Here is a 115,343-nt window from a genome sequence, read left to right as displayed (position 1 = left end):
GCCTCCGCGGCATGGGTAGGCAAGCGCCGCAACCGATCTCGCAAAGCGAGGGATATCGCACGCGGCTCCCACTGCGTCAGGTCTCGGTCCCGAGCCGCCTCGAGCAGCCCGTTCCGCGTCCACTCGTACGACCGCAGTTGCGACTCGGCATCCTCCAATGCCACGCCGAGCCGATGTAGCTGGTGCGCCCACTGTGACCAGCGCCGCAAGTCATGTGCCTGAGAGGCCACTCGCGCCAGCGCCCTCCCGAGTGCATCGCGCAGCACGGGATAGCGGCGGAAGTCTCCGGCGGCCGTCAAGCCGTGAACCCACACCAACGTCCGGCGCAACTCCGCGCCGGACAGCGATAGTTCGGCCTCGATCGCTCTGACCGTCCGGGCCCGCCGCTCCAGGCTCTGGATGTCATCGACAAGCTGAGTCGCGGCATGGAGAGCGTCGAAAGTCTTTACGGCAGCGCCGAACTCCGTCGCCGTGGGGACGTTCGAACGCACGCGCGCCGCCGCCTGCGCAACCCAGCCGTCGGTTGCGCGGCCGGCCTCGACCCCGAGCAGCCGCAGCAGCCGATCGCCGGCCTCGCGGTGGGGGGTGTACCAGGCCGCCCAGCCTGGCGATCCCGTGTCGAACAGGTCTGCCGCGACCAGCGGGCGTTTCCACAGCAGCGCCGCGAGGTCCCCCCGCAACTGATGGGCCGCCGCTTGCGCGCGGCCGGCGACAACCGACCGAGCGGCGGCTCCGGTGACGTCCCCGGCGGGCCGCAATCTTCTGATGATGTGGCAGCGCGACTCGGCAACCAAGTCGCGGCCGAGGTAGGGATTGTCCCCGGCCAGATCGGCCAATTCCGCCGGGCTCGGGAAATCGGCCGGCCGACCCGCGAAGCGCTGCAGGACATCGTCCAGAATGGTCTGGTCGGCCTTGGTGCTGTCGCGGCGTAGGGTACGCGCCGACGACCGGAAGTTCCTCAGCACATCCAGCAGGTCGGTCGGATTGTCGACGGGCCAACTCGCGCCGCTTCGCATTGCCGCGGCACCGTATTCGGTCAGCGTCGTTCCGACGATCCGGTCCACCCCGTTGTCTCGGAAATAGTCCTCCGTCCGCGCTGCCAAGTCGGCATGGAAACCGTTGTCGGGGACGCCGTCGAGATAGGTGAGGTCGGTGACGGCGATATTGTCTTCGTCGTCCAGCATGATGTCGTATTCCAGGAATCCGACGCCGTTTCCCTCGTTGTCGTCGATCCCGCCTTGCACGTTGATAGCAACGATTCGGGATGCGTAGTGCCGCGTCAGCACATTTGCCTCGGGCGGATCCCCGAATCGCCACTCGGCGATGTATCGGACAACTGTCGGCTGCACCCGATAGGGACCGCAGACCCAATTCCCGGGGAGCACACCGCGCAGCAGTGCGTTGCGCGGTTCGTCGTGGGTGAGCAATTCCCGCAAGGTCAGGGTTTCGGTCGGCTCCCCGAGATCCGGTGCGACGGGCGCGGTTTTCGGCGCCGCCGTCCGCGCCGCGGGGTCCGCGGCCAGATATTCGCCGTAGTGACGCACCATGTTCGGGTTGGCCGCAGCCAGCAGCCGGGCGCCGAGTTGCGGGTCGGCGGCATCGGCGATATTACGCACATCGGCCGGCGAGGACCCTGCCACCCCGGCACGCTCGAGCCATCCGAGAACATCGGCCACGCGCCGGCGCCCGACGGGCGTGGTGTCGATGAAGAGGTTTTGGGCAGCCTCGTACAATCGCTCGACGGCCAATTCGAATTGACCGGCGGTCGCGTCCCATCGGATACCTGGCTGCGTCGCGACGAGCCCGGCCACTTCGAATTCCGGCTTGAAATGCATCCGATCGGCAGACGGGCCGAAGAACTCGTTGTCCAGGCGCGCTACGAAGGAATTGTATACCTCCGCCGCATAATATCGGCTGATCGTACCATCATACCGGAACCGGACCACGATTCGATTCAGCTCGTCGAATTGGATATCAAATTTCGGCCACCACACCGCTCTGCCGGTCTCCGAATCGGAGATCTCCCCGGCGAAGTACAGGCCGCGGATGCTGCGTGTCGCATTCGGCTCGTTGCCGATCAGGTAATGAGCCTCGATAACCCGAAAATCGAGACGTCCATATCGCCCGTCGAGTTTCTTCAGTCTGCCCAACAGCAGGTCGTCGTCCGGTTCGGTGACGGCCAGGAGCTCGGCCAGCGGAGTCGCCGCCGCCGGATCCGCGGCGGGTACCGGGTGCTCGTCGTGACCGATCCGCCGGTCGGGCGGCGGAACGACCTCGGCACCCGGGAGCAGCAGTGATTCGCCCCGCGGCCCGAACGCCATGGCGAAGAGGCCTTCCAGCTCACCGGCGGCCGACGGCTCCGTGTACGGGCCGAATTTCTGCTTCCCGGAGTCCTGGAGCTCGAGCCAGCCGCTGTCGCTCGCCAAGTCGTAGTGGTATTCCCATCGATTCGTATGGCCGCTCGCGCCGTGTTCGTCCATCGGCGTCAGATCGACGACTATCACCGACATCCCGTTCCGCTCGTGTGGCTTCTTGCTCGCCACCAACTCGAGGAACGTCTGTACGAGCCGGCGGTGCGGGAGTTCGGGGTCGACGTCGATCCGCTGCAACTGTCCGCCGAGAGCATTCACGTAGCGCGACAGCGAAAAGCCGCTCAACCCGACGAAACCGATCTCCTCCACGTCGGGATTGCCGGTCCGAGTCCGATGCTGTGCGGCAGTCAGCCGCGCGCACTGATTTCCGCCGTGACCCCACGTCGCTTCGGCAGTACCCGGAAGTCGGAGCACTCCCAAAGGAATTGGCGACAGCGGCTGGCTCGGCAGTGGCACACTCGGCAGTGGTGTCGGTTGCCATTCGGGCGCGGGCGCGAACAAGGCGGGATTGACTTCGGACGGCGGTCGCCATACGTCCGCCGCTTGTTCATAGGCATACCCGTAGGCCAATAGCGACGCCTCCGTGAAAGGACGGCCCACCAGCATGATTCCCACCGGTTCGTGGTTTTCCGGGTTGTAGCCGATAGGCAACGCGACAGCGGGATACTGTGCCCGGGCGGCCAGCTGAGCTTCCCGCGTCGCCGATGAACAGCACCGCGTCCAAGCGGTGCGCCTGGAATGCGGTATCGAGCCGCTCGCGCGCGGTCCCGACGACGCGTTCGCGATGTGCCCGGTATTCGTCCATCATCGCGGGATCGTCCAGGTCGATCGCGGCGGCGCGGAGCAATCTGTTCTGGCTGTACAGAGTTGTGCCGTGGATATAAGCGTTGGCCCGGTTGAAACGAATCAGATCGTCCAGGGACCTGATCGGGGCGCCCACGGGCAGTCCGCTTAGATAGCGATCGACGTCGCGCTTCATCTCGTAGACGTACAGGGGGTCGGGTAGCCCGCCCACGGAAATCTCCACCGAGATCAACTCCGCGCCCTGCGCGCTGAAAACCGCTGCCGCCGCGGCGAATACGGGCTCCGGAAGGTTGTCGAGTGGCTGGGAGACGACCCCGATCCGGACTCCGCGCAAGGCGTCCGGAGACAATGCGGCGACGTAGTCCGTGCCGTGCGCGCCGACGACGCGAGTGGTCGCCGCGTCCTCCGGATCGGCGGCGGCCAGCACGGTCAGCAGAGTGGCCGCGTCACGCACCGTCCGGGCGATCGGTCCCGCGGTATCCAAGCTGGCGGCGGACGGGAAAATACCGGTCCGGCTGATCAATCCGACCGTGGGCTTGATACCGACCATGGAGCTGAACACCGCGGGACTCATGATCGAGCCGGCGGTCTCGGTGCCGATGGTCGCCGCTGCCAGCGCCGCTGCCGCGGCGACCGCGGAACCCGAGCTGGATCCCCCCAGTCGGGTGGCAAACCTGTACGGGTTCCGGATGTCCTTGCCGAGGCTGCTGTAGCCGAACGGCATGTAGTCGGACATGAAATTCGCAAGCTCGGTCATATTGGTTTTGCCGAGGATAATCGCCCCAGCATCCCGCAGCCTCCGCACCAAGAAGGCATCACCGCCGGGATACGAATCCTGTAGCGCCACCGCCCCGGCGGTGGTGGACAGGCCCTCGAGGTCGATATTGTCCTTGATCAGGATCGGTATTCCGTGCAACGGCCCCCGCACATGGCCCGCGCGGCGTTCCGCGTCGAGTCGTTCGGCCTCGGCCATCGCCTTCGGATTCACCGTCCGCACGGCGTTCAGGCGCGGACCCTCGCTGTCCAGTATCCGGATCCGATGCAGATACGCCTCGACCAACCCGGCCGACGTCACCACACCTTCCGTCATCGCGCGCTGCAGCGCCGTGATATCGGCCCGTTCCAGATCAACGGGGTCGATCGCCGGACCGCCCGCGTGGCCCACGGCTGCCATCGCCGCGTGCAGGGATTTGTCCAGACCCGCGTCGTATCGGTCGATCTCGGCTGTGCGGTCCAGGAAGTCCTCGATGGCAGCGAGCAGTGCGGTGCGACCAAGGCACTGTTCGACGCGCTCGCGCACCTCGGCGCGGCGCGGGTGAGTGTCCGCCTGCCGCAGGTGCACCCTTTCGAGTGCCAGCCGCACCGCGGCCAGGTCCAGATCGGCCGCCGATACCGGGTCCTGCCAACGCAGTTCGGCGGCAGCGACCGGGCTCAGTACAAGGGTCAGCCAGCGCAGGTCCCGCTTCACCATGCGGCGCAAGCTGTCCCGAGTCTGCGGGAATTCGTCTCCTCGTGTGAGGTCGAGGCCGAATCTCGGGGCGAGTCGCCGCAGCCGGTGCTCGGCCGCCTCGCGGCGCACCTGAGCCTCGTCCCGGCCGCGTAGCAGGCGGCCGAGCCGCCACACGTGCGATTCCACGTTGAGATGCCATCCGCGCCAGGGACTTTCGTCGTGGAAGGCCTCGATCAACTGCCGCAATCCGAGGTAGCGTTCGGCAAGGTAGGTCGCGCGCGGTGAGTCCGTGTCCCGCCGCAACGCGGCGACTCGTTCGCGCACCGCCTCGAGTCCGGACTCCGTCCATCGGTCGCCGGGCAGCGCCGCCGCGCACGCGCGGGCCATCGCGTCCATCGTCATCGGATCGGGATCGAGTCCGCCCCGACTGATCCGACGGTCCAGTGGATATCTCCGCACATGCTCCGACACCAGCCGCGCCAGCCGCTCATCCCCCAGCCGCGTGCGGTGATCGGCCTCGTCCATCGCCGCGACGATCGTGTCGATCTGCGTCAATTGCCTGCGCCCGCGGCCGAGTTCGTGGATCAGGCGAATGGTGGTGTCCAGTCGTTCGGACTCACCCGGTGGCACCCGCGTCAACCGGCTCAGAACGTGCGCACCGGCATCCGGCTCATCGAATTGCGCTATGTCCAACGCGAATTCGCTACTCAACCCGCCCGAGAGCGCGGTGAAGGCGCGTTGCCGACGCCGCGTCACGTGCTCGCGCACCGCGGACATGATCTCAGGGAACTCCGCGGAGTCGGAGAGTCGGGGTCGCGCGGGCTCCTCCGGCGCGACGGGAACACCGCTCAGCTCCCGATTCAATTGCGCGAGCGCCGAATCCAGGTCGGCATTCAGCCGCTCGATCGTCTCGTAGTGCTCGACTGCCGCCGCCACCCGCGGCGCCAACCGACTCAGTTGCTCGTCCGGGCTCGGCACCGGGCCTTCCGAGTCCTGTGCGGTGGTGAGGAGATGACTCAGCCGAGCGTGCAGCAGCAGCATGCCCGAACGCGACGCCCAGGACGACGAGCGGTAACGCCGAGCCGCCGACAGCAATTCCGCCTGCGGGTACAGGAACGACTCCTCCTCGTAGGCCTCGAGGGTCGATGCCAGCGCGAAGACATCACGCGCCAGTCCGCCCAGGCGTTGCCACGCCCCGAGCCGCCGTTCTGCCGCCGCGAGGGTCGCGCCGATCACCTCTGTCAGCCCGCCGAGCGGCCGGAAATCGGCGACCGCGCGCATCAGTCCGGAAGCCCGGACGATCAGCTGGTACGCATCCCCGGCTCGCCGCGCCAGTTCCGCTTCCACTGCCTCGACCGTGTGTGCCCGGGCGTCGAGGCGACGGATATCATCGATAAGCTCTGCGACAACGGCCATTTCGGTGAACTTCTGCGCGGTGACCATGTGTTCGGATGTCGCAAGCCCTCTTTCCTGCCGCTCCGCCAGCACATGGTGAATGAATCCGTCACTCACCGCCCGACCGCGCCCGAGGCCGAGCATGTCGATCAGACCGTCGCGGACCTTCCGGAACTGGCTGAACCAGGCCGCCCATGTGGGTGATCCCGTCCGCAGTAGTTCTCTGGGATCGACGCGGCGGAGTGTGATCAGCTCGGCCAGTTCCGACCGCCGCCGCGCGGCTTGCTCGCCGGCGCGGCGCGCCATCGCCAGCCGAGCACCGGGATCGTCGCCCGCGGCGCCCACCGGAGCCATACCGTCCGGCGGGGTGTCGATGAGGCCGTTGGCCTCGAGATACGGCCTCAGATCCGTATCCGGATCCAGGAAATTCGCGATCACCTTGTCCAGGAACAGTTCCTGGTGCCGGAAGATGTTCTCCTCGAGCCAGTCGCCGACCTCCCGGGTGAAGCCGCCTGCCGAGTCGACCAAGCGCTCGAGCCGGCCCCGGACGATATCGGCGAAGATTTCGCTCCACTGGTACGTGAAGTAGGCGCCGTGATAGTCCAGCGCGAACATATGGCCGAAGGTCTGAATCGGACCGACGTCGAGTAACCCGGGAAGGTCGAGCCCGGCCGCTGTCAGAACCGAATTCTCGAACTCGCGCACTGCGGTCGGCAGATCGTCGCCCGACGGCACCTCGGCCGGTGTGAGCCGGTGCCACGCCAGATCCAGCAGCGCCAACGCTATCTGTACGGACACCTCCATGCCGCGATAATTCCGCGTCGATTGCCGTATCTTCTCCATCATCTCGGCAGGCATCGGCGCGCCGGTGTCGTGATGGAATGCGTACTCGCTCAGGCAGAGCCGCGCGAATACCTCGGCGAGCATTCCGGGGCCTTCCACCCACGTGCGGGGAATGCGCCGTCCCGATACTTCGTGCGCGCCTTCGCCCAGCATGTCGTGTACGCCGTGTCCGAATTCGTGAAATACGGACAACACTTGCTGCCACGTGAGCAGGGTCGGCGCCGTGTCGTCGGCCGGTTTCGCAATACTCGTGAAGATCACCGACACCGGTCGCCGCCCGAGCGGTTCGAACTTGTCGATGAGCGGAAAGGTGATGCCTCCGCCTTGTTTGCCCGGGCGCTGGTACGGGTCGTAGTACACCAGGCCGAGCGACTCGCCGACCGCGTTCGTGACGTCGAAGGCGCGAATGTCCGGGTGGTGCGCCGGCAGGTCGGAACGTTCCCGGAAGGTTATGCCGAAGAGGCGCTCGTAGAGGCGAAAGACGCCCTTGGTCAGTACCTGGTCCAGCTCCAGATACCGGCCGATGGCGCGGTCGTCGTTTCCGGACCGTCTTTCCATAGCGACTTCGCGCCCATAACGAACATCCCACGGCTGCAACGGGTTACGGTCGATGGCCGCGGCCGCCTCACGCATCTCGCCGCGGGTTCGCGCGGCAACGTACGGCGTCAGCTTCTCGAGGATCGCGGTCGCCGTCTCCGGGGCGACGGGTTCCTGGCTCGCGACGAACGCCGCATGGTGCGGGAATCCCAGCAGCGCGGCCCGTTCGGCGCGCAACGCGACTATCTCCGTCACGATCTCGGTATTGTCGTACTCCCCGCCACGGCAAAGACCGACCGACGCGTCGTACACCCTTCGACGTAAAGTGCCGTCGCGCAAACGGGTCAGCCACGGCTGGAAACTACCGGTCATCAGACTCTCGAGTCGCAGCAGATAACCGCCCGCGCCGGTCGCGGCGATTCCGGGATCGCCCACCGAAACTCCCGCCAGTTCGCTTTCGGTCACCGGCACCGCCGCCGCCTCGAGCGCTGCGGCTTTGTTCGCTTGGAAGGCGGTTTTCAGTTCCTCCACCCTGGCGTCGATCCGAGCGATCCTCGTTCTCTCCGCTTCCGGCAGATTCATACCGGCGGTCTGGAATTCGAGGTAGACCCGCTCCAACAACGCCCGGCGCCTCGGGTCCGAAGTCGGAGTCGGGCGGCGACCGTACATATCCCTGATCCAGGCGCCCAGCTCCAGGTTCGTCTGAATCGTGTGCCGGGCCTCGGCTACGATTCTGGAAGTCCGCGTCCATGCCTCCCGAATGCCGGGATGCCCCTCGGGGTCCGAGTTGTTGATGATTCGCGCCGCGAGTAGCACCGGGCGGACCTCGGAGCCCGCCATGAGATAGCGATCGAATATCTCGTCGAAGGTCCAGCGGTCGGCGTCGCTGATCATTTCCAGCACGACGGCTATATCCGCCAACCACCACTCGACCGCCTGCGCTACGGCCGGAACGATGTGCGCGACCTCGACGCGGTCCAGCCGCGGCGAGTCCCACGGCCCCTCGCGGTGCAGCAAGGGGTTCCGTCGGTCGGCGTAGCCGTCGATCAGCCGATCCAGCTGCACACACTCCGCGACATCGGCTGTCAGCGCGTCGAATTCGAGGTATTCGACCACGGCGGTGACCAGGCGTGCGGTCTCGGGACAGGCGACGGCGGCCAGTCGCCTGAGTTCGGCGAGCGGGTCGCCGCCGGAAGGATGCGCCGCCGGTCTCGGCGCGCCCGTCAGTCCGACCAGCCGGGACGTGACGGCGGCACGTCGGGCGGGCAGCGAGGCGGCCAGGCCGGTGTCGCCCTCGATGGCGCGCGTGGTGGCCTCTTGCGTGTCGTTCTCCAAACGCGTCGCGTCCGCGATCCACGTCCGCAGGGCTGCCGGATCGGCTTGCGCCGCTCGGGTCCATCCCGCGTCGTCGAGTGATCGCAGGCGACCCTGCAGTCGTTCCACGGGCTCCTCGAGATACGCGCGGGCCACCGGGTCGGCACCGAGCAGCCGAACCAGGTCCGCGCGCGCCCGGTCGGCCCGCTGCCGCACCGACTCGAGCGCAGCGCCGTCCGGCTCGAAGGACGCCATTCCCAGCCGGGATGCCCGGGCGGACAACCGGTCTGCGGCTACCTCCCGCTGCCGCCGGGCCTCGCCGAGATCCCGCGCGGCGACCTGGCGCACCCGGCCGGGCCCGTCCTCCGGCGGCGCCCGCTCGGGTGGCCGCCCGCGCAGCGGACGGATCGGGAATTCACGGCCCCGGCGGCCGACCGGCTCCCGATCGGGTCCCAGCGGAAGTTCGGGTATCCCAACGGATGTGAACGCGATGCCGTGAAACGTAGCGGCCGCGCCCGCCGTGCGGGTCAGCTCGGCCGCCCACGCGTCCACGGCTTCCTCTCCCCGCACGACCCGTTTCGTGGTGTACACCGCTCCGCCGATGTCGAGGCGGGCGACCTGTTCCGTGACGACGGTCACGCCGGCGTCGCGGCGCACGGTGAACGCATGTGCCCCGGTCGGTCCGAAATCCACTGCGCCCAAGACAGTTCCGTCGGTTCGGCGCACGTGCGCAACGATCGCGGCGGCGTCGCGGAATCCGCCCGGTCGCCAGTGCGCGTGCGCCCACCGGGAGATGTCCCGGCCGTCGAAGCCGGCGACGGGGACGTTGTCCAGGAGATCCCGAGGAATATCGAACCGTGGGCGGAGGCCGGGACCCTGCATCGCGGCGACGGCGGCCACCGGGAAACACGCTCCCGGCGCGCTCGACAGCTGATGCGCGGCGGCCGGATCCCACATGACGTTCTCGAGCAGGAAGGCGTCGATCCGTTGCACCAGAGTGTCCGGTGAGGTCGCGGACAGTTCCGGGAAGTGCCGCGCGAGGACGTTTCCGACCTCGGACGCGCTGTCCGGCACGACCCGCCACATCCCGTCCTCGTGTTCGAGCGGGAGCCGAACCGCCATGGTGTCGCCGATATTCGCCTGCACGAGAACGATATCCGGCCGCTCCGGCAGGTCTGTCGGTGGCGCGGGCAGAGGCGGCACTCGCCGGGTCCACAGCCGGTGCAGCACGTGCGCGGGATGCGTCCGCTCGATCTTCGGTTCCGCTCGGACCATCTGGTGGCCCAGCCACGCCAGCCGCTCGACATCGCCGAGCGGATTCTCGACCGCGAGCAGACCGAGCCAGCGGCCGAAGCCGAGCGCTGTGGCGCCGGCCGTTCGATAGTTCAGGTAGTGGTCGAGCAATTGGGCCGGGATCTCGGGGCCGGACTGTTTGCGGCGGCGACCTTCCGCCTCGGCAGCGGGCACCGTGCGCACCTCGATGCGGCCGTCCGGGCCCGCGGTCACCTCCAGGTAGCGCTTCTCCAGTTCGTCGCGCCACAGCGCATCGGCGTATTCGGGACGCTCGGCGGCCTGTCTCAGCAGGCTCGCCAGGTGTCCGCCCGGTGGCGCGGCGACCAGCAGCAGGCCACCGGCGCGGTCCGCGACGTATCCGATCCCCTCGCCCACCCGGCGCCCCGCACCGCGCACGCGCAGATCGGCGGCGACGACGCGGTCGGTCAGGAAGCTGTCGCGGCGGCGCTGGGCCTCGGACGACTCGGCCGCCGCGTCCGCACGCCGGGCGCGCAGGTCGGCATACTCGCGCAGTTCGGCTTCGCGGCGCATGACCTCGTCTCGGCGAGCACCGGATGTGCTGTCCGACAAGGGGATCGACGCTATCTCGACGGGATCGACACCGAGTTCGTCGGCCAGACTCGCCCGCTCGTCGCGCACCCGGTCCGACAGCGCCGCAAGGGTTTCCGGGTCGTGGTCGTCGAGCTCGGAGACGCCGAGCCGAACGGCGAGTGCCTCCTCTGCCCGGCGCCACGCACTCAGGCGGCTCGCGGCAACGGCGGCATCCCGGATGAGCTCGTCGTATCGGCGAACGTCCGCGTGCGACAACGTGAGATCGAGGTCGACAGGTGCGCGCGCGGCCGAATCACGGGCCGCCTCGCGCACCTGCGCGCCCACCCGCCACAGCAGCGACGGCAGGACGGGTTCGACAATCGGCTCGAGCCCGCCGTCACGTTCGGCCCGCGGGGTCGGCACGGCCCACCAGCCTTGTTCGGCGTAGCTCACATTGACCGTGAACTCCCTGGAGCCCGCCGTCGCGGAAAGCTCCCAGAAATGACGTGGCTCGGGCGACGCACTCACCTGCGTCCTGGTGGGTACTGCGCCCGCGGCCGCCGCTTCCTCTATCCGCCGCAGCAACCGGTCGGGATCTCGATCCCACATGCCCTGCCGCACCTGTTCGGCGACGCCGGCGTCGCCGATTCCGGACTCGCCTTGCAACCACCGGTTCAGGACGTCCCCGGCGTCGCCGTGCCCGCGTGGCGGCGCGACGCGCCAGAGCAGGCCGTCGGCGGCGATCTCGACCGTCGGCCGCAGGGCGCCGAGGTCGACCTCGGCGCGCAACACGACGCGCACCGGGGCATCGGACATCCCGTCCGGCGCGGGAGGCAGCGGAATCGTCCGGGTGACGGCCCGGATCAGCACCGCCGTCGGATGCGGGAGATCCGTGCTCACCACCGTATTCGACTCGGCCGCCGCGCAGGCGAAGGCCTGCAACGTGCCGTCTCGTTTGAGGTGGCCGGCGACGACCTCGCCGCGCGTGGCCCGGGATCTCCGCGCCTCCTTCTTCCCGTAGAACAGGTGCTTGCCCAGTTCGCCGATCCAGTCGCGGAAGGTCGCCGTGATCAAGCCGAGCCGACGGAAGCGCAGGTACTCGTCGAGCAGAATGCCCTCGAGTTCGGCATCCGTCGCCTCGCGGAACCGCCCTTCGGCGGTGCGGGCCGAGATCGTCGTCGCGACGGGGCCGTCAGGGCCGGGCGTCACTTCCACATACTGCCGGTCGAAGCGCGGATGCCACCGTGCCGCAGTGAATCTCGCGTCTTTGGTCACCACGTCCAGCAGCACCCGGCGGTGCATGCCCACCGGCGCGGCGACGACCAGTTGCCCACCCGCACCCGACGGCAGGAACGCGACGCAATCGGTGATCCGCTCACCCTCGGCCCCCGCGAGCCGCCAGGAATCCAACTGCCGCTCGACGGCCGCGTGCGCCGCGGCCCACTCCTCTCGTGGGGCGTGGTCGCGCGCAGACTCGGCGGACGAGCCAGGCGTCACCACAACCGACGCAGCGGCCGACGATCCGCCGGGGTCCGAGTCACCCTCCACCACAACGGGTTCGAAGGCGGGCTGGACGTCGCGAAGGTAGGCCCGGCCCTGTTCGTCGACGGTCACCTCGGTGTAGTGGAAGCGCGCGCCCTGCGCCGACAATGCGGCGCGCACATCGGGCGCGACCGCGTCCAGCACGCTGTCCAGCGTCGCCACCGGCCCGGCGACGTAGACCTCGGCCGGGACACTCTCCGCCTCGACAACCGCCACCTGAGGCGCCAGCCGGCGCCCGCCTTCGGCGTCTATCACGTTCTGCGCGAGCATGTCCCGTGCGATCGCGGCGGCGGCCTCGGCGCGCGTGCCGCGCTCGGCGGCAAGCGCGTGACCGAACAGCACGAGGTCGCGACGGACGATGTCACCGAGTGCGCCGACCCGCGCCGCCTGCGCCTGGTCGATCTCGACTCCCGGCGGATGCGGCGCCGCGGCACGGAAATCGGCCGCCCAGTCGATGAGTTCGTCCACGGCCCAGCGCAATTCCTCCGGACTCGACTGTTCCGGGTTCTGTACCCCCAGCCGGCGGGCCCTCCGCACGACCGTCTCGAATCGGCGTCGCCGCTCGCCGGCCGCTGCCGCGATCCGCGCGCCCCACTCGTGTAACGCGGCGGCCCGCTCCGGCCGGAATTGTTTCGGGTCGGCCACCGGCAACCACCGGCGCGGGTCCTGGTCCGCGCGACGGCTTCCGATGCTCCGACCTTCGTGATCGCCGCGCAACCACGCCAACCGGTCGTCGATCAGCGCTTCCCAACGCTCACATTCGGCGATATAGCGCAGCGACTGCTCGAGCCTGCGATACCGCGCGAGGCGACCGGGCAGATCGCGCAGTGCGGCCGTCTTCTTGTTGCCGCGAGTTCCCAGGAGGGCCTGCTGCCGTTCGGTGTCGTAGTCGGTCTCGATTCGCCGCACCAGGTGGGGGGTGAGCCGGTCGTCCGAGGCCAGCATGCCCGCTTTGCGCAGGTCCGCCGTCAGCGCCGTGGTCAGGTCCTCGAATTCGCGGCGCAGGCGAGGAGCCGAGTGACTCGGATCTGCCGAGTCCTCACCGCAAAGTTCCAGCCATCGGTCACGGAGACCGCGCAACCGGGCCAATGTATCGATGTCGCGTGACACCGTATGAGTGGCAGGCGTCTCCTGGTCCGCGGCGGTCGGCTCGGTTCCCAGTTCGCGTTCCATCTCGCCGAACTGGGCCAGTAACCGCCGTTCTTCGTCCAGACGGGGCGGGATATCGACAAGCCGAGCGAGTTCCAGGTATTCGGTCACCTGCTCGATCACGCGCCCCGCTTCGGACGATCGGCCTAGCGCCGCCCCCAGCACTCGCCACTCCGCCACCGCGTCGACGATCCAATCGCTTTCCGCGTCTTCCTCGGTGTCCGGGTCGGGCACGTCGAGGATATCGGCGAGAGTCAGCGCCTTGTGCGTCTCGACAATCGCGAGCATCAGCCACTCGGGCAGGCGCGCCGGCCCGCGGTCGGGTGTATCCCGGAAAACCTGTGGCCACCGCCCGGGCGGCAGGTCGCGCAGTCCGTGCTGGAAGTATTTGACGATCCGCAGCACCGATTGTGGCCCACCGCGATACCGGCTCAGATGTTCGGCAAGCCGCTGCCGACTGCCCGGCTCATCCCAACCGCCTTGCCATTTCCGATCCGGATTCGCGCGCCACGCCGCCAACAGCGAGTCGGCCAGTTCCAGCGCCTTGGATTCGAACTCCCGCAACCACTGCGCGAGATACTCCGAATTCGGAACCAGTCGATCGACCTGCGCGCCGTGCATCGCGGCGGCCTGGTCCAACTCGGCGGACAGTTTCCCGGCCCGCGCCGCCGCGGCACGCCGGGCCACCGCCAGTGTCCGCCGCGGTGCGTCATCGCCGTAGCGGGACCGGATCTCCGCCAGGCGATTTCGGTACATCGCCGCCGCCAGGTGATCACCGCCCGTCATATCCCGAGCGATCCTGAGCACATTGGCGGCCCAGTCGGAATCGGCGGTGCCGTCTACGGGAGTCGGTTCCGGCCGCTCGACGATCGGCCGCGGGCGCTCGAGCCGACGCTGCGTCCGCCGCCGCATGATCTCGGTGTGCTTCGCGATCTCTTCCTCGGCGTCGCGCGGTGTCCAGCGGCCGGAGAGCAGATTGTCGCCGATGAGTTCGGAACGCTTGGAATGTTCCAGGCGAAGTCCGATGTCCTCCAGGCTCCACTCCATCGGATACCGGTATCCCAGATGGGGATGCACGAATTTCGCGTTGCCACGGTAGAAGCGCCCGAGCGCCTGTCCCAGGGTGTACTCCGATTGCCTTCCGTTCTCCAAAACGGGACGCCGGTCGCGATTCTCGTGCAGGAAACGTGCGGCCTCCTCCGGGGAGGTGATCCTGGCCGATTCCTGAATCAGTACGCGGCTGAGTATCTGAGAATAGAACGCGTTCGTACGGCGCGACGCGAGATCTTCGGGGGCCAGCGCCGCGGCCGCAGCCAGGGCGTTGTATTCGGACAGGTGTTGCAGGTCGATTCCGCATACCGCCCGCACCACCGGATTCGGGTGGAAACGACCCTTCTGCTCGCCCGTGTGTTGATCGAACGCGGTGTTCTCGACGGCCTCGAACAGCAATCGCGCCTCGTCGCGCGCCTCCGGCGCGAGTACGAGCGCCCGCTCGCGCAGGATCGTCGCCGACACCAGCTCGTCGTAGGCTTCCGGATTGTCCGCCATCCGGCCGCCGCCGAATCTCAGATCGCTGTTGGCGTCGGCCGCCATGGCGAGGAGCCGGTCCAGCGCGCCGGCCCGAATGTTTTCCATATGGTCTTGCAGGCGCTGGAGGTCGTCCTCGAGACCGAAACCGTTGTGATACGAGGCGGGCACCAGGAATTCGGCCTTTTCCAGCTCACCGACGATCGGCAGAATCGCGCCGACCTCCGGATCGCCGTACAGCGCGTTCACGGCGTACATACCGTCGGCCGCGAGCCGGACCGCCACCGGCGCGTAGGGATGGTCGAGGACCCATTCCGGCAGCGTCGCACGCACTTTCCGAATCTGCCGGTCCAGTACCGCTTCGGGCAGTGGCGCTCGCCGCGGATCGAGCAGTGCCGATCGGACCCATTCCAGGTCGCGGAAGTCCTTCGGCAGGCCTCGCCGCCATTTCGCCGCCGTGACGTCGGACAGGCCCGCGACGTGGAGCCCGCTTCGCGTTCGCCACGCGCGCATCAGCAGGTCGTCGTGGGAAATGCCGCCCCATCCGACGGCGGCCTCGATCTCACCGTTGGTGACGAGAACGAAGCCGTCGGGGAATCGACGTTCCGTCCAGCCCTGCTCGCGCAGCCGCCGGAACCCGCCTTCCGATACCGACACATCCGTGTCGTGCGGCGGGCGCGTCCCACCGGGGAACGCGGCGGCCATCGCCGAACTACCCACCACCACAACGTCTCTCGCGAGACTGCCGAGGGCCGCGAGGGTCGTCTCGAGTGCGGGCCGCAGCGGCTCGTGCGGTGGCGGATCGGCCGCGCGCCCGTCGGTGCCCGCCACCGCGAGCAGTGGCGTACGACGCAGCGGGACAACGCTTTTCGGCCGCTGCGGCGATCTGGGCAACGCATCGCCGGACGCGCCGCAGATGATCGCGAATTTGTACACATGCTCGGGCAGTTTCCCGGCTTCGAACACGTGCTTCGCGCCCCCGTCGACCTCCGGGTCGCGCCATTTGACCACGCCGGGCTGGCGTCGGTCGTGGAACACCAGACGGGCGTGGCCCGAACCGGCGGCCGCGCGAGCTCGGTCGTCTTCGGTGACGACGTACGCGGCTGTCCCCGGCGCCATCCCACCCAGCCGGTTCGCTAGCTCATCCCAGGTCGCGACCGGTTCCCACGCCGCGCCGCCCAGCGCGGACTGCACCTGGGCGACGGTGGTTCCACCGAGTTCGGCGTTGGGAGTGAGCGGCACGGCCGCCAAGTTCTCCGCGACCGCGGCGCTGCCGTTCTCCTCGACAAGGTACTTCGCGACCAGCGGTGCGCAGTCGATCGGCCTCGGCGGGTGCGGCATGTCGGGTGCTCGGGACCGGCCGGTGCCGTGCGACAGGGAGTCGTTCGAACCCTCGCCCGCTCGCTGCCATCGACCTATCGGCAGGCAATGCAGCGGCGCCGGCGCCCCGGCATAGCGGCTCGAAATGCCCGGTGGCCGCACGCCGGCCGCCGGGCCGGCCTGGAGCGCACGCCAGCGTCGGCTCAACTCCCCCAAATCCATCCGGAGGATGCGCTGCAGCCAATTCCGTTCCACGCCAGGGCGCCTGGTGCCGCCGGCAGTCGCCCGCACGTGTACTCGTTCGAATGCGGCCGCGGTTTCCAGCAGCGCGGACAGGAGCAGGCACCGGTTCGCGAGAGCGCTCAGGTGCTCGAAATCGTCGTGTTCGTCCGGGGATTCCGCGAGGAGCTGTTCGATGCGCCGGGGACTCAGCTCATCGGGGTCCACCGCGAAACGCTCCGCCAATTCCCCAGTGGCGGTGCTGAGTTCGGCGCGCAACCGATCGAGTTCCGGAGATCCGGGCCGAAGTGCCCAGTGCTCGAACTCGAGACCGTGTTCCCGTGCCAGTTCCCACGCCACCGTAGCGCGTTCCATGCCCAGCCGGATCCACTCGGCGCGCAGCGGGGAACCGAACCACCAGGAACCGCCCAGTTTCAGCTCGCGTCTTCCGGGCGCGGGGGCCTCTGCTTGTCGGGTGTTCTCCGCCGAGGGACTCGCGACATCGGGCGTATCCGTCGGAGCGGTCGGCAAGGCCTCGAACCGCGTACCGGTCGCCCGGAACCTTTCCAGTGCCTCGACCAAGTGGCCGATGGGCGACGCGGGGTGGTCCTCGGCGAGTTGCCGCAACAGCGAGAAGCGTTGCCCGGCAGTGGCGGACGTGCCGTCCTCGGACAAACCGGCCGCACGCAACCACTCCAGCACGGCGGCCGCCCGCCGGTGCGTATCCGCCTGATCCCGGAGTTCCCGGCCGATCACCTCACCCAAGTCGTCCAGCAGCGCCGACCGCACCTCCGGCGTGAGGAGATCCCAGCCGTGATCGCCCAGCGCCGCCAATCCGGCTTCGACACGATCCACCGCCGCCGCCAGTAGCCGCCACCCCGAGAACCGCAGCTCCTGCGGCGACATACCCAGCAACTCCGCCGCCCCCGCGGTCGCCTCCGAGTGTTCCTGTCGCACCGCCCGCGGGTCCGCCGCGTCACCCTCTCGGGACACACCGGTCGAGTCGGGGTCGGGGGCCGATGCAGATTCGGACGCTGGTACGTCGGCCGGTGACTCCAGCGCGGGCGAGAGTGGTGCGCCCGCCGAGTCCAGCTGCGCCGCAATCCCGTTCGAGGAGTCTTCGTCATCCGATGCGGCCACAGCGGCACCCGACATCGCCGCACCGGGGATCAACGGCTGGTGCCGCAAGCCTGTTGGGCTCGTCGTATCTCCGTGTCCTGCGGTGGCCTCGATGGGGTGGGCAGGATGCGGTCCCGCAGCAGGAGCGCCCGACTCGGGCGCGTATGCCCCCGCGTGCGGGTCAGGCATCCCCGCGGCAGCAGCAGGCTTGAACGGGAGCGGTCCCGCCTGCGGGTCGGACGTGTGCGCGACGGTCGCCGGTGCGACACCCGGTTCGGCTTGCGGACCGGACGTCTTCGGGAGCGCTTCGGCCGTGGGTTCGGCCGGGTTGGCGTGGGGGACCGCCGTCGGGCCCCCGGGTGGGGTCGTGGCGGGTTTGCGTGCTTGTTCGGTTTCGGCGAGTTCTCGCTCGTGGTATTCCCGAGCCTGCGCCGACGCCGCCTCTCGCACCGGGTCCGCGGGTGCGGACTGGACAGGGACCTCTTGCTCGAGCACCTGTACCGCTCCACGATCCGACAGTCCGGCGGGTGCGGCGTCCGGAGCCGAATACTGCTTTGTACCATCGTTTTCCGCTCCGCTGAGCGAACTCGGCCGCGGCGGATCCCCGGCTCCCGCGGTTTCCTCCGCCGACGGCCGCAACCCAGCCGCCGCCGATGCGTCCCGAGCAGCCGGTGTGGGTGCGCCGCTACCCTCCGAGGCACCCGGCACGCCCTCCTTCGGCGCGTCCGAGGAGGCTTGCGTACCAGGGCCCTTGTCGCCGCCGTGGCCGCCGGCGGGTGCCGGTTCGGGCGGCGCCGACGGCCGGAGACCAGCCGCCGCCAGCGCTTTCGCTGCTGCGGGCGTTAACGCGGACATACCGCCGGGCGTTGCCGCCGGTACCGGGGAAGGCCCCAGACCGGCCGCCGCCAAGGCGTCCGCGGCCGCCGGTGTCAGGGCGGACATACCACCGGGCGTTGCCGCCGGCGGCGCGACGGAAGGTCCGAATCCCGCGGCCGCCAGTGCCTGTGCGGCCTCCGGTGTGAGTGCGGTGCCGTCCGCGTGTGCTGTTTGCGCCAACTCCAGCTCGTACAGCTGCTGTGCGCGGCCCAGGGCAGGGTCCTCCGGGGTAGTAGTCCCCTCGCTCGCGCCCAGCCGCAGTAGCGAGTTGGGCGACGACAGCATGCGGTCCAATGTCGCGTGCACGTCCGTCCAGCGCTCCATGATCGCCGCGTCGCCACCGACCCAGTGCCGCAACCTTCCCTGCAGGTCCGTCGGAATCGCTTGTGCCGCAGCGAGTTCGTCGCCCCCGACAAGGAGACGCCCGCTGTGCTTGTCGGCCTCGACGGCTCGGCGCACCTCGTCGCCGATCAGCGTGCCGGCGTGCGGGCGCGCCTGCTCACCCAACTCGGATGAGCCCTCGGCCCGCCCGACCCAGTGCTCCACGGCCGACCGCAACTGCGACGGCCTCATCGAGTGAAATTCGGTGTCCGACAACCCGAGCCACTTCGCCAGCGCCGACCCCGCGTGCGCCGATTCCTTCTGCAACACTTCGAAATCCGAGGCCCTCGCCCGGACCACCGCGTCCGCGCCCTCTTGTACACCCAACTCGCGCACGGAACGCTCCACCGCATCCGGGCCGGCCTCCGCCGTCGCGCCGGGCTTCTCAGCGACCACCGCCGCATCGCCGTGCGAGGAACGGTCCCCCACCTCGACGGCGGCGGATCGATTCGCGTGAACACTTGTGTCCGTTGCGCTTTGGGGAACGGTGTCGGTCGCATGGCGATCGAGCGCGCCTACCTCCGCGTCGGCAGCGCCGTACCGCGCCAGCCCATCCAATACCTGGCCCACGCGCTCCGCGCCGTGCGCCGCTGCGATCTGCCGCAACGCCGACCATTGCCCGGGGGCGGGTTCGGGATGAGGCTCCGCGAGCCCGGCCTGCCGCAACCACTCCGACACCGGCGCGGAGTCCTGATCGCCCTCCGCGATCGCGCGGGCACGATCCGCCACGCGCTTGGGCAGATCACCGAGCACGCCGTCACGGACCGCGGGATCCAACCGGGCCCAGCCCTCGTCACCCAGCGATCCCAGCCACGAATCCACCTCCCCGACAGCGCGTTCCAAGGCCGGACGGCCACAGGACCGCAGTTCCTCCGGTGTCATGCCGAGGGCGTGCGCCAACTCCGCTCGCGCGGCGTCCCGCGCCGTCACCCGTCGGGCCAGCTCGGCCGCATCGACACCGGGACCGGAAACACCCGACCGGGATCCTTCGACAGCCGCGCCGTCGGCCCGGGTTTCGGCGAGCTCCTGTTCCCGCAAACTGTTGATCCGCCGGTACTCCGCGGCCTCTGCCCCGGCTCGGACACCGTACTCGCGGACTTCCCTGGTGAGATGATCCACCGGGTACCCGTCCGGGAATGTCCCCTCGACCGGGGTGGGAGGCGCGCCGTCCGCGGGCGACCGGGGCTGGGCGTGTGCCGCGGCCATACCCACCGCCGCTCCGCCGGCCAGTGCCGACAACGTCACCTCGAACCGGCCGGTCATCCCGGCGGCTGCGGCGGCGCCACCGATCACGCCCGACATTCCCGCCAGCGCGGCCACCGCCGCGCGCCCCAGCATCGCCGACTCCGCCTGCGGCACAACGGCATGCGCAATGCGTCCACCCAGCATTCCACCGACGGCCGCACCCGCCCCGGCCACCGCCGACGTCACGACGGATGCCCAGTCCATGCTCTCGCGATGCCCGTTCAGGAGTCTGAGCATCTGCCCCAGCTGCACGCCGGCATCGACGCCTCCGGTCAGCGCCGCGAAGCCGCCGGCCCGCATGCCCAGCAGCACCGCGCGCTCGGCCATCGCAGCGGCACCGGCACTGATCCGCTCGGCGACAACGGTCGCATAGAAGGCCAGATGCCGTGTCCTCGCCGCCTCCAGCACCACCGACTGCGCGACCGGATTCAGACCCGCCGCCAACACCTGGTACCCCGTCATGAAGCCGAAGGCGGCCATCGTGTACACCGCTTTGTCGCTTTCGGTGCTGCTGGTGTCGGTGTATTGCGCCAGCTGTGCGCAAAGCTCGGCGCGCGCGGCGGCTACCTTCCGCAAATCGGCTGCGGCCGTGGTGATCTGACTGCCCAGCGCCTCCCGCACCGCGTCGGGCAACGTCGCGATCTGCTCGTCGATCTGCTCCACGAGCCGTTCCAGTTCTTCGGCCGAACGCCGCCATTCGGCACTCACCCGACGACCGGCATCGGTGTCCATCCGCGGCACCTCGCCGCCGAACACCGGCGCCTGAATCCACGGCGGCAGCTCGGCCAGGAGCTCCAACGCCGCGCTCACCACACCTCCCGATCGGCAGTCATCGCCTTGCTTCCGATCAGGCCAATGCCCCCTGACGACGTCGGTACCGCTGCTCGAAACCGGCCACGTACACCGATGGCGAGACCGAGGACGTCGAATGTTCCACGACACCGTCGTCGGCGACATAGAAGATGGCCCGGCCGATCGCGATCTCCCCGCGGGGCACCGGCACGTACACCATCCAGCCGACGTCGACGCGGTCGGCGGTCAGTTCCGTGAGGGGATAACCGGTGGTGTCCAGACCTCGATCGAGAACGTGCGTCCGGACCCGATCGATCGCCCCCTCCGCCGACATCGTGTGGGGCACTTCGCGTGCCATCACGCCGGCAATCGAGAACTGGTAGAGCGCGCCTTCGATATCGACATCTTCCGCCTCGCCGAAGACCTCCGAAACCGCTGCGCGGGTGACGAGCCCGGCCTGCGCGGCCGACACCAGCGCGTCGGCGGCGGCACGCCGCGCGGCATCCACCCGGTCCGGCAACAGCCCCAGCACGACCTCGACCACGGTTTCGGCCGTCCACACCCCGGGGACCGCCGAACCACACCGGTCGGCCGACGGCGAATCGCCACGGCGCCACGTCCCCTCGTCCCACCAGTAACAGAACGACAGCAGACCGGCCGCGGCCCGTGGGTTCAACACCGGATCCGCTACCCACTCCGGCGCTCCCGCATAGTAATTCGGCATCGGTGCGTCCTCGTTGTACACCGCGTCCAGCTCGGGCGGATTCCATATCCCGCCCGACAGCACCGCACGTCCACCCGGGAGCACATACAGCGTCGACCCGGCCCGCCGGGAACTCTCGAACCACCCCAACGACGGCAGCATTCGCGGCCCCAACGAGGAGCCCAACGCGACGAACGCCGCCGACAGCACCGCCCATCTCGCCCACATCACCGGCAGATCAGGCAACTGCTTCGCCAATTCCACCGGCCGCACCCCGGCGGCTCGGTCGGCACGCATGGCGGTCACCGCCGAGCGCGGGCTGCGCGTCTGCCGGTCGCCGTGCCCCAGATAGGCCGCCAGCCACACCGGAAGCCGTTCGCGTGGATAGGCTTCCAGATCGGCGCGGTAGACCTCCGGCGCGAACAACTGGCCGTCCGGAAACGGCTCATCACCGTAGTCGTACGCGAATTCGGGTTCGCCGGACTCAGACGACCACATCAACAGCCGCCACCAGGGCCCGTGCTCGAGCCGCGCCGACATCTCCCGCAGCCGCCGTACCGAGGCGAGCACCGTGTCCGGCGGATCCACCCGCACGGTGCGGCCGTCCACGGTGAACACGATGTCGACGGCTTCCGCCGCGGCCGCGAGCGCGAAACCTGCTGCCAGAGTGTCCCATCCGGACGGGCCCGCCGTCGCGATCTCCGCCGCGATTCGTTGCGCCGAGCGCAGCATCTCGTCGTCCACAGGCGTCGTGGACGCGCTGTCGGTCTTCGCGTCTTCGGCGTCGGAGGGTTTCATGAGGCCACCTCATTTGTCGAGTTACGCACTGTCACAATCGATCACCGGATTCCGTTGCGCGGGCCGCGGTCTCGGTGAGCAGACCGCACAGCGTCTTGGACGGTTCGGCGGCGCGGTGCCCGTTGAGGATCACATCGGTGAAGGCGTCGGCGAGCGCCGCGCCCGGTTCGAAGCGGCCCTGGTCGAAGCTCGCTCCGCTCAGCTGATCGCGCCATCGCTTGTAGCCGGCCACGACGTAGCCGAGCGCGGCCGTGTGGTCGCCGCCGTGCAGATACTCGGCGATCAAGCTCCGCTGCGCCGACTTACGCGCCTGTCCGTCGCTCGCAACATCCAGGGCATACCCGAATTCTCGAACCGTCGCCGCGTAGACCGGGCGCTCATCCGCCTGCGCCACAGCGGCACCCGGGCGACGCCGGTCCCGCAGGACTGTCGAGAGCCGCCTCGGGTCGGTCGCCAGCTGCTTGTCGAACGCGATGTACCAGGAGCGGCCGGGTGCGTCGGCCGCTGAATCCGGTTCGGGGGCAACGCGAACGACGGCCGTTTCATCGACCGCGGCGAGGGTCAGGCGGCGGATGGGGAGCAGCGGATACCGGGCCAGCACGTCGCCGACGGCGGCGAGAAATTCACCGACCGCGTCCGCGTCCAAGTCCGGGTCGTGGAAGCCCGAAACGGTCATGCCGTGGCAATCTCCCAGCGCCAGGGCAGCCCGGAGGAGCGCGGTACCCGCCTCCGCACCTGCCGGTTTACGAGAGGTTTCGGACTTCGGAATATTTTGCTGCGCAACGGTTTCTGCCAGCGGGCGGCTCGACGCCGGTTTCCGGGCGGGCGGAGACTCGCTGCCGGTGTTTCGTGCGGGAGGCGCGGCGGGTGACGGCCCATCGGGCGGGCTTTTGGCAGTCGCCCACGGCGTGCCGGGCGGTGTTCGATCGGCGCGGGCGCTGACGCTCGGTGTGCGCGGGGCGCCCTGGGCGGGTGATGCGCTCGCGGGCAGTTTGTTGCTGTCCTGGACAGACGGCGGATTCGACTGGCGGACAACATGTTCCCGCTCACCGGGCGCTGCGTTCGACTGACCGCGGGCTCCAGCGATGCCTTCCCTGTTCGCCGCGCCGCCCGTGCCGCCTTTCGACTCGTCGGCAACATCGCCATTCGCCCCACCCACGTCGCCGTCCGCCTCGTCGGAAGCGCCGCCGCTCGCCTCGCCCGCGCGTCCGTCGAACTCGTCGGGAGCATCGCGGTGTACGTCTCTCTTCGCGCCGCCACCCACCTCATCGGAACCCGACCGCGGCGTGTCGCCACCCGCGCCGGCCCCTCCCGTACTTGCCGAGGACCCCGGCCCGCCACTGTCCATACCGACCGGTGGTTCCTCCTCTGATGCCGGAATCACCTGCGCAGCCTGCCCACTCGGCGACGCACCCGCATTCGACGCGGGGGGCCGCGCTCCGACCGCCCCGGAATCCGATGCGGCCGCTAGCTCGGGCAGCGCCCGCTCGACGCGAGCCGGACCGGGTTCCCCCGCATCTTCGACGCCTCTCCGACCGGCCCGGTCCGCCGCCACGGCCGTCTCCGCCGTGGCCACCACCTGACCGCCGAAACCCCGCAGTGCCCGCGCCAGTTCTCGCAGTGCGAGGATCGCCTGTTTCGCGTCTCCCGCATAGGATTTCCCGACTTCCGCCCCCGCCTCGTCGTCACCCCACCACTGCCCCTCCCGCGACAGCGCCTGATCAAGCCGCTCCGACATCCGCTGCACCTCGTCGCCGATCCCGGCGAACGCCACGCCCCGGGCACGCAGCTGCTGCGGATCGATCCACATCGACCCGCTCATCGACCCCACTCCCCCGCTCGATCACCGAAACATGTTGCGCCGCAGCACTCGTACTCTCCATTCCCGCGACAGCGCCACCGCCGCAATCCGACAAATCCGTCGCCCGCCAACGCTCGCGCCCTCTCGCAGCCACACGGCACAACGCCGATGCACAAGCCCACCCACCAAGCCTGACTACCTAAGTAACTATGAAGGCATCGGTAATTCGCCTACGCATTTCGGCCCGAGCGCGCACAGCAGCGAATCAGCATCTCGGACTGCACGCCGGAACATCCGCGAGGTCTTCAATTATCGAGCGTCCGAGCAAATTTCGAAAGGGTCGCTCCGCGATGGCGCGGCCGATGTCACGAGAGGCGCCGGTGACGAGCGCGATCCCCCAACGACTTCGGTCCACACCGGTGTATCCCGATTCGGCCCGTCCGATACACAGTGCGTTGTGGGACAAGCGCGCGACAACGACGCATGCCGAGTCGGGTTGCCGACTACTTGTCGCCGGGCTTCTTCCACAGCACGTAGCTGAAGTTGAACTGGGGGAAGTTACCGCCTCGCGCGGAGATGGTGTGGATGCGGCCGAAGCGGCCCTCGCTCGACCTCACGCAGTAGCGTGTCGCGGTCTCGAAGCTGCCTGCGTCGATGAGTTCGGTCTTCGCGTATTCCACGTCGGGGAGTTGGCGGCAGTCGTGCAATGTCGGCGACTCGGGACCGGACCAGCGTGCGACTTGGGTGCCGTTGTTGGCGCCGAGGCCGGCCTCCTGTGCCACCAGGTCCGAACCTTCGGCGATACCGTTCTCCGTCTTGTTCTTGTCGAGATTGAAGGAGTCACCACCGAGATTGGTGTACGCGGTGATCGAGATGGTGCCCGTCTGGAAGGAAGCACCGGTCGGCTCGCCGGGCCACGGCTGTTCGGATGGTCCCGCGGATGCGCTCGGAGGCACCGCGTGCCCGGAGCCTCCGGCCCCTGCCGTGGTGCTCGAGGTCGTCGGCGGCGTCGGGTCGTTCGAACCGGCCCCGCATTGTGCGACCGCGATCAGGATGGAGATCGGAATCGCGACGACCGTAGCGATGCCGCTGATCTTCTGCCAATCCGCCATGGATCCTCCCCCGTCCGCCGCACCGCTCCCACGCGGCCGTCGTGAACACAGTAGACGCCGACACCTCCGGCCTGCACGAGTTCCGGACGGTAACGACTCGGCCCGAGCTCATGACGTGTGGTCCCGGACGAGTTGGGTTAGGCGCTCCCAGGCCGGGGATGTGGCTCCGGGCTGGGATTGTGCGACGAACTGGGCGGCGGACGGGTTATGCACGGGGTCGGTCTCGGATCGGTTGTGGTGGTTGGCGAACCAGTGTCGGATGCGGTCCGCGAGGGCGGGGAGGCGCGGGTCGTTCGGTGACCACTCGTAGGCGGTGTCTTGTTCCCGGTAGATGGCACGGAACTCGGGATCGGTGATGAGGTCGCGCTTTTCGGCGATCCAGAGGGCGGCGTCCCGACATGGCGAGGAGGGTGGTATCGCCGAACGGATACAGCACCCAGCCCAAGCCCATCGGCGGGACGTTCGGGCTGGCCGTGTCGAAGGAGGTAGGCGAGACCTGCTCGCGGATCCGACCTTCGACGGTGTGCAGTGGCTTGTTGTTCACGCGAACCATCGTCGAACCTTGCCCTCGGGGCAAGGTCAAGCCGGACACGGAGAAAGCCAGGAAGCACTAGGGTCACGGCGCCGAAAATGCCAGCCGGGAGCTACCTCTCCGCCCGGTACCGCACCAGGCTGAACACCGTGCCGGTGGTACGTCAGACCCGTGTCAGGCCGGTGTCAGCGGGGCTGGCGACGGTATCCGTGTGGACAGCATGGCAATTGCGGCTTCCGGGCCGCGGGAGACGTATGGGGACATGGCGGTCCTCGATGGCATCGCCGCGACGTTCGGGGCCGACTACTACCCGATGCCGGGCGCGGAATGGCTCGACCGCGTGCGGCGGTATCTGGGCAGTGAACACGTTGTCGCCCAATTGATCCGCTTCGCCCTGGTCGGCGGTTTCGGCAACATTGCCTATGTCCTGCTGTTCATCGCCATGTCCGGGAGCGGTCCGCTGGTCGCCAATATCGCCGGCTCGATCGTGAGCACGGTGATCGCGAACGAATTGCACCGGCAGCTCACCTTCCGCGCAGCCGGGCGGGTCGGCTGGTTCACCGCACAGTGGGAAGGCGGCGGGTTGGCGCTGATCGGCCTGCTGATCAGCACGGCGGCGCTGGCCGGCCTCGAATTCTGGGCGCCCGGCCTCGGCGAGATCGCACAGGCGGGAGCGGTCGTCGGTGTCATGGCGATGGTCGGCGGTCTGCGCTTCCTGGTGCTCCGCGGCTTCGTCTTCCGAAAGACCGAGACGTCTCGGATCTGCCCCAGTGCCCCGCCGCGGGAGAGCTTGCACCTCCACTATTCAGTGTTACTATCTACCGGTAGTCAGCGTCGCCGAGTAGCAAGGAGGTGGTTCGTGGGCAAGCAGATGACAGAGATGCTCAAGGGCACGCTCGAGGGCATCGTCCTGGCGGTCTTGGCGGGGCGGTCGGCGTACGGCTACGAGATCACGGCGTGGCTGCGAGAGCAGGGCTTCTCCGACATTGCCGAGGGCACCATCTACGCCCTGCTGGTCAGGATCGAGAAAAGGGAACTGGTCGACGTGGAGAAGGTCCCGTCGGAAAAGGGCCCGCCGCGCAAGGTGTATTCCCTCAACGCACAGGGGCGGCAATACCTCGACGAGTTCTGGAAGACGTGGCGCTTCCTGTCCGAACGGCTCGAACAACTCCACGAAACAGGAGGCAGATAATCGTGTTCATCGAAAAAGTGATCGGCGACCTCGGCGACAAGAAGCGGTGGCGGCAGTACCAGGCACGCAAGAAACAGCTGCCGGCGGCCTATCGCACGGCGGTGGACGGGTTCGAGCGGTACCTGATGGTCCTCGGCCCCGGCGGCGGCACAGCGATTTTCGTGGATCTCATCGATTTGTTCGAGCAGAGCGCAGCGGATCGCACCCCTGTTCGCGATGTCGTCGGCGACGACCCGGTGGAGTTCATCGAAGCGTTCGCCCGCAACTACCAAGAGGACTCGTGGAAGAACCGCGAACGGACACGGCTGATCGACGCCATCGAGCGCGCCGCCGGCGAAGACACCGGACAGGGACGGTAGCTCGATGACGACACAGCAAGCTCCGGCAATTCATGTGCAGGGTCTGGAGAAGTCCTACAAAGAACTGCATGTCCTGCGGGGCGTGGACTTCGACGTCGCGCGGGGTAGCATTTTTGCCTTGCTCGGCTCGAACGGAGCGGGCAAAACCACGGTCGTGCGAATATTGTCAACGCTGCTGAAGGCGGATGCGGGCACGGCTGCCGTCAATGGCTTCGACGTCGCCACACAGGCGGCCGACGCACGCGAGTCCTTCAGCCTCACAGGACAATTCGCCGCCGTCGACGAAATCCTCAGCGGGCGCGAAAATCTCGTGCTCATCGCCCACCTACGGCGCCAGAAGAACCCCGGCAAGGTCGCCGACGACCTACTCGAGCGATTCTCGCTGACCGACGCGGCCGCCCGGCGAGTCTCGACCTATTCCGGTGGCATGCGCCGCCGCCTCGACATCGCCATGAGCCTGATCGGGAATCCGCCGGTCATCTTCCTCGACGAGCCCACCACCGGGCTCGACCCCCAGGCGCGCATCGAGGTGTGGCAGACCGTCAAGGCACTCGCCGCACGCGGCACCACGGTACTGCTCACGACGCAGTATCTCGACGAGGCCGAACAACTCGCCGACCGGATCGCGATCCTGCACAAGGGGCGGATTCTCGTGAACGGCACCCTCGCCGAACTCAAGCAACTTCTTCCGCCCGCCGAAGTCGAATACGTCGAGAAACAACCCACTCTCGAAGACGTCTTTCTCGCCCTGGTCGGCGAGGACGACAACGGTGACATCGCAGCGTCGGCACAGACCGGTAAGGACCAATGATGACCACGCATTTCCTCGGCGACACCGGCTACCTGCTGGGCCGATCCCTGCGCCACATCCTGCGTAGCCCGGACACCATCATCACGACCGCGATCACGCCGGTCGCCATGATGCTGCTGTTCGTCTATGTATTCGGCGGCGCGATCGACACCGGGTCGGATTCGTATGTGACCTACCTGCTGCCCGGCATTCTGCTCATCACGATCGCCTCGGGCATCTCCTACACCGCATATCGGCTGTTCCTGGATATGAAGAACGGCATTGTCGAGCGATTCCAGTCCATGCCGATCACACGGTCGTCCATCTTGTGGGCACACGTGCTGACCTCACTGGTCGCCAATCTGATCTCGCTCGTGGTCGTCATGGGCGTCGGCCTGCTCATGGGCTTCCGCTCCGGCGCCGGCGTGTCGGCGTGGCTCGCGGTCGCCGGCATCCTGTTCCTGTTCACCCTGGCGCTGACCTGGCTCGCCGTCATCCCCGGCCTCACCGCGAAGACCGTCGACGGCGCGGGCGGATTCTCCTACCCGCTCATCTTCCTGCCGTTCATCAGCTCCGCGTTCGTGCCGACCGATTCCATGCCCGGCCCCGTGCGCGCATTCGCCGAACACCAGCCGGTGACCTCCATCGTCAACACCCTCCGCGACCTGTTCGCGCAGCAGCCGGTCGGCAACGACATCTGGATCGCCCTGGGCTGGTGTGCCGGAATCCTCGTCGTCGCCTACCTGTTCGCCACGTCCATCTATCGCCGCAAGATGGCCTGACCACCACCCACCGTCCCGTAACTGCGCCGTGGTCGAGCCGGAGAAACGAGGAACACCGATGGCCGAGCAACACTTCGGCGACACCGCGTTCCTCCTGCATCGCTCCGTACGCCACCTCACCTGCCACCTGAACGCCGTCCTCACGACCGTGACCCTGCCGATCGGCTTCTGCTCGAAAGCTGTTGTGTCGCAGGCACTCGAGCGCTCCGCTCACCTCCGCGGCCACCGGCCGGCATGAACCGAGAACGCGCCTCCCGACCGACCGTCACCTCGCTCGCGGCGGCGATCGTGACCGGCGCCCAGTGGCGGGGTTCGCGGCGACTCACGCGCGGACTACTCGACCGAGGAAACGCCGCCGGACCGCAGGGACACTCGATAACGAGGGCCGGGCCTGCCTCCCGGTGATGGTTCAGCGCGGCAGGCCGGTCGGCTGCTGTGGTGTGCTGGTGGTCCGGCCGGCAGGGGCGGGCGCTCGTTGACCGGCGGGCGGATGGTCGGTGGCCATACCATCGGGCGATGTCTTCTTCACCGCCGTCCTCGGGCGATCTCGATCGCACGGATTCCGTGTCGCCTCGGTTCAATGTCCCTACCGCGCGGGCGATTGTCGATTGCGCGGTCTACGTCCAGGGTCGACGGTTGCCCGGCCGGTACACCCACGAGTCCGCGCTGGCCGAGGTGCGGGCCCGCGGTGAGGGTTTCGTGTGGGTGGGGTTGCATGATCCCGATCCCGAGCAGATGGCCGATATCGCAGCGACTTTCGCGCTGCATCCGCTGGCGGTGGAGGACGCGGTCACGGGCCGGCAGCGTCCCAAACTCGACAGGTACGACGACACCCTGGTCCTGGTGATGCGGACCGTCGCTTACGTCGAACACGAATTGCACACTGTCAGCGAGATCGTGGTGACGGGAGAGATGCTCGTGTTCGCCGCGCCGGATTTCCTGGTCGCGGTCCGCCACGGTGAGCATTCCGGTCTGGCGGGACTGCGCCGGGAACTCGAGGCCGACCCCGTGCGGCTGGCGCTGGGGCCGGCGGCGGTATTGCACGGGATAGCCGACTTCGTCGTGGACTCCTATCTCGACGTCGCGCAATCGGTCGGAGACGACATCGACCAGATGGAAGAGGCCGTCTTCTCGCCCGGTCGCCCGATGGCGATCGAACCCATCTACCAACTCAAACGCGAGGTAGTGGAGATGCGGCGCGCGGTCGTGCCGCTCGGCGTCCCGCTGCAGACCCTGGCCAAACCGGATGCCCCACTGAGCAAGGAGATTCGCCGCTACTTCCGTGACGTCGCCGACCACCACACGGTCGTGGCCGAACGCATCCACGACTTCGACGAGACGTTGAGCGCACTGGTCAGCGCCGCACTGGGCAAGGTCGCGGTGCAGCAGAACACCGACATGCGCAAGATCTCCGCGATGGTCGCGATCGCCGCCGTGCCCACCATGATCGCGGGCATCTACGGAATGAACTTCGACCACATGCCCGAATTGCGGCAGGTCTGGGGATATCCACTGGTACTGGCGATCATGGTGACGATCTGCACCGGCTTGGTCGTCGCGTTCCGCCGCAACCACTGGCTCTGAGCGCGCCGGTAGGCCCCGGACTGCCCGCCTGCGCCCTTACCGATCGCCACCGGAGTTCAGATGTCGGGACGACTCAGCGTAGCGACGCAGGATGTGCCGCTCCCGAAAGGCGGTGATCGGCCGATACCGGCTGGGCCCGCAGGAGATGCGCGCCCAGCGCGAGCAGATCAGCGTCGGCGGGCGGACCGGATACCTGTGGCGCCAGCCGCAGGCGTGCGAGGTCGCCGCCCCGTCAGGTGACAGCGACTTCATCACCTGGACAGTCGACACGACCGCGGCGCCGGCGAGAGATGTGTGCGCACTCGCACACTCGCTGAGACGACATTGACGAAGAGGTAACAGTGATGCGGCACAATCGGTTTCGGGCGCTGCCCGCAGCTGTGGTACTGGCGGTCGGTGTGCTGGCAGCGTGCTCGTCCGGCGACCGGTCCGAGGCGGCGCCGGACCCGGCGGAGGCGAGCGGATTGGCCGGGTGCGGTCCGCTGACGGATAAGGACATCGCCGTGACCGCAGGACTGGACGGTGTGCGCGCGCAGGCCGCGCCCACAGTGTGTTCCTGGGTGGGAGTGACCGCGGCCGGTGACAGCGTCGATGTCTCCTACAGCTGGTTCCGGATGAACTCGCTGATGTTCGACCGGCAGATCGCCGTGCAGTTGGGGTACCGCACCGAGACCTTCGTGAGCGAGAGCTTCGGCGGGTTCGAGTGGCACGATCCCCGTGACGCGGCGTCGTGCGGGGCGTCGGCGGCCGACTCGGGCACGGTGACCTGGTGGGTGCGGCTGCGGGCCCCGGCTCCACAGCCGGATCCGTGTGAAGCGGCCCGACAGCTGATCTTCGAAACCGTCCAGCTCGACGGGTAACCGGCGCGTGGCCGGTCTGGGGTCGGGACTCACCACTCGCTCGCCGAACAGGACGCCACGACGCGAGTTGCCTTGTCCGCCAGCTGTAAACAGGGCGTCAATACCGGCATCGGTGACTGGAGGAATCCGTTAAAACCCGCCGCCGGGTACCGCTTGGGCGGGAAGCGGCAGTTCATTTCGTTATGTTGAGCCTGCTCAACGTCGAGAACACACAGGCGGAGAACGCGATTCGCGGCCATCGGAGGGCGGCCGAAGAGTCCCGTCGGCGCACATTCTGTGCGTGATTCGCATCCACGGATGGCAGCGGTTGCCTGCCGGGCCCGAGGCTGCGTTCTCGACGCACGATCAGGAACAGGAAGTTATGAACACGATGGTCCGCGCGCTCAGCGTGGTAGTGACGATGGCAAGCGCCGTGGGTTTCGGAGCCACCGCGGCCGTAGCCGCCCCGGCGGCACCGGAAAGCCGCACGCTGAGGACGGAGATCATGCCGGGCGTGCTCTACACCAGCGACACAGGCGACCAGTCCGTGGTTATCGAGACCGGCACGGCCAGCCTCATCACCCAGGGCGGACAGTTCCAGGTGCGGGATGCCGCCGGCAGGGCGGTGGCCGGCGTCGCGAAATTCGCGGTCGATCCGAAGGCCCTGGCAGCCGCGGCGGCTCCGGAGAACGTGCGGGACGCGGTGCGGGAAGCGACCCCGAGTCTGCGCCTCGACCACATCGATGGTGACCCCCGGACCGAGCGATTCGACGCGGCGATTCAGGCCGCTGTCAACGAGTTCGGCCTGGCGAGCGGAGTCGGAACCATGACCGGTGGTCTCATCGGCGCCGCCGTCGGTTGCGGTGTCGGTGCCGTGGCGGGTGCGATCTTCGGCGCGCCCGTCCTCGATGCCGGCGGGCTGACCCTCCTCGCCGGCTGTCTCGCCGGCGCGGGAGTCCTCGGCGGTCTGGGCGCGATCCTCGGCGCAGCAGTGGTCGGAGTCCCGGTGGGTATCGCGTCCGCGATCAAGTTCCAGCACACCATGAACCAGCCGTACGACTAGAGAGCAGCGGCGCGCTCGGCGCAGCGACCAGGCCGAGCGACGCCGCTCTCACGACACTGCCCGCGGGGCGGCTTCTGCTCGAAAGCCGTTGTGTCGCAGGCACTCAAGCGCTCAACCACCCAGCGGCCACCGGTCGGCCTGACCGGGAACGGGGCCTGCCCGGCCGGAGGGCACGCAGGCAACCGGCAGGTCGCCGACATCATCGACGCGCGCCCACCGCGACCCGATGGTGCGCTGCGGCGCGTTAGGCTGCGGGCCGGCAATCGAGGAGCTGATCGATGGACACTCAATCCGATACCGCGACACCGAATCACACCGCCGACGGCCGGGGGGCGGTCCGGACCGCGGTCGTGGTCGGTGCGCTGGGTGTGGTGTTCGGTGATATCGGTACCAGCCCGATCTACACCCTGCAGACGGTGTTCAACCCCGACGATCCGCACCCGGTGCCCATCGGCACCGACAACCTGTACGGCGTGGTATCGCTGATCTTCTGGTCGGTGATGATCATCGTCACCCTCACCTACGTCACGCTGGTGATGCGGGCCGACAACGACGGCGAGGGCGGGATCATGGCCCTGATCACCCTGCTGCGCCGCCTCGGCGGAGCGCGGGGGCGCCGCACCACCGTAGTGCTGGCCGGGCTGGGCATCTTCGGCGCCGCACTGTTCTTCGGCGACAGCATGATCACTCCCGCGATCTCGGTACTGTCCGCGGTGGAAGGCATGAAGGTCGTCGAACCGGGCCTGGAACGACTGATCGTGCCGATCACGGTGGTGATCATCGTGGCGTTGTTCGCGGTGCAGCGCCGCGGCACTGCGGCGGTCGGCCGATTGTTCGGGCCGGTGATGATCGCCTGGTTCGTCACGATCGGCGCCTGCGGAATCGCCGGCATCACACGGCATCCCGAGATCTTGAAGGCCCTGTCGCCCACCTACGCGTTGAGCTTCCTGGCCGGGCACTTCGGTATCGCGTTCTTCGCGCTGGCCGCGATCGTGCTCTCGGTCACCGGCGCCGAAGCCCTCTACGCCGACATGGGCCACTTCGGTCGACGCGCGATCACCCGCGGCTGGCTCGGCCTGGTGCTCCCGGCCTGCACCCTGAGCTACCTCGGCCAGGGCGCGCTGCTGCTCGGCGACGACGACGCAGCGGCCAGCCCGTTCTTCCTGCTCGCCCCGGGCTGGGCGCGGCTGCCGCTGGTGATACTCGCGACCGCGGCCACCGTGATCGCCTCACAGGCGGTCATCACCGGCGCCTACTCGGTGGCCGCCCAAGCAGCCCAGCTCGGGTACCTGCCGAGGCTGCGGGTGACACACACCTCCGAATCGACCATCGGGCAGATCTACGTGCCATGGATCAACTGGACACTCATGGTGTCGGTGATCACCCTGGTCTTCGCGTTCCGCAGCTCAGCGGCCCTGGCATTCGCGTTCGGCATGGCGGTAGTCGCCACGATCACCATCACCACGCTGCTGTTCTTCTACATCGCCCACACCACATGGCGGACCCCGCTCTGGCTGATCCTGCTCGGCGCCGTCCCACTGCTCACCGTCGACCTGCTGTTCCTGGCCGCGAACATGACCAAACTCGTCCACGGCGCGTGGCTGCCGCTGCTGATCGGGATCACCGCCTTCACCGCCATGACCACCTGGCAGCGCGGCCGCGACATCGTCACCCACGCCCGTGAGGCAAAAGAAGGATCACTGCGCACCTTCATCGACCAACTACACGACCACCAGCCACCACTGCGGCGCATCCCCGGCACCGCCGTATTCCTCAACCGCGGCAAGGAAACCGCGCCCCTGGCGATGCGAGCCAACGTCGAACACAACCACGTCCTGCATGACCACGTGGTGATCATGTCGATCGTGACGCTCCCGGTGCCGCGAGTACCCGACACCGACCGCACCGAAGTCGACGCACTCGGCTGGGCCGAAGACCGCATCATCCACGTCTCCGCACACTTCGGCTACATGGAAACCCCGAACATCCCCGACACCCTGCGCCGGCTCGACCCCGCACACACCGAGGGCCCCATCGACATCGACAACGCCTCCTACTTCCTATCCAAGATCGAACTGAAGAAGGGCCCCGCACCGACCATGGCGCCCTGGCGCAAACGCCTGTTCATCGCCACCTCCTACATCACCGCCGACGCCGCCGAATACTTCGGACTACCCGGCGAACGCACCGTGATCATGGGCGCCCGCGTCGATGTGTAGAAAAGCCGACCCGGACACCGTCTCCACGCGGTCCCGCCGCACGGACAGTTCATGCATTGCTGAATACACGTGACTGAATTATCTGGATTGTGGAAGCCGTAATGCAGCGCGACGCGCTGGCTCCGCGGCTTCGAGCCGCTCATGGACCAGGGCTTGGATCGGCCAGGTGACGCAGGAGCGCCCGGGTGCAGGGCAGCTCGAGCACAGTGTGTCGCGGTATCGCGGCGGATCACCTCATCGCGCTGGTCAACGCGGTTCGTGCGTGCTCGCGCAACCAGATGTGTGCGGGGTCGGTGTCGTAGCGCTGATGCCATGACATGTACACCGCTGCCGGCGGCAACTGCAACGGCAACGCCAACAGGACCAGGCCGAGGTCCGCGGCGCCTGTGCGCGCGGTGGATTGTGGGATGGTCACGACGAGGTCGGAGTCTCGCACGAATTCCAGGGCGGCTTGTTCAGTGGGCGCGCTCGCTACCACGTGGCGGGCGAGCGCGAGGCGGGCGAGCGCGTCGTCGAGAAGGTTGCTCAGGCGCCCGCGCCGCGAGACCGTGATGTGCTCGGCCGCCGCATACCGCTCGGGGGTGAGGGTCTCGACCTCGGTGAGCGGGTGCCCGTGGCGCACGGCGATCACATGCTGAGTCTCGGCGATGCGATCCGCGCGGATCTCGGGGGCGGATGGGCAGTCGGCGTCTGCGGCGAGATCGAGTTGCCCGCGCCGTAGCTCGGGGGTGTCGATGCTGGATTCGGCGATGAAACGCAGCCGGACCCCGGGTGCCTGCTCGCGCACGACCGCGAGCAGGCGGGGGCCGCTCAGGGCCACCAAAGCGTCGTGCCAGCGCAAGGTGAATGTGCGTTCGAGTGTGGCGAGGTCGAGTTCGCGATTGGGCGCCAGAACGCCTCGAGCCTGTCCCAGCAGATCGTGGACCTGTTCGCGCACTGACAGCGCGTAGGGCGTGGGAGTCATCGTCCGTCCGGTGCGGACCAGGATCTGATCCCCGGTCGTGCGCCGGATCCTGCCCAAACTTCGGCTCATCGCCGGGGCGGTGACATGCAAGCGCTCCGCCGCACCTGCCACGCTGCCTTCCTCCAAGAGTGCGTCGAGCGCTGTGAGCAGGTTCAGATCCAATTGCATGACAGTCATCTTAAACGTGCCTTACATGCACTTGATGTTAACGATCGTGGGTTATACGGTCGAGAACATCACCGCTGCTCAGACAAGGACCACCTCCATGCCCGAGTCGATAACCGACACCTTCGCCACCGCCGCCGACCCTGCCTCCTCCACCGCCGCGCTGCTCGCACAGACCGAGGCCGCGGTCCGCGCGGCGAGCGCGCCGTTGCGTGAACGATTCGGCGAGGTCACCCTGTCCCGGACGCGTGGAGAGTTGATGGCGGCACTTGGCGCCAATGACGATGTGGTCCTGGACATCCTGCGCCCGCGGCTGCACACGTTGCGCCCACACGCCGGCTGGGTGGAGCAGGAACAGGAACTCGACGGTGGCGCGCTGCCCCGGGGTGAATGGTGGGTGGTGGATCCGGCCGAGGGCAACGTCAATCACCTGCGTGCGCTGCCGGAGTGGGCGGTGACCGCCACCCTGGTTCGCGACAACGCGCCGGTGCTCACCGTGGTCCACCTGCCGTTGACCGGCCAGACCTACACTGCGCTCGCCGGTGGCGGTGCCTACCTCGATGGTCGCCGCCTGCAGGTGTCGGGGGCCACCGACCTCGGCTTGAGCATCGTGGCCACGAGCCAGGCCCGTCCGGACGAGCCGGAGCGCCTGGTGCGGCGCGTCGGTGCCTCGATCACCGAGATGTTTCTCGACGCGCTCGTGGTGCGCACGGCGGTGCCCGCGACTCTGCATCTGGCGAATGTGGCCGCCGGGCGGATCGAGGCGTTCTGGCAGTTCGCCGGGGCTCGCGCGGACCTGCTGCCCGGAGCGCTGCTGGTCGCCGAGGCCGGCGGACAGATCTCCACCACCGACGGCAGCCCCTGGACCCCCGACAGCGACAGTTTCCTGGCCGCCGCCCCCGGCGTCCACGCCGCCGCGACAGCCACGCTCTCGCGCTGACCCCACCGACCACAACAGCACAGAAGGACTTTCACGATGAGCACCATCGCTGTTCTCGGACGCGGCCGTGTCGGCAACGCCCTGGCCACCGCACTGACCCACGCCGGACACGAGGTGCGCGTGGCAGACAGCTCACCCGGCGCCGCGGCCGCGGCGACCGCGACGGCGCAGATCGTCGTCAATGCCACCCCGGGCGCCGGCTCGCTCGAGCGGCTGACCACACTCGGCGAGCGATTGCGCGCCAAGATTCTGATCGATATCGCCAACGCGACCGTCGACGGCCCCGACGGGCTGCCCGCCGGCCTGCTCTACCCCGGCTCGAGCCTCGCCGAGCAGCTGCAGGATGCCCTGCCCGACACGCACGTGGTCAAAACGCTCAACACGATGCTCTACACGGTGATGACCGCGCCCAGCATCCTCACTCGAGCCCCGACGGTATTTCTCTCCGGCGACGACGCGCAGGCCAAACAGGTCGTGGCCGGGCTTCTGACCGACCTGGGCTGGCACCAAGAGTGGATCACCGACCTCGGCGGGATCGAGACCGCGCGCGCCACCGAAGCCGCGATCCTGTTCGTCCCGCACGTGATCCGATCACGCGGCTTCGCACCCTTCGCCATCTCGATCGTTCACTGACCAAGCCGGTTCGGGCGCTCGCCGGCTACAGCGCTCCGCTACTCGTTGCGGTGACAGTCAGGTGGTGTCGAAATCTCGCCGTCGGCTCCGACCCTGGACGGCTACTGCCGCAAGGGGATCGGCGAGGTGGGTCACCGGTACCCCGATCTGCCGATAGCTACGCGGGTGGCGCCCCCTGCGTGAGTGGCTGGGCGAGGGGCACGTATTTCGGGTGTTTGTCGGCCGCGGTCGACCGGAGATTTCGAGGTAGCGGCCGAAGAGGTTGTAGCCGTCGAAGCGTCGGTCGCTGCACCGGATCCGGTGCAGCTGTTTCGCCTGGGCGGGTAGGTCGACCGGACGGTCACACTGAATCCGTCACGGTGGATCCGGCTCCCACCTTTCATTTGCCGGTGATCGGGAAAGCGATGCGCGTCACTATCGCTGCACTCGGCAGAGCAGCCCGTATCGGCGTGTGTCCCGGCTGTACAGTCCGGTAGCTCGTCGTTTGTTGGCGCCGTTGTAATGTGAACTTGGCCGGATGATGAACTACGTTTCGTTCTGTTTAAATGTGTTGCGTAGCGCCACTTCTGGGAACTCGTCGTTTCCCGCCGTGTGGGAGGCTCGGGAAAGCGACTCGGTCGCGAACGGCGAATGCGAAAGCGGCGTATCTATCGTGCTCAATCAGGACGAGAAAAGCCTCGGAACGGCGACAGTCGGTGCACGTCACCGGGTTTGCCGGCCACCTGCGACGGCGTTCACCGATCCGACGGCCAGGATGCTGCTGGCCAACGACGGTCTGACAACGCCACTGCTGGAGGCATCGCTCGGAACAGCGCTACATATCCGAGTGGTGCACCAGGACGTGGTATCGGCCGATCGTGTGTCGGAGACGGTGGCGCGATCGCTGCGTGTCGACGAGGACTGCAAGGTCGTCGTGCGCCACTCCGGCCTGGTCGATCCGAACCTGGTGCTGGTGTCGATGAATCATGTGGTGGCTGAACAGAGTTCGGCGACAAGGTTCGGCATAGACGGCCCCGGCCCGATCGGTTACCACCTGGTGTCTCGTGGCGTGGCCCATTCCCGCCGCGTGTTGTGGGCGGGCCTGGCTCGTTGGATCGATGGCCGGGCGTGCGTCGCCAAGGCCTATGTGATCGATGTCGGCGGCGTGCCGGTGTGCTACATCAAGGAACGCTTCAACCCGGACCTCATCTCGCCGGAATCGTGCCCGGACGCATCCGGCAGCGGAACCGGCGAACCGGAACCTGTGCTGGTCGACGAGGTACACCGTGATCGGCCGAACGATCCGGGAGTTCCGCCGACAGACAGTGGTAACCGGCCCGCGCTGCACCAGCCGTCCTGGCCGGATGCCGCAGCGGCAGTGCGCAGTACGGACCGGCTCCGGTCGCTGCCACCGCTCGTCGGTGCTGCCGAATGTGAGGCGCTGACGACCGAGTTGGCCGCCGCGACAGCGGGGCGAGCGTTCGTCCTCCAGCTCGGAGACTGCGCCGAGACCTTCGAGATGTCCCACGTGCAGGCGTTGGCCGACAGACAGGCGCTCGCGGCCGCGGCCGCTGCGGTGCTGAGGCACGGATGTGGCATCGCACCGGTCGTGATCGGCCGCGTCGCCGGCGAATACGCGAAACCGCGGTCACAACCGCTGGAGCAGGGCACCGGACTGCACTCCTATCTCGGTGACATGATCAATGGGTATGAGCCCGACGCGGCGAGCCGGACACCCGACCCGAGCCGGATGGTCGATGCTTATTTCCACGCGGCGGCAACGCTGAATCACCTTCGCACCCAGCCGATACCGTCGGCGGACGCGGCGGCGCGGTTGCTTCGGCACGCCGCCGACCTCTGTGATCACCGCGGTCCGGTGCGGTTGCTGCGCGATGTCGCCGACCTCCTGGATCTGGTCACGACCGCATCGGACGGTGGCGGGAACCAGCACGGCCCGCTCATGCGGGTGTCACACGAGGCGCTGCTGCTCGACTACGAGCAGGCCCTGACCCGTCGCGGGCCCGACGGCCGGTGGTGGGACTGCTCGGCCCATCTGCTGTGGATCGGCGAGCGGACCAGGGATCCGGCACACGCGCATATCCGCTTCGCCGAACTGATCAACAACCCGATCGGGGTCAAACTCGGCCCGGCGACCCGCCCGGCAGACGTCGTGACACTGTGCCGCCGCCTCAATCCCAGCAGAGTTCCAGGCCGGCTGACCCTCATTCCACGCCTCGGCGTCGATCGTGTCGCGACGGTGCTCCCCGCACTGCTCGAGGCCGCGGCGGAGACCGGAACGCCGGTGTGCTGGGTCTGTGATCCCATGCACGGCAACACATTCGTGACCGATCAAGGGATCAAGACCCGTCGTGTCGACGAGGTGACCGCCGAGATCCGGGCCTTCTTCGGCGCCTGCCGAGCCACCGGTGTCACGCCCGGCGGCCTGCATCTGGAGACGGCTCCGGAACCGGTGACCGAGTGCGCCGGCGGCTGGCAGCGGCTGCGCGAAGACGAACTCGCCACGAACTACCACACGCGGTGCGATCCGCGGCTCAACGCCGCTCAGACACTGCAATGCGTCACCGTCGCTGTCGACGAACTCGGGTCGTGGCCGGAGTAAGCGGTCACGGAAGGAAATTTCGGAATGTCGATCGAACACCACAACTCGCCCAGCCTTTCTGCGCGGCAAACGAATTCGTCCCGCATGCGAACGTCGGCACACATCGCCGCCGCCCTGATCGCCGGACTGGCACTCGCCTTCGGACCAACCCCGGTCGTACGGGCCGACGACGCGGTCACCATCTGCCAGGTGGATGTGTCGGCACCCGCTCGGGAACAAACGGTCCGGGTTTCCGAGGTCGAAGCCACGGCCCTGCTGGCGGTGACGCCGGCCTATTCCGGTCCGTGCGCGGAATATGGGCAGAGCGCGAATCTGGGCAGTGGCCGGATCATCGCCTACTCCCAGACCGACAGCGCCGGAACACCATTGGTGATCGGGATGGCCGCCACCGACAGCGCCTACGCCGCACTGCCATACGACCCGCCGTCAAGCGGATTGTACTGTTACGACAAGGACGCCGACGGCGCTGTCGATCCCCACCACGAGTGCGCCGGGGGCCACGAGAACGCGCTGCCGTTGCACGAGAACTTCACCCGCCGAGACGACATACCGTTCACCTATGTGCTGGCGAACTGGAACCCGCACGGCCATGTCCCGCCGGGCGTATGGGACACAGCTCATTTCGACGTCCACTTCTATCTGAACGACAACCCCGACCGGCTGGCGATCCGCCCCGGCCCCTGCCCGCAGCTGACGGCCTGTGCCGACTACGCACTCGGCAAGAACCTGCCCGCCGCGAAATACCGGCCGCCGAACTACACCGACCTCGACGCGATCGAGCCGGCCATGGGCCAGCACTTGATCGACAAGACCACCCCGGAATTGAACGGCGGCGCGTTCACCCACACCTTCATCTACGGCAGCTGGAACGGCGAGATCACCTTCTACGAGCCCATGGTGAATCTCGATCACTACAACGCGCTGCGCTCCGGGGCGATCGGGGACACCTGCACACCGATCGAACAGCCGCGGGCGTGGCAGCGAGCCGGCTGGTATCCGACCCGGTACTGCCTGCGCCATCGCGCCAACCGATCCGAAACCCTCACGACCCTGGAGGAATTCGTCTATCGCCAGGCAAGCTGAGGCAGGTCACACACGGCGGAAACGCGTTCAGCCGAGCGTCCGCTATCGCACCGAACTGGTACTCCGGTATCCGACCCCGATCACACGAGGCTCGTCGAGAGTCTCAACGTCCTCGATTCGAGAGGAGTCCGCGCGCACGCAGACTCCCCTCGGACCGGCCCGACTCGAACAGGCAGCCACCCTCTCCGAACTGCGGGCGCATTCAATTTGGGGCGGCTACCACGGCAGCGGGCCGTCCTCGCTGAAGAATCCTCCTGTCGGGCCGTCCTCGCCGAGGGTAGCCATCCGCACCAGGATCGCGGCTCCTTCGTCCACGGTGAGAAATCCCGTGTGGTTGTTGCTGTCGGTGTCCACATAACCGGGAGCCACGGCATTGACCAGGATCCCGTCCTTGCGTAGTTCGTTGGCGTAGTTGACGGTGAGCGAAAGCAGAGCGGACTTCGACGGCGAGTACGCGGCCGAAGGCAACAGCGCCGCGAACGGACCGTCCGGGTCGCTGAACAGGGTCAGTGAAGCGGCGTGGCTCGCGACATTGACGATGCGCGGTGCCGGTGACCGGCGCAGCAGTCCCAGCATGGCATTGGTCACTGTGATCACTCCGAAGACGTTGGTTTCGAAGACTTTTCGGACCATGTTCAGCTCGACGGTGCTGGGGATCTGGTCGACGGCGTCGCTCGGGTCGACCAGACCGGAACCGCTGATACCCGCGTTGTTGATCAGGACGTCCAGGCGCCCGAGGTGCTTCTCGATCCACTGCGCCGCTGCCTGGACCGTAGCCGCGTCGGTGACGTCCAGGGTGAGTGCGTGCGCTGCGCCGCCCGCCGAGCGGATCGCTGCCGCGGCCTCCTCTCCGCGCTCGAGATCCCTGGCGCCGACCACTACTGTCATTCCCAGCGCGGCGAGCTGCCCGGCTGCTGCCCGGCCGATCCCCTTGTTGGCCCCGGTAACCAAGGCGATTGCGTGCTCTCGAGTAGTCATGGCGGCGTCCTCACTTGCGTTGGATGTTGAACGCACACAAGATGCCGGCGGGCCGAGGTCTGTGACACCGCTGTTGCGTGGCTTGGCTCACACCGGGGTCGCTCACCCGACCACCTCCACGACACCCGCACTTCGGCAGATGCAGACATTCCGAACCGGGCCTGCTCCCGTCCGCCGCGGCTACACCGACTACCCGCCCCTCGTCGATACCGACAGGCGATAGCCGCCGCTCGCGGTAGTCCCCGGCGCATATGCCGATCGCGTTCGGTGGTGCTGCATGATCCTTCAGAACTATTAGTGCGCAATGTTTTTCATGGGCATCAGCGTCGGACACCGGCGACCGGGAGTCAGCAAGTCGGCGGTCAAGAACGCGTTGGCGGCTCTGTCGAGGGTCGTGGATCAAGCCGTGCGCGATGAGGTGATCGACCGCAACCGCGTCGAGGCCGTTGGCTGGCAAGGCCGATACGAGCGGCACGAGGACGAACTCGATGATCCGCGGCCCCTGGCGCTCCCGGACTGGTGGGACGTTGACCAGACTGCGTCGGCATGACATCAGGCATGCCGGTCTCACCCTGGTTCGCGGACGCCGACGTCCCGCTGCATCGGCTCCAGCAGATCGCCGGACATACCGATCCGCGGATCACCCAGCGGTACCTACACCCGGATATCGGGGCGCTCCAGAACGCCAGCAACCTGCTCTCGATTCACCTGCGAGCGCCCAACGGTCCCCAACTGCATGTGGTGTGAGAAATGCGAAACCCTCTCCGACCCAGGTCGGAGAGGGTTTTTCGCTGTCGGGCTGACAGGATTTGAACCTGCGACCACCTGACCCCCAGTCAGGTGCGCTACCAAGCTGCGCCACAGCCCGTTGCGCTCGCTTTCGCGAGTGCTCGATGAGATTACCTCAGGACCCCCTGGTGTCACCAAATCGCCATGGTGGTGGGGTCAGTCGAAGGTTTGGACGAGTTTGCCTCGGGTGTGGCGGGTGGAGAGTTCGGTGAGGGCGGCGGGGACTTCGTCGAGGGTGAGGGTTCGGGTGACCATGGGGTCTAGGTCTTCCTCGGCGACCAGGGCGAGGAGGTCGCCGAGCATGATGGCGAGGTCGGCGCGGGCGCGGTGGTCGCCGTAGCCGTGGGCGGCGCCGAGGGCGATCTCGTGGACGGACGGGGCGAGGGTGAACGGGGGGACGGCGGCGAGGTCGGGGCGGCCGGCGACCGCGGCGAGGCCGCCGCCGTGGACCAGCAGGGCGAGGTTGGCGGTGGCGGAGGTGGGGCTGACGGTGTCGACCACACGGTCGACGCCGCGCCCGTCGGTCAGTTCCCGGACTCGCGCGGCGACGTCCTCGGTGCGGTAGTCGATGACGTCGGTCGCGCCCAGGTAGCGGACGTGATCGGCGTTGTGGGCGGAGGCCGTCGTGAGCACGCGGGCCCCGGCCCAGGAGGCGAGTTGGACGGCGAATCCGCCGACCCCGCCGGCGCCGCCGGTGACGAGCACCGTATCGCCGCCGGCGACCTGTAATCGCCGAAAGACGGCTTGGTAGGCGGCCATTCCCGCGCAGGGCAGGGCGGCCGCGGAGGCCGAGTCGACGGAGTCGGGTATCAAGGCCACGGTGAGGACGTCGGCCAATGTGTATTCGGCGAGGCCGCCGGGTCGGCGCAGGTCGCCGTGGTAAGCGACGCGTTGTCCCGCACGGACGGCCGTCACGTCCTCCCCCACCGCGTCGACGGTCCCGGCGACATCCAGGCCGAGGACGTGCGGCCACGTCCAGTCGAGATGGCCCACGGCGGCGACCTGGTAGTCGACGGGGTTGAGACCGCAGGCCTCGACCCGGACCCGCACCTGGCCCGGACCCGGTTCGGGCACAGGCAATTCGGCGAGACGCAGCGTGTCGGGAGGGCCCGGCCGATCCAATACGAGGGCGCGCATGGCCGTACCGGGCGTGCTCACACCACCGCCCGGTCGCTGTCCCGGCGCGGGCCCGAACCTGTCCCACGGGTGTACTGGGGCGCCGTCACCGCAGGTGCGGACCGGTGCGGCAGCTCGACGGCCGCGGGCGGCAGCGGGGGCTCGGACACGGGATTCCTTTCCACGGTTGATCCGTCAGCAAGCCTAGACAATTCCTCCGACGAATCAGCGAACCCACAGGTCGACGGCCCTGTTCGACCGCCGCCCCGGCCTTCCCAAAATATTCCTTGACACGAATATTCTTCGTAGTGAATACTTTGCGTCATGGAGCAGATCGCATCAGCACTCGGAGACGGCGCCCGCTGGCGCATCGTCGAGCTCCTCGCCGAACGGCCCCGGTCCGTCGGCGAACTGGCCGAACTCACCGGGCTGCGCCAGCCGCAGACCACCAAGCACCTGCAGACGCTCGGCCGCGCGGGCCTGGTCACGGTCACTCCCCTGGGCCAGCGCCGCATCTGGGCGGCCGAGGCGGCACCGCTGCGCGACTTCGAGGAGCGGCTGCGAGAGTTGATCGACACCGTCGAGGCGAACGCCGGCGAGCGCGATGTCGTGACCCGCTACCAAGCCGCCATCGAAGCGGAAACCGCTCGCGCGCAACAGGATCGCTGGGCCGACGGGCGCACCTTCGCCTTCGACCGCGTATTCGCCGCGCCGCGCAAGGTCCTCTGGCGGCACTGGGCCGACCCGGACCTCCTCGCGTCCTGGTGGGCTCCGCCGTCGATGACCATCGTCGACTGCGCGATCGACCCGGCCCCGGGCGGCCGCGTCGTCCTCGACTATCGCGACGCCGAGGGACGGTACCGCTCGGAGGGACAGGTCCGCGCCGCGACGCCACCCGATCATCTGGCGTTCGATCTCGCGGTCCTGGACTCGGTCGGCGCGGTCTCGTTCACCGGCCACTACGACTTGGCATTCACCGACGTTCCCGAAGGCACCCGGCTGCGGCTGGACCTGCGGATCACCGATACGGCCGTCGAGGCGGTCCCCTTCATCGCCGGAATCGAAACCGGCTGGGGCCAAGTCCTCGACAAGCTCGCCGACACGGTCGGCACTCCCCGAAGCAACACCCCCGACACACCGAAGGAAGCACAGTCATGAGCAACTCGACCGAACGCAAGGTGACCGCCAACATCGCCCTGACCCTCGACGGGCGCTACAGCGGCCCCGGCGGGCCCGGCGACATGGGCGCGATCGTACCCTACGCGGTCACCGAGGTGGCACGCAATCACCTCACCCGCATCTGGGAGAACGCGACCACCGCGGTCCTCGGCAGACTGAATGCCGAAGGGTTCCTGGGATTCTGGCCCACGGTCGCCGCGGACGACAACGCCGATCCGCGAGACCGCGGCTACGCGAAATGGCTGGTCGACACGGAGAAGGTGGTCCTGTCCACCACGTTGACCGACGCGCCGTGGGAGCGCACCCGGATCGTGAACGCACCGGCCGCCGATGTCGTCACCGAGCTGAAAGCCACCGGCTCGGGCGACATTCTGGTCAACACCAGCGCCAGCGTCATCAAGCCGCTGCTCGCGGCCGACCTGATCGACCGCCTCTACCTCCTCATCACCCCGGAGATCGCGGGCGGCGGTGCGCGGCTGTTCGACGATGGCCTGCCCGCCACGAAATGGGCACTGGCACACCAGGACACCGGCGACCTCGGCGAAGTCGCCCTGGTCTACGACCGTGTCCGCTGAGTGCCGGTCACGCTCGCGCACGCGGTGGATGATCTTCCCGTGCGCGAGCGGCCGGGCTCACGCATACTCCCCTTATGTCGGACTACGACGAGTTCGGGTTGTTCGCCGAGAACGCGGCCGAGGCGGGTCTCCCGTGGACCGGTCCCCCGCGGGTGCGGCGGGTCTCGATCGAGATCGGGGCCGGGCGCCGGGTCAGCGGGCTGCACTGGGGCGAGGGAGAGCCGGAGCTGGTGCTACTGCACGGCGGCGCGCAGAACGCGCACACCTGGGACACGGTGGCACTGGCGTTGCGGCGGCCGCTGCTCGCTCTGGATCTGCCGGGCCACGGCCACTCCGACTGGTGGACCGATCACCTCTACACACCGCAGTTGCTGGCGGAGGCGGTCGCCGCCGCCGTCGCGACCGCGGCGCCCCGAGCCGCCGCGGTTGTCGGCATGTCTCTGGGCGGGCTGACCGCACTGCGCCTGGCAGCCCGGCACCCGGACCTGGTGCGGCGGCTGGTCGTCGTGGACGTGACTCCGGGCGCGGGCGACAATCCGGGCAAGACCGCGGCGGTGGTCACATTCGTCCAGGGCCCTGTGGATTTCGCGTCGTTCGACGAGATCCTCGATCGCACCGTCGAGCACAACCCGGGACGGTCCGTCTCGTCGCTGCGCCGCGGCATCCTGCACAATGCGCGGCAACGCGAGGACGGCCGCTGGGTCTGGCGATACGACCGGATCCGTCCCACCGCGGACGGCACGTTCGACCTCACCGCGCTGTGGGACGACGTCGCGGCCGTGCGGGCGCCACTGCTGCTGGTGCGCGGTGAGCGCTCGCCGGTCGTGGACGACGCCGATGTGGCCGAACTGCTCCGCCGCCAACCACGCGCGCGGGTCGTGGTGGTCGACGGAGCGGGGCATTCGGTGCAGGGCGACCGCCCGATCGAATTGGCCCGGCTCATCGACGATTTCACCGCCGACTGACCGGGCCCGGGGCGAGCTACTCCGCGTACAAGGCGGCCCGCAATGCCGCAACGGCTTGCGCCACAGCGGCTTTGGCGGCCTGGGTGTCGTGCATCGAGTTGACCATGACGAAGTCGTGGATGATGCCGCCGTAGCGGGTCTGCGTCACGGGGACGCCCGCGGCGCGGAGCTTGCCCGCGAACGCCTCACCCTCGTCGCGCAGCACATCGGCCTCGGCGGTGATCACGACCGCCGGCGGCAGCCCGGCCAGCTGCTCGGTGGTGGCGCGCAACGGCGATGCGGTGATCTGCGCGCGATCCGCCGCGCTGGGGGTGTACTGGTCCCAGAACCATTGCATCCCTTCGCGAGTCAGGAAGTACCCGGTCGCGAACTCGTGGTAGGAGGCGGTGTCGAAGCCGGCGTCGGTGACCGGATAGAAGAGCACCTGCCGGCGGAACGTGACGTCACCACGCTCCTTGGCCATGAGGGTCAGCGCGATGGCCATATTGCCGCCGACCGAGTCGCCCGCGACCGCGAGCCGGGCCGGGTCGAGCTGCTTGCCGGCGCCGTGCGTGGTGACCCACTGGGCGACGCGGTAGGACTGCTCGTTGGCCACCGGGTAGCGGACGTCGGGCGAGCGGTCGTACTCGGGGAACACGACGGCCGCGTGCACACCGACGGCGAGGTCGCGCACCAGCCGGTCGTGAGTGTGCGCGTCGCCGAAAACCCAGCCGGCGCCATGGGTGTAGAGGATCACGGGCAGAGTTTCGGTGGCACCCCGCGGTCGCACGATCCGGGCCCGCACCGAGCCGGTGGGACCGCCCTCGACAGTGACCCACTCCTCATCGACGTCGGGCTTGAAAATCGGTGTGTCCTGCACCGAATCCACGGCCTTGCGGCCCTCCTCCGGCGGCAGCTGGTAGAGGAACGGGGGCTCCGAGGTCGCGTCGACGAACTCCTGCGCCGCCTGCTCCAGCGAGATTCCCAGCGGGTTACCTGTCATCGTCGTTTCCTTTCGGTCATCGGGACAACACCGAGTCTGCGCCGGGGCATCGGCCCCGCGCCCCTCCCCACGGGACGGGAAAGCACCCGTTCAGGACACCGCGGCCGCGACCTGCGTGCCGATCCCGGACGCCGAACCGGTCGACCGGAACCGCTGCTGGTACTTGCGCGGCGAGATACCGAGCCGGGTCATGAACGCCCGCCGCAACGCCTCGCTGTTACCGTAACCGGCGATCATCGCGGCGTCGGTCACGCTGCGTCCGGCGTGCAGCATGTCGCGGGCGACGCCGAACCGGATGAAGGCCACGTACTCCGCGGGCGAATGCTCCAGCTCGGTGCGGAACAAGCGGGTCAGATGCCGGACGCTGACCTGGGCGTGCGCGGCCAAGGTCTGCACCGTGTGCGGGAACGCCGGATCGGCACAGATCAGGTCGACAACCTTACGAACGAGCGGACTGCGCGGCACCGGCCCGGTCAGCGACGCCGAGAACTGCGACTGCCCACCGCCGCGCTGCATGTACACCACCATCAGCTGCGCGACCCGCCGCGCGACATCGGCGCCGAAATCCTCCTCCACCAGCGCCAGGGCCAGGTCCACTCCGGCCGCGACGCCGGCCGAGCTGTACAGGTTGCCGTCCCGGACGAAGATCGCGTCGGGCTCCACCGCCACAGCGGGATACCGCCGCCCGAGATCGGCCGCGAACTTCCAATGCGTGGTGGCGCGCCGGCCGTCGAGCAGACCGAGTTCGGCGAGCACGAAGGCGCCGCTGCACACCGAGGCGAGCCGGCGCGTGTTCCACGAGAGATGCCGCGCCGCCGCCAGCACCTCGGGCGTCAGGAACTTGGCCGGTGGCAGTTCGCTGCCCGGGATGACGATGGTGTCGAACCGTCCGGCCTGGGTGGCGGCGCCGCTCACCTCGATCCGGGCGCCGATCGAGGTCTGCACGCTCGCCCCGTCCGCCGAGATCAGTACCACCTCATAACCCGGGGCGGCCTGATTCGCCTCGACGAACACCTCCGCGGGACCCGCGAAGTCGAACATCTTCACGCCGTCGAAGACCAGGATGCCTATGCGGCGGCGGGGCGAGTCGGTTGACATGACCACCATCATTCTGGAGGCGCGCCTCCAGAACAAGTAATGTGTGCCGTCTCGCATCGGATTGCTACGGTGAGCGCATGGGACGGCCGCGACAGTTCGATGAATCGAGCCTGCTCGATGCCGCGACCGACCTGTTCTGGACCCGGGGGTTCGACGACACCTCGGTGGACGACGTGTCGCGGACCGCCGGTGTCGGCAACGGCAGCATCTACGCCGCGTACGGCAACAAACGGGGCCTGTTCCTCGCGGCGTTCGAACGCTACTGCGAGCACCGCGCCCGGTTCGTGCGCGAGGTCGTCGCATCCGCGCCCGGTTCCGCCCGCGACGCGGTGCGCGCGCTGCTCGCCGCGATCGTCGACGACTGTGCGGCACAACCGGATCGGCGCGGCTGCCTGATGCTCAACAGCATCGCCCAACTCGGCAACCGCATCCCCGAAGTGATCGGGATCGGCGCCCGGACCACCGCGGCCATGGAGCAGGGTGTCGCCGAACGGCTGCGCCGCAGCGCCCGCCGCGACCTGCCGGAGCCCGATCTCGCGGCACACAGCGCCAATATCGTGGTGGTGGCGCAGGGCCTGATCCACCTGAGCCGCTTGGGAACCCCCCGTCCGCGACTGCTCGAGATCGCGGACGTATCGGTCCGGACACTCCCCGGAGCCTGGGCCGATCGGGACTCGTCGGCGGTAAGGTAGCGCAGCATTACCGCCCGGCGTTCGGCGGGAAACGCCTTGCATACCAACGCTTCCCAGTGAGGCCTAGCGTTGCCCCGCCGCGAGATTCTCGTAATACGCGGCCATCCCCGGGTAGTAGTCGGCGAAGTCGGGCTGTGGCGCGCCGTCCCGCGCCGCTCCGAGCAGGTCGAGGTAGTACTCCCACCCGGGCCCCACGTGGTTCACCTGAGCGATCTCGTCCTCGGTGAGCAGATGATGAACGAACCGCAACTCCGTGACGCCCGCCGCCTCGCTGAGCACCAGCTCCAGCCGCCACGCGCCGTAGTCGTCCACGGCGGATACGCCGAGCCGGTGCGGCGGATCGCAAGCGTCGATGCGCATATCCATCCACGGCTGCTCCTCCTCGAAAGCCATCTGCACCTTGATGGTCCGGCCCGGACCGGGCTCGCCCGTCCATGGACCGAACCATCGGGCCGTGCGGTCGGACTCGGTGACGCTGGCCCACACGTCATCGATGGGAGCGCGGTAGGTGCGGGTGAGCACCAGGTCGCGGCCCTGTTCGGCGGCCAGCAACCGGCCGGTGGGTGTCGGGGTCATGCGGTCTCCTCCTTGTGCGATTCGGCTGCGGGACGGGTGGCGCGGCGCTCACGACGGGTGCGGTACACCTCGGTTTCCAGCGCGTCGAGGTGCTGCGCCCAGCCCGGCCGCGCCGCGAAACTCGTTATCCAGTCCGCGATTTCGGCCAGGGGCGCGGCGTCGAGCAGGTAGTACCGCTGCCTGCCGACGAGTTCGTCGTGCACCAGGCCGCTCTCCCGCAGCACCCGCAAGTGCCTGCTGACGGCGGGCCTGCTGATGTCGAAGTGCTCGGCGATGGCCCCCGCCGTCAGCCGGTCCTCACGCAGCAGTTCCAGGATTCGTCGCCGCACCGGGTCCGCGATCGCCCCTGCCACCTCGTCCACACCGAAAGCGTAACCAAGTGGTTACAAATTGTCCAGCCCGGCCGAGACCCCAGAATGGGACCATGACCGATATCGAACGTTTTCGAATCGACGTCCCCGACGACGTGCTGACCGACCTGCGCCGACGCCTGGCCGACACCCGCTGGCCGGAGGCCGAGTGCGTCGACGACTGGAGCCAGGGGATCCCGCTGGCCTATACCCGGGAACTCGCCGATTACTGGGCCACCGAATACGACTGGCGGGCACGGGAATCGGCGCTCAACCAATTCGACCAATACGTCACCGACATCGACGGACTGCCCATTCATTTCGTCCACCAGCGCTCACCGCACCCCGACGCCTTCCCGCTGATCATCACGCACGGCTGGCCCGGTTCCATCCTCGAATTCGGCAAAATCATTGCGCCCCTGACCAATCCGACAGCGCACGGCGGACGCGCCGGGGACGCCTTTCATGTCGTCTGCCCATCGCTGCCGGGATACGGATTCTCCGGGAAACCGACGACCACCGGGTGGGACACGAGCCGCATCGCCGCGGCCTGGGAAACATTGATGGCCCGGCTCGGCTACGACCGATACGGCGCCCAGGGCGGCGATTGGGGCGCCGCGGTCACGACGGAGATCGGCCGCAACGTCGGGCACTGCGTCGGGATCCACACCAATATGCCCATCGCCACGCCCACCGAGGCGGCGCTGCGCAACCCCACCGAGGCCGAACGCGACGCGCTGGCCGCCCTGAAGTACTACCGGCGCTGGGATTCCGGATATGCCAAACAGCAGTCCACCCGCCCGCAGACCATCGGCTACGGCCTGCTCGACTCACCGGTCGCGCTACTCGCCTGGATCGTGGAAAAATTCTGGTCGTGGACCGACTGCGACGGCCACCCCGAGAACGCCCTGACCCGAGACGAAATCCTCGACAATGTAACCCTGTATTGGATCACCGGCACCGGAGCCTCCTCCGCACGCCTGTACTGGGAGAGCACGGCCGCGTTCCGCCGCGGCACGCAAGTCGAAATCCCTACCGGGATAGCCTCTTTCCCCAAGGAAATCGGCCGCGCCCCGCGCTCCTGGTGCGAACCGAACTACAACATCACCCATTGGACCACGATGCCCCGAGGCGGCCACTTCGCCGCCTTCGAACAACCGGACCTCTTCACCACCGACCTCCGCGCCTTCTTCGCCACCGTCCGTTGACGGCGGTCGCGTGACATTCGACACGGAACAAACTCTCCGGTCCGAGCCGTTACTGTCACAGCATGATTCAGCGCGGCCACGGATCGGGACAGCGGGGACCAGTGAAGGACACGATCGCATGACGACAATCCGATACCCGGGCGCCGAATCGGTGGAGGAGATCACCTCACGGTTCATGCTCTCGATGCCCGGCGGCATGATGCCGATGCTGTGCGGATTCCGTTACGACGGCGCCAGTATCGCCGCCGACTTCGTGCCGGCCCAGCTGACCGAGGACCACTCCGAACTCGACCCGCATCCGATCCATGCCAGCGCCGCGCAGTTGCGCCGCAATCTGGGCTCCGACATGTTCGGCTTCGGACTGGTGTTCATCGTCTTCGCGGACCAGCTGGACGGCCGCGACGAGAACCGGCACATCCCCGCGCAGATCCACACCGCCGCCGAACAACTGCCCGGCGCCGACGACCTGATCGCCGCCGTCACCATCGACGCCACCGGCCGCCAGTGGTGGGCCGTGGTGCCGCGGCACCTACAGGATCTGGAGCCGGTCCGGATCCACGTCCCCTCCGCGCCGCGCGAGGATTGGCAGATCCCCGACAACATCACCGCCTGGCTGTGGATGGCGGCATTAGCGCTGGATCAGTCGAACCGGCCGCGCCTGCGCCAGCTGCTCGCCGAGCCGGAGGGAAATTCCGGCGGGGCAGCGTCGTTCATCCTCTGACGCATTCCCGGCGGCGAGCCGAAGACCGCGACGCCATGGCCGTTCGCCGCTCGGGCGAAGCGCCTTACCTACGTCGGATCGGTGTGGAATTCCGAAAGGCCTTCGCTGGCACGGAGTTTGTCGGCCATGACGGCGAGCAGATTCTGGGATTCCGCGGAGAGGTCGAAGGCGCGACTCGAGAGCCGGCGCAAGTTGTATCCCCGTAGTTGCGAGAGCAGTTCCAGATCGTGGTCGACGCGGGCCGCGTAGACATCGTCGGTGAAATACTGCGGCTCCACCTTGAAGAACTTCGCCAGCGCCGCGATCGTCTCGGCGGAGGGATTCGTGCGTTGCCCGGAGCGCAGCTGCGAGAGGTAGGGCTTGGAAACCGGCTGGCCCGCCGCGGCGAGATTGGCCGCAACCTCGGCATTGCTGAGCGGCGGGCGTCCGGGAGGATGAACAGTGGCGAACAACTTGTTCAACCGATCCGCAAAACTCGCCATGATCCCCGCAAACTCCTAAGCTCATTTTCGCAATGCCGTCCCGGCCACGCGCGGCCGTTGTGCACGACCACTCGCGCGCGAGGCTGTAGCAGTGAAAACTACGCTCTCGGCGAAGATCCCGCTACCGAACTGTGGTAGCGCACAAGTATTCCGGCCTCGGTTACCGGTCCGTATCCGAACCGTTCACGCGAACGCGGATCGCAAGCCCGTACGGCAACCGGGGCCGCACAACGGAACCGACCGGCGCGGCACCGCCGCACCACCGCCCGATTCGACCGCTTCGGACCTGACCGGCCACGTCACGGCGGCGCGACCCACACTTCGAATGACACGCCGCGAATCCCTGTTACGTCCCACAAATGGGAACGGATTCGTAATTATCTTCGCGGCGAGCTAGCGTTACGTCACATACATTCTTGCGAGCATTGGAGGGGTTACCGTATGGCAAAGAAGGTCATCGTCGAGCTCGTGGACGACTACGACGGCAAATCCAAAGCCGAGGAGACGGTTCGCTTCGGCATCGACGGCGTGGAGTACGAAATCGATCTGTCCGTCCGCAATGCGGGCAAGCTCCGCAAGGTGTTCGAAGAGTGGATCGAGCCGGCCCGCAAGGTGGGGCGAATCCCCAAGGGCAAGAACAAGATCGCCGCCCGGCCGCGTAACGACAGCGGCCAGACGGCGGCCATCCGCGACTGGGCCCGCAAGAACGGTTACAACGTCTCCAGCCGTGGCCGCGTCCAGGCGGACATCATCGAGGCGTACAACAAAGCCAGCTGACGTCGCACACCGTCACGAACGCGCTGCCGGGCCGGACAAGCCCGGCAGCGCGTTCGTCATTCGGTAACGAAGTTCGCGTACCGCCCTCAGGCCGGGACGGCGTCCAGACTCAAGGTAGCGGCGATGGCGTTGGCCAGTTCCTCGCCCTTGACCTCGAAGTGCCGGGCGAAATAACCCACATGCTCGGCGTGCTCGTGGAAATGGTGCGGGGTGAGCACCGCGGAGAACACCGGCACATCGGTGTCGAGCTGTATTCGCATGAGCGCGTCGACCACGGTCGCCGCGACGAAATCGTGCCGATAGATGCCGCCGTCGACCACCAGCGCGCACCCCGCGACGGCGGCATAGCGGCCACTGGCGGCCAAACGCTTGGCGCGCAACGGGATTTCGAACGCGCCGGGTACCTCGATCACCTCGACATCGGCGAATCCGCGCTCGGCCAGACCGGCGCGGCAGGCCGCCACGGCCCGGTCGACGATGTCGGCGTGCCAGCGGGCGGCGACGAGTGCGATGCGGTGGGAAGCGGGTGACATGGGTTCCTTACCTTTCTTCGTAGGTGGCCGAGCCCGCATCCAGTGGGTGTCGAATCACCTGGGAGTGGCGGGTATGGCTTTCATGTTTTTGCTGAGGTTCATGGCCGAGGAGGATTGGCCGCCCGCCGCTCCACGACGACCCGACTGCTGATTGAGAAACGCGAACCGATCGCTGTGTAAGGACACGACAGCGTGGTCGTCGGCCATCCGAACAACCAGTGCGAACCTGATGGAGGTGGTTGTGCCGCAACAACTGTGGGTGGGAATCGACGCGGGAAAGACGGCGCATCACTGCGTGGTGATCGACACCGACGGCACACGACGGTTCTCGCGGCGGGTCGGCAACGACGAGACCGAGCTGACCGGGTTGATCGACCAGGTCACGACACTGGCCGACGGCGCGGACCCGACGTGGGCGATCGACCTCAACCACGGCGGCGCGGCCCTGTTGATCACGTTGCTGCTGACTCGGGACCAGCGGCTGCTCTACATCCCCGGCCGGGTCGTGCACCACGCCGCCGGCAGCTACCGGGGCAACGGCAAGACCGACGCCAAGGACGCCGCGATCATCGCCGACCAAGCCCGCATGCGCCGTGACCTGCAACCGTTGCGTGCCGGTGACGAGATCGCGGTCGAGCTGCGCATCCTCACCGCGCACCGCACCGACCTGTCGTGCGACCGAACCCGGGCGATCAACCGGCTGCGCGCTGCTCTGGGCGAGTATTTCCCCGCGCTGGAACGCGCTTTCGACTACAGCAAGTCCCGCGCCGCGCTCATCCTGCTCACCGGCTACAACACCCCCGACGGACTGCGTGGGCTCGGCCGTGACGCACTGACGCAGTGGCTGCGAGACCACAAGGCCCGCAACGCAGCCACGGTCGCGGCCACCGCTGTCGCCGCTGCCGATGCCCAGCACACGCGAGTGCCCGGACAGCAGGTCGCCGCGGCCATGGTGGCGCGGCTGGCGAAGGAGGTGATGCGGCTCGATGACGAGATCGGTGACACCGAAACCGTGATCGAGCAGCGATTTCGCCGCCACCGCCACGCCCGGATCATCCTGAGCATGCCCGGCTTCGGGATCCTGCTCGGCGCGGAGTTCCTCGCCGCCACCGGCGGCGACATGGCCGTGTTCGCCAGCGCCGACCGGCTCGCCGGCGTCGCCGGCCTGGCACCAGTGCCCCGCGATTCCGGGCAGGTCAGCGGCAACCTCAAACGCCCCCGCCGCTACGACCGCCGCCTGCTGCGCGCATGCTTCCTGGCCGCCATGGTCGCCACCCGGCACGACCCAGCCTCGCGCGCCTACTACAACCGGAAGAAGACCGAAGGCAAACGCCACGTCCAAGCCGTGCTCGCACTGGCCCGCCGACGCCTCAACGTGCTGTGGGCAATGCTGCGAACCGGAACCCTCTACCAAGCCCCCGCACCGGCGACAGCCACCGCCTGACCACATCAGCGGTCCCCACACCACTTCGAGTCACTTGACAACTTCATTGAGAATCCTCCTGTTCGCGATGTCACCCAGGGCATGGCAACGCGAACAGGAAACACCCGATGGGCGCTCCGAGGCCGCGTTCTCTTTCATCCGGACTGTGACCGTCGGCTCCGGGATCGCACCGGAATCTGCTCGTCCCACGGCAGCCGCCGTGGCGCTCGCGGGCTCGTGCATCCGGACCGTCCGAATGCCATCACCGCCGGTGGGGAATTTCGCCCCGCCCTGAGAACGTGTACGCGCGGACAGTAACAAGCCGGTCGAAGTCCGCGCAACAAACGCCGGACCGGCGGCTACGACGTCACCAGCGTGGTCTGGACCGGGGTCCTGCCGGTGGTGAGATCCAGCACGGGGCAGTGGGCGTCGACGGCGCGCTGCAATTCCTCGTAGCGTTCCGCGGGCTCGGGCCCACTCACCCGCACCGTCACCCGGACGGACCGGAAGCCCGGCCGGACACCGTCGTCCAGCCCGAAGAAACCGCGGACGTCGAGATCGCCCTCGGCATCGACGGACAGGTCGTCCACCGCGATCCCGAGCTGCTGGGCCCAGAACCGGTAGGTCACCACCTGACACGCGATCAGCGACGACAGGTACACCTCGACCGGATTGGGCGCGGTGTCGGCGCCTCCGAGCGCGGGCGGCTCGTCCACGCGCACGGTGTGCTTGCCGAGCCGGATCGCGCTGCCCACCGTGCCTTCGGGCGTTCCGGCGGCACGGAACACCACGAGCGCCTGCGCCGGATCGGCGGCCACCGCGGTGGCGGTGGCGTCGACGATGTCGTTGAGCGGCGTCTCCGTATCGGCTGTCATATCGGTGATGCTAGGAGCCCGCCCGGTCGCGGACGATGGTTGCGCTCGCCGTGAACTCAACGGTGGAAATCGTTGCGGCAGCACGGCGCCCGCGGCGGCCGGCTCACTGTGGCGCGGGCGGGCTTTCGATGTCGGCGACGACGACGGTGACGTTGTCGGAGCCGCCCGCGGCGAGCGCGAGGCCGATCAGCCGGTCCGCGCACTCGTCGACGCCGGCGAACTCGCGCAGGGTCTCGGCCAGGGTCGAGTCCTCGACGAGGTCGGTCAGGCCGTCGGAGCACAGCAGGTAGCGGTCGCCGATCGGCGCCTCGTGGAAGGTCAGGGTGGGGGCGATGTCGGCGCCGGTCGCCGCCTGCAGGATCACCGACCGCCGGGGGTGCGAGGCCGCCTCGGCGCTCGTCAGGTGGCCGGCATCGACCAGCGACTGCACGAAGGTGTCATCACGGGTCATCCGGGACAACTCGCCGCCGCGTAGTCGGTAGCCGCGCGAATCGCCCAGGTGCACCAGGCCGAAGCCGTTGTCGCCGAACAGCATCGCCGTGACAGTCGTGCCCATGCCCTCGAGCTCCGCCGTCGCGGCGGCGCGTTCGCCGATCGACGCGTTGCCGGCGTGGACGGCCGCGTCCAGCGCCGCCACCGGATCGGCGTGCGCCTGCTCGTCCAGCGGGGTCAGGGCCGCGACCATCAACGCCGAGGCCACCTCCCCACCGGCATGCCCGCCCATGCCGTCGGCCAGCGCCAGCAGCCGCGCCCCGGCATACACCGAATCCTCGTTACCGGTCCGGACCAGACCACGGTCGCTGCGCGCCGCAGCACGCACCACGAAACTCACCACCCGACCACAATGTCAGAACAACCGTCGGTCCGCCGCAGCGACGCCGCGGTTTCGCCCGTCCGATTCGATCCCGGCCGTCCGGAGCGGGCGGTCGGATTGCCTATACTGCGGTCGGCACGCAACGATTCCCGCTACGCCGGCAGGCGGCTCGGGGCCCTGGAGGACGAGTCTCGATGTGGTGGTTCATCGCTACGGCCGCCCTGCTCGCCGCGGCCGGGGCGGGCATGTTCCAGTTGCATCGCACCCGGGGGCGACTGGTGGCGATGACCGCGGCCGATCGGTTGTCGATCCCCGAATTGGAGCAGTTCCGCGAGGTTTCCGACGAACTGGGAGCCCGCGGCGGCTTCCGGCGGATCAGCGAGGTCGCGGGCGCGGCGCATCCGCACCCCGACGGCCCGTTGCAGGCCGAACTCTCGCGCGCCGAGTGTGTCTGGTATCGCTACCGGGTCGAACGGCACTACGAGGAATTCCGGTACCGCGACGGGAAACGAGAACGCAAGCGCCGCACCGAGAAGGTCGCCGAACACACGTCGTGGCAGGGCTTCGCGGTGATCGACGACGAGGGCCGCACCCTCGGCGTGGACCCCAACGGCACCGAGCCCGATCACGCCGTCAAGACCGTGGACCGCTTCGAGCCACACCGCGATGGTAATTCCGCCGACCTGCTCGGCGGGATTCTGGACCGGGTACTCGGCGGCGGCGACGGCACGATCGGTTACAAATACACCGAATGGATCATCCCGGTCGGGCAGCGGCTCTATGTTCTCGGCGAGGTGCACGACCGGATCGGCCCGCTGGTGATCGGGAAACCGAGCGGGAACGGGCATTTCGTCATCTCCACTCGCACCGAGCAGCAACTGCGGGACGAGGCGGCCACCCATCACGCCCGGTGGCGAATCGTAGTCCTGGCGGGGGCGCTGCTGGGCCTCGTCACCCTGGTCGCGGGAATCGTCGACATCGTGATCTGAACACGCGTCCGCGCCGGGCCGCGGTCTTCGCCCGGAAACGGCATTCGCGACACCCGGATGACTTCCACTTAGCGGCGCACCGCGGGGATGCTTCCGGATGACATGAACGCAAGTGGAACACTGGCTGAATGGTCGAGTCGCCCACGCAGTCTCACGCTCGGGTGGAGGAGAGCCACCGGGCCCACCCCGTGCTGCGCAACGTGGTCCGGTACGGATACCTGATGGCGTTGATCGGCGCCGTGCTCACCGGTCTGATTCCGGGCAGCCGCCTCACCGAGGCCGCGTGGATTCTCACCGGCATCGCGGCGTTCCGGATCGACCGGCCCTGGCGCGAACACCTGCGCATGCTCGTGGACTGGCTGCCGCTGATCGGTGCGCTGCTGGTGTACGACTACACCCGCGACATCGCCGACAAGCTCGGAATGCCGCTGTGGATGGACGAACTCGTCGCCGTCGACCGGTGGATGTTCCACGGGACCGTCCCCACCGTCTGGCTGCAGGAGCATCTGGCGGGCGGCGGGCAGCCCTGGTGGACGCCGGTCGTGGGCATCGTCTACACCACCCACTTCATCGTCCCGTGGCTGGTGGCGGGGATCTTCTACCTCTACTCGCGCCCGCTGTGGACGCGCTACATGCGCCGGATCCTGCTGCTGTCGTACCTCGCGCTGATCACCTACATCCTGGTGCCCGCCGCGCCGCCGTGGTACGCCTCCCGCGAGGGCGCGATCCCCGAGGAGGTGCGCCGCATCTCCGGTTTCGGTCTGGGCGTGGTGTCGCCCGATATCAGCGCGCAATGGCTGGAGTCGCACGGCAATTTCGTCGCCGCGCTGCCGTCGCTGCACGCGGGATTCGCTCTCCTGGTCACCGTGACCCTGTGGCCGCTGGCGCGCAGGTGGTGGCTGCGTATCCCGCTCGCGGCGTTCCCGGCGGCCATGGCCTTCACCCTGGTCTACGGCGGCGAGCACTACGTCTTCGACATCCTGCTCGGCTTCGCCTATGTCGTGGTGACCATCGCGCTCGCGCGGCTGTGGGAACGCCGCCGGCCGATTCCGGAGGCACCGAAATCGGTGCGGCCGGAACCGGCCGGGGTCGGCAGCGCGCCGGGAGCCTGACGACAGTGCTCAGTCCTCGGCGACCAGCACGGTCACGTCGATATTGCCGCGGGTGGCGTTGGAGTACGGGCAGACCTGATGCGCGCGGTCGGCGAGTTGCTGCGCGTCGTCGCGGGACAGGTGCGGGAGGGTGACCTCGAGGGTGACCTCCAACTGGAAGCCGCCCGCGTCGTTCGGGCCGATGCCGACCTTCGCGCCGACGGCGGAGTCGTCGATGTTCGCCCCGGCCTGCTTGCCGACCAGCCGCAGCGCGGAGTGGAAGCAGGCGGCGTAACCGGCCGCGAACAACTGCTCGGGATTCGTGCCCTCGCCGTCGCCACCCATCGACTTCGGGGTCGACAGATTCACGTCGACCTTGCCGTCGGTGCTGCGGGCGTGCCCGTTGCGGCCGTCGCCGGTGGCCAGCGCTTCGGCGGTGTACAGCGTCTTCATCTCAGTTCTCCTTCGAGTGGGTGTGTTCGGTCAGTGCCGCTGTCAGCCGGCGCAGCGTGTCGCGCAGCGCCTCGATCTCCTCGATCGGCATCCCGATCGCCTCGGCCATCTCCGCGGGGATGCCGCAGGCCTGTTCGCGCAGCGCGCGCCCGCGACCGGTGAGCCGGATCTCGACCCGGCGCTCATCGGCGACCGAGCGCGTCCGCTCCACCAGCCCGCTCGCCTGCAACCGCTTGAGCAGCGGCGACAGCGTGCCGGAGTCCAGGGCCAGTTCCGCGCACAACTCGCCGACGCTGCGGCCGTCGCGCTCCCACAACACCAGCATCACCAGGTACTGCGGGTAGGTCAGGCCGAGCGCCTCCAGCTTCGGGCGGTACACCGCCGTCATCGCTCGCGAGGCGGCGTAGAGCGGGAAGCACACCTGCCGATCGAGCGCCAACGGATTGGTCATTTCCAATACTCTAGCCCACAATTAAGTTGTGCACAACTAAAATTACCAGCACTTGACCTGGAGTTCCCTCCAGGTCGTAGCGTGCTCGAAGACAGTTGTCGGAACAACACCGGGAGAACCCGATGGAACTCGGTTTCCACGTACCGATCTTCGATATCGACGGCGGCACCACGGCCATCGCCGGAGAACTGGCCAGGGTGGGCGCGGCGGCGGAAGCCTCCGGCGCGACCTGGCTGTCGTTCATGGACCACTACTTCCAGATCGAGCCGACCGGACTGCCGGCGGAGTCGAACATGCTGGAGGGCTACACCACGCTCGGCTACCTGGCCGCGCACACCTCGACCATCGATCTCGGGCTATTGGTGACGGGCGTGACCTACCGGCATCCGGGACTGCTGGCCAAGATCGTCACCACCCTGGACGTGCTCTCCGGCGGCCGGGCAGTGCTGGGCATCGGGGCCGCCTGGTTCGATCGCGAGCACCACGGGCTCGGCGTGCCGTTCCCGACGGTCGCGGAGCGCTTCGAGCGGCTCGAGGAGACGCTGCGGATCTGCGCGCAGATGTGGGACCCGGACGACAACGGCCCGTTCGACGGCAAGTACTACCAGCTGGCCGAAACCCTGTGCGCGCCACAGCCGATCAATCGCCCCAGGGTGCTGATCGGGGGCGGCGGCGAGCGCAAGACGCTGCGGCTGGTCGCACGGTACGGCGACGCCTGCAATCTGTTCGCCACCGACCCGGCGGACGTGCGGCACAAGCTCGACGTCCTGCGGCGGCACTGCGACGAGGCGGGCCGCGACTACGACACCATCCGCAAGACCGTGATCGCCAACAATCCGCGGCCCACCCTCGCCACTCGCGACGAATTCGTCCGTGCCATGGGCGATTACGCGAAGCTCGGCATCGACGCCGTCATCGTCATGCCGACCACCGGATCACCCGCCGCCTGGATCGACAGCATGGCGCCGGTCGTCCCGCAACTCGCCGAATTGTGACCGAGACCGGTCAGTGCCCGACCAGATCTCCGTAGGTGTCGAGAATCTTGCGGATCGAGGATGTGACGTGCAGGTCGCCGTCCAGCGGCGCCCACAGGTATCCGGCGTGGGCGCCGAGCACGATCGGCTCGGTGGCCGCCACGTCCACCACGAAATGCAGGCGCCGCACGGGCTTTCCGGCGGGCGACAGATAGTCGAAATCGCCGACGTGCGCACCGATGTGCGTGACCGTCAGCCCCGTCTCCTCGCGCACCCCGCGGATGACCGCTGCCGCGACGGACTCCCCCGGCTCCACCGTGGCGCCCGGCAACTTGCGGGTGGGCCGGATGGGGCCCGTGCTGTGGGGTTCCAGCAACAACACTTCCCCGCGACGCGCGATGATCGCGCCGACCCGTAGCCCTACACCATCCCGTTCGCCGCGCGGAAGCACCTCGTCGAACATCGAAACCGACATCGGCGAATTCACCAACCTTCGATCAGGCCGAACGCCGCTTTTACTCGGCGGCGACTCATCGATATTACCGTGACGTGACCGCCGCATGACGCGGAGCACCGGATTCGGGGTCTTTCGGCACGGTCCGCAGGGTGCCGTGGATCACAATCGGGCTACGGCGGCGCAGCCGGATTCGGTTGTCGGCCGCAACCATCCGGCCATCGGAAGTTTGTGAACGATCCAGGGATATCGGTTTCGTCACTGCCGTCCGCGCGGAGAACGATTCAATACCGCATGCCTGTGCACACCGCATTCCGTGATCCGGGGATCCCCGACGGCGAGAAGTCCGTCTACAGCGTGGGCATCGCGGATCGGCCGGAGCAGTTCGAGATGACCAGCGTGGTGACCTGCGAGCCCGATCGATACCACTCGACCGTCGACGCCCGCGTCGGCGCCGACCTGGCGATGACCGTCGAACAGCGGTTCCAGCGGATCGACGGGCGGCTGCGGGCGGAGAGCTACCGCGCCGAGACGCGCTCCGGCGAGACCGTGGTCTCGCGGGAGGAGGCGCACTTCGTCGACACCGCCCATCTCCAATTCGACGGCGTCGCACCGTTTCCGGCGAATGTGATGCCGCTCGTCGGCGGCCTGACGCTGCTGCGCGGGCTCGACTTCACCGAGGGCGCCACCGAATCGCTCGACCTGTGGCTGGCGTTCTCGATGCACTGGCCGCTGACCACGCGGGTGGGCAAGCAGACCACCCTGGAGGTGCCGGCGGGCCGGTCGACCTGCCGGCCGGTGCGGCTGCGGCCGGGATTCGCACACGTGAACACCTTGCTGGACAAGGTGATCGGCGGGCTGATGCCGCCGTCGGTGGCGTACTTCGACATCGCGCCGCCGCACCGGCTGGTGCGGCTGGCCTTCCCGACCGAGCCGATGACCGCGAAGCTACGCGGGCTGGTGGAGCTCGTCGCGTAGCATGCCGACGAACACCGACTTCATCGCCTCGACATATCTTTTCACGGAATCGTGAGCCACCGGGGTGTCCGGGTAGATCACGCTCAGCGTGGTCTCCTCGGGGAATCGGTTGATCCAGATCAGCACCTCCTCCGACGCGGCCCGGTTGGCGTAGATGCCGCCGGTCACCTCGCCGAAGAACTCGTGCCCGACGAAGTCCCGGGCGTCGACGTAGGAGATCATCGGCGTCGACCAGCCCGGCCCGGCCTTGATCTCGGAATCGGCGGGCAGCAGCTCCACGACGCGATGAAAGGACGTGGGGGCCAGCCGGATACCGTTCTCGTAGGCGCGCTGCGCGACGGTCAGGGCACGGGTATATGGCATGGTGGGACCGACCGGGAACGCCACCGGCACCAGGGTCACGTACCAGCCCACCGAGGCGCGTTCGGCGGCCGAGGTGCGGGTGCTGACCGGCGTCATGCCGAAGTAGTAGTCGCTGCCGACGAGTTCGCGTTCGGCCAGCGCCGCGGCGGCGAAGGCGCCGCCCACGAACTCGGCGTCGTTGGCGCGGCAGATCTCCTCGAAACGGTCGCCCTCCTCCTGGTTCAGCAACTGCACGCTGCGATGCGCGCTGCGGTTGTAGATGTCCGTCCGCTTGCCGAGATCCAAAGGGAAAGAGGGCAATTCGCCGTCGTTGCCGTGCAGCAGCTCCATCCACTTGCGCACGCCCGGCGAGGACAGCGTCAACCGCTCGGTGTAGGACCGCTCCATGGCGCAATAGTCGAGATAACTGGCGGCCGGGGCCATTTCGTCGGAGCCCTCCCATACCTCGGCCGCGTAGAGCTGGGCGAGGTCGAGGCACGAGATGTACTGGCCCAGGCCGTCGGTGTGCAGGTGGTCGGCGGCGAGGTAGACGGTGGTCGTCTCGCCGTGCTGGATGGCGCCGAAGGTGAAGCAATCCCATTGGAACGGGCCGGGAGTCGTCTTCTGGACGTGCTCGCGGATGGCGGCCGGATCGTCGATCCGGCCGTAGTCGACGGGGACGAAGTTCACCACGTCCGCGGGCACCAGGTGGCGGCGCACGGTGCCGGGCGGCTCGATGTCGAACCAGGTGCGAAAGGTGTCGTGCCGCAACAGGAAAGCATTGATGACCCGCGTCATCGCCGCCAGATCCAGGTCCGCCGCGGGGATCTCGGCGGTCACCAGGCACAGGCCGGAGAACCGGAAGTCCGCGGCGGCGTGCCGATCGGCCAGGAGTAGGTACTGTTCCTGCTGGTGGGACGGGGGGACCGGGTGGACCGGCGCCCGCTTGGCCCGGTCCACCGAATCCGGTGCGGCCACCCAGCTGACCAGTCGACCGGGCGCGGGCTCCCATTCGTCGATCAGCCCGAAATTGACCACGGCGAAACCTCTATTTCTCGATACTGCGGACGGTGTGGGGTAACCGGTCCTCAGCCGACCGTCGTGGCGACGACGGCGTCGCGGGCGGCGCCATTGCCTTCCGGCCCGGTGCCGTTGGCCCCGTTGCCGTTCGACCCGTTGGCGCCGGATCCGTTCGTGCCGGATCCGTTGCCCGCCGATCCCTCGGCCGCGGCCGCCGCGGCGATCCCCGACACGTCCGGCACCGCCTGCGCCTGGCCTGGGTCGTGCGCGAGGATCAGCTCGGCGACCTTCGGACCGGCCTGTTCCAGGCTGAACGACCGGCCCATCTGCAGCGACATCAGGTCGATGCCGAGGGTCTTGGTGACCCGGGCGCCCAGTTCCACCGCCATCAGCGAGTCCAGACCCAGTTCGGGCACCGGCACGGTCATGTCGATGGAATCCACCGGCACGCCCATGACCACGGCCAACTCCTCGGCCATCTTGCGCGCCACGAACGGACCGCGCTTGGTCTCCTCCATCGCGGCCAGTTCGGCGTGCAGCTGGGCCAGTTCGGAGGTGTCCTTGGCGGAGGCCTGTGCCAGCGCGATGGTCCGGCCGGTCCGGGCCAGCTGCGGGAACGTGCCGGTGAGCTTGCCCCAATCGGTCGGGATGATCGCCGCCCGGGTCGCCCCGAGCCGCAGCGTCTGCTCCATGTACGCGGTGGCGTCGGACATGTCGATCGGGCCGAACCCGACCAGATCGAGGTACTTCAAGGCCGTCTCGTCGGCGGCCATGCCGCCCGTCGCACCGGACAGGTGACCCCAGCCGATGCACAGCGCCCGCTCCCCCGCCCGCGACCACCGCTCGGCCAGCTGCTCCACCGCGACATTGGCCGCGCAGTAGCTGAACTGGCCGTAGATGCCGTACATGGAGCCGCCGGAGGAGCAGAGCACGAACATGTCCAGCTCGATGCCCGCCGCCTCGATCGCGTCGTGAACGATCTCGGCGCCGTGCACCTTCGGCAGGTACACCTTGGCCAGCTGCTCGTGTTCCAGCTTGCTGATGCGGCTGTCGGCCACCGCGCCCGCGGCGTGGAACACCCCGCGCAGCGGACGCTCCTCGCTGTGCACCCGGGCCACCATCGCCGCGACCGCCTCGCGGTCGGTCACGTCCACCCGTTCCTCGACGACCTCGACGCCGACGGTGCGCCAGGCCTCGAGCTGCCGCCGCGCCTCCTCGGTGGTGGCGCCGCTGCGGCCCAGCAGCACCAGTCGGCGCGCACCCCGCAGGGTCAGCCAGCGGCCGGTCGCGAGGCCGAAGCCACCGAAGCCACCGGTGACGAGATAGGTTGCGTCGCCACGGATCTCGACATCCGGCAGGTACGGCCGCACGGGCGGTTCCGGGGAGTCGATCCGCAACGCGATCCGGGTCAGACCGGTCGAGCGGATGGTCTCCTCGAAGGCCCTGCCCACCTCCTCGGTCTCGAACATCCGGTACGGCAGCGGCTTGTAGGTGCCGTCGGTCACCTTCTCGTACACCCGTTCCAGCAGGTTCGCCAGCCGCTGCGGTCGCACCGCGACCAGGCGGTCCAGGTCCATCGAGAAGTAGGCCACGTTCTTGTCGAAGTTGGAAAGCTCCAGCAGGCCGCCGGTGTAGATGTCGGCCTTACCGACCTCCACGATGCGCCCGAATTCCGCGACGGCGTTGAAGTTCTGCCGCAGGATCTCGCCGGGAGCGCTGCTGAGCACGACCTCCACACCCGCGCCGCCGGTCAGTTCGAGCACATCGTCGACGAAGTTGAGCGAGCGCGAGTTCAGCGCGTAGTCGGCGCCCAGTGACAGCACGTGTGCGCGGCGCTCGTCGGTGCTCGCGGTGCCGATGATGCGTGCCCCGCGCGCCTTGGCCACCTGGATGGCCGCCGTGCCGACACCCCCGGCCGCGCCGTGGATCAGCACGGTCTCGCCGGGCTCCAGGCGGGCCAGGTCGAGCAGGCCGTACTCGGCGGTGCCGAACGCAATGGTGCTGGTGCAGTAGCCGGGATCGGCGTCGGGCGGCAGCACGACGACCAGTTCCTTCGGGATGAGCGCGAAGCGGCGCATCATGCCCTTGGCGGCGACCGCCACCAGATCGCCCGGCGCGACGTGGTCGACCTCGGCGCCGACCCGCACCACGGTGCCGACGCCCTCCATGCCGGGCACCGTGCCGAAGTAGGTCGGCGCCAGCTCGCGTTCGCCGAGCAGGCCGATGACCTTCAGCGGATCCTTGTAGTTCAGCCCGATGACCTGCATCCGGACCTCGATCTCGGCGGGTCCGGGCGCCGGGCGCGGGCATTCGCGCCAGGCCAGCGCGGACAGCAGACGGGTGCGCGGCAACTCCAGGGTGAAGTTGGCCTCGGGGTCGGTCAGCGGGGCGTCGGTGTCGAGTTCGGCCATCCGGTCCGGCAGCGGCCGGGTGACCACCGGGGCCCAGCGCACGCCGTCGCGCAACAGCACCTCGTCGGCGTTGTCGTGCGAGAACGCGCCCGGCACAGCCAATTCCGTGACCAGGTCCGCGATCGAGGTACCGGGGTCGATGTCGATCAGGCGCCACCGCAGCGGCGTCTGCTCGTTGAGCAGCACCCGGCGCGCGCCGGCCAGCGCGGATTGCGCGGGGTCGGGCGCGACCGCGCTCTCCGGCAGGGTGAACGCCCGCTCGGTCACCAGGGTGACGTGCACGGCGCCGTCGCCGAACACGCTCTGCGGCGATTCGCCCTCCACGGGCGGGTTGGCGAATTCGTCCACGGCGACCGCGATGCGCTTGAAGGTCCACAGCGCGCTCAGGTCGCCCAGATCGTCCGGCGACTCGGTGCCCGCGGCGACGACGCACACGTGCACTCGCTGGGTGTCGTCGGCCTTGGCGGCCGCCAGATTCGCCACCAGCCCGGTCTCCAGATCCGGGTCGGCCGAATCCACCACGTACAAGCGGGATCCCGGGATCGCGGCCGCGAGTTCGCCCGCGCGCCCGCTGTTTCCGAGCGCCACGACGACGGTGCTGGCCGTTCCGGCTTCGCGCAGCGCGGCCGGGTCGATCGGATCGCGCTGCTCCATGGTGTCGGTGTAGTAGAAGTCGGACATCCGGTGCAGCGGGGTGTCACCGGGTTTCAGCGCGCCGATCTGCAATCCGGTCAGGCGCATCACCAGGTTCTGCTCGTCGTCGAGCAGGTCGACGTCGGCGCGCAACCGAGCGTGCGTGCTACGCCGCGCGACCACGGTGATCCGTTCGGGCAGTTCGGCGAGCAACCGCACCGCCGCCACCCCGACGGGCACCATGACGCCCTCGTCGATGCGCTCGTCGGCGAACAGCAGCGCCGCGCTCTGCATCGCCGCGTCGACCACCGCGGGATGCGCGAGATGCCCGGAGTCGGCGGCGATGGCGCCGTCCACCGTCGCGAGCACCATGTCCCTGCCGACCCGCACCGACGTCACCCGCCGGAAGGTCGGGCCGTACTGCAGGCCCGCCGCGGCCAGGCCGGAGTAGAACATCTCCGGATCGACGTCGATCCCGACATCGATGGTCGGCACCGCGGCCTTGATCGGCTCGTGGCTGCCGGTCAGGGCCCGCCCGGTCGCGTGCACGGTCCACGCCGTGCCGGTCGCGCTGCGCGACCGGATCATGAACCGGCTGCTGGCCTCCTCCACCGTGATCGACATCAGCGGCACGTCGGGCGCGCCCATGATCAGCGGCGCGACGAACCGGACCTGTTCCACCGCAACGCGTTTCGCGCCGATCTGGGTCGCCGCGGCGCTGAGCGCGGCGTCCAGGTAGCCCGCGCCCGGCATGATGCGGACCCCGTTGACGACGTGATCCTCCAGCCAGGGCAGCAGTTCGGAGCCGACCTGCAGCAGCCAGTTCGGGCGGCCTTCGACATCCGGGTCGCCGAGCATGGCGTAGGTGCCGGGCGAGCCCAGCCGCGCCTGCTCGAACAGTGGCAGCGGCGCGTGCAGCCGGGTCCGCTGCCACGGATAGCGCGGCACCGGCACGTGCGGGGTGGCCGGGCGCTCCGGCGGGAACAGGAAGTCGCGATCGAGCACACCGGCGGCGTGCAGGCCGATGAGGCTGCGGCGCAGGCTCTCCGAATCGGGCCGGTCGCGTTCCAGCGTCGGCACCGTGGTGCCGGTGACGTCGGCGTTCAACAGCGCCTCGCGCACATTGCCCGACAGCACCGGATGCGGGCCGATCTCCAGGAACACTCGGCTGCCCGCGCCGAGCAACTCGGTGATCGCCGCGGCGAACCGCACCGGCTGCCGCACGTTCGCGCACCAGTAGTCGCCGTCCCAGTCGCCCTCGGTGACCTTTCCGCCCGTCACCGTCGAGTACAGCGGCACGGTCGGGATGCGCGGGGACAGTTCGGCCAGCGCCGTGCGCAGTTCGTCGAGGATCGGATCCATCAACCGGCTGTGGTAAGGCACCTCTACCTTCAGCCGGCGCGCGAAAACTCCGTCCTGAGTGAGCTTTTCGGCGATCTCGTCCAGACGCTCCTCGTCGCCGGAGAGCGTGACGCCACTGGCGCTGTTGATCGCCGCGACGTCCACGCGCGGATCGCCGTCGACCAGGTCGCGCGCCTGATCCGGTGCGAGGCCGACCGCGAGCATGCCGCCGGTCCCGGCGGTGGCGGCCTGCAGCCGGGCCCGGTGGTAGGCGACCAGCACGGCGTCGGACAGCGAGAGCATCCCGCTCACGTACGCCGCCGACACCTCGCCGACGCTGTGGCCCACGATGGCGGCGGGCTTGATGCCGTACTGCTCCAGCTCGCGGACCAGACCCACCTGCACCAGGAAGTTGGCCGGTTGCGCGACCGCGGTGGTGGTCACCCGCGACTCTTCCTCCGGCCGCAGCAGTTCCTCGATGATCGACCAGCCCGCCAGCGCCTGGAACTCGCGGTCGATCTCCTTCGCGGTCTCGGCGAAAATGCCTCCGGCCGTGAGCAATTCGCGGCCCATATCCCACCGCTGCGGCCCCATGCCGGAGAACACGAACACGGGCTCGGCGGCGCGGGAGACGATCGTGCGCGACGCGTCGCGGCCCTCGCCGTTCGCGTACTCGCGCAGGTCGTGCACCAGGTCGTCGGTGTCCCCGACGAGCACACCGGTGCGGAAGTGATGATGCGCCATCCGGGTCCACGCCGCCTCGGCGAGATGCTCGGGATCGGTGCCCGCGCTGATCAGATCGGCGAAGCGACCCGCCAGGGCGCGCGCGGCGCCGGTGCTGCGGCCCGAGATGGGCAGGATGCCGTAGTGGCGGCGCGGCGCGGCGGCCGGGGCGGCGGCGGGTTCGGCGCGGTACTCCTGCAGGATGGCGTGCGCGTTGGTGCCGCCGTACCCGAAACCGTTGACCGCCACCGTCATTTCCGGCCCGCCGGGAGCCAGCGGCTGGGCCTCGGTCTGGATGTGCAGGCCCAGTTCGTCGAACGGGATGTCCGGGTTGGGCTTGTCGAGCCAGCCCTGCGGCGGCAGTGTGCGGTGATGGATCGCCAGCGCGGCCTTGATCACGCTGGCGACACCGGCGGCGGCCTCGGTGTGCCCGATCGTCGCCTTCACCGAGCCGACGCCGACGGTGCCGCTGCGACCGGCCGGCGCGCCGAAGACCCGGCCCAGCGCGCGCAACTCCACCGGGTCACCGACCAGGGTGCCGGTGCCGTGCGCCTCGAGGTAGGTGATCGAGTCCGGTGTCAGTCCGGACCGGTCGCACACGGCCTGGGCGAGAGCGGCCTGCGAATCGACGTTCGGGACGGTGATCGCCGTGGTGCGCCCGTCCTGGTTGGAGCCGGTGCCCTTGACCACCGCGTAGATGCGGTCCCCGTCGCGCACCGCGGCGTCGAGCTTCTTCAGCACCACCATGCCGGCGCCCTCGCCGCGGCCGTAGCCGTCGGCGGCGGCATCGAAGGACTTGCAGCGGCCGTCCGCGGCCAGGAAGCTGCCCTTGCACATCAGCACGAAGGTCTCCGGCTGCAGCATGACGTTCACGCCGCCCGCGAGCGCCACATCGCAGTCACCGTTCTCGAGCCCCTGGCAGGCCAGGTGGAACGACACCAGCGACGACGAGCACGCGGTGTCGACGGTGATCGCGGGACCGACCAGGTTCAGCGCGTACGCGATCCGGTTCGACAGCATGGTGTAGGACGCGCTCGCCGGCGTGTGCATGTCGGTGTGGAACAGCGCCGGACCCACCACGCCGATGACCGACTGGTCGACCACGAAGCCACCGACATAGACGCCCACCGAACCGCCGGCCGCGCGGCCCGCGATCCCGGCGTCGTCGAGGGCCTCCCAGGTCACCTCGAGCATCAACCGCTGCTGCGGATCCAGCACCGTGGCCTCGCGCGGCGAGATACCGAAGAAATCGGGGTCGAACTCCCACGGGTCGACCGTCATGAACGCACCGCGTTTGGTGTAGGCGCGGCCCGGCGTACGGGGCTCCGGATCGTAGTAGCGCCGGTAGTCCCACCGGTCCGCGGGAATGTCGACGACGCCGTCACGCTTCTCGACAACGAAGTCCCAGAAGGTGCCGGGCGAGTCGATCCCGCCCGCGAACCGACAGCCGATTCCCACAATTGCTATATCCGACACGCACATCCTCCCGGATTCGGGGTGTTTGTGATCGCCTTTCCTCAGGGCGATACGCTGTATAGGTCGTCACCGCCGACCTGATCGGCCCCAGCATGTACGACGGTCGCCGGAGTCGGCGCGCCTCCCGCGCGATCTCTGTAGAACTCGACGAAACCGCTTGTCCGCTACTGTGATCTGACCTAACGCGGGATTGTGATCGTCCACGCGCCGCCGCTCCGGCCCTATGGTTTGTCCCTGGAACCGTACGAGGAGGTTGGGAGCCGGATTGTTCGCCGAGTTCGCGCACTGGGCAGAAATCGTGGTACGGCGGCGCTTCACGGTGATCGGCGTGACCGTGCTCGGCCTGCTCGCGCTCGGCGCCTACGGTCTCGGGCTGGGCGACCATCTCAGTTCCAGCGGCTGGGACGACCCGACCTCGGAGTCGGCGCAGGCCGCGCGGGTGAAGGACCAGGTCTTCGGCCATGATCACAGCGCCGACGTGATCCTGCTGTACCACGCTCCCGAGGGCGCCACCATCGATGATCCGGCATTCGCGCGCACGGTCGTGGAGAGTTTGAACAGCCTGCCGCAGCGCCATCCCGCCGAGATCGCCAGGATCAACGGGGCGTACTGGCCCACCGATACCGGGATGACGCTGCCGGACCTGTTCGGCTCGGCGGACAAGCAGCACGCGTTCGCTTCCGTCGCCATCAGCGGCGGCAACGATACCGAGACGATGCGCAACTTCCGGAAAGTGAAGTCTTCCTTCGACATTCCCGGCGTGCGGATGGAAGTGGCGGGCGGTCAGGCGGTCGCGGGCGCGCTCAACGACACCATGACCCACGACCAGCAGCGGATGGAGCTGTTCGCGATCCCGGCCGTGGCGGTGCTGTTGTTCTTCGTGTTCGGCGGCGTGGTGGCGGCCGCACTGCCGCTGATCGTGGGCGGCCTGACGGTGGGCGCGGCGTGGGGCATCATTCGCCTGCTCACCACCGTGACGGAAGTGAATTCGTTTGTCTCCCCCGTCGTTTCGATGATCGGGCTGGGGCTCGCGATCGACTACGGACTGTTCATCGTCAGCCGCTTCCGCGAGGAACTCGCCGCCGGGCGCGATGTCCCGGACGCGGTGCGGCGCAGCGTGTCGACCGCGGGGCGCACCGTGATCTTCTCGGCGACCATCGTCATCTCCGCGGCGGCGGGAATCCTGTTGTTCCCGCAGGGTTTCCTGCGCTCGTTCGCCTACGGTTCGATGGTCACCGTGGCGCTGGCGGCGCTCACCGCCGTCACCGTACTGCCGGCGCTGCTCGCCGTGCTCGGCCGCCGCGTGGACTGGCTGGGCTTCGACCGATTCCGCACGGTGGGTCCCCCGGATGCGGTGCGGGACGGCAACATCTGGGGCCGGATCGCCGGACAGGTGATGAAAAGACCACTGGCCGTGGCGATTCCGGTGTGCGCGGCGCTGCTGCTGCTCATCGCGCCGGTCGCGAACGTCACCTTCGGCACCATCAGCGAACGGTTCCTGCCGCCGGAACACCCGACCCGGCTCGCGCAGCAGCACTTCGACGAGATCTTCCCGCTACGCCAGATCGATCCCGTCGACCTGGTCCTGATCACCTACGACACCCGCAACGTCGAAACGGTACTGGCACAGGCGAATCGGGCGCCGGGGCTGGCCGCGCCGTTCCCCGCGCTGCTGCAGCGTCCGGCGCAGTCCAGTGTCTTCACCACCAACACCGTGCTCGCCGCGGACGCCGACGCCGACGCGACCATCGACTATCTGCGGTCCATGCCGCTGCCGAGCGGCACCGAGCTGATGGTCGGCGGGCAACCGGCCGTGGAGAAGGACAGCGTCGACGCGCTGCTGGCCCGCATGCCGCTGATGGTGGCGCTGGTCTTCCTGGCCACCACCGTCCTGATGTTCCTGACCTTCGGCTCCCTGGTACTGCCGCTGAAGGCGGGCCTGCTGAATCTGCTCGGTCTCGGGTCCACCCTCGGCATTCTGACCTGGATCTTCGTCGAAGGGCACGGCGCCGGGCTGCTGGGCTTCACGCCACAGCCGATCATGTCGCTGGTGCTGGTGCTGATCATCTCGGTCATCTACGGGCTGTCCACCGACTACGAGATCTTCCTGCTGGCCCGCATCGTCGAGGCGCGCGCGGCGGGCGCGTCGACCACCGAGGCGATCCGCACCGGTGTCGCCGGCACCGGCCGGATCATCACCGCGGCGGCGCTGATCCTGCTCGTGGTGACGGGCGCCTTCGCCCTCTCGGACCTGGTGATGATGCAGTACATCGCGGTCGGCATGGTGGCGGCGCTGTTCATCGACGCCACCATCCTCCGCGTCCTGCTCGTACCCGCCACCATGAAACTGCTCGGCGAAGCCTGCTGGTGGGCCCCGACCTGGTTGCGGCGCAACAAGGCCCACCCTCCCGCACCTCCCGAAATCCTCCCCGAGGAAACCACCCCCCTCCGCCCCGTGAAGGACCGTGTCCACTCCCTCTGAGTCCCGCGCCGCCAACCGAGTCCGCGCCCGCCCGCCAAGCGAGCCCCGCACCGCCAGCCGAGTCCGCGCCCGCCAACCGAGTCCGCGCTGCCAACCGAGTCTCGCGCCGTGCGCGGGGCGGGACGCGGGGCGGCGGTAGAGTATGCGGCAATGGATCTCGACCAGGCCACCGGGCACGCGGCCGCGCGGGTCGCGAATGCCCATCTGCGGCCGGAAGATCGGCTGCGGCTGGCCGCGGAGTTCTACCCGGATCGGGTTCCGGATTATCAGCGAGCCGAATTGACCTTCCTGCGCTGGGAGTTGGGGCGCGGCGTCCTGCATCCGACATCCGGCAGCCCGTGGTGGCGGGCGATCAACGATCGGCTGCTGCGCGACAAGCTGACCGCCCGACTGCTCTGGGACGCGGGCGCCGAGGCGACGGCCCCGGCGGTGCGGGGCTGGATCGAATTCCTCACCGCGCCCTCCCCCACCACCTGGTATCGGGCCCACAATCGCAGCGTCGTCACCGGCTACCTGGACAACGAAGCGCTGGCCACCGACGAGCTACCGGCCGAACGCTTCATGATGAACGTGACGCTCGTGCGGGTCCTGTTCACCCAGGCCCTCGCCGAGCGGCCCGCGCTGGCGCTGGGCAGGCTCGGGCGCGCGGCCCGGCATATCGCCGATCCGCGCCGCGGCGCCGTGCGCATGTTCCTGGATCTGCGCAACGTATTCCCCGAACGATATCCCTTGCACGACACCACGATCCGGGACATCCTGGCACTGGAGGGGCGAGCGGCCCGCACCATCGATTACGGCCTGATCCTCCCGAAACTGCCACAGCTCTACCGTTTCGCCGCCGACACGCTCGACGAACCCCGCCTGCCCGCCCTCGCCCACGACGGCATCTTCCGATACGGCGACCCCGGCGTCGGCCGCGACGACCTGCGACCGGACCGGCTCAGCCGCTACGCCGCCACCCTTACCGCGCACCGCGCCCGGTGAGGGTGGCGACAACCGCCGATCAGACGCCCAGTTGCCCGGCCGCCAGCGCGGTGCCCTCGAGGCGAGCGCGGATCTTCGCGAACGCGGTCTCGCGGGAGGTGGAGATGTCGTCGGCGAACGGCGCGAAACCGCAGTCGTCGCAGGTGCCCAGCCGATCCACCGGCAGGTAGCGCGCGGCGTTCAGCACCCGGTCGCGGACCTGCTCCGCGGTCTCCACTCGCGGATCGATCGGGTCGGTGACGCCCACGAAGACGGTGGCACCGGCGGGCAGGTACTCGGCGATGACGCCGAGCACCTTGTCCGGGTCCGGCTCGCTGGCCAGTTGCACGTAGAACGCTCCGGCCCGCAACTGCAACAGCTTCGGCAGCAGGGCCGGATAGTCGACATCGAGACTGTGGGTGGAGTCCTGATCACCGCCGGGGCAGGTGTGCACACCGATGCGGGCCCGCTCTGCTTCCGAGAAGCGTTGCAGCACAGTGTTGTTCAGCTCGATGAAGCTGTCGAGCACGCCGCCGCTGGGGTCCAGCTTCAACGACAGCCGCCCCTCGGTGAAGTCCAGCTGCACCCGGTGCGCACCCGCGTCGAGGCAGCCGCGGATATCCCGCTCGGCCTCGTCGGCCAGGTCCGCCAGGAACGCCTCGCGCGGGTAGCCGTCGATGCCGTCGGCGGGATAGAGCAGGCTCAGCGCGGACGGCGCGATCACCGCCTGCTTCACCGGGACCGGCGAATGTTGTTGTGCGGCACGCAGATAACTCTCGGCGTAGACCTGATAGCGGAACGGGCCGGCGGTGAGCCGGGGCAGCTGCCGCTGATGCCCGTCGGCGAACGGGATCACCACGCCGTCGGGCGCCAGGCCGGGCAGGTCCGCGATCGGATAGGTGGCGAAGCTGGGTTTGGCCTGCTCGCCGTCGGTCACCACCGGGGAGCCGAGGGCGACCAGGGTGTCGATGGTGTCGGCGACCGCACGCCGCTGCCGTTCGGCAAGGGCCGCGGCGTCCAGGTCGCCGGATCGGTACGCCGCCAGCGCGTCGAGCAGGTCGGCGGGTCGGGGGATGCTGCCGATGGATTCGCTCGGAATGGTCACGCCGCGAGTGTAAGGCTCGCGGCGGCCACGAATACCGGAATCGGCTGTACAGGTGGGATTTTCACTCCGAACTCGGCACGATCTTGTTCGGTTCCTCCCCGGGCGGCGGCGTGGTCAGCAGGTCGATCTGCTCACCGACGTAGCGGATCACCACGGCCACCACGGCGGCGACCGGCACCGCGAGAAAGGCGCCGACGATCCCGAAGATCGAACCACCGGCGGTGACGGCGAGCAGCACGATGACCGCGTGCAGCTTCATGCTGCGGCTCTGCAGCACCGGCTGCAGCACGTTGCCCTCGATCTGCTGGACCGCGATGATGATGCCGAGCACGATCAGGGCCGTGGTGAAACCGTTGGCCACCAACGCGACCAGCACCGCCAGCGCCCCGGCGACGAACGCGCCGACCATCGGCACGAAACCACCGATGAAGGTGATCACCGCCAGCACCAGCGCCAGCGGCACGTGCAGGATGACCAGACCTGCCCCGATGAAGACCGCATCGATCAGACTGACCAGCGCCTGAGTCCGGATGAATCCGCCCAGCGTGACCCAGACCCGGTTCAGCACCTCCTCGAAATGGCGGCCGCCCCGGCTTCCCAGCAGCGCGTGCAGCCACGGCAGGAACCGCGGCCCGTCCTTGACGAAGAAGAAGGTCAGGATCAGTACCAGGAACAGCGTGACCACCGTCGAGGTGGCCGTACTCACCCCGCTGAAGACGCCCGACGCGATCCGCTCGGAGCTGGATTGCAGCCGGCTCACGATCGCGTCCACCGCCGAATCCAGCTGCTCCTGCCGGATGTTCAGCGGCGGGCCCTGTAACCAGTCCTGCACCTGGTGGATACCGGCGCTGGACCGATCGGCCAGCTCCGGCGCCTGGTCCACCACCGACGGCACGATCAGCGCGATGATTCCGGAGAACAACGCGAGAAAGCCGAGTACCGAGGTCGCGGCCGCCGCGGCCGGCGGGAAGCGATGGCGGGTGAGCCAGCGGGTCGGCGGCCACAGCACAGTCGCGACGACCAGCGCCAGCAGCACCGGCAGCACCACCACCCACAGCTTGGCGACGAGATAGGCCAGCACCCAGGCCCCCGCCGCGACCGCCACGATGCACACCGACCACTTCGCCAGCCAGAGCAGCCCGGTGCCGATCACCATCCCCCGATCGGGCAGTGACTTACCCGAATCGCTCTGCGCCGCAGGCGGATTCGTCTCCTCGCTCACCGCGCCGCCTCCCCCGCGCCGGGCCGTGCCGCACACCCGCGTCCGGCCTCACCCGGCGACTCCGCCGCCGCGCCGCGCGCGGTCTCTCGTGTCGATAATTCGCTCACCAGCTCGCTCACGGGCACCAGTCTGTCATGGCAACCGGCCCGCATCACGGCACGAATCCCGGGTCAGCCCAACCGCACGGGAAATCCCGCGAGATCGTTCTGCGTCAGCACCGGCAGATTGCGGATCTGTTCGACCGGCCCGGCGAGACGCAAGGCGGGGAAGCGATCGAACAGGGCAGGCAGCGCGATCGCGGCCTCCAGCCGGGCGAGCGCGGCGCCCGGGCACACGTGCGGGCCGTAGCCGAAGGAGATGTGGCGTCCGGCCGTGGGCCTGGTCAGATCGAATTCGTCGGCGTCGAGGCCGTGCACGGCGGTGTCGCGGCCGATCGCGCGGTACGACATCACCACGCCCTCGCCCTTCTCGATGACCACGTCGCCGACGGCGATGTCCTCGGTGGCGAATCGCATGAGCAGGTGGATCACCGGGCCGTCCCAGCGCAGCGTCTCCTCGATCGCCTGCTTCCACTCGATGTCACCGCTGCGGACCTTGTCGAACTGGTCCGGGTGGGTCAGCAGAGCTCGCACGGTGGTGAGGATGAGGCTGACCGTCGTCTCGTGCCCGGCGGCCACCAGGGCCTTCAGATTGCCGACCACTTCCTCCTCGGTCAGCGGCTCGCCGCCCTCGTCGGCCTGGATCAGCGCGGTGGTGAGATCGTCGGTGGGGTCGGCGGTTTTCTTGCGGACCATGTCGTAGTAGTAGACGTCCAGGTCCTCGATCAGCCGCAACCGCTCGTCCTGCGGGGTCAGCAGGGAGAAGAATTTCTTGTAGGCGTCCAGCAGCATCGGATGGTCCGAGCGCGGCACCCCCATCAGTTCGCTGATCACCCGCATCGGCAGCGGGTAGGCGAACACGGCCTTGAGATCCACGGGTTCGTCGCCGGCGGCGGCCGCGAGGTCGTCGAGCAGTTCGGTGGTGAACCGTTCGATCTTGGGCCGCAACGCTTGTAGTCGTCGCGGCGTCAGGGCCTGCGTGGTCTTGATGCGTAATCGGCGGTGTTCGGCGCCGTCGACGGTGAACATGGACCGCCCGGCGTCGATCATGCCGATCAGCGGCCACTGCCGGGTCACCACCCCGGACGACCACAGCGACCACGCGCCGATGTCCTTGACCAGCCGCGGATCGACCAGCAGTTGCCGGGCGAGGGCATGATCGGTGACCGTCCACGCGGGCACGCCGAGCAATTCGAGACGGGTGACCGGACCGGCCGCCCGCAGCCTGGCGGTTTCTCCGGCCAGATCGCCGATCATCGGGTCGACAACCAAGGGACACTGTGCGCTCACGACAAACCTCCGACCGCACGAACGGGAGTGAAACGGACTGGGAGAGAAGTCATTCCGCGCAGGAAGGGCGACGGGCGGCGCACCAGGCTGCCCACCGGCACCGCCAGATCGATGTCGGGCAGCCGATCCAGCAGCACCTCGATGCCGGTCCGGGCGATGATCTCGGCGATCTGCTGCGCCGGGAACGGGCAGCGGTACTCACCGTGACTGAACGCGAAGTGCGCGCTGTTACCCGAGTGCGCGGGCTCGGTGTCGGCGACGTGCTGACGCACGTGCGGGTCGGCATTGGCGGCGGCCAGGCCCAGCAGCAGCATGTCGCCGCGATGGATCACCTTGTCCGCCAGCCGGGTATCGCGCGCGGCCCAGCGCCCGGCGAGGATCTGGGTGGGCGTGTCCTCCCACAGCGCCTCGTTCATCGCCTGCCCCACGCTGCGCCGACCGCCACCGAAGGCCGCCGCGAAACGCTCGTCGGTGAGCATCAGCCGCAGCGAGTTCACCAGCCAGTCCGCGCTGGGCAGATGCCCGGCGGCGATGATGGCCTGCAGGTCGAGTGCGTACTCCTCGTCGGTGAACGGCTCGGGCGACCGCAGCATCACCGACACCAGATCGGGACCGGGGTGCTCGTGCTTGAGCGCCACCAGTCGCCGCATCAGCTCGTGGAAACGCTGATAGGCCGTCTGCGCCTCGGCGCCTCCGTCGGCCAGCGTCTTCATCGTCCACGCCAGCTCCGGCGCCTCCGCGTCCGGAATGCCCAGCACCCGCGCGAGCGCGAGCGCCGGCAGCAGTTCGGCGAACTCGGCCATCAGGTCGGCCTCGCCGCGCCCGCAGAAGGCGTCGATCAGCCGGTCGGCCAAATCCTCACAGGTGCGGCGCAATTCGAACGGGTCGACCGTCTCCAGCGCGGGTTCCACCATCTCGACGTGGCGGCGATGCTCGGCGCCGGCGGTGAAGTAGATCGACGGCATGGGCTGCCCCACCATCGGCAGCAGCGGCCAGTCCGCCGGGATATGCGGCCACTGGTTCCACAGCCCGACGTCGCGGGGGAACAGCTCCGGATCGCTGGTCACCTGATGCAGTTCGCGGTAGCCGATCACCAGCCAGGCCGGGATGCCACCGGTCAGCTCGACCGCCACCACCGGCCCGTGATCGCTGCGCATCTCGGTGTAGAGCCGGTGCGGGTCGGTGTGGAAGCGCGGGCCGCTCAGCGGCACCAGCGCGGATTCGGTGCGGATCGGGCAGCCGGTGGCGCCCGTTTCGAGTTCGGGCACGGTCATGACGCGGTCTCCGGGGTGCGGGCGGCGGCGTGGAGGTGTTCGACCAGCGAGATCAGCACGCGCTTGGACGATTCGCGGGAGCGCGCGTCGCAGCTCAGCAAGGGCACGTGCGGGTCCAGGTCCAGCGCGTCGCGGACCTCGTCCAGATGGAACGATTCGATGCCGAAGTCGTTGCAGGCCACCACGAATCGCGTGCCCTGGTGCTCCAGCCGGTCGACGGCGTACCAGCAGTCGGCGATGCGCCGCGGGTCGACCAGCACCACCGCGCCCAGCGACCCGGCGAACAGGCGGTCCCACAGGAACCAGAACCGCTCCTGGCCGGGCGCGCCGAACAGGTACAGCACGTGCTCGTCGTCCAGGGTGATGCGGCCGAAGTCGAAGGCGACCGTGGTGGTCGTCTTGCCCGGCACGCCGATCGGAACATCCACGCCCACACCGGCATCCGTCATCGCCGCCTCGGTGTTGAGCGGGCGGATCTCGCTGACCGAGCGCACCAGCGTCGTCTTCCCGACGCCGAAACCGCCGACGACGACGATCTTGAGGCCGTGCCGCGCGGAGCCGCTGAGCGGCGCGTCGGCCCGAGCCGGTGACGGATCAAAGCTTACGAAGTCCAACGAGTACCTTCTCCAGGGTGGCGGCGTCGGTGACCGAGGCCCAGGTGCCGGGCAGGTCGGCGGCGGGCGGGGGGTGTCGCACCGTGATCTTTCCCGCGGCCAGCAGGTCCGCGAGCAGGATCGTGGCGATGCCGACCGGCAGCCGCAGCTCCGCCGCGATCTCGACCACGGCGGTCGGGGCCCGGCACAGGTCCAGGATCGCGGCCAGCTCCGACTGCATGCCGGGCGCCGGATCGCATTCGCTCACAACCAGAGTCACCAGATCGAACGCCTCGGAGTCGGGCTTGCTGCGGCCTCCGGTCAGCGTGTAGAGGCGGTCCGGATCCTCGTCTCGAATCGAGGTGGTCACGGCACACCCCGGTCGCGCGGGGCGGCCGCCAGATACTCCCCGACCTGCTCCACCAGCTCGCGCATATTGTGGCCGACCAGGCCGGCGTCGGCGTCCTCGGCCGCGACGACCGCGACGTGCGCGCCCATACCGGCCTCGACGATGAACAGAATGCCACCGTAGAACTCGGTCATCGACTGCCGCACACCGGCACGGCCGGAACCGAATTCGGCGGATGCGCCGTGCGAGAGGCTCTGGATTCCGGCGGCGATGGCGGCGAGCTGATCGGCCTTGTCGGCCGACAACTCCGGGGAATGGCAGATCTTCAGCCCATCGCTGGACAGCAGCAGGGCGTGCCGGGTCTGCGGGGTGCGGGTCAGCAGCTGTTCGAGCAACCAGCCCAGCTGTGCGGGGGCGGACGTTGTCATAGATCGTTCTCCACTGCGGCAGAAGGGGTTCCGGTCACGGTGTCGCGGCCGGACAGGGCGCGTTGGAAGGCGCCCAGTGCGGACGATTTCGCGGGCGGCGACGCTGCCTCCCGGCTCGGCCCGGCCGGATTCGCCGGAATACCCGGATTCGGCAGGCCCCCCGGATGGGCCGACGCCAGGGTGTCACCCCGGCGGCGCTTGGGCAGCCGGTTGCCTTCGGGCGATCGGCTGCCGGTCAACCCACCGGTCATTGCCCCTCTGCCGGGCGATGGCTCGGCGGTCGGTGCGCGATTCGGGGCGACGCTGTCGGCCGATGGGTTGGCGGACAGCGCATTACCGGCGCGCGGCGGCGCGGCGAGGGCGCCTTCCCGGCGTCGGCTCGGCAGGCGGCGGGTGTCGTCGCCCATCGATACCACGGCGTGAGTACCGGTCACGGTCGTGCGGTCGACCTGCGTGATCAGGTCGCGCGGGACGATCACCACCACCGCCGTGCCGCCGATGGCCGACGGCCGGTACGACACCGTGAGGCCGTGCTTGCGCGCCAGGTGTCCGACCACCGCGAGACCCAGCCTCGTCCCGCTCAGGGACGAAAGATCCACTCCCCCACGGTCTTCGGCGTCCGCCCCCGAGACAGCCCGTTCGGCGCGGCGCAGTGCGGACTCGCTCATGACCAGGCCGCTGTCCTCGATGGTGATCACCACCCCGGCGGGCACCTCCGCGGCGTACACGTGCACCTCGGTCGTGGGCGGGGAGAAGTTGCACGCGTTGTCCAGTAGTTCGGCCACGGCGTGCATGACACCCTCGGCGGCGTGACCGGCGATCCCCGCACCGGCGATGGCGCGCAGCCGGACCCGCTGATACCCGGCGATCCGGCCCATGGCGCCGCGCAGAATTGATTCCATGGCAATGGGTTTGGCCCAGCGCCGACCGGTCCGCGCGCCGCTGAGCACGGCGATGCTGTCGGCCAGTCGGCCCGCCTGGGCGGTGCGATGATCCAGGTGCAGCAGGTCGGCGAGCACCCGCGGATCCCCGTGCCGATGTTCCATCTCGCGCAGTTCCGCCAGCATGCTGGTGCTGATGGCCTGCATCCGGCCCGCGGCGCCGGCGAAAGCCGCCAGGGCCGCCGCCCGGCGGGCCTCGCTGCGCTTCACCTCTCGCGCATACGTTTCGGACGCGGTTTCGGCAGCGGCGACGCGGGCGGCGGCCTCGGCATTCGCGGCCGCGATGGTCTCGTCCGCCCGTTCGGCCGCGGCGCGGTACGCGGCCGCGCGCTCGCGATAGTGCACGGCAGCGACGACCGCGGCGCACACGACGACAACGGCGACACCAGCGCCGAAACTCGAGGGAACACGGAAATCGGCGGGCGCCGAGAGAACGGCCGCGACCGCGAGGCCGCCTGTCACCACCGCACTCACCGCCAGCGCCACATAGGCGGAACGACCGGTACGTATACCGGCATCGACGCTCGGCGAAGCCACTGCCAACTCCCGCACTCCAGCCCCCGACCACAAGGAGAGATTTACCAGCACGCCATGCCCCGGACATGGTCAAACATCCAGGTAGACAGGCGGATTCGAAACTCGGCACGAGCTTAACCGCACGGGCGCGGCACCGCCACCCGAAGCGGCATTCCCGGCGAATCTCGCGGCCGGGCGCGAAAGCCGAACAAGCGCTTGGTATTTCCGTTCGGGAGCTGTCCCGTGCGCCGACGCCGCCGGTCGCGTGCCGAGGCACCCGAACCGGCGGCGCCGGCTATCCGAGATCGTCCGTCCGCACGCGGACGGACGAGTACGAGCCGAAGGGAACCGGCTCGTGTCCACCGATTGCCCGGTACCGATACCGCGCAATCGCCAAGCAAACATACCGCGAAGCGCACGGAAGACCAGGCCGATCGGGCAGGTTAGGGGGTGATGTATGTAACCCTGAATAACATGCCTGGTCAGGGTGTATGTAAACATTTATCCAGGACCGCCGGACGTTAGGGGATTGCCCGACTGGACGTACGCTCGAGTCCCCCGGCCGCTCAGCGCAACGTCCGGATCCAGCGCCGGGTGTCGGCGGGATCGATCACGTCGTCGAGTTCTCCGACGGTCGCGGCGGTGAGGGCCTTACCGCTGTCGTAGGCGAGCCGGACCAGGTTCTCGAACGCCGCCCGCCGCTCGTCCGGGTCCGCGATGGCATCGAGTTCCTTGGCGAACCCCAGGCGTACCGCGCCCTCCAGGCCCATGCCGCCGATCTCGCCCGTGGGCCAGGCGACGACGAATCGCGGAGCGCGAAACGATCCGGCCGCCATCGCCTGCGCGCCGAGACCGTAGCCCTTGCGCACGATGACCGTGCCGAACGGCACCCGCAGCGCGGCCGAGTCGATGAACAACCGGCTGAAGCGGGTGACGGTGGCCTCCTTCTCCGCATCCGGTCCCACCATGAAACCCGGTGTGTCGCAGAGGGAAACGATGGGCACATCGTGCGCGTCGCACAACCGCAGAAAGGCGCCGAGTTTGTCGGCGGCGGGCGCGTCGATGGCGCCACCGAGGTGGCGGCAGTCGTTGGCGATCACGCCGAACGGGCGGCCCTCCACCCGGATCAGCGCGGTGACGATGCCGATGCCCCAGTCCCGGCGCAGCTCGAGTACCGATCCCAGATCGGCCACGGCGGCGATCGCGGCGCGAATATCGAAGGCGCGCAGCCTGTTCTCCGGAACCACGTGCCGTGCCAGCCGCGGATCGGGCGCCTCCCACTCCGACACCGGCCCCTGGAAGTACGACAGGTACCGGCGGGCGGTGGCGACCGCCTCGGCCTCGTCGGCGGCAACCACGTGGACGACGCCGTTGCGGCGCTGCACCTCGATCGGGCCGATGTCCTCCGGCGCGTACACCCCGAGCCCGCCGCCCTCGATCATGGCCGGGCCGCCCATCCCGATATTGGCGTCGGGCGTGGCGATCACGACGTCGCACATGCCGAGCAGGGCCGCGTTACCCGCGAAGCAGCGGCCGGAGACGATGCCGACGAGCGGCACCCGGCCGGACAGCGCACCCATGGCGCGGAAGGTGGTGACATCGAGCCACGAGATGCCGCCGTGGTCGGTGTCGCCGGGCCGGCCACCACCGCCCTCGGTGAAGAACACCACCGGCAAATGCTGGTCACGGGCGAGTGCGAGCATGCGGTCGGTCTTGGCGTGGTTGCGCACGCCCTGGGTGCCCGCGAGCACCGTGTAGTCGTAGGACATCACCACGGCGCGAGCGGATTCGGGGCCGAAGCGGTCGGCGTCGATCGTCGCGACGCCGGCGACGAGACCGTCGGCGGGCGTCCGCTCGATCAGGTCCTCCAGGCTGCGGCGCTGCCGTTGCGCGGCGACGGTCAGGGCGCCGTATTCCATGAAACTGTCGGCGTCCACCAGATCGGCGATGTTCTCGCGGGCGGTGCGCCGCCCCAGCCGGTGCCGCTTGGCGACCGCCTCCGGTCGCGCCGAGTCCCGGCCGATCTCGTGCCGCCGCCGCACCTCCGCCAGATCGGCGCGCACGAAATCCGGGTCCACCGCGCCGTTTTCGCTCACCTCGCCGTCGCGTTCGGCCGGGGCCCAGGTCAGCAGCGCGGCGTGCGGGTCGACCACCGCGCCCGGCTCGACCGCGTGGCGCAGGATCCGCAGCGCGCGTTCGGCGCGCACCACGTGCTGCATCTTCATCGCCTCCAGCACAGCCACTTCCGACCCGGCGGCATGGATCGTGCCGGGCTCCGCCAGCGCGATCACGGTGCCGCCCATCGGGGCGCGCACGGCTTCCTCCTCGGCGAGCAGCACGGTCGATTCGGTCGGCCCGGCGACTGTGCCGGTCGCTGGCACCGAGCCGTATTCCGCTGCGCGGGCGTGTATTTCGTCTAGATGGTCCTCGAACCACGAGGTGGCGACCGGTTCGTCGAGGCAGTCGAGTACGGCCCGCAGCATCCCGATATTGGTGTCGACCCCCGAGACCACCGTCTCCGTCAGCGCGTCGGAGCACCGCCGCACGGCCGCCGGGAACGACGAGCCGCGAGCGATCACCTTGACCAGCAGTGAATCGAAGCGCGCGCTCTGCCGCTGCCCGGAGAAACACGCGGTGTCGGCCCGCACTCCGGGGCCCGACGGCGCCGCGAACTGCGCGACGATGCCGGTGCTGGGCATCGGATCGCCTTGTGCGGTCATGGTTTCCGCGTTCACCCGGGCCTGCACGGCGCACCCGCGCGGACGGTCGGGCAGTGCCAGGTCGGCGAGCGTGCGCCCGCGCGCCAAGTCGAGTTGTACCGCGACCAGATCGACGCCGAACACCTCCTCGGTCACGGTGTGCTCGACCTGCAGCCGGGGATTGACCTCGAGGAACCAGGCATCCGCGCCGTCTACCAGGAATTCGACGGTGATCACGCCGCGGCAGCCCACCGACTCGGCGATCCGGACCGCGGCCTGGTGCAGCCGATCCCGCAGCGCCGCATCGAGATTCGGCGCCGGCGCCACCTCGATCAGTTTCTGGTGACGGCGCTGCACGCTGCAATCGCGGTCACCCAGTGCGACGGCGGCCGCGCCGTCGGCGACCACCTGCACCTCGATATGGCGGGCACGGGGCACCAGCGTCTCCGCGTACAGCGTCCCGTCGCCGAAACCCGCCGTCGCCTCGGCGTGGCACAGCGCGTACGCCTGCTCTACCTCGGCGGCCGTGCGCACCACCCGCATCCCGCGACCACCGCCACCGGCCACGGCCTTGATCACGACGCCGCGCGGGTGCTCGGCCAGCAGGGTTTCGATCTCGGCCGGACCGGCGCCCGCGGCGGTCGCGGCCGGTACCGGCACTCCGGCCCGCGCGGCGGTGGCGCGGGCGGCCACCTTGTCGCCGAAGACGCGCAGCACCTCCGGCGCCGGTCCCACGAAGACCAAGCCCGCCGCGGCGCAAGCCGCCGCCAGATCGGCGCTCTCACTGAGGAATCCGTATCCCGGATGCACCAGCGCACCCGGTCCGGCCGTTCGGGCCGCCGCCACCACGGCCGTGCTGTCGAGGTAGGCCGCGGCGCCCTCGCCGGGCAGTCGCACGGCATCGTCGGCCAGCCGCACCGGCAGCGAGGCGGCCTCCTCGCCGGTATGCAGGACCAGCGTGGAGTAGCCCCGATCCCGCGCGGTCCGCAACAGCCGGACCGCCACCTCGCCCCGATTCGCCACTACTAGATGCATGTCGCCACGATCGCACACCGTTCCCGGTCCTACTCCTCCCGCAGTTCGTTGCGATAGCCGCGGGATACCGCCGAGGTCAGCACGTCGAGGACGCGCACCACCGCGGACGGGTCGATATTTCCGCCCGCCCAGTGCGGGTCCGCCCGGAACTGCTCGATCATGACCGCGATGCTCTCGTGGATAGCGTGCTGGACCGTATCGATCGGCACGGCGCTGCGAGCGCACTCGGCGGCGGCCCGCTCGAGTTTGCCCAGCAGCTCGGAGGTCGCCGAATCGGAGGCATCCAGCAACACCAGCGCCAGTTGCAGCCCGACCTGTATCAGCCTGCCCGGGTCCGGAGCGCTACGCGGGCGGGGCCTCGGGCCGTCCCGTTCGTCGCCGGAACCGTCCGCGTCCATGGTGTTCCCCTCCCGTGGGACGTGCCGACGATGGTGTTGTCAGTGCAGTGCCGACGGTAGGTGCGGCGCGCGGCGCGATCGAATCGCCCAGCAAACTTTGGGTCATAGCTCCGTTGGTCACCTGACCGGTTGGGACGGTTCACAGCACTCCGCGAAACACTTACTTTGTTATGAATCACCATGCGACGCCCTCGGCGTTACCCGATCGAACAGATCCCGGGCCGCGACCGGCCATCCAAGTTACCGGCGAGTTAAGTTAGGGCCACAGGCGGTGTTCGCCGAAGGATTGTGCGCCGCCGTCACGGGGATGGAGAAGGAGTCTTTCCGATGTCTGTTGCCACTCCGGGCCGGGCCGGCCTCACCATATCCGGACACCCCCTCACCTCACCCCTCAAAGACGTCCGCACCCTCTCCCAACACATCGTCGGCCACTTCATCGAACACATCGCCCCCTGCGCCACCCTCCCCGGCGACGCCCTCCACGGCGACATCACCACCATCACCCGCACCTGCCTCGAACTCGCCATCACCATCCTCGACGGCCACAACCTCCCCCACCACACCCAACGCCTCACCGACGCCGCCACCACCTGGGCCCGCGAAGGCATCCCCATCGACACCATCCACCACGCCATCCACGAAGGCGTCAAAATCGGATTCGACCTCGTCATCACCCACACCACCAACACCCTCCACACCACCACCGACACCGACACCACCCTCACCCCCACCGACTACCACACCCTCACCCACGCCACCACCCTCATCATCGACATCCTCGACACCATGACCACCACCGTCTCCACCGCCTACGTCCGCGAACTCAAAACCGTCGTCACCGAACACCACACCGCCGTCCACACCCTCACCACCGCCCTCCTCAGCGGACACCCCACCACCACCCTCACCCGCGAATGCGGCATCGAAACCACCGACACCTACCACACCCTCGCCCTCCACATCCCCCCACACCCCGACGAACACAACCCCACCCTCAACCCCCACATCATCGCCCGCCGCAAACTCCGCCGACTCCAAGCCCAACTCGCCACCACCACCCACACCACACCCCTCCACCTCCTCTCCACCGACGGCGGCACCCTCCTCCTCCCCCACACCGAAGAACTCGACACCCTCGACGAACTCATCGCCGCACTCTCACTCGCCGCGCGCGTACCGGTCACCGCGACCGTCGTCACCACCGAGACCGACGCCATTCCGCGCGCGGCCGACCAGGCGCACCAACTGCTCGACATGGTCACCCGCCTCGACCTGGAGCCGGGCCTGTACCGCTTCGACGATCTCGCCCTCGAATACCAGCTGACCAGGCCGGGGCCAGGCCTGGACTTTCTGCGTGCGCTGCTCGCGCCGCTCGACCAGCATCCCGAACTCCTCGAAACGCTGCGCACCCACATCGCGCACAATCTGAACCGGCAGAAGACCGCCCGACTTCTCCACGTGCACACCAACACCGTCGACTACCGCCTCAAACGCATCGGCAGCCTGACCGGATTCGATCCCACCCACGCCGCGGGCCTGTGGTATCTGCGGTCCGCACTCGTCGCCCGCAGCTACGCCGGCGATCGGAACGAGTCCCGCGCACGTTGATGTCAGTTCCTGTCGGCAAATAGGATCGTGGGATGAGTCGATGGGAACCCAACGCGGGCGGCCGCCTGGTCCAGGCGGCGCTCGAGCTGTACGCCGAGCGCGGATTCGACCAGACCACCGTCGCCGAGATCGCCCAGCGCGCCGGACTGACCGAGCGAACTTTCTTCCGCTATTTCGCCGACAAACGCGAGGTCCTGTTCTCGGGCCAGGACGCGCTGCGCGACCTCATGGTCGGCGCACTGGATGCCGCGCCCGAGTCGGCGGCACCGCTGGCCGCGATCGGCATCGCCCTGCGCGCCACCGCCGACCTCTTCCAGCAGAACCCCGATTTCAACCGCCGCCGCCACGCGGCCATCGCCGCGAATACCGAACTGCAAGAGCGCGAGCTGATGAAACTGGCCGCCCTGGCCTCGGCCCTGGCCGCCGCCCTGCGCCGCCGAGGCGTCCCGGACCCCGCCGCGAGCCTCGCCGCCGAGGCAGGCATCGCCGTCTTCAAAATCTCCTACGAGCGCTGGATCGAACATCCCGCCAGCCGCGATCTGGCGGATTTCATGCAGGAGTCGCTGCACGCACTCACGACCGTAACCTCCGCCTGACCAAGTGCGAGGTATCGGCAAGAGCCACAACACTCCGTCACACACGCACCGACCCGGCTCGCCACTTCCCGCCGCGTCTCGGCCCCCACGATCGGTCCACGATGATCGAGCCGATCATGATCGGGAGCGGGCACCTGCCGCTCCGCCAGCCATGCGTTCGGCCGCTCCTCGGCCTCCCCGAAACTGATCTCCCGTAACCGAGAATCCTCGGTTACGGGAGACTCCCAACGCCCACGATCCCCGCCGTCTCGGCACAGCGAGCCAGGTCCGATGTCGTAATCCATACGGGCCGTGGCATTTCCGCACGCCGCCGCGCCAACTCGCGGACCGCCAGCGCGGCATCCCCTTGCTCGCATCGGAGCGGATCCGGCCTGGGCGGTCACGAACTGCTGCGAGACGGCCATTTTCGCCACTTGGTGGCCGATTGTGTCCGTGCGGGCCGGGCCACCAACGTGTCAGCTGCCTGCGGTGGTGGCTGTGGTGGTGGCGACTATGACGGCGACCGTGACGGCTTGGACTTCCTGGACGGCCTTGCGGACTGCGGGGCCGCCCCATTCGCTCTCGCTGATTTCCTTGCCGCGGCGTTTGAGGGCGCGTTTGTCGGCGTCGGGGAAGAGGGGAGGAGGTCTACGGCGTGCAGGATCGAGAGGAGGGCGGCGGTGCGGTCGTCGGGGGTGGTCGCGTCGACGACCGCGGCGCGTACGCGGCGCTCGATGGCGGATTTGTCGCCGGTGGGGTTCGGTTTCCACGTGGTGGTCGGGAAGAGGCCGAGGATTTTGGTGGTGGCGGCGGTGCATCGGCCGGCGTCGGCGAGGTCGTGGAGCAGGGCCTCGCGCAGGTTCTGGGAGGGACTGCGCCAGGCGCCGAAGCCGGCGACCTTGCCGACGGCGTCCTTGGGTTTGCGGCCGTGGGCGACGGTGACGAGTTCGGCTAGGCGCGGGTCGTCCGGTTGGGTGCCGGTGGCTACGAGGCGGCCTTTCTTGTGACCGGGTTCGTCGGCCTCGGTCAGGCGCAGAGCGCCCGCGAGGGTGAGTTCCACGATCGCGGCGCCGGCCAGCGCGGCGTTCAATTGGGTGCCGCCGATCCGCGGCTTGCCGGTGTCGTTGCGGTAGGCGAGCAACAGGAATTCCTCTGCGACCGTCACCCCGCCGACCTTACGCGTCAGGCGCTCTCGTACCGCCGGATCGCCGCCACCTTCGCCGCCGACGCCGACTCGGGATCGAAGTGGTAGCCGAGCCATTCCTTGGCCAGCCGCCGGGCCAGTTCGAGGCCGACCACGCGCTGCCCGAAGCACAGCACCTGGGCGTCGTTGCTGAGCACCGACCGCTCCACGGAGAAGCTGTCATGGGCGGTGACGGCGCGGATCCCCGGCACCTTGTTGGCGCTGATCGCGACGCCGAGCCCGGTGCCGCAGACGAGCAGCGCCCGGTCCGCCTTGCCGTCGGTGATCAGGCGGGCTGCCGCCACCGCGATGTGCGGGTAGGCGGTGTGCTCCTCGGCCCCGACACCTACGTCGAGCACCTCGGCCACGCGCTCGTCGGCCTCCAGGTCCGCCTTGATGGCGTTCTTGTAGTCGAGGCCCGCGTCGTCGCAGCCGACCACGATGCGTAGCTGCCCGGTCATCGGCGAACTCCTTCCGCGACAACGGTTTCCAATTCGCTGACCACCGTGCGCACGCACAGGGCGAGGGAGATCGCGCCCGCGTCGGGACTGCCCACGCTCCGTTCGGCCAGCGGCCGGGCCCGGCCGATCCGCGGACGCAGGGTCGCCGTCTCCTGAGCGGCGGCCTCGGCGATTTCTACTGCGGCACGCCAGCTTTCGCCGCGTTCGGCGGCCACGAGGAATGGCAGCAGCGCGTCCAGCATGGTCTTGTCGCCCGGTTGCGCGCGACCGAGCCGGGTGAGTGCGTCATAGGCATCCCGCACTCCCGCAACGATTTCCGCGTTTCCCGGGATCCCGACGCCACCGAGCCGACCGCCGAGCGCGGTCAGCGCCGCACCCCACAACACTCCGGACGTGCCGCCCGCCTGCGCGGCCCACGCCGCACCGGCGGCCTTCAAGACACTGCCCGGCCCGGCACCCTGAGCCACCGCGGCGTCGGCAGCCGCACGAGCCGCCGCGGTACCCCGGACCATGCCGCGCCCGTGATCCCCATCCCCGGCAACGGCATCGATACGACCCAATTCCTCCTCCGCCACAACCATTTCCGCCGCCACAGCCCGCAATGCGCGCGCGACCCACACACCGCATTCCCGCCCCGCGGCATCGGCGGCCGCTCGGCCGGAACCACCGGCCCCGGATGTGGTCGGCTCCACCGTGCCGTCGGCGGAACGGCCCGCCGCCTGCCCGACACCGCGACCTACCTCGTCTTCGGCTGCGGTCCCGCCCATTCCATGCGGCTCTCCCGACCCCGCTCGGTGGCGTGGCCGCTCGACGCGATTGCGGTCGTCCGCCTCCGCCCTTTCCGGTGCGCTGCTCGCCATCTCGGCAGCACGGCTCGGCGACAGCCCAGCCCTCTCCCCGATTCCATGCCCGGACGATCCATGCGCCGAACCTCCCGAATACGCGTGGCCGAGGGCGGAATCCGGCGATGGGACGGCGGGACGCTCAGAGAAAGTGGTCTCGGCAGCAGTCCGGTGTGGACCTCGTACCGCACCATCCGAGGCGACGCGACCGGACGCGCGTGCGACCTCACCGAACGAGTGTACGCCGCTGTCCGCCGCGTCGCCTGCGCCTGAAAATGTCTTGCCTACACCGGAAATCGTGCCGCGCCGGTATGCCGGGGTGTCGGCCGGTGCGGTCCACAATCGTTCCAGTTCGTCGTCGAGCCACATGACCGTGAGGGAGCAGCCTGCCATGTCGAGGCTGGTGACGAGTTCTCCGACCTCGGGATGTACGACGGTGTAGCCCGCAGCGCGCAGCAACGGGGCGACGGTGCCCCAGAGGACGAACAGTTCCTCGTACTTTGTGCGGCCGAGACCGTTGAGAATCACCGCGATTCGCGTCCCGCCGCCGGAAGGACGGTCCTCCAGCACACCCTCGACGAGCAAGCGGGCGAGGTCTGCGGCGGCGGGCAGGTCGTGGGTCGCGACGCCCGGCTCACCGTGGATGCCGAGACCCAGGCCCATGGTCCCCTTCTCGACGGTGAACAGCGGGCCCGCCGCGCCGGGCAGCGTGCAGCCGTCGAACGCGACGCCGAGCGTCCGGGTGTTGCGGTTGGCCAGCGCCGCGACCCGAGTCACGCCGTCGAGGTCGTAACCGTCCTCCGCCGCCGCGCTCGCGCACTTGAAAACCGTGAAATCCCCGGCGATTCCGCGCCGCCGGTCCTCTTCACCGGCGGGCGCGCTGGCGATGTCGTCGGTGACCGCGAAATAGCGCGCGGCGATCCCGTCGGCGTTCAACTGTTCCACGGCCAGGCCGAAATTCATCACGTCACCCGCGTAATTGCCGGTGGTGAGCAGCACCCCGGCACCGCTGTCGGCGGCCCGCGCGACCGAGACCGCGTCGGCGGCCGACGGCGAGGTGAAGATGTTGCCGACCACCGCGCCGTCGGCGAAGCCGGGACCCACCACCCCGCAGAATGCCGGGTAGTGTCCCGACCCTCCACCGACCACCACGGCCACCTTGCCTGGCCGGGTGGGAGCGAACCGCACCACGCCCCCGGGCACGCCGACCACGTATTCCGCATTGGCGTCGAGGAATCCGGTCAGCATGTCCTCGGAGAAGTGACGATAGCCGGGTACTTTCCACCGACTCAGGAGAACCTCATGTCCCGGACCCTCTGGGCTGCCGCATCCTTGCTCGCCTTCACCGCCACCGGTATCGCCTTCGCCACGGCCCCATCGCACGCCGCCGCGCCCGCGCCGGTCGCCATGACCCCCGCCCAAGATGTCGCCACGGCCGAGGCGCTCGCCATCATCGCGGGCGACACCCTCATCGGCACCACCGTCGGCGGCGTCACCGGCGCGGTGATGGGCAGCATCGCCTGCGCGCCCACCATCGGCCTCGCCTGCCCGGTCACCATCCCGGTCGGTATCGCCGCCGGTGCCGCGGCGGGCGCGATCGTCGGGGCCGGTGTCGGCACGGCATCCGTCATCGTGATGCCGTCGGCGGTGGCGAGATGACCACTACCGAGAAGGCCAGCGTGCGGGCCGCATTCGACCCCGGCGAACTCAGCTACCTCGTGAACAAGACGGCGCGGACCTACATGAACGGACTCGCGCCGCACCTGGCGCCACTGCGCTGGATGTACGACTACGCCCGCGACGGCTCGCACGATATGAGGCTGGCCGCGATCATCAAGGGCGACGACGCAAATGCCGTGGCCGCACAGTGGGGTGCCGCGCTCGGCCTCGGCCGCCCGATATATCGCCACAGCGGAACACGTCACTGGGTGGGCCGCACTGCGGACGGAACGCAAGTGAACATCTGGTACATCGCCGACCAGCAAGCATGGGATGCCGCCAACGGCAGGACACCGGCCCCATCTGCCGCGTCCACTGAGCCCACACTCTGACCACTCCCCCGCAGAGCCGCCCGGACTTCCCCGCCGGACGGCTCTTTCGCGCGAACGAAAAGCCGCCTCGACCCATCAGGATGAGGCGGCTTTCCTGCGACTATGAGTGTGGGCGTCGCGGATCCCGATTCTATACTCACCACCACCGAATCCTGTACGACTCGCCGAATCGGTCGTAGCCTCGTGGTATGAGTGTGGATTTGGGCGAACGTCTGAGAAATGTGCGAAAGCGCCGCGGGCTCACGCAGCCAGAGCTTGCTGCGGCATCCGGAGTATCCCTGTCAACCATCAAGAAGGTCGAGCAGGGTGAACGCGCCGACGTGAGGCTCGAGACCTTGCGCAAACTGGCTGTCGGACTGCGCGTCCGGACATCGGACCTTCAGGTCCGGCGCGATGCCGAGCATGCCGACACCGAGACCGAGGACTTGTGGGCGCAGGTACGCCGCGCCCTCGTCGGGCAGGATGTGGCACCCGCCGACGAACCTGCCACCAACGAAGGAACACAGGCAGCCTACGAAGAACTCCGGCCGCTGATCGACGCCCACCGCTACCGCGAGATTTCAGCTCTGCTGCCCGCGCTGCTGCGCGACGCCGAGACTCTCACGGACAGCGAAGGGCGCGCTATCCGCAGCCGGTTGCTGAGCATGACAGGCTGGATGCTGACCCAGAACCGTCAGTTCGATACCGCAGCGATGACTCTCGATCGTGCGATCGACATAGCACCGGAACGCGGAATGGCCGTCGCCGCGGTCAACGCGCTGATATGGACCCACATTCGTCAAGGGAATCTGCGGAAGGCCCGTACACTGGCGATCCGGTGGGCCGACGACATCGAGCCGCGATTCTCCCGAGCGACGGCCTCCCAGCTGGCACTGTGGGGACGGCTGTGGTTGTACGTGGCGAACATCGGGGTACGCGACAACAACCCCGGCGAGACCGAGGATGCACTCAGCCTTGCGCGCGCCGCCGCGGACCGGATCGGTCACGAGGTGCTGTACGACCCCAACCCCAACCGGCTGTTCGGGCCTGTCACAGTCGCGCAGATCACCGGCGAATGCCACATCATCGCAGGCAAGCCGGACAAGACCTTGTCCATCGCGAAATCGCTTCCCACGAATGTGCTCTCCCCCATGGCCGCTGGCCGGTTGCGTCACCGGCTGGATGTCGCCAATGCGCACGTCCAGCTCGGGCAGCACGGTGAGGCTGTGGCCGTGCTGCAACAAGTTCGGTCGGTGGCACCCGAGTGGTTGCCACAGCAGAGGTACGCCCGAGATGTCCTCAGGCGCACCATCACCCAGCGACGCACCCTGACCGACGACATGCGCGAACTGGCCGACGCAATCAAGCTCGAGTACTGAGCGAAACCGCAGGCCGAAAATGGCCCTTCCGGTCCGACGGGACCAGAAGGGCCATTGTCTTGTCTCCTTGACCAGGGCGACCCTGAGGTCAGCCCGTGACGCCGGGCGCACTCCCCTCCTCGCGAGGGGGGCACGCCGTCGGCCGAGAATCCGCGAGGGTTCGTAGCCAGAGAGGTCGGCGGCGGTCCGGCGCCACGGAACCCCTGTCGGACTCACCACCCGAGGACACAATGGCCCAGTTCGTCGCTCTCGTCGGCATCGTGGCTGCGCTCGTCGTCATGGCCGCGATCGCCCTCTACGCCCCCGAGCGCCCCTCGCGCTACACACCCACCCCGGCACTCATCCACCCCGCCCCCGAACCGGACATGGACGTCTCGGTCTGGCCACACGGATGGCCCCACGAAGTGCCCGACGAGCCGATGTCGCTCATCGAAGCTCACCGCACGATGCAACGCCACCGCTCCTGCGTCCGCGTCGAATGCCCGCGCAAGAGCATGGCGTACCACCTCCTCGTCGAGGCAGGCCGGATCAGGCCCGACTCCGGGCGGGCCTGATGATCACCCGATCCCTCGCCGACCGATGGGCGCTACGCAACGGCTGCGATGAAGCGCCCCCGGATCTGACGCTGGCTCACGCCCAATACATGCTGTCGACCCACGCCGGACACGGCGGCTGCCGGGCGTTCACCGCTGCGTCCCATCGCATCTGGGAGCCGCTCAAGTGAGCGAACCCGGACACACGTACGACTGGCGGGACCGCGCACCGCACATCGCCAGCGCAGCCCACGCCGCCGGGCTCTGCCTCCGGCCGAAGTCCGACGCCCCGTTCGGGTGGCAGCTGTGCGACGGCTTCCGCGAAGTCGCCTCCGGATCGCTCGCCGACCTCGACACGTGGCTACGCGAGCAGGGCCATGGGTGATCTGCCCCAGCGAATCCCGACCGAACTGCTGTGGGTCCAGCGTTCACCGCGCCCGCACATCACCGTGCTGCTGCGTGTCCTCGCCGGACTCCACCGATGGCGCCCTGGAAACGCCCACCAACACGACGAAATCCGCCCCGGTCCGTAACGGGACCGAGGCGGATTCGTATGCACTGGGCAGGGTCGTACGACGGGAGACACCGAACGCCATGTACCGCAGAGTCGTCGAAGCAATCATCATCACGTTCGGGCTCGTCCTGTTCGTCGCTGGTTTCGCCAGTGGTGAATTGCTGGGCGTGATCGCCGGTCTGTTCATTGCCGTGCTCGGCATCCTCGACGCGCTACCGCGACGCTCTCGCGCCGACCGGACGGAGTCCTGACATAGCAAAACCGCCTCGATCCCTATGGGACCGAGGCGGTTTCGGTTTGCGCCGTCGTGTCACGGCACTGTCGAGTCTAGTTTGATCACGCCGCAGCGGGGACGACGTACGACGCCCAATCGTCCACGTTGCCGCCCGGCTCGCCGCCGCCGCTGACCGCGCTGTTGTCTTCGCCGTGGATCGAGGCGACATGGTTGGTCAGCGGTGCCTGCACGGTGGTGAAGGTGCCCTGCAGCACCTGCGAGCCGTTCACCATAGCTGTGTAGACGGTGCCCTCGGCGCGCAGCTCGACGAGGGCGTTCTCGGCGAACTTGCTCGTGCTGACGTAGTCGGCCGTGCCGGTCGCGGCCACGAAGTTGGTGAGGTCCGTCGTGTAGATGCAGATCCCCATCAGTGTCGCCGTCCACCAGAAATGGACGCCGTGATGGCCGGACGCCGGGTCGGCACGCAGCCCGACCGACATCGACGAGTGCTCCGGATTGCGCGAGTTCCACTTCACCCGGGCGCGGACGACCTGGCTGTTGCTGGGCAGCACGGTGTTGTGGTAGATCACCGAGATCGGCGAGGACGGCAGACCGACCGCCGACAGTTCGGTGCTACCGGCGATGTAGAGGGCGCCACCGTTCTGGCTGGCCTGCGTCCAGTTGGCGCCGAGGCTGGCCCGGTTGAAATTGTCGCTCGCGACCGAGACCAGTGCCGGGGTGTCGTAGGCCTTGAAGTTGTCGAGGCTGTGCGAGATGCCGGTGCCGGATCCGGTGCGCTGCACCCACAGTCCGAGATACTGGTGCGAGCTGTCCGCGTAAGTCGAGTTGGTGAGCGACGGCCCGGACTTCACGCCGTTCACGTAGACGCGGTAGACGTTGTCCTGGTCGACCGACACCCGGATCACATCGCCGGCGGCCAGCGTCGTCGAGAACGAGCCGATGGGCGCGTACGTCCCGTTGATGCCCGTGATCGACCCGAGCGCCCACTGCGTCGATGACGTCGACAGGATGACCATCTGCGTCATGCCGCTGTTGCAGCGCAGCACGGCGCCGGACGACGACGCATTGCTCGGTGTCGTCGCGATCGTGAATTCGACGGTCTGCGCGAAGGTCTGGGTCGCGGTGTTCCAGATCGCGCACCGGCGGCTGTTGGACGTGCCTTGCACGGCAAGCACGCCGGGGCTGGCGATGCCGAGATCGCCGCCGTTCTCGGTCCAAGACGCGCCGAGGGCGGTGCCGGCGGTCCGGTTGAAGTCGTCGACGAACGCGTTGATCACCGCGGCTGTGGCCGCGCTCACCGCCGCGCTCGCGGTGGCGGCGGTAGCCGCGACGGTGGAACTGGTCGAGGCGGCGGACGAGGTGACTGCCGCCTGCGCGGTGGCCGCGCTCGCGGTGGCGGTGGCGCCCGCCGATCCTTGCGCGCCGTTCACGGCCGCGCTCGCGGTGGCGGGTGTGGCGGCGGCGGCCACGGAGCCCTGGCCCACTGCGTCGTAGACGATCGTTCCAGCGGTCGCCGGGGTCGCTACTGCTGCGGCATCGGTGGACGCGGCTGCGGTCAATACCGCGGCGGTCGCGGTGGCGGCCAGAGCGTTCACGTTGACATCGGCCGAGATCTCAGCGGTGGCGCCGTACGCCACCGCGGAAGCCGTCGCGGCGGTCGCCGTCGCAGCCGCGTCGGCGTGCGGCACGGCCGACAGCACGGCCGCGGTTGCCGTCGCTGGAACGACCTGCCCATTGGCTGACGCCGTAGCTGTGGCGGTGCCGGCGACCGCGTTCGCTGTCGCTGCTATCGCCGTGGCCGTGGCGGCCGCGGACGCGACGCCCGGGAGCACGGCGGCCGAGGCGTGAGCGCGCCCGGCCTGCGCGGCCACGGACCGCGTGCCGTCCCACACCAGCTGCTCGCCGATGTATTTGCGCAGCACCGGCTCCGAACCGATGAAGCGCGCGATCGGCTCGGCGCCGCGCTGATACTTGGGCACAGGCCAGGCCCTCAGGCGACCGCGATCGTCGCGATCCCGGCGGCATCGAAGGTGATCGACAGCTGCCCGGACGTCGTGCTCAGTGTGGTATCCGATTCGAGATACGCGATCAGCGGGCGAGCCGCGTCGGTGCCCGGCGTGCTGTTGTAGGCGACGGCCTTGCGTGCGCCGGTGATCGTCGACCCCGGCCAGGCCGGGATCGTTGGCGTCCATCTTGATCACGTTCGTTGGCGAGTCGAAGCTCACCGCAGCGCCGGTGAGGATCTGCCCGCCCGCGGTGTAGCCGGTACCGGTCACCTCGCCCGAGATCGAGGACTTGTATTGGTGCGCGTTGCTGAAGGTGTAGCTGTTGTCCAGCAGCATCAGCTTGATCACGTCGGTGTCGAAATCCACCTCCTTGTTCAGGAGGCTTTTGAAGAACAGGGGGTAGAACTTGCCGGTGAAAATGGCCATGGTGGACGTCTCCTAATCGGGGTCGGCGACGAGCGAGTACTCGGTGTCGGGGTCGGCGGTGCCTGCCGCGAGCAGGGCGGCGAAGTCGCTCTCGGTGATGCGCTCCAGGCGCCGGATGCCGATGCCGATCACGGCGCGCGGCTCCTCCTGCGGCGGGATCGGCAGGCCGGCGTCGATGAGCGGCCCGAGCTGGACGGGCGCGGTCGAGTCCGGGATGTCGATCGTGATCTCGTCGCTGCCGATGCGGACGATCGCGAGGCCGGGCTCGAAGTCGTCGGTGGTGATCACGCCGGTCTCGTCCGGTGCGTAGGCGTGGCGGCGGTCGCTGATGATGTCGCCGAGGCCCGGCAGCACCCGCAGTCGCGCCGCCCGGAATATGACGGTGTCGGATTCGCCGACCCCGGCGAGGTCGGTGATTCGTCCGGTCAGCACGGTCATGGGCGCCCCCTGTTCACAGGCCGGAATAGATGCGCAGGTCTTCCCATGCGCCGGAGTTGTTGAAGCTGGCGCGGGACACTCGAGCCCCGGCCCACGAATTCGCCACGGGCACACCGGCGTTGAGGTTCCCGGCGTAGGCGATCGGCGTGCCGTTCCGCTCGATCCAGGCGATATCGCCATACACCGAGAAGGTGATCCGGTCGCCGTCGGCGATCGAGACGCCGGAAGTGACGGCGATGTAGTCGCTCCAGGTCGGCGAGGTCATCGACCCGGACAATCGTGAGATGTAGACCTTGTTGCTGTAGATGTTCGCGGCGACCGCCTGCGTCCCGCCGGCGCCGTTCACGCGGGCGAGCAGCGAGCAGTCGGCCACGCTGTTCGGACCGCGGATGATGCCCTCGACGCGGACGCGGCCGGTGCTGAGGCCGGTGTTGCGGATGATGGCGCGGGAGCCGTCGTCGGTGCCGTTCGTCGCCCATCGGCCGCTGGCGATTGCCGCGGCGGTGCCGAGCTGCGTCCAGCCGTTCCCGACCGCGCCGTCCGCACGGGCGAAGTCGTCGTAGAAGATCGACTGCCACACACCGGCCGACGGGATCGAGGACGGCCGGTCGAACCACTTCACCCACCGCACCCACGCATCGGTCCGCAGCGCGTTCAGGTTGAGGCCGCGGTGCCCGGGACTGGTCTTGTAGGCGTCGGACAGCTGGGCCTGGCAGACGAAGATGTTGTTCATCCAGCAGCGCACCCAGCGGTCCGCCTCGACCCAGAATTTCAGCCGGAAGTAATTGCCGTCGAACGCGACCGGCGCGGCACCGGACCCGATGACATCGCCCGACGCGCCGAGGTTGGGGATCTGATAGACCTTGATCGTGTCGCCGTCAGCGATTTGATGCACGCAACCGATGGCCGTGATCTGCTTGAAGGCCAGCGAGCCGCCGATTTTCGCCCAGTTGTTCATCAGGTAGACCCAGAACGACTGCGCGACGATTCCGAGGGCCGGAAACCATATCTCGGCTTCGAATCCGTAATTCGGCGTGAACGGCTCGAATTCGTAGCTCACACCGCCCGCGAGGGCGGGGTTGCCGTAATTCTGGATGTGCAGTTCTTGCAGCGAATTGAGGTCGCCACCGCCACCGCTCCCGAACCGCTTCCACGGCTGCCGGATCGGGTTCTGGACCGGGCGGTTGAAGTCGTCGATCCACCCGGCCCACGCCCACGGCAGGTTACGGCGTAGGAGGAACACTCTCGTCTTCCATGGCGCCGCTGATCGACGCGTCCTCGTGGTCGGCGAGGGTCGCCCGCAGCTGCTCCAGCACTCGCCGCGACCGCACCAGACCCCCCGGCTCGCCGGGAGGCAGCAGGGGCCGCAGCGATTCCGGGTCGTGGTTGAAGCGGGCGATCGCAGCGTTGATCTTGGGTATTGCGGTCGCGGGCGTGTCGAGATCGAACACGTAATCCAGATCGTCGACACCGAACGCCGCCGCCCACAACGCCTCTTTCTCCGGCCGGATCGGCAAGCGTTCCTGCCCGGTGCCCGCGCCGTAGCGGGTCTCGAAATACTTCACTCCATCACCCCAAACAAAAGGACCTGCAGAACATTCGGTGCGTCGGTCCCGGTCACCGAGGTGACATTCAGATAGACCCGCTCGCGGGAATTCATAACGAATCCGAGGTTGGCCCAATTCGCGCGAATCACCCCGGCCGCGAGCGAATACGTTCCGAGCACGGTCGCCGTCGTGCCGGTAGAATTCCACTTCTTCAGCTCGAACGTCATCCCGTTCGGCTGCGACAGCAGCGCGACATGCATATTGGTGATCGTGCGGGTCAATCCGCCGGGGACGTTCTGGCACAACCCGATCAACAATTCATTATCGCCGAGCACCACGGCAGCCGAGGCCACGACGAATTCCGATTCCCAGTACGACGCCCGGTCGCTCGCCGACGCCGCAGTTGACTCCGCGGTTTGGGCGGCGTTCAGCGCCGCCTGCGAGTCAGTGACAGCCTGATCCGCCGACCCCTGCGCCGCGACCGCGATCAGCCGCGCGTTCTCCGTCGGCGAACGAAGCTCTTCGTCGACCTTGTTCTGCACATTGGAGTACGCGGTAATGGCGTTGAGCGCGAGCGCGCTCTTGCCGGAACCCTCCGAAATACCCTGCCCGAACCCACTGCCGATGACGAAGCTGCCCTCGGGCGGCAGGGTTACGCCCGGTGTACTCATCGTTCAGCAGCGCTCTTTCGGCGTCGGCTGCTCGCGTCGCTGACGCTCCAGATCGGCACGCTGCGCGACGAGCTGGTTGCGCTGCACATCAATGGCCGCAGTGACCGTCCGGTAGTGATTCAGCGCGCCGCGAGCGTCCACTCGCTCACCCGGCGCCGGTGGCGTCACCAGAGTTTCGACGAGAGCGGTCATCGCATCGTCGCGCTGATTGCGCAGCTCGTCGTCGCGCGCCTCGAGCGCACGATCCTCGGCAGCGATGCGCCTCAGCTGCACGCTCGTGGACTGGAATTCGGCGTTGCACCCGCGCTGGTGATAGGTGAACTGCACGATCAGCGCCGTGGACGCCAGGAACAACGCGACCACGATCAGCCGGAACGCCCTGCCGTTGAACGGCTTCGGGTCGAGCTGCGGCACCAGCACCGCCCGGCCGCGGGCGTTCACCCGGCGGAAACGGACGAACTGCCCGACCACCACCCCGGCGATGAACGAGATGACCGCGACGACCAGAACTTCGGGGAGGCTATTCGTCATCACGCTTGCCCTCCTCCTTGGAATCGGATTCGGAACTTCCGGCTTTCCGGGCCTTGGAGTAGAGGGTTGCGAAGATGCCGATGATCGCCATCATCACGATGTTCAGCTCCGGCGGCGGCTTGTAGTCCGGCTGCCAGATCGGCGCGAGATACCCCACCAGCCACGCGGCAGTGGTCGCCATCGACAGCACCGCGAATAGCGCCCGCATCCATCGTTCGTCCACGGACCACCGCCTCTCTACACCCGCACCAATGCGCGCCCATACGTCTTCACCCGTGGCTCGTCAGCGGTCGAGCAGATCGGCGCCGAGGTCACCCGCCGCGTCGATGGCACGCTGATTGCGCAGCAACAGCACGCTGATCGCGGTCGCTGTCGCCGCCGCGCTGGTGATCCAGTTCTTCGCGGCACCGTCCGGGAGGATCTCGGTAGTACCGAGCACGACGGTCACCATGCCGCCGATCGCCGCGGCGATGGCCTTCGTGTATTCGCCCAGCTTGCGCAGGTGCTTGCTCATGGCCGCCTCACTTCCCGCCGAGCTGGTCGAGCTTGGCCTCGATACGGTCCAACTGCTCGCGCAGCCGCGTCTGCCGGGCGCCGATGGTGCGGACCAGTCCGATGAGCGAGCGCTTCTCGTCGTCCTTCATGTCGGCCATCTCCGGTGCGAAGTCGTAGCCGTCCCACACGGTTTCGTTCCATTGGTCGGCCCACATGTCGTAGGGCCAGGGCTCTTTGGGTGACCGGGTTGAGGGATTCACGTTCTCCGGGCGGTTGATCTGCCGCAGACGGTCTTCGGTCGGCAGCAGCTGGCCGGCACCGACGGTGATGGGATCGGACACGGGTGTACCTCCTGTGATACCGAGCAGTGCCAGCAGTTCCGGCAGCTCGAGCGGTGAGTAGTTGAGATCGACACCGAACGACCACGGCGCGCATCGACCGTCGTCGGTGAACTGCTGCGCAAACGCGATCTCCTGCATCCACTGCGGCGGTGGGGTCGACGCCCACTCGCCCGGGTTGTGGCTGTAGGACGGGGTCACGAACCGCATGCCAGCGGGTCGTGTGCGCCAAAGCCCCGCGTTGGCAACAGCATTGAGGTAGCCGATCACTCTTGCCGGATTGCCATACCAGCGGCGCAAGCGTTCGACCTCGTCGTTCACCTCGGCAGACTGGTCGCCGCGGATCGCGCCGCCCGCATCCTCGACATCGACCATGGTCACGAGGCGCGGATGCCCCCACAGTCCGCCACCGGTGAGGATGTCGCGGTGTAGATCGCAGTTCGCAGCGCCGGGGCGGAAGAAGTAGTAGGCGATCACGGCGTTGAGACGGCCTGTCTCGAGCATGGCCAGGACGCGGCGGATGTTCTCCACGGCGAGGGTGTCGCGAGCATCGCCGCTGTTGGTGCGGAATGCGAACAGCCGGTGCGGATAGCTGTTGTCGATCGGGATGCCCTGGTGATGGGAGACATCCGCCCAGGTCACTGTCATTGCGGCCACCTACTCGGGGATGAGTTGCCAGAACCCGGCGAGCACCTGCGGGTCGGTGCGCGGGTCGTAGACCGGGTCGGGGTTGAGGATCTTCGCGACGATCCGGTTGAGACGCGGATCGCCCTCGGGAATGCCGACCTGGAAATGCATCTCGTCGGGGCGCGACCAGTCCCGGCCCCAGAACACCGCGCCCTCGTACCAGTCGACGAGCGCCTCCACACGGGCCACGAGATCGCCCGGCATCCGGCGCAAGCCCCACGGCCACTGCGGCGCGTTGATGTCGACCGCGGTGCCGGACAGGTGATTCGAGGTGCCGACGTCGTTGTTGCGGGACCAGCCCCACACCGACGACACGACCGGCGCCACCTCGGCGTCGTAGCGGCGCACGAAGTCACCGAGGATGATCGCGGGCGCGCCCGAGCGCAGCGGCGCCGTGTCCATGTGCGGACCGTCGACGAGCACACACTCGTCGCGGTTGCACATCCTCCACCCGTTCTCGCTGTAGAGGTTCCCGTACGCGGTGCGGAAGCTCATCGCCCTACCCCTTCCTGCTGGAAGCGCTTCAGAATCCCGTTGCGCCCCTTGCCATGTCGCTCGGCGTACAGCACGCGGCCACGTTCGACGGGGTCGGAGTCGCCCAGTTCACGCAGGTACGCGCAGACCTCGGTGACGGTGTGCTCGCCGGGCGGGAACCGCGGCGGATCATCGAGCTTGTCGATCTCGAACGCCTGCGGCTCGGGCGGCGGCGGCTTCTCGACCTTGTAGCCCATATAGCGGTACTTCTCGAGCTGCGCCTCGCGGGCATGAACGGTCAGCGTCTCCGGGTCCTGCACGTGCTCCGGCTCGGGCATCGGCGAGCCCGGCGGCACCCAATCCGCGTCACCGTTGAGCGGATGGTTCTGGCCGCGGGTCGGCGGCCTGTACTCCTTGACCGCGAGCGCGGGATCGATTGGCGGACAGCCGCATTCGCTCAGATGTTTGGAGATGAACCGGCAGATCGCCTCGGGCAGCACCATGCGCTGCATGCCGGGTCCCATCGGAATGCATTGCAGCGCAGGGAGAAACCTCTCTTCCGGATTGTCCGGGTCGATGTCCTGGAGCCGCCAGATCTTGCCCATAGCCTTCTCTCCTCAGAGCATTCCGAGATCGCGGGCGATGCTCGCCATGTCCTGCGCCATCTCCAGCGCGGCCTGTACCGGGTCCTCGGGCTCGCGGTGGCCGATGGTGAGTCCCCACCGCACGGCCTTGTCGCGGCCCCACTCGAGGACGATCTCGGTGATGCGGTCGACGTAGACGCGGCCCGACTGCCCCCAGTCCTTGACCGTGGTGCCGATGCGAGTGCCCAACCAGGCATTGCCCTTGCCGTTCTGGCCGATCCGCAGCCCCTCGGCACCATCTCGGACTGTGACTTCATGGGTTGTCCGCTCGCGGGTCGACCAGATCTTCGTTCGGAAGGCGATGAGCGCCGACACCCAGTAGGCGCGATCGCCTCCCTCGCAGAAGGTTTCGTGGAAGTGCGACCAGCCGAGATCGGCGACGCGATCGAACAGCTTGATCTTCTGGAATGCGGCTACCACATCGGTGTAGAGCGGCTTCAGAATGGCGTCGGCCGCGCCGCCGACCGGTGGCACGCCGATAGCCATGGCGATCAGGTCGCCGGCCATGTTGATCCCGAAACTGATGGCCTCGTTCACGCCATAGGCGCTGTGACCTCCCGTAATGAACGCGGAGTTGGAGGCCGGTTTCCACGAGAACTTGCTCGAGGTGATGGCGGTGCGCTCACCGTCGCGCAAGATGATTCCGGGCGCCTGCGGCAGCGTGCCCCACCAATTCGGCTGACTCAACTCGTCCGGGAACGCGGGGTTGTCGATGACGTCGATGCCCTCGGTGACGCCGTCCGAGGCGATCGTGGTGAAGCCGCGGACGAGGCCGGTCCAGACGTTGCCGCCGATATTGGTCTCGGTGGTCCATCCGCTGTTGTCGCGCAGACGCCAGATGATCGCGCCGGGCTTGATGTTCGCGCCCGGCCACGGCGGCGGATCATCGGCACGGTGTCGGCGCGGCTCCCACGTCAGCTGCGCGTCGGCCGCGATGTGTTTCTGTGTGTCGAAGAACGTCTTGAACCGCGAGTGCACGATGCACGGCGGGCTCGAATCCTGGAACAGGTCAACAGGTTCCACAACCTGCGACCAGGTGCTTTGGTCGAGGTTGACGTACTGCGACAGGTCGAACGGATTGTTGGGCAGAGTCCAGATTGCGGACTCGAGGCGGAGGATCTGCAGGAACAGGCTCAGCGACAGGGCGAACCGCGACGGCAGCGGGCCCATGATGAACAGCTTCGGGAACTGAAACTCCGGCGGCAGGAACGGGTTGCAGTAGACGATGATGTGCTTGAGGTGCTCCATGTCGTGCAGGAAGGTCGCCCGCACCACACGCTCGCCGGTCTCCGGATCCTTGGTCTGCTCGAGATTGTCGAGCGTCCCGGACCATTGCGCGCCGTCCTTCTCGACGACGGCGATGATGTTCTTTTTGCTGCGCGCATCGGTGTCGGTCATCCACCGCGCGAGGTAGTAGCGCGCGGGCAGCTCGATGACGCCGACGCCGACCTCGTTCTCGGGCAGCGTGAATTTCGCGCTGATCTCGCGGTGCACCTCGCCCGCGAGGACCATGTTGCCGTCGTACAGCTCGATCGTCGGCGGCTTCAGTCGGCGGTCTTCGTCCTTACGGAGGTTCTCGACGATCTCGCCGAAGATGGCGTTGATATCGAGGTTGGGGGCGACGACGGGCATTTAGTCCAGCCCCCATGGCCGCGGCCACTCACGCGGGCAGGTAACCCGGATCTTCGTGCCGATCGGCGCCTTGGTCACGGTCACCGGCACCTGCTGCCGCAGGGTGCCCGACCGAAGCGGATACATCATCCGTTTGCCGTTCATCCGCTGCCCGTACTCGGACCTCGTCGCGGTGACGAACTGGCCTTCGAACGCCATCGGGTCGGTGTTGACCCGCAGGTGCTCGCCGAGGTGCAGCGGCGCGAATACCACCTTGCGCAGCAGGTCTTCCTCGGCGCGCTCGTGAATGTCGTTGCCCCAGCTGTAATCCGGGAGCGTGACAGTCAGACCCTCATAGGTGGCCGTGATCTCCCAGATCGGGTACTGGTCGTAATCCTCGGGCAGCGGGTTGTCGACCCACACGTACCCGGTCTCAGTGCCGCCGCCGGTGGTGTCCGTGGCGGTGGTGAACGTGGACGGCTGCACATTCTCGATCCACCGCGGGTACGCGCCGACCAGCGGCAGCAGGATCAGTGCGCCCTTCTCGGAGTTCGGGTCGTTGTTGGTCTTGATCTTCGGCTTGTCACCGAGCCGCACCGGCAGATGCCGTCGGGAACCGTCCAGCTCCACCCAGATCCGGGATTCCCGCTTGTAGCTGAATGCCTTCCGAAATTCGGAATCGACCAGCCGCCAAGGCTTTTCCTTGGTCCCGACGATGTGGACGGCCAGGATGAAGTCGTACTTCTCCTCACGGATACCGCCGAAGTCCGCGCCCACCTGGAACGCCGTGCTGTTGTACAGCGCGGTCACCGGCGGGTCGTACATGCTGTCGAAGTCGGTCCCGGAGTCCTCGTCGGCGAGCGCGACGTTCTTCGACCACTGATCCGGCCCGGCGAGCGGCCACCACGCCTCGTTGCAGCCCTCGACCTCGATCCGGGCCTCGTCCAAGTCGATCATCGCCGCGGCACCAATCCCGCGACACGGTCGCGCTTGGCGAGGTCGATCATCCGTATCTCACGCCGGAACTCGCCCGCGGACATGCCGGTGTGCAGATTCTCGATCACGGTGCGGCCGTCGATGTGCTGCGTCAGCGCCCGGGCCGCCAGCTGCCCCAGCGCCGCCGGGGTCCGGGCCGCCCGCAGTTCCTCGGGCGACAGCACCCACTCGTCCTTGCCGCTGAGGTTCAATGCCGCGGCGCCGGTAGGCAGCGGGCCGCCCTGGTCGCGGATGAACGTCGGCACCTGGAACGTCTTGAGCAGCTGCTCGAGCCATCCCGGTGTGCCCGGCACGACCGGGCCCTGCTTCGCGATGTCCTCCTCGCTGTACTGCGCCGGTGTCGGATTGTCCTGCGCCAGCCCCTTCTTCGCCTGCTCGGCGCCGAGCGTGATCAGCGCGCCGCCGACACCCTGGATGTCGCCGCCGAGGCCGATCACCTGCAGCAGCTCGCTCGCGGCGCCGGTGACCGCGGTCTTGGCCACTTCGCCGAGCAGCTGCACGGGACTGCCGCCGCCGGATCCGCCGCTGCCGGACGCGCCGTTCAGCTCGTCGCGCTGCTTCTTCTGCTCGGCGACAACAGCATTCATGGCCTTCGCGAGCGCGAGATTGGATTGCCGCTGCTCGTCCGGTGTGGCCTCGGGGTCGTTGTAGGTGTCGTCGCGCTCGTCCTGGGCCTGGCGCACCGCCATCTGCAACTCTTCGAGGCGGATCTGATCGTTGGTCAGATTCCCGTCCAGAGGCGGCGCAGGCGTGACCGGGCCGCCCGTCGAGTTGGCCTCGTCGCGTTTCTGCTCCAGCTCCCGAATCCGCAGATCGGCGCGCTCGACGTCGATCTGCGCCTGCCGCTTGTCGTCCGCGGACTTCTTCGGGTCCTTCAGCGCCTCCTCGAGCTGCGACTGCTGCTTGCCCCGATTCAGCCGCGCCGACTCAAGTTCCAGCTCGTCGGACTGATCCCACGTCTTCTTGGTCTGACGAGACCGGGACGAACGCGACCGCGAGCCGTCATCAGGCGGGTTGAACAGCGTCCCAGGCAGGTAGAACTTCAACGGCAGGTTCCCGCTCGAAGCCGACTGCGCACCCGCACCGACCTGCACGCCGTTGCCGCCGGACTCCAGCGCGACGCCCGCGAGATCGCCGGCCATGTGCGAGTACTGGCCACCACCCCCGCGGTAGACGCCGATGTTCAAGCCGCGGCCGGTCGGGTCCAGACCGGTCCGGAAGCCCAGCGACGCGAAGTCGCTCTCGGTAGTGAACCAGCGCGTACGCGGGTCGAGGCCACGCAGCAGCGCGTATGCCGCGCTGATGAAACCGGAGCAGTCCCACGACGGGTTGCCGACGCCGGCGTATTGGTACGGCTTGCCGGACTCGCCGCGCAGGGACGTCAGCGTGCGGTCGACAGCGGTGATGCCGCCCTTGGCCATCTTCGTCAGGCCGTACCCGAAATGGTCTGCGACCGTGGACAAGATTTCGGTCGAGCGGCCACGCTTCGACTCCGCGAGCGGGATGAATGCCTCGCCGCCTGTCTCCGGCTCGGACACCTGGTAGTAGCGGGTCTGTGGCGACCAGACTGTTGCCTGCCCCGGCAGGTTGTCGATGCCACCCTCGGCGCGCGGCTGCACGGGCTGGGGAGCGATCGGCCCGATGAATCCCTCGGGCCGGTTCTTCGTCTGGTCGTAGTCGTACACGACCTTCTGCGTCTTGGTCGGCAGCTGCTTGTTGATCAGCTCGTCCAGCTTGGTGAGCACCGCGGCGATGTCCGGCGCCGAGATGTGCACGACGCCAGGCTTGCCGTTGACCGCGTCGATCTTGGCGCCGGTCTCCTCCAGCTGCTTGCGGGCATCCTCGGTCAGTGCCTTGACCGGGATGTTGACACCGTTCTTGTTGGCCTGCAGCATCCCTGCGATGACGACGAGCTGCTGCTCAACCGTGTCGGCGCCGCGCAGCTGGGCAAGAATCTGAATATCCGTGGGCAGGAGGCCGAGCTGCTCGGCCATCACCCGCACCTGGTCGGCGGACAGTCCGGTTGCGGTGCCGAGCGCCTGGAACTGGTAGGAGTTCTGCGCCAGGATCGGATCCATGTTCGCGCCGGCCTCGGCCGCGGTGATCGTGGCGTCCCGCATCCGGGTCAGCGTCTCGTAGAGCTTCTGGCCGTTCGCGCTGGCCGTGTCGACTTGGCCGCCCTGGCCCACCAGGGCGGCGCCGAATCCTTGCGTGCGATCCCACGCCTGCTCGGTGGCTGCCGTGGTAGCGCGCACCTGCGCGTTGTATTGGGCCAGCGCTTCCTGCACCGCGATGGGCTTGCCGCTCATGACATCCAGCGCGGTCTTCATCGCGTTGACCCGGTCTGCGGCCGAGCTGGACTCGTTGGCGAGAATCTTCACGGCGGCGGACAAATCGAAGAATCCCGGGCTCGCGGTCTGCGCGGCGGCGGCGGTCTGCGCGAGCTGGTCGTGTACGCCGATCAACGTCTGCGCGACCTGCTTACCGGCATCACCGCTGCGCTGCAGCTGCGCGATCAGGTTGTTGTAGGCGGGGCCGCCCTGCGTGACGGTCTGCCCGACGCCCTGCATGTCGATCTGCAGGTTGCCCATCACCTTGCGCAGCGCGTTGTACTGCTCCTCGCTGGCGGTGACCTTGTCGTAGTTCTTCTCCCACGCGTCGTTCGAGCCGAAGACGTTGCCGGTGATGTTGTCGATCTGGTGACCGAGTTCCTCCATCGGCTTGTGCCCGCGCTCACCGAGCGTGACGATCTCCGCCAGCGCGGATTGCACCGCGGCGTTACCGGCACCGAGCGCCTGATTTGACAAGGCGCCATTCGCTGCGGCGACCGCCTTGCCGAAGTCGGCCTGAGCACGAGCACCCGCCGCTGCCGCGTCAGCGAGTGCCCGTTGCGCACTGCGCGCCGAGTGCGATGCTTCGATGTTCGCGGTCAGCGCGGCGACACCGCCGGTCAGGGCCAGCGCCCATGGTCCGCCCAGCATGCCTACGACACCGCTGGCCGCCGACGAGACACCGCTCGCGGCGGCGGAGACAGTGCCTTGCGTGCGTGCGAGCACGGTCGCTTGCGCCGACGCGTTGCGGTACGCCTCTCCCATGCGGGAGATCACCGGCACCCGCGATTCGAGCGCGGCGACAGCGGAACCGAACTGGCCGATCTGCTGACCCGAGGCTGCTGCGAGTGACTGCTGCACCCGCATCTGATCCCCGAACCCCGTCAGCTGCGTCCTGGCGTTGCCGATCTGCGTCGACAAGGTCGAACTGAATGCGGTCGTCCGAAGCGCGACGAGCGCAGCGGCAGCGGCAAGCACGGGCGTGGGCAGGTCTGCGACCGCCTTAACCGCTGGCGCGATGCCCTGACCGAACCCGACCGCGGCATCCGCAGCATTGTGCAGGCCGTCCACGATGTAAGGGGTGGCGGTCGTGATGGCACCTGCGGCGGTCTTCGTGAACTGCTCGAGCGGGCCCTTCACCAAGTCGTACGTCGCCAGCGCCAGCCCTTCGGCCGCGTTCTGCGCGGCCTGCATGGCGCCGGGCAGGCCCTGCATCTTCGATGCGGCGACCTCGGCGGCCGAGCCCTGGCGGCCCATGGCGTTGCGCATCGAGTCGAACCCGGCCGCGCCCTTCTCCGCGGCGATGGAGGACAGGCGCATCGCGTCCGACCCGAACAGCACCGACGTGGCCGCCTGATACTGCTGGTCGGTCATGCGGCCGGCCGCGGTATCGAGCTGCTCGAACAGACTGTGCAGCCCGACGAACTTGCCTTGCGCGTCGTACACGCTGAGGCCGAGCTGAGAGATGGCCGCTTGTGCCGGCTTCCCGGTGTCGGTCAGCGCGAGCAGCGCCGACTTCAGCAACGTCCCGGCGTCGCTGCCCTTGATGCCGCTGTTGGCCAGCAGACCGATCGCGGCGGCCGTGTCCTCGATGGACAGCCCGAAACCGTGCGCGACCGCCGCACCGGACTGCATCGCGTAGGCGACATCGGTGATCTCGGCACTCGACGCGTTGGCCGTATTCGCGAGGACATCGGCGACGCGACCCGCCTGGTCGGCCTGCAAACCGAACGCCTGCAGCGCCGAACTCTGGATGGTCGCGGCCTCGGCGGCCTCGATGCCCGCGGCGGCCGCCAGCTGCAGCGAGCCTCGCGCCGCGGCCATCGACTGTTCGACCGTGAATCCGCCCTTGGCCAGCTCGAGCATGGCGCTCGCGGCGTCGTTGGCCGAGGTGCCGGGCAGGCTGATGTCGTTGCCGAGCTGGCGGGCCCGCGCCGACACCTGCGCCATCTGATCGGCGTTCGCCGACGCGACCGCCTTCATCGTGTTCAGGGTGACCGTGAAGTTGTTGCCGATCTTGATGACCTGCCCGAACGCGGCAGCGCCACCGATCGCCAGACCCAGCGCACCACCGATCGCGCCCGCCACACCGACCGCAGGGGCCAGCCCGCTCCGCAGCTTGCCCGCGAACTCGCGGGTATCGGGTGCGACGAGGATGTTCATCCGGCCACCGGGCAACGGGTCACCCCCGTCCCTGTACATTTCGAGCACCTTGGCGAGACGCTGGCCGGGCGGCGGCTGGTCCGCCTGCTCGGTGCGCTTGGTCAGCTCGTAGGGCTTGTGATCGGCGCGGTACCGCTCGACGAGCGCCGCAGTCACCTCCGGGTCACGCAGCGCGACCGGCGGCAGCAGCGGCAGCGGCGGCGGGCGCAGACCGCGCCGCTTGCGTTCCATCCGCTCCTTCTTCACCTCGGGGTCGTCGGGATCGGTGGTCCCAGAGACGTAGTCGAAGGTGTTCAGGAAGTCGATGCGGTCGACCAGCATCGCGAGGTTCTCCGAGTCCCGGGCCGCCTGCTCGTCCCGGGCGTCCGCGTCGTCGATGAGCGCCGCCACATCGCGATACGGCATCTCGGCGAGCGCCCGGCGCAGGCTCAGGCCGTGATGGCGCTGGACTCGGGCGAAGGCAGCGCCCCACCGGCCTGGTTCAGCGATGCCGACCAGGGCACGGGCGCGAACAGTTTTCCCTCATGCAGCCCCGACAGATTCGTGATCCGGTTCAGGGCTTTCGCCGCATGCTCGGGACTGAGCGCCTGGATCTTCTCCCACAGCGCCGGGCCGTCGTCGCCCGCGACGACCGACAGCATCTCCTCGAGCTTGTTCTCGCTCGTGTACTGAAAGAAAGTGGCCGCTTCGTCGCCGGTGAACTGGCGGCGGATATCGGCGTCTACGCCGAGCAGTGTGATCGGCACCGGCTCGCCGCCGTCGACCGCGAGTTCGTCGAGGATGTTCACCCGCGTCGCCGCCGCCGCGGCCGGGGTCGCCGACCGCGCCGGACGGCGCGCAACAGCCTTGGCTGCCGTCTTGCGTGCAGCAGCCTTGGCCGCTGGCTTGCGTGTAGTCCCCGCCACGATCAGCCGATCTGGATCGTGCCGGCCGGGGTGAGGCTCGCACCGTCGCCGGACAGCGTGCCCGGCACCTTCAGGGTGACCGAGTAGGGGCCGCCCGCCGAACCGGTGACCACCGCGTTGCCGGTGCCCACGGTCGACAGCGCCTCGAGCGCGGACTGCACCGCCGACGCCGCAGCGTTGTAGGCGATACCGGTGGTGGTCTGCCCGCCCACCGTCAGCGTGAACGTACCGGCTGTGGTACCGGCAGGCACGGTCACCGTGGTCGACACCCACAGCGGGTTCCACGAGGTGAGCGGCACGAACGGCTCGAGTGCCAACAGCTCCAGCTCGAAGCCGTCGAGGTCCTCCTTACCGAAGGTCCTCGGCGGCGGCGTGGTGAGCGTGACCGACGGCGAGTAGAAACCGGCCGAGGTGCCCTCGTCGCGGATGTTGAGCAGAACGGCGAAGTCCTCGTCGTCGCCCGGGTTCCACTCGAACACACCGGAGCCAGGCGGCACCTCGGCGATGCTGCCGCCCTGCAGGGCGGTCAGCACGGTGGCGACCGAGTAGTTGACCGGGCGCAGCTTGATGCGCTCCTCGGTCGGACTCTTGATCACCTTGTACGGTGCGCGGCGGCGGTTCCACACCTTCTTCGGGGTGACGTCCCGGGTCGGGGTCACGTCGAATCCGGCCTCGATTCCGCCGAACGCATCCCACGACAGCGAGCCGGTGACGGGATTGTTGGCGAACGGATTGGTCGGGCGCGCGGTGCCCTTCGGCGCACGGAACCCGTCGCCGTCGAGCCACACATACGCCTTGTCGGGATCGGCATGAGTGCTCATGATGCCTCCAATGAGATAGACACCCAGCACTCGAATGCTGCTGGGCTGTAAGAGTTTTCAGGCGCGCGGTGCGCGCATCTTCATTTCCACGCGGATCGTCGCCCGATACAGCGGGCTATCGACGCCGCGCTTGGTGTCGACGAAGTTGATCGGGCCCTCGAGCCAGCGCGCCCGCCAGCCCGACCCGCGGAACTCCTGAGGTGGCGCACGGTGCAGCAGCTCGCCTGCCAGCCCGGCCACATTCCAGGTCAGTTCTTCCGGATCGGTTGTGCCGCCGAGGATCTCGATCTTCGGCGCCCACACATCGACCTGCACCATCGGCCGCCGCGCCATCGGGTCCTCACCCACATGGCCCGGCGCGCGGATCGTCATACACACGCCGTTGAGCGGATCAGGCAGTTCGCGGGTCGTGATCGCGTCCGCCGGCACCATCGCGGTGATCTTCGGCTGCGCGATCAGGAACGCCCGCACCGCGCCGGGCGCGAACGGGATCGGGGTCACCGGCGGCGACCCTTCGGCTGCCACCCGGAATACCGACCACGGCTTCGCGCCGCGTCGGTCAGTGCGGCGTGCGCCGGGGTGTCGCTGGTCCCGTACTCCTTGTAAACGGCGTCCTCGTCCTCGTCGACCAGCCGCACATCATCGCCGGATGCCTCGACACCGATGCCATCGCGGTATTCGCCGGTGAACACGGGTGCCGACGCGCGAGCGTCCACTGGCAGCTTCCTCGGCGGCCTCGCGCCGCTTCGGGGTCGACAGTTTCGCCGCGGCGAAGCGCACGGGGCCGTCGAAGATGGTGAGCCGGACCAGGTTCGCCATGGTCAGCGGGTGCGCTTCGGCCGATCGGTCGCGGCGTCCGCCTCGGCAGACTGCTCGGTTGCCTCGGTGACGGGCGGCCGGGCGTCGACCTCGACGGTCTTGACCACCGCGCCGCCCTCGGCGGGCGTCGCCTCACCCTTGCGGGCGGCACGGTGGCGCTTGTACGCCTTGCCCTGGTCGTCGCCGGTGTGGGTGACACCGGCGTCGTCTTTCCACGAAACGATCATCGGGAACTCCTTCAGTCCATGTCGGATGCGTGCCGCACGATCGCGGCGATGTACGCGGCCCGGCGCGAGCCCCTCGCGGGCCGCCGGACGCGGGGAGTGCCCTGCACGGTGACCTTGCCGCCGACGGGCACGATGTCGGCGTACTCGCCCGGGCCGTCGAACCGCCAGACATCGCGCCTGTTGGTCCCGCCCGGCAGGCCGGGATCGAGCAACAGGATCAGCTCGGAGACGGTCACACCGTCACCGAGGTCCTCCTGCTCGGGCGGGCGGATAAGCCGCTGCTGCAACAAGCCCGTCCACGGCACCTCATCCGGATCGCCCGGAATGTTGTTGCCGGTACTCGGGTCGGCGACCGGATCGGTCGGCCGCAGCAGGGTCCACCGCTCGCGCAGTTTCACGGGCGCGGACCGGGCATGATCGTGAACGCGTCGCTGCCGTCCTCGGCACCCGGCAGCAGGTCGTCGAGTTCGTCGTTGGTCAGATAGATCAGACCGGTCTTCGAGGACGGCGCGTACTGCTCGGAGATCTCCGGATACTCGCTGCGGATGACGTTGATACCGCGGTTCAGTGTGTCCAGGGCGCGCAGCACCATCGCGGCGCCGGTGCCCTTCACGAGGTCGATGTTGAGGGTGCCATTGGCGATTCGCTCGTTGAGACGGCCCACCTTCGACCGCAGCTTGGCAGACGCGATCCGGATGAACGCCTCGGCCTGGGCAGTGTCCTCGAAGGTCTCGCTCGAGATCTCCTCCAGGTACGCCAGGTCGAACAGCGGCGTCGGCGCGGTCACTGCTCGCGCGACTCCGTGATCACGGCGAGGATGTCGGCCTTCTTGGTGGCCTCACCGAGGTCGACCGGGTGCTCCGGATCGGCGGCCCACGCCTTCAACTCGGCGACGGTCCACGCCTCCGACGGATCGCCCGCCGGCGGTGCGGAATCGTCCTCGGGCTCCTCGGCCCACGCCGCAGGGTTGGTGATCTTCTTGACCGCCCACGTGGGAACGGCGTCTGCCGGGGTGAAGATGTGCACCGCGCCGTCGTCGCCGGAGACATGCACATTGGTGCGCAGCCTGCTCACGACAGCACCGTTGCGATCATCGAGGCGTTCGCGTTCAGCAGCAACGGCAGGCCGATGCCGCTGGCCTTGGTCCAGCGCGCGACCGGGTCGTTGTCGATGTAGGACCCGACCACGATGCCCGGCGCCTGGGTCTCGTCGATGCCGTACTCGGCCTCGAGCGCTTCCGCGGTGGTGCCCCAGTCGGTTTCGCCGAGCTTGATGCCGGGGCCAGGGGTGTAGAGCACCACGTTGTCAGGGATGAGCCGCACCGTGTTGCCGTTCGAATCCTCGACCTGGGCGTTGAACACCGTGAACGGCGGGTGGCCGAACGAGGTGAACAACGCGTTCACCTGATCCTTGGTGACCACACCCTGTGTCGAGCCCGGCGGCAGGGCGTAGGCCCGGATCGCGGCGTTGCGCATCAGCGTGGACATGACCCGCTGCGAGGTGATCGCTTCGCCCGGGTTACCACCGTTGAACGGCCGATACACGCCGAACCAGGTGTCCTGGTCGTTGATCGGGTCGGCCGCGCCGCTCCACAAAGTGGCCGCGGTGACGGTCAGGCTCGAGCTGCGCTGGAAGTCGGCGGTCAGATCGAGCCCGTTCTCGGCGAGGTGTACCTTGCCGGTGACGACCGACTCGGCCTTCGCCATGATCAGGCGCGTCCGCAGCGCGTCCGCCAACTCGACCGCGTCGTTGAGGATCGAATCCCGGATCGAGCTGTCCGCCTTACGCATCCGCAGGCGGTCGTACTCACCGAGTCGCCGCTTCTCGCTGAGCGGAGGCAGCTCGCCGGAGATCCGCACGACACCCTTGCGGCCGGTGATCGGCGCCTCGGTGTCGTAGCTGCGGAACCTGCCCGCACGCTTCAATCCGCGCTGGGTGATGTTCGCCCGGAAATCGACGTCGTCGATCAGGGTGTCGGGCAGCAGCTCGTCGATGACCGACAGGTTGTTGACCGGCCGGTCTGCCAGAGCTTCGCGGACATATCCGGTCAGCTCCGCCGGGGTGATGTAGTCGCTATTGATGACTAGTGCCATGACTATTGCACCTCCTCTCAGAAGTAGCGGAT

99 protein-coding genes, 1 tRNA gene, 1 pseudogene and 1 riboswitch (1 of these 102 running past the window's edge) are annotated in these 115,343 nt (G+C 68.5%); of the genes and pseudogenes, 40 read left to right on the top strand and 61 right to left on the bottom strand.

Annotated elements, in window-relative coordinates; translation table 11 throughout:
* The 5 genes from ribA to ACFMRZ_RS00485 form a co-directional block, all read right to left on the bottom strand.
* Positions 1–2,681 carry the start of a GTP cyclohydrolase II RibA gene (gene ribA, locus ACFMRZ_RS00505; protein ID WP_400177409.1) on the bottom strand. It extends 6,904 nt beyond the left edge of the window, so 2,681 of the gene's 9,585 nt are visible here — the first part of the coding sequence; it begins with the start codon at positions 2,679–2,681; its stop codon lies beyond the left edge, outside the window.
* 238 nt (positions 2,682–2,919) lie between these two features.
* Positions 2,920–20,727 (bottom strand): amidase family protein, encoded by a 17,808-nt coding sequence (locus ACFMRZ_RS00500; RefSeq protein WP_400177408.1) that lies wholly within the window; start codon positions 20,725–20,727, stop codon positions 2,920–2,922.
* A 37-nt stretch (positions 20,728–20,764) separates the two neighbouring features.
* On the bottom strand, positions 20,765–22,210 hold the full coding sequence (locus tag ACFMRZ_RS00495; protein ID WP_400177407.1) for a hypothetical protein: 1,446 nt from the start codon (positions 22,208–22,210) through the stop codon (positions 20,765–20,767).
* 31 nt (positions 22,211–22,241) lie between these two features.
* A complete protein-coding gene (locus ACFMRZ_RS00490; protein WP_400177406.1) occupies positions 22,242–24,032 on the bottom strand; it encodes a hypothetical protein in 1,791 nt (596 codons plus the stop codon).
* A gap of 482 nt (positions 24,033–24,514) precedes the next feature.
* A complete protein-coding gene (locus ACFMRZ_RS00485) occupies positions 24,515–25,123 on the bottom strand; it encodes a hypothetical protein (RefSeq protein WP_400177405.1) in 609 nt (202 codons plus the stop codon).
* 752 nt (positions 25,124–25,875) lie between these two features.
* On the opposite strand from ACFMRZ_RS00485, the pseudogene ACFMRZ_RS00480 reads away from it, so the two are divergent.
* The 11 genes and pseudogenes from ACFMRZ_RS00480 to ACFMRZ_RS00430 form a co-directional block, all read left to right on the top strand.
* Positions 25,876–26,382 (top strand): annotated as a pseudogene (locus tag ACFMRZ_RS00480) (GtrA family protein); the annotation flags it as partial.
* 132 nt (positions 26,383–26,514) lie between these two features.
* Entirely contained in the window at positions 26,515–26,847 is a 333-nt protein-coding gene (locus ACFMRZ_RS00475; RefSeq protein ID WP_400182738.1) for a PadR family transcriptional regulator, read from the top strand.
* Positions 26,848–26,849: 2 nt separating this feature from the next.
* Positions 26,850–27,206, top strand: a complete 357-nt coding sequence (locus tag ACFMRZ_RS00470; RefSeq protein WP_280364931.1) for a DUF1048 domain-containing protein — start codon at positions 26,850–26,852, stop codon at positions 27,204–27,206.
* Between the two features lie 4 nt (positions 27,207–27,210).
* On the top strand, positions 27,211–28,017 hold the full coding sequence (locus ACFMRZ_RS00465; RefSeq protein ID WP_400177404.1) for an ABC transporter ATP-binding protein: 807 nt from the start codon (positions 27,211–27,213) through the stop codon (positions 28,015–28,017).
* On the top strand, positions 28,017–28,778 hold the full coding sequence (locus tag ACFMRZ_RS00460; RefSeq protein WP_400177403.1) for an ABC transporter permease: 762 nt from the start codon (positions 28,017–28,019) through the stop codon (positions 28,776–28,778). Before ACFMRZ_RS00465 ends, ACFMRZ_RS00460 begins: the two co-directional genes overlap by 1 nt.
* A 58-nt stretch (positions 28,779–28,836) precedes the next feature.
* Complete coding sequence (locus ACFMRZ_RS00455; protein WP_400177402.1) at positions 28,837–29,016, top strand: hypothetical protein; 180 nt, start codon at positions 28,837–28,839, stop codon at positions 29,014–29,016.
* Positions 29,017–29,294: 278 nt separating this feature from the next.
* Positions 29,295–30,362, top strand: a complete 1,068-nt coding sequence (locus tag ACFMRZ_RS00450; RefSeq protein WP_400177401.1) for a magnesium and cobalt transport protein CorA — start codon at positions 29,295–29,297, stop codon at positions 30,360–30,362.
* A 91-nt stretch (positions 30,363–30,453) separates the two neighbouring features.
* Complete coding sequence (locus ACFMRZ_RS00445; RefSeq protein WP_400177400.1) at positions 30,454–30,690, top strand: hypothetical protein; 237 nt, start codon at positions 30,454–30,456, stop codon at positions 30,688–30,690.
* 16 nt (positions 30,691–30,706) lie between these two features.
* Positions 30,707–31,222 (top strand): DUF3558 domain-containing protein, encoded by a 516-nt coding sequence (locus ACFMRZ_RS00440; protein ID WP_400177399.1) that lies wholly within the window; start codon positions 30,707–30,709, stop codon positions 31,220–31,222.
* 361 nt (positions 31,223–31,583) lie between these two features.
* Positions 31,584–32,264, top strand: a complete 681-nt coding sequence (locus ACFMRZ_RS00435; RefSeq protein WP_400177398.1) for a hypothetical protein — start codon at positions 31,584–31,586, stop codon at positions 32,262–32,264.
* Positions 32,265–32,542: 278 nt separating this feature from the next.
* On the top strand, positions 32,543–34,483 hold the full coding sequence (locus ACFMRZ_RS00430; RefSeq protein ID WP_400177397.1) for a potassium transporter Kup: 1,941 nt from the start codon (positions 32,543–32,545) through the stop codon (positions 34,481–34,483).
* Between the two features lie 229 nt (positions 34,484–34,712).
* Here the strand turns inward: ACFMRZ_RS00430 and ACFMRZ_RS00425 are convergent, their stop codons facing one another.
* Complete coding sequence (locus ACFMRZ_RS00425; protein ID WP_400177396.1) at positions 34,713–35,615, bottom strand: LysR family transcriptional regulator; 903 nt, start codon at positions 35,613–35,615, stop codon at positions 34,713–34,715.
* 97 nt (positions 35,616–35,712) lie between these two features.
* On the opposite strand from ACFMRZ_RS00425, the gene ACFMRZ_RS00420 reads away from it, so the two are divergent.
* The 4 genes from ACFMRZ_RS00420 to ACFMRZ_RS00405 all read left to right on the top strand — a co-directional run bounded on the left by ACFMRZ_RS00420 (position 35,713) and on the right by ACFMRZ_RS00405 (position 40,867).
* The gene (locus tag ACFMRZ_RS00420) at positions 35,713–36,552 is read left to right on the top strand and encodes an inositol monophosphatase family protein (RefSeq protein WP_400177395.1); all 840 of its coding nucleotides are present in this window, start codon (positions 35,713–35,715) and stop codon (positions 36,550–36,552) included.
* Positions 36,553–36,588: 36 nt separating this feature from the next.
* The gene (locus tag ACFMRZ_RS00415) at positions 36,589–37,185 is read left to right on the top strand and encodes an NADPH-dependent F420 reductase (protein ID WP_400177394.1); all 597 of its coding nucleotides are present in this window, start codon (positions 36,589–36,591) and stop codon (positions 37,183–37,185) included.
* 754 nt (positions 37,186–37,939) lie between these two features.
* The gene (locus ACFMRZ_RS00410) at positions 37,940–39,784 is read left to right on the top strand and encodes a 3-deoxy-7-phosphoheptulonate synthase (protein ID WP_400177393.1); all 1,845 of its coding nucleotides are present in this window, start codon (positions 37,940–37,942) and stop codon (positions 39,782–39,784) included.
* An 84-nt stretch (positions 39,785–39,868) separates the two neighbouring features.
* Positions 39,869–40,867 (top strand): hypothetical protein, encoded by a 999-nt coding sequence (locus ACFMRZ_RS00405; protein WP_400177392.1) that lies wholly within the window; start codon positions 39,869–39,871, stop codon positions 40,865–40,867.
* Positions 40,868–41,083: 216 nt separating this feature from the next.
* On the opposite strand, the gene ACFMRZ_RS00400 is transcribed toward ACFMRZ_RS00405, so the two are convergent.
* Positions 41,084–41,845 (bottom strand): SDR family oxidoreductase, encoded by a 762-nt coding sequence (locus ACFMRZ_RS00400; protein WP_400177391.1) that lies wholly within the window; start codon positions 41,843–41,845, stop codon positions 41,084–41,086.
* A 313-nt stretch (positions 41,846–42,158) separates the two neighbouring features.
* Between ACFMRZ_RS00400 and ACFMRZ_RS00395 the strand changes: the two genes are divergently transcribed.
* Together ACFMRZ_RS00395 and ACFMRZ_RS00390 are read left to right on the top strand one after the other, a co-directional pair.
* Entirely contained in the window at positions 42,159–42,395 is a 237-nt protein-coding gene (locus ACFMRZ_RS00395; protein WP_400177390.1) for a hypothetical protein, read from the top strand.
* Complete coding sequence (locus tag ACFMRZ_RS00390) at positions 42,392–42,592, top strand: hypothetical protein (RefSeq protein ID WP_400177389.1); 201 nt, start codon at positions 42,392–42,394, stop codon at positions 42,590–42,592. The genes ACFMRZ_RS00395 and ACFMRZ_RS00390 overlap by 4 nt, the downstream gene beginning before the upstream one ends.
* A 47-nt stretch (positions 42,593–42,639) precedes the next feature.
* On the opposite strand, the gene ACFMRZ_RS00385 is transcribed toward ACFMRZ_RS00390, so the two are convergent.
* The 3 genes from ACFMRZ_RS00385 to ACFMRZ_RS00375 form a co-directional block, all read right to left on the bottom strand.
* Positions 42,640–42,713, bottom strand: a tRNA-Pro gene (locus ACFMRZ_RS00385).
* 77 nt (positions 42,714–42,790) lie between these two features.
* Positions 42,791–43,792 carry a zinc-binding dehydrogenase gene (locus ACFMRZ_RS00380; protein ID WP_400177388.1) on the bottom strand — a complete coding sequence of 334 codons (1,002 nt, stop codon included), beginning with the start codon at positions 43,790–43,792 and terminating at the stop codon, positions 42,791–42,793.
* Complete coding sequence (locus ACFMRZ_RS00375; protein WP_280275186.1) at positions 43,789–43,920, bottom strand: hypothetical protein; 132 nt, start codon at positions 43,918–43,920, stop codon at positions 43,789–43,791. The genes ACFMRZ_RS00380 and ACFMRZ_RS00375 overlap by 4 nt, the downstream gene beginning before the upstream one ends.
* Positions 43,921–44,074: 154 nt before the next feature.
* Between ACFMRZ_RS00375 and ACFMRZ_RS00370 the strand changes: the two genes are divergently transcribed.
* From ACFMRZ_RS00370 to ACFMRZ_RS00360, 3 genes are all read left to right on the top strand, one after another.
* Positions 44,075–44,908: a metalloregulator ArsR/SmtB family transcription factor gene (locus ACFMRZ_RS00370; RefSeq protein ID WP_400177387.1), complete on the top strand. Its 834-nt coding sequence runs from the start codon at positions 44,075–44,077 to the stop codon at positions 44,906–44,908.
* On the top strand, positions 44,905–45,504 hold the full coding sequence (locus ACFMRZ_RS00365; RefSeq protein WP_400177386.1) for a dihydrofolate reductase family protein: 600 nt from the start codon (positions 44,905–44,907) through the stop codon (positions 45,502–45,504). The genes ACFMRZ_RS00370 and ACFMRZ_RS00365 overlap by 4 nt, the downstream gene beginning before the upstream one ends.
* A 74-nt stretch (positions 45,505–45,578) precedes the next feature.
* Complete coding sequence (locus ACFMRZ_RS00360; RefSeq protein WP_400177385.1) at positions 45,579–46,469, top strand: alpha/beta fold hydrolase; 891 nt, start codon at positions 45,579–45,581, stop codon at positions 46,467–46,469.
* A 16-nt stretch (positions 46,470–46,485) separates the two neighbouring features.
* Here the strand turns inward: ACFMRZ_RS00360 and ACFMRZ_RS00355 are convergent, their stop codons facing one another.
* Both ACFMRZ_RS00355 and ACFMRZ_RS00350 read right to left on the bottom strand, forming a co-directional pair.
* Complete coding sequence (locus ACFMRZ_RS00355) at positions 46,486–47,451, bottom strand: alpha/beta hydrolase (protein ID WP_400177384.1); 966 nt, start codon at positions 47,449–47,451, stop codon at positions 46,486–46,488.
* Positions 47,452–47,541: 90 nt separating this feature from the next.
* Positions 47,542–48,549 (bottom strand): GlxA family transcriptional regulator, encoded by a 1,008-nt coding sequence (locus ACFMRZ_RS00350; RefSeq protein WP_400177383.1) that lies wholly within the window; start codon positions 48,547–48,549, stop codon positions 47,542–47,544.
* Positions 48,550–48,626: 77 nt separating this feature from the next.
* Here ACFMRZ_RS00350 and ACFMRZ_RS00345 point away from each other — a divergent pair, with 77 nt between their 5' ends.
* Complete coding sequence (locus ACFMRZ_RS00345; protein WP_400177382.1) at positions 48,627–49,241, top strand: TetR/AcrR family transcriptional regulator; 615 nt, start codon at positions 48,627–48,629, stop codon at positions 49,239–49,241.
* 63 nt (positions 49,242–49,304) lie between these two features.
* On the opposite strand, the gene ACFMRZ_RS00340 is transcribed toward ACFMRZ_RS00345, so the two are convergent.
* Together ACFMRZ_RS00340 and ACFMRZ_RS00335 are read right to left on the bottom strand one after the other, a co-directional pair.
* Entirely contained in the window at positions 49,305–49,817 is a 513-nt protein-coding gene (locus ACFMRZ_RS00340) for an SRPBCC family protein (protein WP_400177381.1), read from the bottom strand.
* Positions 49,814–50,179 carry a metalloregulator ArsR/SmtB family transcription factor gene (locus tag ACFMRZ_RS00335; protein WP_400177380.1) on the bottom strand — a complete coding sequence of 122 codons (366 nt, stop codon included), beginning with the start codon at positions 50,177–50,179 and terminating at the stop codon, positions 49,814–49,816. The genes ACFMRZ_RS00340 and ACFMRZ_RS00335 overlap by 4 nt, the downstream gene beginning before the upstream one ends.
* A gap of 71 nt (positions 50,180–50,250) precedes the next feature.
* Between ACFMRZ_RS00335 and ACFMRZ_RS00330 the strand changes: the two genes are divergently transcribed.
* Positions 50,251–51,375, top strand: coding sequence for an epoxide hydrolase family protein (locus ACFMRZ_RS00330; protein WP_400182737.1), 1,125 nt, complete (start codon positions 50,251–50,253; stop codon positions 51,373–51,375).
* 118 nt (positions 51,376–51,493) lie between these two features.
* A complete protein-coding gene (locus ACFMRZ_RS00325) occupies positions 51,494–52,096 on the top strand; it encodes a hypothetical protein (RefSeq protein WP_400177379.1) in 603 nt (200 codons plus the stop codon).
* 68 nt (positions 52,097–52,164) lie between these two features.
* Here ACFMRZ_RS00325 and ACFMRZ_RS00320 read toward each other — a convergent pair whose 3' ends face one another.
* Positions 52,165–52,578: a helix-turn-helix transcriptional regulator gene (locus ACFMRZ_RS00320; RefSeq protein ID WP_280275175.1), complete on the bottom strand. Its 414-nt coding sequence runs from the start codon at positions 52,576–52,578 to the stop codon at positions 52,165–52,167.
* Between the two features lie 441 nt (positions 52,579–53,019).
* Between ACFMRZ_RS00320 and ACFMRZ_RS00315 the strand changes: the two genes are divergently transcribed.
* Positions 53,020–53,355, top strand: a complete 336-nt coding sequence (locus ACFMRZ_RS00315; RefSeq protein WP_187683724.1) for an Lsr2 family protein — start codon at positions 53,020–53,022, stop codon at positions 53,353–53,355.
* Positions 53,356–53,441: 86 nt separating this feature from the next.
* Here ACFMRZ_RS00315 and ACFMRZ_RS00310 read toward each other — a convergent pair whose 3' ends face one another.
* Complete coding sequence (locus ACFMRZ_RS00310; RefSeq protein WP_280271722.1) at positions 53,442–53,888, bottom strand: 6,7-dimethyl-8-ribityllumazine synthase; 447 nt, start codon at positions 53,886–53,888, stop codon at positions 53,442–53,444.
* 241 nt (positions 53,889–54,129) lie between these two features.
* Between ACFMRZ_RS00310 and ACFMRZ_RS00305 the strand changes: the two genes are divergently transcribed.
* Entirely contained in the window at positions 54,130–55,332 is a 1,203-nt protein-coding gene (locus tag ACFMRZ_RS00305; RefSeq protein ID WP_400177378.1) for an IS110 family transposase, read from the top strand.
* Positions 55,333–55,454: 122 nt separating this feature from the next.
* A riboswitch (FMN riboswitch) is annotated at positions 55,455–55,614 on the bottom strand.
* 56 nt (positions 55,615–55,670) lie between these two features.
* Here ACFMRZ_RS00305 and ACFMRZ_RS00300 read toward each other — a convergent pair.
* Together ACFMRZ_RS00300 and ACFMRZ_RS00295 are read right to left on the bottom strand one after the other, a co-directional pair.
* The gene (locus ACFMRZ_RS00300) at positions 55,671–56,186 is read right to left on the bottom strand and encodes an OsmC family protein (protein WP_280271721.1); all 516 of its coding nucleotides are present in this window, start codon (positions 56,184–56,186) and stop codon (positions 55,671–55,673) included.
* A gap of 103 nt (positions 56,187–56,289) precedes the next feature.
* Entirely contained in the window at positions 56,290–57,021 is a 732-nt protein-coding gene (locus tag ACFMRZ_RS00295; protein WP_400177377.1) for a PP2C family protein-serine/threonine phosphatase, read from the bottom strand.
* 173 nt (positions 57,022–57,194) lie between these two features.
* Between ACFMRZ_RS00295 and ACFMRZ_RS00290 the strand changes: the two genes are divergently transcribed.
* Positions 57,195–57,989, top strand: coding sequence for an E3 ubiquitin ligase family protein (locus ACFMRZ_RS00290; protein ID WP_280271720.1), 795 nt, complete (start codon positions 57,195–57,197; stop codon positions 57,987–57,989).
* A 128-nt stretch (positions 57,990–58,117) separates the two neighbouring features.
* Positions 58,118–59,101, top strand: a complete 984-nt coding sequence (locus tag ACFMRZ_RS00285; protein ID WP_400177376.1) for a phosphatase PAP2 family protein — start codon at positions 58,118–58,120, stop codon at positions 59,099–59,101.
* A gap of 9 nt (positions 59,102–59,110) precedes the next feature.
* Here the strand turns inward: ACFMRZ_RS00285 and ACFMRZ_RS00280 are convergent, their stop codons facing one another.
* Both ACFMRZ_RS00280 and ACFMRZ_RS00275 read right to left on the bottom strand, forming a co-directional pair.
* Positions 59,111–59,533, bottom strand: coding sequence for an organic hydroperoxide resistance protein (locus ACFMRZ_RS00280; RefSeq protein ID WP_280370325.1), 423 nt, complete (start codon positions 59,531–59,533; stop codon positions 59,111–59,113).
* Between the two features lies 1 nt (position 59,534).
* Entirely contained in the window at positions 59,535–59,984 is a 450-nt protein-coding gene (locus ACFMRZ_RS00275; RefSeq protein ID WP_400177375.1) for a MarR family winged helix-turn-helix transcriptional regulator, read from the bottom strand.
* Between the two features lie 122 nt (positions 59,985–60,106).
* Here ACFMRZ_RS00275 and ACFMRZ_RS00270 point away from each other — a divergent pair, with 122 nt between their 5' ends.
* Entirely contained in the window at positions 60,107–60,979 is an 873-nt protein-coding gene (locus ACFMRZ_RS00270) for an LLM class F420-dependent oxidoreductase (RefSeq protein ID WP_400177374.1), read from the top strand.
* Between the two features lie 10 nt (positions 60,980–60,989).
* Here the strand turns inward: ACFMRZ_RS00270 and ACFMRZ_RS00265 are convergent, their stop codons facing one another.
* The gene (locus ACFMRZ_RS00265) at positions 60,990–61,433 is read right to left on the bottom strand and encodes an NUDIX hydrolase (RefSeq protein ID WP_280271716.1); all 444 of its coding nucleotides are present in this window, start codon (positions 61,431–61,433) and stop codon (positions 60,990–60,992) included.
* 273 nt (positions 61,434–61,706) lie between these two features.
* Between ACFMRZ_RS00265 and ACFMRZ_RS00260 the strand changes: the two genes are divergently transcribed.
* Entirely contained in the window at positions 61,707–62,390 is a 684-nt protein-coding gene (locus ACFMRZ_RS00260) for a hypothetical protein (protein WP_400177373.1), read from the top strand.
* Here ACFMRZ_RS00260 and ACFMRZ_RS00255 read toward each other — a convergent pair.
* Positions 62,361–63,770: a condensation domain-containing protein gene (locus ACFMRZ_RS00255; RefSeq protein ID WP_400177372.1), complete on the bottom strand. Its 1,410-nt coding sequence runs from the start codon at positions 63,768–63,770 to the stop codon at positions 62,361–62,363. The genes ACFMRZ_RS00260 and ACFMRZ_RS00255 overlap by 30 nt on opposite strands.
* A 50-nt stretch (positions 63,771–63,820) precedes the next feature.
* A complete protein-coding gene (locus ACFMRZ_RS00250; RefSeq protein WP_400177371.1) occupies positions 63,821–70,336 on the bottom strand; it encodes an SDR family NAD(P)-dependent oxidoreductase in 6,516 nt (2,171 codons plus the stop codon).
* A 265-nt stretch (positions 70,337–70,601) separates the two neighbouring features.
* Here ACFMRZ_RS00250 and ACFMRZ_RS00245 point away from each other — a divergent pair, with 265 nt between their 5' ends.
* Together ACFMRZ_RS00245 and ACFMRZ_RS00240 are read left to right on the top strand one after the other, a co-directional pair.
* Complete coding sequence (locus tag ACFMRZ_RS00245) at positions 70,602–72,818, top strand: MMPL family transporter (protein WP_400177370.1); 2,217 nt, start codon at positions 70,602–70,604, stop codon at positions 72,816–72,818.
* 150 nt (positions 72,819–72,968) lie between these two features.
* Entirely contained in the window at positions 72,969–73,802 is an 834-nt protein-coding gene (locus ACFMRZ_RS00240) for a hypothetical protein (RefSeq protein WP_400177369.1), read from the top strand.
* Between the two features lie 19 nt (positions 73,803–73,821).
* On the opposite strand, the gene ACFMRZ_RS00235 is transcribed toward ACFMRZ_RS00240, so the two are convergent.
* From ACFMRZ_RS00235 to ACFMRZ_RS00185, 11 genes are all read right to left on the bottom strand, one after another.
* A complete protein-coding gene (locus ACFMRZ_RS00235; protein ID WP_400177368.1) occupies positions 73,822–74,886 on the bottom strand; it encodes a cobalamin-independent methionine synthase II family protein in 1,065 nt (354 codons plus the stop codon).
* Between the two features lie 61 nt (positions 74,887–74,947).
* Positions 74,948–76,108 carry an AI-2E family transporter gene (locus ACFMRZ_RS00230; RefSeq protein ID WP_400177367.1) on the bottom strand — a complete coding sequence of 387 codons (1,161 nt, stop codon included), beginning with the start codon at positions 76,106–76,108 and terminating at the stop codon, positions 74,948–74,950.
* Positions 76,105–76,227 (bottom strand): hypothetical protein, encoded by a 123-nt coding sequence (locus ACFMRZ_RS00225; protein ID WP_400177366.1) that lies wholly within the window; start codon positions 76,225–76,227, stop codon positions 76,105–76,107. The genes ACFMRZ_RS00230 and ACFMRZ_RS00225 overlap by 4 nt, the downstream gene beginning before the upstream one ends.
* A gap of 51 nt (positions 76,228–76,278) precedes the next feature.
* On the bottom strand, positions 76,279–77,496 hold the full coding sequence (locus ACFMRZ_RS00220; RefSeq protein ID WP_400177365.1) for a cytochrome P450: 1,218 nt from the start codon (positions 77,494–77,496) through the stop codon (positions 76,279–76,281).
* Entirely contained in the window at positions 77,493–78,770 is a 1,278-nt protein-coding gene (locus ACFMRZ_RS00215) for a cytochrome P450 (protein WP_400177364.1), read from the bottom strand. The genes ACFMRZ_RS00220 and ACFMRZ_RS00215 overlap by 4 nt, the downstream gene beginning before the upstream one ends.
* The gene (locus ACFMRZ_RS00210; RefSeq protein ID WP_280370353.1) at positions 78,767–79,384 is read right to left on the bottom strand and encodes an ATP/GTP-binding protein; all 618 of its coding nucleotides are present in this window, start codon (positions 79,382–79,384) and stop codon (positions 78,767–78,769) included. The genes ACFMRZ_RS00215 and ACFMRZ_RS00210 overlap by 4 nt, the downstream gene beginning before the upstream one ends.
* On the bottom strand, positions 79,365–79,733 hold the full coding sequence (locus ACFMRZ_RS00205) for a DUF742 domain-containing protein (RefSeq protein ID WP_400177363.1): 369 nt from the start codon (positions 79,731–79,733) through the stop codon (positions 79,365–79,367). The genes ACFMRZ_RS00210 and ACFMRZ_RS00205 overlap by 20 nt, the downstream gene beginning before the upstream one ends.
* On the bottom strand, positions 79,730–80,140 hold the full coding sequence (locus tag ACFMRZ_RS00200; protein WP_280271703.1) for a roadblock/LC7 domain-containing protein: 411 nt from the start codon (positions 80,138–80,140) through the stop codon (positions 79,730–79,732). Before ACFMRZ_RS00200 ends, ACFMRZ_RS00205 begins: the two co-directional genes overlap by 4 nt.
* Entirely contained in the window at positions 80,137–81,618 is a 1,482-nt protein-coding gene (locus ACFMRZ_RS00195; protein ID WP_400177362.1) for a sensor histidine kinase, read from the bottom strand. The genes ACFMRZ_RS00200 and ACFMRZ_RS00195 overlap by 4 nt, the downstream gene beginning before the upstream one ends.
* A 545-nt stretch (positions 81,619–82,163) precedes the next feature.
* Positions 82,164–85,331 (bottom strand): carboxyl transferase domain-containing protein, encoded by a 3,168-nt coding sequence (locus ACFMRZ_RS00190; protein ID WP_400177361.1) that lies wholly within the window; start codon positions 85,329–85,331, stop codon positions 82,164–82,166.
* 29 nt (positions 85,332–85,360) lie between these two features.
* Positions 85,361–85,729, bottom strand: a complete 369-nt coding sequence (locus tag ACFMRZ_RS00185; protein ID WP_280272448.1) for a hypothetical protein — start codon at positions 85,727–85,729, stop codon at positions 85,361–85,363.
* A gap of 327 nt (positions 85,730–86,056) precedes the next feature.
* Here ACFMRZ_RS00185 and ACFMRZ_RS00180 point away from each other — a divergent pair, with 327 nt between their 5' ends.
* Both ACFMRZ_RS00180 and ACFMRZ_RS00175 read left to right on the top strand, forming a co-directional pair.
* On the top strand, positions 86,057–87,337 hold the full coding sequence (locus ACFMRZ_RS00180) for a PucR family transcriptional regulator (RefSeq protein WP_400177360.1): 1,281 nt from the start codon (positions 86,057–86,059) through the stop codon (positions 87,335–87,337).
* A gap of 32 nt (positions 87,338–87,369) precedes the next feature.
* The gene (locus tag ACFMRZ_RS00175; RefSeq protein WP_400177359.1) at positions 87,370–87,933 is read left to right on the top strand and encodes a TetR/AcrR family transcriptional regulator; all 564 of its coding nucleotides are present in this window, start codon (positions 87,370–87,372) and stop codon (positions 87,931–87,933) included.
* On the opposite strand, the gene ACFMRZ_RS00170 is transcribed toward ACFMRZ_RS00175, so the two are convergent.
* From ACFMRZ_RS00170 to ACFMRZ_RS00155, 4 genes are all read right to left on the bottom strand, one after another.
* Positions 87,840–88,217 (bottom strand): histidine phosphatase family protein, encoded by a 378-nt coding sequence (locus ACFMRZ_RS00170; RefSeq protein WP_400177358.1) that lies wholly within the window; start codon positions 88,215–88,217, stop codon positions 87,840–87,842. The genes ACFMRZ_RS00175 and ACFMRZ_RS00170 overlap by 94 nt on opposite strands.
* Positions 88,218–88,423: 206 nt before the next feature.
* Complete coding sequence (locus ACFMRZ_RS00165) at positions 88,424–89,077, bottom strand: GPP34 family phosphoprotein (RefSeq protein ID WP_400177357.1); 654 nt, start codon at positions 89,075–89,077, stop codon at positions 88,424–88,426.
* 17 nt (positions 89,078–89,094) lie between these two features.
* A complete protein-coding gene (locus tag ACFMRZ_RS00160) occupies positions 89,095–89,556 on the bottom strand; it encodes a ribose-5-phosphate isomerase (protein ID WP_400177356.1) in 462 nt (153 codons plus the stop codon).
* Positions 89,553–91,646: a dihydroxyacetone kinase subunit DhaK gene (locus ACFMRZ_RS00155; RefSeq protein WP_400177355.1), complete on the bottom strand. Its 2,094-nt coding sequence runs from the start codon at positions 91,644–91,646 to the stop codon at positions 89,553–89,555. The genes ACFMRZ_RS00160 and ACFMRZ_RS00155 overlap by 4 nt, the downstream gene beginning before the upstream one ends.
* Positions 91,647–91,700: 54 nt before the next feature.
* Here ACFMRZ_RS00155 and ACFMRZ_RS00150 point away from each other — a divergent pair, with 54 nt between their 5' ends.
* The 7 genes from ACFMRZ_RS00150 to ACFMRZ_RS00120 all read left to right on the top strand — a co-directional run bounded on the left by ACFMRZ_RS00150 (position 91,701) and on the right by ACFMRZ_RS00120 (position 95,105).
* Positions 91,701–92,057 (top strand): hypothetical protein, encoded by a 357-nt coding sequence (locus ACFMRZ_RS00150; RefSeq protein WP_400177354.1) that lies wholly within the window; start codon positions 91,701–91,703, stop codon positions 92,055–92,057.
* Positions 92,054–92,449: a hypothetical protein gene (locus ACFMRZ_RS00145; protein WP_400177353.1), complete on the top strand. Its 396-nt coding sequence runs from the start codon at positions 92,054–92,056 to the stop codon at positions 92,447–92,449. Before ACFMRZ_RS00150 ends, ACFMRZ_RS00145 begins: the two co-directional genes overlap by 4 nt.
* A gap of 188 nt (positions 92,450–92,637) precedes the next feature.
* On the top strand, positions 92,638–93,807 hold the full coding sequence (locus ACFMRZ_RS00140; RefSeq protein ID WP_400177352.1) for a helix-turn-helix domain-containing protein: 1,170 nt from the start codon (positions 92,638–92,640) through the stop codon (positions 93,805–93,807).
* Positions 93,808–94,037: 230 nt separating this feature from the next.
* Positions 94,038–94,361, top strand: coding sequence for a hypothetical protein (locus ACFMRZ_RS00135; RefSeq protein WP_400177351.1), 324 nt, complete (start codon positions 94,038–94,040; stop codon positions 94,359–94,361).
* Positions 94,361–94,531 (top strand): hypothetical protein, encoded by a 171-nt coding sequence (locus ACFMRZ_RS00130; RefSeq protein ID WP_400177350.1) that lies wholly within the window; start codon positions 94,361–94,363, stop codon positions 94,529–94,531. The genes ACFMRZ_RS00135 and ACFMRZ_RS00130 overlap by 1 nt, the downstream gene beginning before the upstream one ends.
* Complete coding sequence (locus ACFMRZ_RS00125; protein WP_400177349.1) at positions 94,528–94,725, top strand: hypothetical protein; 198 nt, start codon at positions 94,528–94,530, stop codon at positions 94,723–94,725. The genes ACFMRZ_RS00130 and ACFMRZ_RS00125 overlap by 4 nt, the downstream gene beginning before the upstream one ends.
* Positions 94,726–94,799: 74 nt before the next feature.
* Positions 94,800–95,105, top strand: a complete 306-nt coding sequence (locus tag ACFMRZ_RS00120) for a hypothetical protein (RefSeq protein WP_400177348.1) — start codon at positions 94,800–94,802, stop codon at positions 95,103–95,105.
* 85 nt (positions 95,106–95,190) lie between these two features.
* Here ACFMRZ_RS00120 and ACFMRZ_RS00115 read toward each other — a convergent pair whose 3' ends face one another.
* The 23 genes from ACFMRZ_RS00115 to ACFMRZ_RS00005 all read right to left on the bottom strand — a co-directional run bounded on the left by ACFMRZ_RS00115 (position 95,191) and on the right by ACFMRZ_RS00005 (position 115,311).
* On the bottom strand, positions 95,191–97,521 hold the full coding sequence (locus ACFMRZ_RS00115; protein ID WP_400177347.1) for a hypothetical protein: 2,331 nt from the start codon (positions 97,519–97,521) through the stop codon (positions 95,191–95,193).
* Between the two features lie 12 nt (positions 97,522–97,533).
* The gene (locus ACFMRZ_RS00110; protein WP_400177346.1) at positions 97,534–97,959 is read right to left on the bottom strand and encodes a hypothetical protein; all 426 of its coding nucleotides are present in this window, start codon (positions 97,957–97,959) and stop codon (positions 97,534–97,536) included.
* A gap of 13 nt (positions 97,960–97,972) precedes the next feature.
* Positions 97,973–99,202, bottom strand: a complete 1,230-nt coding sequence (locus ACFMRZ_RS00105; protein ID WP_400177345.1) for a hypothetical protein — start codon at positions 99,200–99,202, stop codon at positions 97,973–97,975.
* Positions 99,183–99,524 (bottom strand): hypothetical protein, encoded by a 342-nt coding sequence (locus ACFMRZ_RS00100; protein WP_400177344.1) that lies wholly within the window; start codon positions 99,522–99,524, stop codon positions 99,183–99,185. Before ACFMRZ_RS00100 ends, ACFMRZ_RS00105 begins: the two co-directional genes overlap by 20 nt.
* Positions 99,521–100,048 (bottom strand): hypothetical protein, encoded by a 528-nt coding sequence (locus ACFMRZ_RS00095; RefSeq protein ID WP_400177343.1) that lies wholly within the window; start codon positions 100,046–100,048, stop codon positions 99,521–99,523. The genes ACFMRZ_RS00100 and ACFMRZ_RS00095 overlap by 4 nt, the downstream gene beginning before the upstream one ends.
* 132 nt (positions 100,049–100,180) lie before the next feature.
* The gene (locus ACFMRZ_RS00090) at positions 100,181–100,708 is read right to left on the bottom strand and encodes a hypothetical protein (protein ID WP_400177342.1); all 528 of its coding nucleotides are present in this window, start codon (positions 100,706–100,708) and stop codon (positions 100,181–100,183) included.
* Positions 100,698–100,916 carry a hypothetical protein gene (locus tag ACFMRZ_RS00085; protein WP_280378539.1) on the bottom strand — a complete coding sequence of 73 codons (219 nt, stop codon included), beginning with the start codon at positions 100,914–100,916 and terminating at the stop codon, positions 100,698–100,700. The genes ACFMRZ_RS00090 and ACFMRZ_RS00085 overlap by 11 nt, the downstream gene beginning before the upstream one ends.
* A 75-nt stretch (positions 100,917–100,991) precedes the next feature.
* Positions 100,992–101,222, bottom strand: a complete 231-nt coding sequence (locus ACFMRZ_RS00080) for a hypothetical protein (RefSeq protein ID WP_400177341.1) — start codon at positions 101,220–101,222, stop codon at positions 100,992–100,994.
* Between the two features lie 7 nt (positions 101,223–101,229).
* A complete protein-coding gene (locus ACFMRZ_RS00075) occupies positions 101,230–102,189 on the bottom strand; it encodes a hypothetical protein (RefSeq protein ID WP_400177340.1) in 960 nt (319 codons plus the stop codon).
* Positions 102,190–102,198: 9 nt separating this feature from the next.
* Positions 102,199–102,723, bottom strand: coding sequence for a M15 family metallopeptidase (locus ACFMRZ_RS00070; protein WP_400177339.1), 525 nt, complete (start codon positions 102,721–102,723; stop codon positions 102,199–102,201).
* On the bottom strand, positions 102,720–103,307 hold the full coding sequence (locus ACFMRZ_RS00065; protein WP_400177338.1) for a DUF2744 domain-containing protein: 588 nt from the start codon (positions 103,305–103,307) through the stop codon (positions 102,720–102,722). The genes ACFMRZ_RS00070 and ACFMRZ_RS00065 overlap by 4 nt, the downstream gene beginning before the upstream one ends.
* A 12-nt stretch (positions 103,308–103,319) precedes the next feature.
* Entirely contained in the window at positions 103,320–104,978 is a 1,659-nt protein-coding gene (locus ACFMRZ_RS00060) for a phage tail protein (RefSeq protein ID WP_400177337.1), read from the bottom strand.
* Positions 104,979–105,914 carry a hypothetical protein gene (locus tag ACFMRZ_RS00055; RefSeq protein WP_400177336.1) on the bottom strand — a complete coding sequence of 312 codons (936 nt, stop codon included), beginning with the start codon at positions 105,912–105,914 and terminating at the stop codon, positions 104,979–104,981.
* Positions 105,911–110,851: a phage tail tape measure protein gene (locus tag ACFMRZ_RS00050; protein WP_400177335.1), complete on the bottom strand. Its 4,941-nt coding sequence runs from the start codon at positions 110,849–110,851 to the stop codon at positions 105,911–105,913. The genes ACFMRZ_RS00055 and ACFMRZ_RS00050 overlap by 4 nt, the downstream gene beginning before the upstream one ends.
* Positions 110,852–110,874: 23 nt before the next feature.
* Complete coding sequence (locus ACFMRZ_RS00045; protein ID WP_400177334.1) at positions 110,875–111,351, bottom strand: hypothetical protein; 477 nt, start codon at positions 111,349–111,351, stop codon at positions 110,875–110,877.
* 2 nt (positions 111,352–111,353) lie between these two features.
* Positions 111,354–112,172 (bottom strand): hypothetical protein, encoded by an 819-nt coding sequence (locus ACFMRZ_RS00040; protein WP_400177333.1) that lies wholly within the window; start codon positions 112,170–112,172, stop codon positions 111,354–111,356.
* A 57-nt stretch (positions 112,173–112,229) separates the two neighbouring features.
* A complete protein-coding gene (locus tag ACFMRZ_RS00035) occupies positions 112,230–112,673 on the bottom strand; it encodes a hypothetical protein (RefSeq protein WP_400177332.1) in 444 nt (147 codons plus the stop codon).
* Entirely contained in the window at positions 112,670–112,888 is a 219-nt protein-coding gene (locus ACFMRZ_RS00030; RefSeq protein WP_400177331.1) for an HK97 gp10 family phage protein, read from the bottom strand. Before ACFMRZ_RS00030 ends, ACFMRZ_RS00035 begins: the two co-directional genes overlap by 4 nt.
* A gap of 105 nt (positions 112,889–112,993) precedes the next feature.
* The gene (locus ACFMRZ_RS00025) at positions 112,994–113,218 is read right to left on the bottom strand and encodes a hypothetical protein (RefSeq protein WP_400177330.1); all 225 of its coding nucleotides are present in this window, start codon (positions 113,216–113,218) and stop codon (positions 112,994–112,996) included.
* An 11-nt stretch (positions 113,219–113,229) separates the two neighbouring features.
* Positions 113,230–113,616, bottom strand: a complete 387-nt coding sequence (locus ACFMRZ_RS00020; protein ID WP_400177329.1) for a hypothetical protein — start codon at positions 113,614–113,616, stop codon at positions 113,230–113,232.
* Positions 113,613–114,005, bottom strand: coding sequence for a hypothetical protein (locus ACFMRZ_RS00015; RefSeq protein ID WP_400177328.1), 393 nt, complete (start codon positions 114,003–114,005; stop codon positions 113,613–113,615). Before ACFMRZ_RS00015 ends, ACFMRZ_RS00020 begins: the two co-directional genes overlap by 4 nt.
* Complete coding sequence (locus ACFMRZ_RS00010; protein ID WP_400177327.1) at positions 114,002–114,292, bottom strand: hypothetical protein; 291 nt, start codon at positions 114,290–114,292, stop codon at positions 114,002–114,004. Before ACFMRZ_RS00010 ends, ACFMRZ_RS00015 begins: the two co-directional genes overlap by 4 nt.
* Positions 114,289–115,311, bottom strand: coding sequence for a major capsid protein (locus ACFMRZ_RS00005; protein WP_400177326.1), 1,023 nt, complete (start codon positions 115,309–115,311; stop codon positions 114,289–114,291). The genes ACFMRZ_RS00010 and ACFMRZ_RS00005 overlap by 4 nt, the downstream gene beginning before the upstream one ends.
* Positions 115,312–115,343: the final 32 nt, after the last annotated feature.

It is taken from the genome of Nocardia sp. N2S4-5, from assembly GCF_044628355.1.
In the GTDB taxonomy this organism is placed as follows: domain Bacteria; phylum Actinomycetota; class Actinomycetes; order Mycobacteriales; family Mycobacteriaceae; genus Nocardia; species Nocardia wallacei_B.
This window is presented reverse-complemented; position numbering and strand designations above follow the sequence as displayed.

Coding starts and splice junctions, on each gene's coding strand:
- ACFMRZ_RS00495 (WP_400177407.1), bottom strand. CDS start 22,210: ATGAAACCCTCCGACGCCGAAGACGCGAAGACCGACAGCGCGTCCACG.
- ACFMRZ_RS00490 (WP_400177406.1), bottom strand. CDS start 24,032: ATGAGCGGGTCGATGTGGATCGATCCGCAGCAGCTGCGTGCCCGGGGC.
- ACFMRZ_RS00485 (WP_400177405.1), bottom strand. CDS start 25,123: ATGGCGGATTGGCAGAAGATCAGCGGCATCGCTACGGTCGTCGCGATT.
- ACFMRZ_RS00465 (WP_400177404.1), top strand. CDS start 27,211: ATGACGACACAGCAAGCTCCGGCAATTCATGTGCAGGGTCTGGAGAAG.
- ACFMRZ_RS00460 (WP_400177403.1), top strand. CDS start 28,017: ATGACCACGCATTTCCTCGGCGACACCGGCTACCTGCTGGGCCGATCC.
- ACFMRZ_RS00455 (WP_400177402.1), top strand. CDS start 28,837: ATGGCCGAGCAACACTTCGGCGACACCGCGTTCCTCCTGCATCGCTCC.
- ACFMRZ_RS00450 (WP_400177401.1), top strand. CDS start 29,295: ATGTCTTCTTCACCGCCGTCCTCGGGCGATCTCGATCGCACGGATTCC.
- ACFMRZ_RS00445 (WP_400177400.1), top strand. CDS start 30,454: ATGTGCCGCTCCCGAAAGGCGGTGATCGGCCGATACCGGCTGGGCCCG.
- ACFMRZ_RS00440 (WP_400177399.1), top strand. CDS start 30,707: ATGCGGCACAATCGGTTTCGGGCGCTGCCCGCAGCTGTGGTACTGGCG.
- ACFMRZ_RS00435 (WP_400177398.1), top strand. CDS start 31,584: ATGAACACGATGGTCCGCGCGCTCAGCGTGGTAGTGACGATGGCAAGC.
- ACFMRZ_RS00430 (WP_400177397.1), top strand. CDS start 32,543: ATGGACACTCAATCCGATACCGCGACACCGAATCACACCGCCGACGGC.
- ACFMRZ_RS00425 (WP_400177396.1), bottom strand. CDS start 35,615: ATGCAATTGGATCTGAACCTGCTCACAGCGCTCGACGCACTCTTGGAG.
- ACFMRZ_RS00420 (WP_400177395.1), top strand. CDS start 35,713: ATGCCCGAGTCGATAACCGACACCTTCGCCACCGCCGCCGACCCTGCC.
- ACFMRZ_RS00415 (WP_400177394.1), top strand. CDS start 36,589: ATGAGCACCATCGCTGTTCTCGGACGCGGCCGTGTCGGCAACGCCCTG.
- ACFMRZ_RS00410 (WP_400177393.1), top strand. CDS start 37,940: ATGCTGCTGGCCAACGACGGTCTGACAACGCCACTGCTGGAGGCATCG.
- ACFMRZ_RS00405 (WP_400177392.1), top strand. CDS start 39,869: ATGCGAACGTCGGCACACATCGCCGCCGCCCTGATCGCCGGACTGGCA.
- ACFMRZ_RS00400 (WP_400177391.1), bottom strand. CDS start 41,845: ATGACTACTCGAGAGCACGCAATCGCCTTGGTTACCGGGGCCAACAAG.
- ACFMRZ_RS00395 (WP_400177390.1), top strand. CDS start 42,159: ATGGGCATCAGCGTCGGACACCGGCGACCGGGAGTCAGCAAGTCGGCG.
- ACFMRZ_RS00390 (WP_400177389.1), top strand. CDS start 42,392: ATGACATCAGGCATGCCGGTCTCACCCTGGTTCGCGGACGCCGACGTC.
- ACFMRZ_RS00370 (WP_400177387.1), top strand. CDS start 44,075: ATGGAGCAGATCGCATCAGCACTCGGAGACGGCGCCCGCTGGCGCATC.
- ACFMRZ_RS00365 (WP_400177386.1), top strand. CDS start 44,905: ATGAGCAACTCGACCGAACGCAAGGTGACCGCCAACATCGCCCTGACC.
- ACFMRZ_RS00360 (WP_400177385.1), top strand. CDS start 45,579: ATGTCGGACTACGACGAGTTCGGGTTGTTCGCCGAGAACGCGGCCGAG.
- ACFMRZ_RS00355 (WP_400177384.1), bottom strand. CDS start 47,451: ATGACAGGTAACCCGCTGGGAATCTCGCTGGAGCAGGCGGCGCAGGAG.
- ACFMRZ_RS00350 (WP_400177383.1), bottom strand. CDS start 48,549: ATGTCAACCGACTCGCCCCGCCGCCGCATAGGCATCCTGGTCTTCGAC.
- ACFMRZ_RS00345 (WP_400177382.1), top strand. CDS start 48,627: ATGGGACGGCCGCGACAGTTCGATGAATCGAGCCTGCTCGATGCCGCG.
- ACFMRZ_RS00340 (WP_400177381.1), bottom strand. CDS start 49,817: ATGACCCCGACACCCACCGGCCGGTTGCTGGCCGCCGAACAGGGCCGC.
- ACFMRZ_RS00325 (WP_400177379.1), top strand. CDS start 51,494: ATGACGACAATCCGATACCCGGGCGCCGAATCGGTGGAGGAGATCACC.
- ACFMRZ_RS00320 (WP_280275175.1), bottom strand. CDS start 52,578: ATGGCGAGTTTTGCGGATCGGTTGAACAAGTTGTTCGCCACTGTTCAT.
- ACFMRZ_RS00315 (WP_187683724.1), top strand. CDS start 53,020: ATGGCAAAGAAGGTCATCGTCGAGCTCGTGGACGACTACGACGGCAAA.
- ACFMRZ_RS00310 (WP_280271722.1), bottom strand. CDS start 53,888: ATGTCACCCGCTTCCCACCGCATCGCACTCGTCGCCGCCCGCTGGCAC.
- ACFMRZ_RS00300 (WP_280271721.1), bottom strand. CDS start 56,186: ATGACAGCCGATACGGAGACGCCGCTCAACGACATCGTCGACGCCACC.
- ACFMRZ_RS00290 (WP_280271720.1), top strand. CDS start 57,195: ATGTGGTGGTTCATCGCTACGGCCGCCCTGCTCGCCGCGGCCGGGGCG.
- ACFMRZ_RS00285 (WP_400177376.1), top strand. CDS start 58,118: ATGGTCGAGTCGCCCACGCAGTCTCACGCTCGGGTGGAGGAGAGCCAC.
- ACFMRZ_RS00280 (WP_280370325.1), bottom strand. CDS start 59,533: ATGAAGACGCTGTACACCGCCGAAGCGCTGGCCACCGGCGACGGCCGC.
- ACFMRZ_RS00275 (WP_400177375.1), bottom strand. CDS start 59,984: ATGACCAATCCGTTGGCGCTCGATCGGCAGGTGTGCTTCCCGCTCTAC.
- ACFMRZ_RS00270 (WP_400177374.1), top strand. CDS start 60,107: ATGGAACTCGGTTTCCACGTACCGATCTTCGATATCGACGGCGGCACC.
- ACFMRZ_RS00265 (WP_280271716.1), bottom strand. CDS start 61,433: ATGTCGGTTTCGATGTTCGACGAGGTGCTTCCGCGCGGCGAACGGGAT.
- ACFMRZ_RS00260 (WP_400177373.1), top strand. CDS start 61,707: ATGCCTGTGCACACCGCATTCCGTGATCCGGGGATCCCCGACGGCGAG.
- ACFMRZ_RS00240 (WP_400177369.1), top strand. CDS start 72,969: ATGGATCTCGACCAGGCCACCGGGCACGCGGCCGCGCGGGTCGCGAAT.
- ACFMRZ_RS00215 (WP_400177364.1), bottom strand. CDS start 78,770: ATGACCGTGCCCGAACTCGAAACGGGCGCCACCGGCTGCCCGATCCGC.
- ACFMRZ_RS00200 (WP_280271703.1), bottom strand. CDS start 80,140: ATGACAACGTCCGCCCCCGCACAGCTGGGCTGGTTGCTCGAACAGCTG.
- ACFMRZ_RS00190 (WP_400177361.1), bottom strand. CDS start 85,331: ATGCATCTAGTAGTGGCGAATCGGGGCGAGGTGGCGGTCCGGCTGTTG.
- ACFMRZ_RS00185 (WP_280272448.1), bottom strand. CDS start 85,729: ATGGACGCGGACGGTTCCGGCGACGAACGGGACGGCCCGAGGCCCCGC.
- ACFMRZ_RS00180 (WP_400177360.1), top strand. CDS start 86,057: ATGTCTGTTGCCACTCCGGGCCGGGCCGGCCTCACCATATCCGGACAC.
- ACFMRZ_RS00175 (WP_400177359.1), top strand. CDS start 87,370: ATGAGTCGATGGGAACCCAACGCGGGCGGCCGCCTGGTCCAGGCGGCG.
- ACFMRZ_RS00170 (WP_400177358.1), bottom strand. CDS start 88,217: ATGGATTACGACATCGGACCTGGCTCGCTGTGCCGAGACGGCGGGGAT.
- ACFMRZ_RS00160 (WP_400177356.1), bottom strand. CDS start 89,556: ATGACCGGGCAGCTACGCATCGTGGTCGGCTGCGACGACGCGGGCCTC.
- ACFMRZ_RS00155 (WP_400177355.1), bottom strand. CDS start 91,646: ATGCTGACCGGATTCCTCGACGCCAATGCGGAATACGTGGTCGGCGTG.
- ACFMRZ_RS00150 (WP_400177354.1), top strand. CDS start 91,701: ATGTCCCGGACCCTCTGGGCTGCCGCATCCTTGCTCGCCTTCACCGCC.
- ACFMRZ_RS00145 (WP_400177353.1), top strand. CDS start 92,054: ATGACCACTACCGAGAAGGCCAGCGTGCGGGCCGCATTCGACCCCGGC.
- ACFMRZ_RS00140 (WP_400177352.1), top strand. CDS start 92,638: ATGAGTGTGGATTTGGGCGAACGTCTGAGAAATGTGCGAAAGCGCCGC.
- ACFMRZ_RS00135 (WP_400177351.1), top strand. CDS start 94,038: ATGGCCCAGTTCGTCGCTCTCGTCGGCATCGTGGCTGCGCTCGTCGTC.
- ACFMRZ_RS00130 (WP_400177350.1), top strand. CDS start 94,361: ATGATCACCCGATCCCTCGCCGACCGATGGGCGCTACGCAACGGCTGC.
- ACFMRZ_RS00115 (WP_400177347.1), bottom strand. CDS start 97,521: ATGGCCATTTTCACCGGCAAGTTCTACCCCCTGTTCTTCAAAAGCCTC.
- ACFMRZ_RS00110 (WP_400177346.1), bottom strand. CDS start 97,959: ATGACCGTGCTGACCGGACGAATCACCGACCTCGCCGGGGTCGGCGAA.
- ACFMRZ_RS00090 (WP_400177342.1), bottom strand. CDS start 100,708: ATGACGAATAGCCTCCCCGAAGTTCTGGTCGTCGCGGTCATCTCGTTC.
- ACFMRZ_RS00085 (WP_280378539.1), bottom strand. CDS start 100,916: ATGCGGGCGCTATTCGCGGTGCTGTCGATGGCGACCACTGCCGCGTGG.
- ACFMRZ_RS00080 (WP_400177341.1), bottom strand. CDS start 101,222: ATGAGCAAGCACCTGCGCAAGCTGGGCGAATACACGAAGGCCATCGCC.
- ACFMRZ_RS00075 (WP_400177340.1), bottom strand. CDS start 102,189: ATGACAGTGACCTGGGCGGATGTCTCCCATCACCAGGGCATCCCGATC.
- ACFMRZ_RS00070 (WP_400177339.1), bottom strand. CDS start 102,723: ATGAGCTTCCGCACCGCGTACGGGAACCTCTACAGCGAGAACGGGTGG.
- ACFMRZ_RS00065 (WP_400177338.1), bottom strand. CDS start 103,307: ATGGGCAAGATCTGGCGGCTCCAGGACATCGACCCGGACAATCCGGAA.
- ACFMRZ_RS00060 (WP_400177337.1), bottom strand. CDS start 104,978: ATGCCCGTCGTCGCCCCCAACCTCGATATCAACGCCATCTTCGGCGAG.
- ACFMRZ_RS00055 (WP_400177336.1), bottom strand. CDS start 105,914: ATGATCGACTTGGACGAGGCCCGGATCGAGGTCGAGGGCTGCAACGAG.
- ACFMRZ_RS00050 (WP_400177335.1), bottom strand. CDS start 110,851: ATGCCGTATCGCGATGTGGCGGCGCTCATCGACGACGCGGACGCCCGG.
- ACFMRZ_RS00040 (WP_400177333.1), bottom strand. CDS start 112,172: ATGAGCACTCATGCCGATCCCGACAAGGCGTATGTGTGGCTCGACGGC.
- ACFMRZ_RS00025 (WP_400177330.1), bottom strand. CDS start 113,218: ATGATCGTTTCGTGGAAAGACGACGCCGGTGTCACCCACACCGGCGAC.
- ACFMRZ_RS00005 (WP_400177326.1), bottom strand. CDS start 115,311: ATGGCACTAGTCATCAATAGCGACTACATCACCCCGGCGGAGCTGACC.